This window comes from Amycolatopsis dendrobii (genome assembly GCF_014145675.1).
GTDB lineage: Bacteria > Actinomycetota > Actinomycetes > Mycobacteriales > Pseudonocardiaceae > Amycolatopsis > Amycolatopsis dendrobii.
The window spans coordinates 1-112,803 of record NZ_JACGZW010000001.1 but is presented as its reverse complement, the minus strand read 5'-3'; the positions used below and the strand labels follow the sequence as shown (position 1 = coordinate 112,803).

General features: G+C 70.8%; 107 protein-coding genes and 1 pseudogene (1 of these 108 only partly in view). 52 read left to right on the top strand and 56 right to left on the bottom strand.

Annotation, left to right across the window (positions count from 1 at the left end; all coding sequences use genetic code 11):
* A protein-coding gene (locus H4281_RS00530; protein ID WP_182888857.1) for a glycoside hydrolase family 15 protein crosses the window boundary here: on the top strand, nucleotides 1-1,722 show its 3' portion. 93 nt of this gene lie to the left of the window's left edge; only the last 1,722 of its 1,815 coding nucleotides appear in the window; its start codon lies beyond the left edge, outside the window; the stop codon is at nucleotides 1,720-1,722.
* 6 nt (nucleotides 1,723-1,728) lie between these two features.
* Here the strand turns inward: H4281_RS00530 and H4281_RS00525 are convergent, their stop codons facing one another.
* The 3 genes from H4281_RS00525 to H4281_RS00515 all read right to left on the bottom strand — a co-directional run bounded on the left by H4281_RS00525 (nucleotide 1,729) and on the right by H4281_RS00515 (nucleotide 5,945).
* Nucleotides 1,729-3,753 carry a hypothetical protein gene (locus H4281_RS00525; RefSeq protein ID WP_182888856.1) on the bottom strand — a complete coding sequence of 675 codons (2,025 nt, stop codon included), beginning with the start codon at nucleotides 3,751-3,753 and terminating at the stop codon, nucleotides 1,729-1,731.
* A 37-nt stretch (nucleotides 3,754-3,790) separates the two neighbouring features.
* On the bottom strand, nucleotides 3,791-5,032 hold the full coding sequence (locus H4281_RS00520) for an ATP-grasp domain-containing protein (protein ID WP_182888855.1): 1,242 nt from the start codon (nucleotides 5,030-5,032) through the stop codon (nucleotides 3,791-3,793).
* Nucleotides 5,033-5,186: 154 nt separating this feature from the next.
* Nucleotides 5,187-5,945 (bottom strand): nucleotidyltransferase domain-containing protein, encoded by a 759-nt coding sequence (locus H4281_RS00515; protein ID WP_182888854.1) that lies wholly within the window; start codon nucleotides 5,943-5,945, stop codon nucleotides 5,187-5,189.
* A 74-nt stretch (nucleotides 5,946-6,019) separates the two neighbouring features.
* Between H4281_RS00515 and H4281_RS00510 the strand changes: the two genes are divergently transcribed.
* Nucleotides 6,020-7,390, top strand: a complete 1,371-nt coding sequence (locus tag H4281_RS00510; protein ID WP_182888853.1) for a PI-PLC domain-containing protein — start codon at nucleotides 6,020-6,022, stop codon at nucleotides 7,388-7,390.
* A 792-nt stretch (nucleotides 7,391-8,182) separates the two neighbouring features.
* A complete protein-coding gene (locus tag H4281_RS00505; RefSeq protein ID WP_182888852.1) occupies nucleotides 8,183-9,226 on the top strand; it encodes an ArsR/SmtB family transcription factor in 1,044 nt (347 codons plus the stop codon).
* Nucleotides 9,227-9,541: 315 nt separating this feature from the next.
* On the opposite strand, the gene H4281_RS00500 is transcribed toward H4281_RS00505, so the two are convergent.
* Nucleotides 9,542-9,730, bottom strand: a complete 189-nt coding sequence (locus tag H4281_RS00500) for a hypothetical protein (RefSeq protein WP_182888851.1) — start codon at nucleotides 9,728-9,730, stop codon at nucleotides 9,542-9,544.
* A gap of 73 nt (nucleotides 9,731-9,803) precedes the next feature.
* On the opposite strand from H4281_RS00500, the gene H4281_RS00495 reads away from it, so the two are divergent.
* The 3 genes from H4281_RS00495 to H4281_RS00485 all read left to right on the top strand — a co-directional run bounded on the left by H4281_RS00495 (nucleotide 9,804) and on the right by H4281_RS00485 (nucleotide 14,177).
* On the top strand, nucleotides 9,804-10,706 hold the full coding sequence (locus H4281_RS00495; protein ID WP_182888850.1) for an NAD-dependent protein deacetylase: 903 nt from the start codon (nucleotides 9,804-9,806) through the stop codon (nucleotides 10,704-10,706).
* Between the two features lie 131 nt (nucleotides 10,707-10,837).
* Entirely contained in the window at nucleotides 10,838-11,683 is an 846-nt protein-coding gene (locus tag H4281_RS00490; RefSeq protein WP_182888849.1) for an LLM class flavin-dependent oxidoreductase, read from the top strand.
* Nucleotides 11,684-11,774: 91 nt separating this feature from the next.
* Complete coding sequence (locus H4281_RS00485) at nucleotides 11,775-14,177, top strand: glycoside hydrolase family 2 protein (RefSeq protein ID WP_182888848.1); 2,403 nt, start codon at nucleotides 11,775-11,777, stop codon at nucleotides 14,175-14,177.
* Between the two features lie 32 nt (nucleotides 14,178-14,209).
* Here H4281_RS00485 and H4281_RS00480 read toward each other — a convergent pair whose 3' ends face one another.
* Entirely contained in the window at nucleotides 14,210-15,400 is a 1,191-nt protein-coding gene (locus H4281_RS00480) for a cytochrome P450 (protein ID WP_182888847.1), read from the bottom strand.
* Nucleotides 15,401-15,419: 19 nt separating this feature from the next.
* On the bottom strand, nucleotides 15,420-15,929 hold the full coding sequence (locus H4281_RS00475) for a PadR family transcriptional regulator (protein WP_312872027.1): 510 nt from the start codon (nucleotides 15,927-15,929) through the stop codon (nucleotides 15,420-15,422).
* Between the two features lie 124 nt (nucleotides 15,930-16,053).
* Between H4281_RS00475 and H4281_RS45355 the strand changes: the two genes are divergently transcribed.
* The 3 genes from H4281_RS45355 (at nucleotide 16,054) to H4281_RS00465 (ending at nucleotide 17,923) form a co-directional block, all read left to right on the top strand.
* The gene (locus H4281_RS45355) at nucleotides 16,054-16,587 is read left to right on the top strand and encodes an LLM class flavin-dependent oxidoreductase (protein WP_246411226.1); all 534 of its coding nucleotides are present in this window, start codon (nucleotides 16,054-16,056) and stop codon (nucleotides 16,585-16,587) included.
* Nucleotides 16,559-16,882, top strand: a complete 324-nt coding sequence (locus tag H4281_RS45350; protein ID WP_246411225.1) for a hypothetical protein — start codon at nucleotides 16,559-16,561, stop codon at nucleotides 16,880-16,882. The genes H4281_RS45355 and H4281_RS45350 overlap by 29 nt, the downstream gene beginning before the upstream one ends.
* 624 nt (nucleotides 16,883-17,506) lie before the next feature.
* A complete protein-coding gene (locus tag H4281_RS00465) occupies nucleotides 17,507-17,923 on the top strand; it encodes an STAS domain-containing protein (RefSeq protein WP_246411223.1) in 417 nt (138 codons plus the stop codon).
* A gap of 39 nt (nucleotides 17,924-17,962) precedes the next feature.
* Here H4281_RS00465 and H4281_RS00460 read toward each other — a convergent pair whose 3' ends face one another.
* A complete protein-coding gene (locus H4281_RS00460) occupies nucleotides 17,963-18,496 on the bottom strand; it encodes a bifunctional nuclease family protein (protein WP_182888845.1) in 534 nt (177 codons plus the stop codon).
* A 207-nt stretch (nucleotides 18,497-18,703) separates the two neighbouring features.
* Between H4281_RS00460 and H4281_RS00455 the strand changes: the two genes are divergently transcribed.
* From H4281_RS00455 to H4281_RS00445, 3 genes are all read left to right on the top strand, one after another.
* Nucleotides 18,704-19,156, top strand: coding sequence for an ATP-binding protein (locus H4281_RS00455; RefSeq protein ID WP_220506568.1), 453 nt, complete (start codon nucleotides 18,704-18,706; stop codon nucleotides 19,154-19,156).
* Entirely contained in the window at nucleotides 19,153-19,938 is a 786-nt protein-coding gene (locus H4281_RS00450; protein ID WP_037811378.1) for a SigB/SigF/SigG family RNA polymerase sigma factor, read from the top strand. The genes H4281_RS00455 and H4281_RS00450 overlap by 4 nt, the downstream gene beginning before the upstream one ends.
* Before the next feature lie 101 nt (nucleotides 19,939-20,039).
* Entirely contained in the window at nucleotides 20,040-20,453 is a 414-nt protein-coding gene (locus H4281_RS00445) for a VOC family protein (protein ID WP_182888844.1), read from the top strand.
* An 8-nt stretch (nucleotides 20,454-20,461) separates the two neighbouring features.
* On the opposite strand, the gene H4281_RS00440 is transcribed toward H4281_RS00445, so the two are convergent.
* On the bottom strand, nucleotides 20,462-20,962 hold the full coding sequence (locus H4281_RS00440) for a L,D-transpeptidase (RefSeq protein WP_182888843.1): 501 nt from the start codon (nucleotides 20,960-20,962) through the stop codon (nucleotides 20,462-20,464).
* Nucleotides 20,963-21,146: 184 nt separating this feature from the next.
* Between H4281_RS00440 and H4281_RS00435 the strand changes: the two genes are divergently transcribed.
* A complete protein-coding gene (locus tag H4281_RS00435; protein ID WP_182888842.1) occupies nucleotides 21,147-21,323 on the top strand; it encodes a hypothetical protein in 177 nt (58 codons plus the stop codon).
* On the opposite strand, the gene H4281_RS00430 is transcribed toward H4281_RS00435, so the two are convergent.
* Entirely contained in the window at nucleotides 21,292-22,899 is a 1,608-nt protein-coding gene (locus H4281_RS00430; RefSeq protein WP_182888841.1) for a S53 family peptidase, read from the bottom strand. The genes H4281_RS00435 and H4281_RS00430 overlap by 32 nt on opposite strands.
* 138 nt (nucleotides 22,900-23,037) lie before the next feature.
* Between H4281_RS00430 and H4281_RS00425 the strand changes: the two genes are divergently transcribed.
* On the top strand, nucleotides 23,038-24,228 hold the full coding sequence (locus H4281_RS00425) for an SGNH/GDSL hydrolase family protein (protein WP_182888840.1): 1,191 nt from the start codon (nucleotides 23,038-23,040) through the stop codon (nucleotides 24,226-24,228).
* Here H4281_RS00425 and H4281_RS00420 read toward each other — a convergent pair.
* Entirely contained in the window at nucleotides 24,215-25,513 is a 1,299-nt protein-coding gene (locus H4281_RS00420) for an MFS transporter (RefSeq protein ID WP_182888839.1), read from the bottom strand. The genes H4281_RS00425 and H4281_RS00420 overlap by 14 nt on opposite strands.
* A 159-nt stretch (nucleotides 25,514-25,672) precedes the next feature.
* Here H4281_RS00420 and H4281_RS00415 point away from each other — a divergent pair, with 159 nt between their 5' ends.
* Entirely contained in the window at nucleotides 25,673-26,203 is a 531-nt protein-coding gene (locus H4281_RS00415) for a DinB family protein (RefSeq protein WP_237600155.1), read from the top strand.
* On the opposite strand, the gene H4281_RS00410 is transcribed toward H4281_RS00415, so the two are convergent.
* Together H4281_RS00410 and H4281_RS00405 are read right to left on the bottom strand one after the other, a co-directional pair.
* The gene (locus H4281_RS00410) at nucleotides 26,200-27,069 is read right to left on the bottom strand and encodes an LLM class flavin-dependent oxidoreductase (protein ID WP_182888838.1); all 870 of its coding nucleotides are present in this window, start codon (nucleotides 27,067-27,069) and stop codon (nucleotides 26,200-26,202) included. The genes H4281_RS00415 and H4281_RS00410 overlap by 4 nt on opposite strands.
* A 14-nt stretch (nucleotides 27,070-27,083) precedes the next feature.
* A complete protein-coding gene (locus H4281_RS00405; protein ID WP_182888837.1) occupies nucleotides 27,084-27,986 on the bottom strand; it encodes an alpha/beta hydrolase family protein in 903 nt (300 codons plus the stop codon).
* A gap of 147 nt (nucleotides 27,987-28,133) precedes the next feature.
* Here H4281_RS00405 and H4281_RS00400 point away from each other — a divergent pair, with 147 nt between their 5' ends.
* Complete coding sequence (locus H4281_RS00400; protein ID WP_182888836.1) at nucleotides 28,134-28,709, top strand: TetR/AcrR family transcriptional regulator; 576 nt, start codon at nucleotides 28,134-28,136, stop codon at nucleotides 28,707-28,709.
* Between the two features lie 66 nt (nucleotides 28,710-28,775).
* On the opposite strand, the gene ligD is transcribed toward H4281_RS00400, so the two are convergent.
* Nucleotides 28,776-29,765 carry a non-homologous end-joining DNA ligase gene (ligD, locus tag H4281_RS00395; RefSeq protein WP_182888835.1) on the bottom strand — a complete coding sequence of 330 codons (990 nt, stop codon included), beginning with the start codon at nucleotides 29,763-29,765 and terminating at the stop codon, nucleotides 28,776-28,778.
* Between the two features lie 89 nt (nucleotides 29,766-29,854).
* On the opposite strand from ligD, the gene H4281_RS00390 reads away from it, so the two are divergent.
* Together H4281_RS00390 and H4281_RS00385 are read left to right on the top strand one after the other, a co-directional pair.
* Nucleotides 29,855-30,196 carry an MmcQ/YjbR family DNA-binding protein gene (locus H4281_RS00390; protein WP_182888834.1) on the top strand — a complete coding sequence of 114 codons (342 nt, stop codon included), beginning with the start codon at nucleotides 29,855-29,857 and terminating at the stop codon, nucleotides 30,194-30,196.
* Nucleotides 30,197-30,269: 73 nt separating this feature from the next.
* Nucleotides 30,270-30,512 carry a hypothetical protein gene (locus tag H4281_RS00385; RefSeq protein WP_182888833.1) on the top strand — a complete coding sequence of 81 codons (243 nt, stop codon included), beginning with the start codon at nucleotides 30,270-30,272 and terminating at the stop codon, nucleotides 30,510-30,512.
* 71 nt (nucleotides 30,513-30,583) lie between these two features.
* Here H4281_RS00385 and H4281_RS00380 read toward each other — a convergent pair whose 3' ends face one another.
* The 10 genes and pseudogenes from H4281_RS00380 to H4281_RS00335 form a co-directional block, all read right to left on the bottom strand.
* Nucleotides 30,584-31,168, bottom strand: coding sequence for a YbaB/EbfC family nucleoid-associated protein (locus H4281_RS00380; RefSeq protein ID WP_182888832.1), 585 nt, complete (start codon nucleotides 31,166-31,168; stop codon nucleotides 30,584-30,586).
* 313 nt (nucleotides 31,169-31,481) lie between these two features.
* Nucleotides 31,482-31,781, bottom strand: a pseudogene (locus H4281_RS45345) (type VII secretion target); the annotation flags it as partial.
* Nucleotides 31,782-31,788: 7 nt separating this feature from the next.
* Nucleotides 31,789-33,861: a PPE domain-containing protein gene (locus tag H4281_RS46085; protein ID WP_182888830.1), complete on the bottom strand. Its 2,073-nt coding sequence runs from the start codon at nucleotides 33,859-33,861 to the stop codon at nucleotides 31,789-31,791.
* Between the two features lie 11 nt (nucleotides 33,862-33,872).
* Complete coding sequence (locus H4281_RS00365; RefSeq protein ID WP_182888829.1) at nucleotides 33,873-34,307, bottom strand: hypothetical protein; 435 nt, start codon at nucleotides 34,305-34,307, stop codon at nucleotides 33,873-33,875.
* Between the two features lie 47 nt (nucleotides 34,308-34,354).
* The gene (locus H4281_RS00360; protein ID WP_182888828.1) at nucleotides 34,355-35,206 is read right to left on the bottom strand and encodes an ESX secretion-associated protein EspG; all 852 of its coding nucleotides are present in this window, start codon (nucleotides 35,204-35,206) and stop codon (nucleotides 34,355-34,357) included.
* 372 nt (nucleotides 35,207-35,578) lie between these two features.
* A complete protein-coding gene (locus tag H4281_RS00355) occupies nucleotides 35,579-36,265 on the bottom strand; it encodes a flavin reductase family protein (protein WP_237600159.1) in 687 nt (228 codons plus the stop codon).
* A 129-nt stretch (nucleotides 36,266-36,394) separates the two neighbouring features.
* Nucleotides 36,395-37,210 (bottom strand): FAD binding domain-containing protein, encoded by an 816-nt coding sequence (locus H4281_RS00350; RefSeq protein ID WP_182888826.1) that lies wholly within the window; start codon nucleotides 37,208-37,210, stop codon nucleotides 36,395-36,397.
* Entirely contained in the window at nucleotides 37,207-37,683 is a 477-nt protein-coding gene (locus H4281_RS00345) for a (2Fe-2S)-binding protein (protein WP_182888825.1), read from the bottom strand. The genes H4281_RS00350 and H4281_RS00345 overlap by 4 nt, the downstream gene beginning before the upstream one ends.
* A 1-nt stretch (nucleotide 37,684) precedes the next feature.
* The gene (locus H4281_RS00340) at nucleotides 37,685-39,937 is read right to left on the bottom strand and encodes a xanthine dehydrogenase family protein molybdopterin-binding subunit (protein WP_182888824.1); all 2,253 of its coding nucleotides are present in this window, start codon (nucleotides 39,935-39,937) and stop codon (nucleotides 37,685-37,687) included.
* Between the two features lie 178 nt (nucleotides 39,938-40,115).
* Entirely contained in the window at nucleotides 40,116-40,880 is a 765-nt protein-coding gene (locus H4281_RS00335; protein WP_182888823.1) for a sulfite exporter TauE/SafE family protein, read from the bottom strand.
* A gap of 185 nt (nucleotides 40,881-41,065) precedes the next feature.
* On the opposite strand from H4281_RS00335, the gene H4281_RS00330 reads away from it, so the two are divergent.
* Nucleotides 41,066-44,155: a discoidin domain-containing protein gene (locus tag H4281_RS00330; RefSeq protein ID WP_182888822.1), complete on the top strand. Its 3,090-nt coding sequence runs from the start codon at nucleotides 41,066-41,068 to the stop codon at nucleotides 44,153-44,155.
* Here the strand turns inward: H4281_RS00330 and H4281_RS00325 are convergent.
* Complete coding sequence (locus tag H4281_RS00325) at nucleotides 44,139-44,774, bottom strand: GTP cyclohydrolase II (protein WP_182888821.1); 636 nt, start codon at nucleotides 44,772-44,774, stop codon at nucleotides 44,139-44,141. The two genes, H4281_RS00330 and H4281_RS00325, sit on opposite strands and share 17 nt — an antisense overlap.
* Before the next feature lie 99 nt (nucleotides 44,775-44,873).
* Between H4281_RS00325 and H4281_RS00320 the strand changes: the two genes are divergently transcribed.
* Nucleotides 44,874-46,022 carry an epoxide hydrolase family protein gene (locus H4281_RS00320; RefSeq protein WP_182888820.1) on the top strand — a complete coding sequence of 383 codons (1,149 nt, stop codon included), beginning with the start codon at nucleotides 44,874-44,876 and terminating at the stop codon, nucleotides 46,020-46,022.
* A 17-nt stretch (nucleotides 46,023-46,039) separates the two neighbouring features.
* On the opposite strand, the gene H4281_RS00315 is transcribed toward H4281_RS00320, so the two are convergent.
* From H4281_RS00315 to H4281_RS00305, 3 genes are all read right to left on the bottom strand, one after another.
* Nucleotides 46,040-46,771, bottom strand: a complete 732-nt coding sequence (locus tag H4281_RS00315) for an FHA domain-containing protein (RefSeq protein ID WP_182888819.1) — start codon at nucleotides 46,769-46,771, stop codon at nucleotides 46,040-46,042.
* Nucleotides 46,772-46,878: 107 nt separating this feature from the next.
* Complete coding sequence (locus H4281_RS00310; RefSeq protein ID WP_182888818.1) at nucleotides 46,879-47,703, bottom strand: FHA domain-containing protein; 825 nt, start codon at nucleotides 47,701-47,703, stop codon at nucleotides 46,879-46,881.
* Entirely contained in the window at nucleotides 47,700-49,490 is a 1,791-nt protein-coding gene (locus tag H4281_RS00305) for a serine/threonine-protein kinase (RefSeq protein ID WP_182888817.1), read from the bottom strand. The genes H4281_RS00310 and H4281_RS00305 overlap by 4 nt, the downstream gene beginning before the upstream one ends.
* A gap of 152 nt (nucleotides 49,491-49,642) precedes the next feature.
* On the opposite strand from H4281_RS00305, the gene H4281_RS00300 reads away from it, so the two are divergent.
* From H4281_RS00300 to H4281_RS00290, 3 genes are all read left to right on the top strand, one after another.
* Nucleotides 49,643-50,407, top strand: a complete 765-nt coding sequence (locus H4281_RS00300; protein ID WP_182888816.1) for a right-handed parallel beta-helix repeat-containing protein — start codon at nucleotides 49,643-49,645, stop codon at nucleotides 50,405-50,407.
* Between the two features lie 170 nt (nucleotides 50,408-50,577).
* Nucleotides 50,578-50,841 (top strand): DUF3040 domain-containing protein, encoded by a 264-nt coding sequence (locus H4281_RS00295; protein ID WP_182888815.1) that lies wholly within the window; start codon nucleotides 50,578-50,580, stop codon nucleotides 50,839-50,841.
* A gap of 65 nt (nucleotides 50,842-50,906) precedes the next feature.
* Nucleotides 50,907-51,968 carry a DNA polymerase IV gene (locus H4281_RS00290; RefSeq protein ID WP_182888814.1) on the top strand — a complete coding sequence of 354 codons (1,062 nt, stop codon included), beginning with the start codon at nucleotides 50,907-50,909 and terminating at the stop codon, nucleotides 51,966-51,968.
* Nucleotides 51,969-52,139: 171 nt separating this feature from the next.
* On the opposite strand, the gene H4281_RS00285 is transcribed toward H4281_RS00290, so the two are convergent.
* Entirely contained in the window at nucleotides 52,140-52,898 is a 759-nt protein-coding gene (locus H4281_RS00285) for a class I SAM-dependent methyltransferase (protein ID WP_246411222.1), read from the bottom strand.
* A gap of 104 nt (nucleotides 52,899-53,002) precedes the next feature.
* Between H4281_RS00285 and ahcY the strand changes: the two genes are divergently transcribed.
* Complete coding sequence (gene ahcY, locus H4281_RS00280; RefSeq protein WP_182888812.1) at nucleotides 53,003-54,463, top strand: adenosylhomocysteinase; 1,461 nt, start codon at nucleotides 53,003-53,005, stop codon at nucleotides 54,461-54,463.
* 174 nt (nucleotides 54,464-54,637) lie between these two features.
* On the opposite strand, the gene H4281_RS00275 is transcribed toward ahcY, so the two are convergent.
* The 4 genes from H4281_RS00275 to H4281_RS00255 form a co-directional block, all read right to left on the bottom strand.
* Complete coding sequence (locus H4281_RS00275) at nucleotides 54,638-54,844, bottom strand: hypothetical protein (protein ID WP_101440497.1); 207 nt, start codon at nucleotides 54,842-54,844, stop codon at nucleotides 54,638-54,640.
* A 247-nt stretch (nucleotides 54,845-55,091) separates the two neighbouring features.
* The gene (gene ku / locus H4281_RS00270) at nucleotides 55,092-55,964 is read right to left on the bottom strand and encodes a non-homologous end joining protein Ku (protein ID WP_182888811.1); all 873 of its coding nucleotides are present in this window, start codon (nucleotides 55,962-55,964) and stop codon (nucleotides 55,092-55,094) included.
* A gap of 97 nt (nucleotides 55,965-56,061) precedes the next feature.
* Nucleotides 56,062-56,289 carry a hypothetical protein gene (locus tag H4281_RS00265; protein WP_182888810.1) on the bottom strand — a complete coding sequence of 76 codons (228 nt, stop codon included), beginning with the start codon at nucleotides 56,287-56,289 and terminating at the stop codon, nucleotides 56,062-56,064.
* A 399-nt stretch (nucleotides 56,290-56,688) separates the two neighbouring features.
* Nucleotides 56,689-57,360, bottom strand: a complete 672-nt coding sequence (locus H4281_RS00255) for a VOC family protein (RefSeq protein WP_220506565.1) — start codon at nucleotides 57,358-57,360, stop codon at nucleotides 56,689-56,691.
* A gap of 416 nt (nucleotides 57,361-57,776) precedes the next feature.
* Here H4281_RS00255 and H4281_RS00250 point away from each other — a divergent pair, with 416 nt between their 5' ends.
* The 3 genes from H4281_RS00250 to H4281_RS00240 all read left to right on the top strand — a co-directional run bounded on the left by H4281_RS00250 (nucleotide 57,777) and on the right by H4281_RS00240 (nucleotide 62,253).
* Nucleotides 57,777-58,403, top strand: a complete 627-nt coding sequence (locus H4281_RS00250; protein WP_182888808.1) for a TetR/AcrR family transcriptional regulator — start codon at nucleotides 57,777-57,779, stop codon at nucleotides 58,401-58,403.
* 39 nt (nucleotides 58,404-58,442) lie between these two features.
* Nucleotides 58,443-60,176: an ABC transporter ATP-binding protein gene (locus H4281_RS00245; protein ID WP_182888807.1), complete on the top strand. Its 1,734-nt coding sequence runs from the start codon at nucleotides 58,443-58,445 to the stop codon at nucleotides 60,174-60,176.
* Nucleotides 60,177-60,363: 187 nt separating this feature from the next.
* Nucleotides 60,364-62,253 (top strand): ABC transporter ATP-binding protein, encoded by a 1,890-nt coding sequence (locus tag H4281_RS00240; protein ID WP_220506621.1) that lies wholly within the window; start codon nucleotides 60,364-60,366, stop codon nucleotides 62,251-62,253.
* 290 nt (nucleotides 62,254-62,543) lie between these two features.
* On the opposite strand, the gene H4281_RS00235 is transcribed toward H4281_RS00240, so the two are convergent.
* Nucleotides 62,544-64,292: a pyruvate dehydrogenase gene (locus H4281_RS00235; RefSeq protein WP_182888805.1), complete on the bottom strand. Its 1,749-nt coding sequence runs from the start codon at nucleotides 64,290-64,292 to the stop codon at nucleotides 62,544-62,546.
* Nucleotides 64,293-64,419: 127 nt separating this feature from the next.
* Between H4281_RS00235 and H4281_RS00230 the strand changes: the two genes are divergently transcribed.
* Nucleotides 64,420-65,166 carry an SRPBCC family protein gene (locus H4281_RS00230; RefSeq protein WP_182888804.1) on the top strand — a complete coding sequence of 249 codons (747 nt, stop codon included), beginning with the start codon at nucleotides 64,420-64,422 and terminating at the stop codon, nucleotides 65,164-65,166.
* Between the two features lie 2 nt (nucleotides 65,167-65,168).
* On the opposite strand, the gene H4281_RS00225 is transcribed toward H4281_RS00230, so the two are convergent.
* From H4281_RS00225 to H4281_RS00215, 3 genes are all read right to left on the bottom strand, one after another.
* The gene (locus H4281_RS00225) at nucleotides 65,169-65,537 is read right to left on the bottom strand and encodes an SPW repeat protein (protein ID WP_182888803.1); all 369 of its coding nucleotides are present in this window, start codon (nucleotides 65,535-65,537) and stop codon (nucleotides 65,169-65,171) included.
* Between the two features lie 61 nt (nucleotides 65,538-65,598).
* Entirely contained in the window at nucleotides 65,599-65,943 is a 345-nt protein-coding gene (locus H4281_RS00220) for an STAS domain-containing protein (RefSeq protein WP_182888802.1), read from the bottom strand.
* Nucleotides 65,944-66,018: 75 nt separating this feature from the next.
* A complete protein-coding gene (locus H4281_RS00215; RefSeq protein WP_182888801.1) occupies nucleotides 66,019-66,717 on the bottom strand; it encodes a DJ-1/PfpI family protein in 699 nt (232 codons plus the stop codon).
* A 98-nt stretch (nucleotides 66,718-66,815) separates the two neighbouring features.
* Here H4281_RS00215 and H4281_RS00210 point away from each other — a divergent pair, with 98 nt between their 5' ends.
* The 3 genes from H4281_RS00210 (at nucleotide 66,816) to H4281_RS00200 (ending at nucleotide 70,008) form a co-directional block, all read left to right on the top strand.
* Complete coding sequence (locus H4281_RS00210; RefSeq protein ID WP_182888800.1) at nucleotides 66,816-67,793, top strand: GlxA family transcriptional regulator; 978 nt, start codon at nucleotides 66,816-66,818, stop codon at nucleotides 67,791-67,793.
* Between the two features lie 512 nt (nucleotides 67,794-68,305).
* Nucleotides 68,306-69,667, top strand: coding sequence for a YibE/F family protein (locus H4281_RS00205; RefSeq protein ID WP_446680379.1), 1,362 nt, complete (start codon nucleotides 68,306-68,308; stop codon nucleotides 69,665-69,667).
* An 80-nt stretch (nucleotides 69,668-69,747) separates the two neighbouring features.
* Nucleotides 69,748-70,008 carry a hypothetical protein gene (locus tag H4281_RS00200; RefSeq protein WP_182888798.1) on the top strand — a complete coding sequence of 87 codons (261 nt, stop codon included), beginning with the start codon at nucleotides 69,748-69,750 and terminating at the stop codon, nucleotides 70,006-70,008.
* On the opposite strand, the gene H4281_RS00195 is transcribed toward H4281_RS00200, so the two are convergent.
* On the bottom strand, nucleotides 70,009-70,650 hold the full coding sequence (locus H4281_RS00195; RefSeq protein WP_182888797.1) for a hypothetical protein: 642 nt from the start codon (nucleotides 70,648-70,650) through the stop codon (nucleotides 70,009-70,011).
* Entirely contained in the window at nucleotides 70,647-71,231 is a 585-nt protein-coding gene (locus tag H4281_RS00190; protein ID WP_182889490.1) for an MBL fold metallo-hydrolase, read from the bottom strand. Before H4281_RS00190 ends, H4281_RS00195 begins: the two co-directional genes overlap by 4 nt.
* Before the next feature lie 136 nt (nucleotides 71,232-71,367).
* Between H4281_RS00190 and H4281_RS00185 the strand changes: the two genes are divergently transcribed.
* The gene (locus H4281_RS00185; RefSeq protein ID WP_182888796.1) at nucleotides 71,368-72,249 is read left to right on the top strand and encodes a peptidylprolyl isomerase; all 882 of its coding nucleotides are present in this window, start codon (nucleotides 71,368-71,370) and stop codon (nucleotides 72,247-72,249) included.
* Nucleotide 72,250: 1 nt separating this feature from the next.
* The gene (locus H4281_RS00180) at nucleotides 72,251-73,036 is read left to right on the top strand and encodes an aminotransferase class IV (protein ID WP_182888795.1); all 786 of its coding nucleotides are present in this window, start codon (nucleotides 72,251-72,253) and stop codon (nucleotides 73,034-73,036) included.
* Between the two features lie 7 nt (nucleotides 73,037-73,043).
* Here the strand turns inward: H4281_RS00180 and H4281_RS00175 are convergent, their stop codons facing one another.
* The 3 genes from H4281_RS00175 to H4281_RS00165 are packed head-to-tail and all read right to left on the bottom strand — an operon-like array spanning nucleotide 73,044 to nucleotide 75,691.
* Nucleotides 73,044-73,790 carry an N-acetyltransferase gene (locus H4281_RS00175; protein ID WP_220506563.1) on the bottom strand — a complete coding sequence of 249 codons (747 nt, stop codon included), beginning with the start codon at nucleotides 73,788-73,790 and terminating at the stop codon, nucleotides 73,044-73,046.
* A 43-nt stretch (nucleotides 73,791-73,833) separates the two neighbouring features.
* On the bottom strand, nucleotides 73,834-74,613 hold the full coding sequence (locus tag H4281_RS00170; RefSeq protein WP_182888794.1) for an enoyl-CoA hydratase/isomerase family protein: 780 nt from the start codon (nucleotides 74,611-74,613) through the stop codon (nucleotides 73,834-73,836).
* A 55-nt stretch (nucleotides 74,614-74,668) separates the two neighbouring features.
* Nucleotides 74,669-75,691, bottom strand: a complete 1,023-nt coding sequence (locus tag H4281_RS00165; RefSeq protein ID WP_182888793.1) for a helix-turn-helix transcriptional regulator — start codon at nucleotides 75,689-75,691, stop codon at nucleotides 74,669-74,671.
* Between the two features lie 88 nt (nucleotides 75,692-75,779).
* Between H4281_RS00165 and H4281_RS00160 the strand changes: the two genes are divergently transcribed.
* Genes H4281_RS00160 through H4281_RS00155 form a run of 3 tightly spaced genes read left to right on the top strand, consistent with a single transcriptional unit; the run spans nucleotide 75,780 to nucleotide 76,626 of the window.
* Complete coding sequence (locus H4281_RS00160) at nucleotides 75,780-76,088, top strand: cupin domain-containing protein (protein ID WP_237600175.1); 309 nt, start codon at nucleotides 75,780-75,782, stop codon at nucleotides 76,086-76,088.
* Complete coding sequence (locus H4281_RS45330) at nucleotides 76,055-76,228, top strand: hypothetical protein (RefSeq protein WP_237600176.1); 174 nt, start codon at nucleotides 76,055-76,057, stop codon at nucleotides 76,226-76,228. Before H4281_RS00160 ends, H4281_RS45330 begins: the two co-directional genes overlap by 34 nt.
* Nucleotides 76,225-76,626, top strand: a complete 402-nt coding sequence (locus tag H4281_RS00155) for a DUF1304 domain-containing protein (protein WP_182888792.1) — start codon at nucleotides 76,225-76,227, stop codon at nucleotides 76,624-76,626. The genes H4281_RS45330 and H4281_RS00155 overlap by 4 nt, the downstream gene beginning before the upstream one ends.
* A 1-nt stretch (nucleotide 76,627) precedes the next feature.
* On the opposite strand, the gene H4281_RS00150 is transcribed toward H4281_RS00155, so the two are convergent.
* The 8 genes from H4281_RS00150 to ruvC form a co-directional block, all read right to left on the bottom strand.
* Entirely contained in the window at nucleotides 76,628-78,988 is a 2,361-nt protein-coding gene (locus H4281_RS00150; RefSeq protein ID WP_182888791.1) for a RelA/SpoT family protein, read from the bottom strand.
* A gap of 445 nt (nucleotides 78,989-79,433) precedes the next feature.
* Entirely contained in the window at nucleotides 79,434-79,952 is a 519-nt protein-coding gene (locus tag H4281_RS00145; RefSeq protein ID WP_182888790.1) for an adenine phosphoribosyltransferase, read from the bottom strand.
* Nucleotides 79,953-79,956: 4 nt separating this feature from the next.
* Entirely contained in the window at nucleotides 79,957-81,189 is a 1,233-nt protein-coding gene (gene secF, locus H4281_RS00140; protein ID WP_182888789.1) for a protein translocase subunit SecF, read from the bottom strand.
* A gap of 1 nt (nucleotide 81,190) precedes the next feature.
* The gene (gene secD, locus H4281_RS00135; RefSeq protein ID WP_182888788.1) at nucleotides 81,191-82,912 is read right to left on the bottom strand and encodes a protein translocase subunit SecD; all 1,722 of its coding nucleotides are present in this window, start codon (nucleotides 82,910-82,912) and stop codon (nucleotides 81,191-81,193) included.
* Nucleotides 82,913-83,130: 218 nt separating this feature from the next.
* Nucleotides 83,131-83,568, bottom strand: a complete 438-nt coding sequence (yajC, locus tag H4281_RS00130; protein ID WP_182888787.1) for a preprotein translocase subunit YajC — start codon at nucleotides 83,566-83,568, stop codon at nucleotides 83,131-83,133.
* A 118-nt stretch (nucleotides 83,569-83,686) separates the two neighbouring features.
* Nucleotides 83,687-84,775 (bottom strand): Holliday junction branch migration DNA helicase RuvB, encoded by a 1,089-nt coding sequence (ruvB, locus tag H4281_RS00125; RefSeq protein WP_182888786.1) that lies wholly within the window; start codon nucleotides 84,773-84,775, stop codon nucleotides 83,687-83,689.
* 6 nt (nucleotides 84,776-84,781) lie between these two features.
* A complete protein-coding gene (ruvA, locus tag H4281_RS00120; RefSeq protein ID WP_182888785.1) occupies nucleotides 84,782-85,378 on the bottom strand; it encodes a Holliday junction branch migration protein RuvA in 597 nt (198 codons plus the stop codon).
* Nucleotides 85,375-85,977, bottom strand: coding sequence for a crossover junction endodeoxyribonuclease RuvC (ruvC, locus tag H4281_RS00115; protein WP_182888784.1), 603 nt, complete (start codon nucleotides 85,975-85,977; stop codon nucleotides 85,375-85,377). Before ruvC ends, ruvA begins: the two co-directional genes overlap by 4 nt.
* 152 nt (nucleotides 85,978-86,129) lie before the next feature.
* On the opposite strand from ruvC, the gene H4281_RS00110 reads away from it, so the two are divergent.
* Nucleotides 86,130-86,579, top strand: a complete 450-nt coding sequence (locus H4281_RS00110) for a cupin domain-containing protein (RefSeq protein WP_182888783.1) — start codon at nucleotides 86,130-86,132, stop codon at nucleotides 86,577-86,579.
* Nucleotides 86,580-86,583: 4 nt separating this feature from the next.
* Here H4281_RS00110 and H4281_RS00105 read toward each other — a convergent pair whose 3' ends face one another.
* The 3 genes from H4281_RS00105 to pdxT all read right to left on the bottom strand — a co-directional run bounded on the left by H4281_RS00105 (nucleotide 86,584) and on the right by pdxT (nucleotide 88,795).
* On the bottom strand, nucleotides 86,584-87,105 hold the full coding sequence (locus H4281_RS00105) for a DUF4262 domain-containing protein (RefSeq protein ID WP_182888782.1): 522 nt from the start codon (nucleotides 87,103-87,105) through the stop codon (nucleotides 86,584-86,586).
* A 239-nt stretch (nucleotides 87,106-87,344) separates the two neighbouring features.
* On the bottom strand, nucleotides 87,345-88,100 hold the full coding sequence (locus H4281_RS00100; protein WP_182888781.1) for a YebC/PmpR family DNA-binding transcriptional regulator: 756 nt from the start codon (nucleotides 88,098-88,100) through the stop codon (nucleotides 87,345-87,347).
* Between the two features lie 59 nt (nucleotides 88,101-88,159).
* Nucleotides 88,160-88,795, bottom strand: a complete 636-nt coding sequence (pdxT, locus tag H4281_RS00095; protein WP_182888780.1) for a pyridoxal 5'-phosphate synthase glutaminase subunit PdxT — start codon at nucleotides 88,793-88,795, stop codon at nucleotides 88,160-88,162.
* A gap of 413 nt (nucleotides 88,796-89,208) precedes the next feature.
* Between pdxT and pdxS the strand changes: the two genes are divergently transcribed.
* From pdxS to H4281_RS00080, 3 genes are all read left to right on the top strand, one after another.
* Complete coding sequence (gene pdxS, locus H4281_RS00090; protein ID WP_037811282.1) at nucleotides 89,209-90,120, top strand: pyridoxal 5'-phosphate synthase lyase subunit PdxS; 912 nt, start codon at nucleotides 89,209-89,211, stop codon at nucleotides 90,118-90,120.
* A 650-nt stretch (nucleotides 90,121-90,770) separates the two neighbouring features.
* A complete protein-coding gene (locus H4281_RS00085) occupies nucleotides 90,771-92,438 on the top strand; it encodes an ATP-binding protein (RefSeq protein WP_182888779.1) in 1,668 nt (555 codons plus the stop codon).
* Nucleotides 92,439-92,900: 462 nt separating this feature from the next.
* Nucleotides 92,901-93,875, top strand: coding sequence for an L-lactate dehydrogenase (locus H4281_RS00080; RefSeq protein WP_312872026.1), 975 nt, complete (start codon nucleotides 92,901-92,903; stop codon nucleotides 93,873-93,875).
* Between the two features lie 64 nt (nucleotides 93,876-93,939).
* Here the strand turns inward: H4281_RS00080 and H4281_RS00075 are convergent, their stop codons facing one another.
* Nucleotides 93,940-94,338 carry a DUF6010 family protein gene (locus H4281_RS00075; RefSeq protein WP_376771812.1) on the bottom strand — a complete coding sequence of 133 codons (399 nt, stop codon included), beginning with the start codon at nucleotides 94,336-94,338 and terminating at the stop codon, nucleotides 93,940-93,942.
* Between the two features lie 107 nt (nucleotides 94,339-94,445).
* On the bottom strand, nucleotides 94,446-95,279 hold the full coding sequence (locus H4281_RS00070) for a helix-turn-helix domain-containing protein (protein WP_182888776.1): 834 nt from the start codon (nucleotides 95,277-95,279) through the stop codon (nucleotides 94,446-94,448).
* 106 nt (nucleotides 95,280-95,385) lie between these two features.
* Between H4281_RS00070 and H4281_RS00065 the strand changes: the two genes are divergently transcribed.
* The 6 genes from H4281_RS00065 to H4281_RS00040 all read left to right on the top strand — a co-directional run bounded on the left by H4281_RS00065 (nucleotide 95,386) and on the right by H4281_RS00040 (nucleotide 103,568).
* Nucleotides 95,386-96,213, top strand: coding sequence for an alpha/beta fold hydrolase (locus tag H4281_RS00065; RefSeq protein WP_182888775.1), 828 nt, complete (start codon nucleotides 95,386-95,388; stop codon nucleotides 96,211-96,213).
* A 637-nt stretch (nucleotides 96,214-96,850) separates the two neighbouring features.
* A complete protein-coding gene (locus H4281_RS00060) occupies nucleotides 96,851-97,684 on the top strand; it encodes an SIS domain-containing protein (protein ID WP_220506612.1) in 834 nt (277 codons plus the stop codon).
* Nucleotides 97,684-98,505 carry an ROK family protein gene (locus H4281_RS00055; RefSeq protein ID WP_182888773.1) on the top strand — a complete coding sequence of 274 codons (822 nt, stop codon included), beginning with the start codon at nucleotides 97,684-97,686 and terminating at the stop codon, nucleotides 98,503-98,505. Before H4281_RS00060 ends, H4281_RS00055 begins: the two co-directional genes overlap by 1 nt.
* Nucleotides 98,502-99,389, top strand: a complete 888-nt coding sequence (locus H4281_RS00050; RefSeq protein WP_182888772.1) for a 1-phosphofructokinase family hexose kinase — start codon at nucleotides 98,502-98,504, stop codon at nucleotides 99,387-99,389. The genes H4281_RS00055 and H4281_RS00050 overlap by 4 nt, the downstream gene beginning before the upstream one ends.
* Nucleotides 99,386-100,222, top strand: a complete 837-nt coding sequence (locus H4281_RS00045; RefSeq protein ID WP_182888771.1) for a class II fructose-bisphosphate aldolase — start codon at nucleotides 99,386-99,388, stop codon at nucleotides 100,220-100,222. The genes H4281_RS00050 and H4281_RS00045 overlap by 4 nt, the downstream gene beginning before the upstream one ends.
* Before the next feature lie 208 nt (nucleotides 100,223-100,430).
* Nucleotides 100,431-103,568, top strand: a complete 3,138-nt coding sequence (locus H4281_RS00040; protein WP_246411221.1) for a glycoside hydrolase family 31 family protein — start codon at nucleotides 100,431-100,433, stop codon at nucleotides 103,566-103,568.
* Between the two features lie 72 nt (nucleotides 103,569-103,640).
* On the opposite strand, the gene H4281_RS00035 is transcribed toward H4281_RS00040, so the two are convergent.
* Both H4281_RS00035 and H4281_RS46080 read right to left on the bottom strand, forming a co-directional pair.
* A complete protein-coding gene (locus H4281_RS00035) occupies nucleotides 103,641-105,395 on the bottom strand; it encodes an RICIN domain-containing protein (RefSeq protein ID WP_182888770.1) in 1,755 nt (584 codons plus the stop codon).
* A gap of 84 nt (nucleotides 105,396-105,479) precedes the next feature.
* Nucleotides 105,480-105,605 (bottom strand): hypothetical protein, encoded by a 126-nt coding sequence (locus tag H4281_RS46080; RefSeq protein WP_255751359.1) that lies wholly within the window; start codon nucleotides 105,603-105,605, stop codon nucleotides 105,480-105,482.
* A 42-nt stretch (nucleotides 105,606-105,647) separates the two neighbouring features.
* Here H4281_RS46080 and H4281_RS00030 point away from each other — a divergent pair, with 42 nt between their 5' ends.
* The 6 genes from H4281_RS00030 (at nucleotide 105,648) to H4281_RS00005 (ending at nucleotide 112,748) form a co-directional block, all read left to right on the top strand.
* Nucleotides 105,648-107,042 carry an ABC transporter substrate-binding protein gene (locus H4281_RS00030; RefSeq protein ID WP_182888769.1) on the top strand — a complete coding sequence of 465 codons (1,395 nt, stop codon included), beginning with the start codon at nucleotides 105,648-105,650 and terminating at the stop codon, nucleotides 107,040-107,042.
* Nucleotides 107,042-107,998, top strand: a complete 957-nt coding sequence (locus H4281_RS00025; protein ID WP_237600186.1) for a carbohydrate ABC transporter permease — start codon at nucleotides 107,042-107,044, stop codon at nucleotides 107,996-107,998. The genes H4281_RS00030 and H4281_RS00025 overlap by 1 nt, the downstream gene beginning before the upstream one ends.
* 10 nt (nucleotides 107,999-108,008) lie before the next feature.
* Nucleotides 108,009-108,938 (top strand): carbohydrate ABC transporter permease, encoded by a 930-nt coding sequence (locus H4281_RS45325; protein WP_182888768.1) that lies wholly within the window; start codon nucleotides 108,009-108,011, stop codon nucleotides 108,936-108,938.
* 7 nt (nucleotides 108,939-108,945) lie between these two features.
* Nucleotides 108,946-110,013, top strand: a complete 1,068-nt coding sequence (locus H4281_RS00015; protein WP_182888767.1) for an ABC transporter ATP-binding protein — start codon at nucleotides 108,946-108,948, stop codon at nucleotides 110,011-110,013.
* Nucleotides 110,010-111,890: a DUF5107 domain-containing protein gene (locus tag H4281_RS00010; protein ID WP_182888766.1), complete on the top strand. Its 1,881-nt coding sequence runs from the start codon at nucleotides 110,010-110,012 to the stop codon at nucleotides 111,888-111,890. The genes H4281_RS00015 and H4281_RS00010 overlap by 4 nt, the downstream gene beginning before the upstream one ends.
* A gap of 81 nt (nucleotides 111,891-111,971) precedes the next feature.
* Nucleotides 111,972-112,748 carry a DeoR/GlpR family DNA-binding transcription regulator gene (locus H4281_RS00005; RefSeq protein ID WP_182888765.1) on the top strand — a complete coding sequence of 259 codons (777 nt, stop codon included), beginning with the start codon at nucleotides 111,972-111,974 and terminating at the stop codon, nucleotides 112,746-112,748.
* Nucleotides 112,749-112,803 lie beyond the last annotated feature (55 nt).

The following is a 112,803-nucleotide window of genomic DNA, read 5'->3' as shown; positions in this document are numbered from 1 at the left end:
GCGCCGCGGTTCGATTCGGCGTCGGTCTTCGGCGCCCTGCTCGACGACGAGCGCGGCGGCCGGTTCCGCGTCCGCCCGGCGGGAGCGTGCGCGAGCTCGCAGATGTACCACCCGGACACCGCGGTGCTGATCACCCGGTTCTCCGGCCCGGACGGGATCGGCGAGGTCGTCGACTTCATGCCGCCGTGCGGCGACGCCCCCGCCGAGCGGCACCGGATCGCCCGGCTCGTGCGCTGCGTCCGCGGCCGGATGACGTTCGACGTGGTGGTCGCGCCCCGCTTCGACTACGGCCGCCGCCCGCACCGGGCGATGCTCGTCAAGAACGGGGCCGTGTTCACCGCGCCCGGAACGTCGCTGGTGCTGCACGCGGTCCGCGAACCAGGCGACGAACACCTCGCCGAAGCACGCGTCGAAGGCGAGGACGTGCACCTGCGGCTCTCCCTCGAAGCGGGCCAAGTCCGCGGCGTCGTGCTCGAAACCGGAGCCGCCGCGCCGCCGCGGGAGATCCGCGCCGGCGAGTTCACCGAGCTTTTCGAGTCCACAGTGGACTGGTGGCGCGCCTGGCTCGGCCGCTCCCCCTACCGCGGCCGCTGGCGGGAAATCGTGTCCCGTTCGGCGATCACCCTCAAACTGCTCACCTACGCGCCGTCCGGCGGACTGGTCGCCGCGCCGACCCTCGGCCTTCCCGAGCAGATCGGCGGGGAACGCAACTGGGACTACCGCTACACCTGGGTCCGCGACGCGTCGTTCTCGGTTTCGGCGTTGCTGGCACTGGGATTCGCCGAGGAAGCCGCCCGGTTCGGGAGCTGGCTCGGCGACCGCATCCGCGAAGGAGACGGCGGGGCCAGCGGGCCGCTCGCCGTCCTGTACCGCGTCGACGGCGCGTCGGACCTGCGGGAGGAACGCCTCGCGCACTGGTCCGGGCACCGCGGGTCGAGCCCGGTCCGGATCGGCAACGCCGCGGCCGGGCAGTTGCAGCTCGACATCTACGGCGAAGCCCTCGACAGCGTCTTCGCCGCCGACCGGGCCGGATTCGAACTCCCCCACCAGGGCTGGACCGCGCTCCGCGCCGCGCTCGACTGGCTCGGCGACCACTGGGACCAGCCCGAGGAAGGCATCTGGGAAACCCGCGGCGGCCGGAAACGCTTCACCTACGGCCGCCTGATGAGCTGGGTCGCGTTCGACCGCGCCATCCGGCTCGCGGACGTGCACGGCCGCCCCGCCCCGGTCGAGGACTGGACCTGGCAGCGCGACAGCATCCACAGCCAGATCCTCAGCCGGGGCTGGCGCCGCACGCGCAACGCCTTCGTCCAGCACGACACCGGCGACGAACTGGACGCGGCCCTGCTCCGGATGCCCCGCACCGGTTTCCTCCCGGCCAAGGACCCGCTCTGGCTCTCGACGCTCGACGCGATCAAGGCCGATCTGGTCACCGACAGCCTGGTCTACCGCTACGATCCGCTCGTGTCCCCGGACGGGCTCGCCGGCGGCGAGGGCACGTTCTCGTTGTGCAGCTTCGATTACGTCGACGCGCTGACCCGCGCCGGACGGCTGGAGGAGGCCCGCACCGCGTTCGAGAAGATGCTGACCTACGCCAACCACGTCGGCCTTTACGCCGAAGAGATCGCGCCGACCGGCGAGCAGCTCGGCAATTTCCCGCAGGCCTTCACGCACCTGGCGCTCATCGACGCCGCGGTCGCTCTCGACGCCGCGCTCGGCTGACGGAGGTCAAGCCTTCGGAGGAGCCGCCTGCAACGTCCCGGCAGGCAGCCGGTCCGCGCCCCAGCTGCGCTCGAGGTAGCCGATGATCCGCGCGACGTCCTCGGCCGGCACCTTCTCCGGCTCCCCGTGTTCCTTCGGGTCGATGTGGAAGATGTACAGGCGGGACGCGAACTGGTCGAACGGCAGCGAAGCCTCGCCGAACCGCTCGCCGTTGCCCGCGGTGGAGACCACGACGCCGTCGCCCCAGTCCTGGCCGCTGTCGTTGTTCGGGTTGTAGAAGTACACCCGCATGACGTCGTCGGGGTCCGGGGCGGTGCGCAGGATCGTGATCGCGTGCCAGCCGACGTAGCGGGCGGCGCTGTCGGTGACCGCGATCCCGGCGGGCTGCGGGTGGATCAGCGGCTGCTCGCCGTTGTAGGACGGGTGGTAGCTCGCGTGGAACTGCCGCAGGAAATCGTCGACGTCGACCAGTTTGCCGGTGGCGACGTCCACGTTGATGCGGAAACCCCGAGCGGCCCACCAGCCGTGGAACTCGGGGTTGACCCAGCGGTGCGGGTCGCCCGGCCGGTCGGCGCAGCGGCGGCCCATCTCGGCGTAGATCCGGTCGAGATGGGGCACGACGAGCGACGACACCGGGTCCAGGTCGGCGGGCAGCGACGCGGACAGCCCGGCCCCGCTTTCCTTCGACGAGACCGGCTGGCCTTCGAAGTGCATGACGACCTCGTCGTCGCGGGCCGCCCACACCACGACCTGGAGCAGGTAGTCCGGGTCGTTGTAGGCCCACATCGACAGCGCCCGCGCCGACTGGCAGGTCGGGTTGTCGCCCTGCCCGACGCCGAGCGGCTGGCCCAGCATCGACAGCACGCCCGCGAGCAGCCGCGCCTCGGGCCTCGGCTGGTCGCCGAACACGAGCGCGAGCCGTTCCCTCGCGGCGGTGGACAGCTCCAGCGCCAGCTGCCGCCACAGCGCGGGCACGACCGGCGGTTCGTAGAGGATGCCGCGGTCGAGCAGCAGCGCCAGCCCGTAGACGCACTGCGCGGTCTGCGGGTGCACGGCTTCTTCGATCAGCCGGTGGACCAGGTCGTGGTAGCGCAGGAGGCAGTTCCGGCCCACGTCGGACAGGCCCAGCGCCTCGCCGAGCAGGTAGTCGCTCTCGTGCGCCAGGTACCGCAGCAGTTCGGCGTGGTACGGGGACACCAGGCCGGTGTCGTGCATGGCGCGGGCGAACCCGGCCGCCTCGTACTGCAGGCTCGCCGCGTCCATCGCCTCGAGCCGCGCCCGGAAGACCTCCACGCCCGGGTCCTCCCGGCAGGCCTCGGTGGTCCCGAACAGGCTGGTGATGAGCCGGTCGAGGCCCTGCACCGACGATCCGCCCAGGTCGACGTCCGGGTCGCCGCGGTAGATCGAGATCCGCGTGATCAGCGATTTGACCTGGTCGACCTGGATCGGGCGCTGGCGCAGGATCCGCCAGATCTCCTCGACCACCTTGTCCAGGATGCTGTCGTAGCCGATCTGGTCGGCCAGGTACCGCAGCAGGTCCCGGATCAGCTGCGCCGTGCGGCCCTGCCTCGTCCGCTCGGCCTCGCTGGGCGGGGTGAACAGCAGTTCGAGATTCGCCCCGAGCACCTGCGACAGGAAGACGCGGGCGTCCTCGGCGGGCAGCGTCGGATGCTCGTAGTCGCCGCACGCGACCGCGAGCATCCGCAGTTCGCTGGTCGCCTCGATCACCACGGTGTCGGAGTTCCCGCTGTGCAGGCCGGGCCCGACCAGCGCGGGGATCAGGATCTCCGGGGTGTCCCAGTCGGTGCCCCGGAAGACCCCGGCCTCCTCCAGCGCCCGCGCCCTCGCCCGGACCGCGGCCGCGCCGTCCGGCTGCAGCAGGACCCGCCGCAGCGCTTCCAGCACGCGCCGCAGCTTCGTGTGCTTGCCGAAGTCGCGGGCTTCGGCCATGGCCCGGACAGCATCGTCTAGCGAGGCCACGCGTTTGGCCAGCGTCGTGGTCGCGCCGGTGACGTCGGCGTTCGGCTGCAAGTGCGTCCTTCGGTCGGGGTGGCGGACTCGTCCGTGCTCAGACGTAGAAGTCCAGTTCTTCCTGTTCCTTCAGCAGGTCGCGCATCCGGTAGGGGTCGTCCCCGAAGAAGTACAGCAGACCCCAGTGCGTGCCGAACGCGGTCCTCTTCGTCACCGTCTCTTCCAGCGGCGCGGTCAGGTCGTGCGACTCGTAGTAGTCGTCGTCCTCGGTCTGCTGCGGGATCTGCAACTCGCTGACCACGCGGCGGCGCGGATAGACGCCGAAGCAGCCCGCGACGCCGGTCGCGTCGACGACCTCCCTCGGGAAGAAGGCGTCGATCTCCTCCTCGGTCGTCTTCGGGTCGAAGGACAGGACCAGCGCCTGGTAGGCGTTGAAGCCGTAAGCCCGTTCGAGCAGCTCGAAGACCTTGAAGCCGGGCGGCCGGTAGGCGACCTCGCCGAAGTACATCTCGCCGTCGCTGGTGACGAAGTACTCCGGATGGACGAAGCCGAACTCGATGTCGAAGGTCTTGACGAGCTTCTCGATCTGCGCGGTGATCTGCGGCCGGTACCGCTCCAGCTCCGGGGTCGCCGGCACGAACACCGAGTACCCGAGCGTGACGTACTCCGAGATGTTCAGGAACTTGACCTTGCCGCCGTGGATCCACGCCTCGACGGCGAATTCCCAGCCGTCGAGATGCGATTCCATCAGGACCGGGAACTCCTCCTCGGGGATCGAGTCGATCTCGTCCGGGGTGCGGATGACGCGGTGCCCGAGGCAGCCCGCCTTGTCGAACGCCTTGAGGTGGATGGGGTCGTTCGGGTCGCCGTCGAGCTTGAGCAGCGTCTGGTTGACCCGCTTGAGGAACCGGACGACGTCTTCGCGGTCGTGCGCCTCCTCGAAGATCCCCACCCGGATGCCGCCGAGCTGCGCGCGCCGCTTCATCAGCGCCTTGTCCCGCAGCAGCATCGCCTGGCCGAACAGGCGCGGGTTGTCCATCAGCACCGAGTTGATCGCCCCGGCCCATTCGACGGTCTCCTCGAACAGCGGGATGGCGACGTCGACGCCTTCCTCGTGCAGGATCTCGGCGATCTCCATCGACCGGTCGTTGAGCCGCTCGAAATTCCACGACACGTACGGGATGTCGTGCTCGACGCAGTACTTCTCCGCCCAGTCCGGGGCGACCACGACATAGCGCCGGTCGAACCGGTCGAGCGCCTCGACCGCGTTGAGCGACCAGCCGAGCAGCGCTACGTATCCCTTGTCCGGATCCTTCGCGACCGGCTCGGACTCCTGCATAGGGCGTTCCTCCGTTCAGCACGTGCGGCTCGCCACGGCGCGGCGGCCGCAACCGTGCTGCGGTCATATACCCGAAACCGGCGAAATGAAACGGATCCGTGCCGTCCGCAGAGGTTTGACAGGCGGAAACCGTTGTGCGGTCAGGGATTCCGGACTACTCGGCTCGCACCGCCTGACCGATCAGCGCGCACGCCGTCGCGAACGCCCCCGGCAGATCGTGGCCCATCCCGGCCACCACATCGTCGAGTCCGCGCAACCCCGCCCGTTCCAGCAAGGTTTTCTCGTTCGTCACCCACTCCCCTCGCGCGGCCAGCACCGCGTGCCCGGCCTGCATCGCCGCCACCCCGGCCGACGCCGCGCTCTCCGCGACCCGCCCGTGCAGCACATACGCCGACTTCGCGTACTGCATCGTCCGCGCCGCCGAGGAGCGCCAGAACTTGGGCGCGTTCTCCCGCAACAGCTCCGGGTACTCCGGCCGCGGCAGCTCCCCGCGCAGCACCCGGTTCAGCGCCAGCTCCGCCACCACCAGGTAACTCGGGATCCCGGCCAGGTGGAACGCCAGCGGCTCCCAACGGAACCGGCCCTTCGCCGCCTCGGCCAGCTCGTGCTCGACCACGTCCAGGTCCCGGTAGTGCACGTCGACGCGCCGTCCCTCGACGGTCAGCCACGCCCCGCCGTTGAAGACCCCGCCGCCCCATTCGCCCAGGCCGGAAACCTCGCCGGGCAGGTTGAGCGCGCGCAGGTCGTCCGGGTCGAACGCGCCGCGGTAGTACACCGCGTAGTCCCAGTCGCTGTCCGGGCGGTGCGTGCCGCGCGCCCGCGAACCGCCCAGCGCCACCGCTTCGACTCCCGGCAAACCGGACAGCAGCTCTGCCACGTGCTCGGCGAACGTTTCCTCGTCGTTTTCCCGCATCTGGAGAACATGCCATGAATCTCTGCCAAGATCGCCAGTATTTCGCCGGTTGTCCAGCCGACCTGGGGGTCTGAATGAACCGATTGCGCACCACCGCGCTCATTGCCGCAGCCGTCACCGCGCTCGGCGGCGCACCCGCGAACGCCGCGCAGCCCTTCTCCGACACCGTCTTCGCCGCGACGCACAACAGCTACTCCGGCAACGTCGACGGCGCGAAGGGATCCATCTCCTACCAGCTCGACCACGGTGTCCGGTTCATCGAATTCGACATCCACGACAACGGATACGCCACCCGGCACGACTACGGCATCGGCCACAGCTCGCCCGGCGACCTGGTCGACCACGCGGGCAACCCGGCGTCCGACCGCCTCCGCGACTGGCTGGCCGCAGTGAACACCTGGTCGGCCGCGCATCCGGACGCCGCGCCGATCGTGGTCATGCTCGACCTGAAGGACGACCTCACCGACAACGACTCGTTCGCCGCCGGAAACCTGGCCGCGGTCAACGCCGAGCTGAGTGCCGCGTTCGGGCCGCGGCTGCTCTCCCCCGCCGCCTACCGCACCGGCGCGACCACGGATTCCTTGCGCGGCAAGGTCCTCCCGCTGCTGTCGGGCGACGGCGGCACCCGCGCCGCGTACCGCCGGGACGTCGGTTACCACCCCGCGGTCGCGATCAACAGCCGCGGCCAGGTCGTCGAGGTGCACGACTCCGGCGGCGGCGCGCTCTGGTACTGGACCGGGCAGCTCGGCGCCGACGGCCGCGTCGCCTGGCGACGCCACGGCCGCTACGACAGCGGCCAGACCCCGGCCGTCGCGCTCGACGACTCCGGCCGGATCGTCGAAGTGCACCAGTCGCAAAGCGCCGCCACGCTCTGGTACCACACCGGACAGCTGGGCGCGGACGGCGAAATCGCCTGGTCGGCAAGCCATCAGTACGACAACGGCGTGCTGCCGACGGTCGCCTTCACCAGCTCCGGGCTTCGCGAGATCCACCGCAGCCAGGCGAGCGACCAGAATTGGCAGTGGCGCGGCACGCTCTCCGGCGGCACAGTGACCTGGACCGGCAACGCGAAGACCTCCGATCCCCGTTACGACAAGGCAAACGCCGGGCGAATCTCTGTCACCACCGGCGCCGACGGGTCCACCCCGGCGCAAACCCTGCGCTACTCCACGGATCTCGTCGCCGGCGGCCGCGTGCAATACCAGCAGGTCGCGTTCGACGAATACCAGCAGGGCGACCCGGCCGAACTGAAGGACGGGCTGTTCTACGGGGCTCCGGCGAAGGATTCCGCGTTCTTGGTCGCTGCGCGCAAGAGCGGACACGTGGTCCGCGGCTGGGACTTCGACGACGCCGGCCTGGCCACCGATCCGCTGGTCAACTACCCGGCGACGAACCATCCGTACGACGACTGGTACCGGCAGCTCACCAAGGACGCGGCCCGGTAGCGATCGACCGCGGCGATCTTCTTGTCGACTGGTGAGTCGCACGCTGGTGATGGCGCTCTCCTGTTTCCGAGAGCGCCATCACCAGCGTGCCTAAATCAACACCGAGGGACCGCGTTTTGCGGAGGCCCCTGATGAGTCCGATGGATCCAGCGATCCGGGACCCACCCTAACGTAAAGAATCTGCCGTGGTCGATCTTGAGGAAGATCCAGGGCGATTGCGAATCGCCTGCGATGTCCGCGCGACACCAGACATCCACCCGAGTGCCCTTGTGAAGACTCTCGAGGACGTCGCAGCGGTAGGCATGTCCCGTGCGGACTCCGATGCCTTCGCCGGTGATGGTCCCGTCCCAGCGAAATCGATACAGAGGCCGGCCAGGATCGCTGCAATGCGCCTGCAGCCCAGAGCTTGAAGGCGCGGCGCCCGCCGATGCGGGAGCGGAGACAATCGCTACGATGCTCACGAGCAGCGCTGAAACTGCCAGCAGCACACCCGATCGACGGCGCCCACCAGCGAGCGATCTCGCTCGTACTTCTCTCTCATTGCGCATGAATTCGCTTCAACTCCTTTGCCATCGTGAGTTTTCCTTTGCGTGACAAGTTCCGGCCTGATCGGACAATGCTCTCCCGATGAGCCGTGATCCTCGTTCCGGTGACTCCCGCCGCTTCCCGCGACCGGGCAGCACCAGCGTCGCGGATCAGCGTGCATTCACTCCATACCGCTTCCTGTCAGGGAAATCTTCCCGGTAACCTGGACTCGGCTCGGGCGACCGCTCGCATGGGTCGGGGGAAGTGATGCTGCGGATCCATTTCACGCCGAAAGACCTGACTCGGATCCGCCTGGCCATGGACCCGGCTCCGCTTGTCGAAACCGTCTTCAGCCTCGAACTCCTCCTGCGCCGGCAGGGCGGCGCGGTCTTCGAGCCGTGGCGAGATCTGGTGTCGCGTCGCGTCCGAACGCCGCTGCCGATGTTGCGTCATCTCATCGGCCCGGCCGGGCTGGTACCCGCGTTCCTGGGGCCTACTTCCCCCGGCCTCGAACCCGCCTGGGACGACGTCCGCACCGCGTCTCGGCATCTGGTGGGCAGGGCGCTGCGGTACATAGATCGCCGTCGGCGCGTGCCGCAGTGGGGCTGGGCGCTCGCCGACGGCGATGCCGGGGCCCGCGACCACTTGGTCCGCGAGTACCGCGCCTACCACACGGCGGCGATCGCCCCGGTCTGGCCAGCGGTTGTGCGAAGCCGCCAAACGGATCTGCAGTTCCGCGCGACCACGCTCGCCGCACAGGGAGCGGAACAGCTCCTCGGCGGTCTCCATTCCGCTCTGGACTGGCAGCCGCCCATTCTGCAGTGCCACCTCCCGGACGGCCCCCACGGCGATCTCCGCCTGCGAGGACAGGGTCTTCGCCTGATGCCGTCGGTCTTCACGCGGCTGCCGCGTTTCGCCGGCGACGACGGAACGCCGACAATCATCTACCCGATCAGCGTCGGAACCGACTCGCCGTTGTGGTTCCGCGACCAGCACGGCGGCGCGCAATTGGCCGACCTAATCGGCCGCACCCGCGCAACCGTCCTGCGCTCAGTGGCCCGACGCCACTCCACCAGCACCGGCGAACTGGCCAGCATGCTGGACCTTTCGCCGGCTGCCGTGTCGAAACACGCTACCGTCCTGCGCGCGAACGGCTTGATCACCAGCTACCGCGACAAGCATCGGGTGATCCACCTGCCGACTCCGCTCGGCGAGGCGTTGCTCGACGACACCGCCCGAACCGACGCCGGTGCGCAGCGCTCAATCCGGCCGGCCCCGACGCCCCTGGTCGAGCGAGGAGACCATCATTGACGAACTCCGCACGACCGCAAACACAGGCGCGGGCTGGCCTGCTGAGGAAGCGCGCCCTGCCTACCCGACCTGCCACGGCAGCAAGCGACACGCCAGCATAGGTACGGCCTATCCGCGGCCTGCCGCTGCGACGACGCGTCAGGAAGCGGCTTCAAACGGCACGATAAGCGACCCAGCCTGCGGTTTCGCTAGCCGGCAGCGCATATAAAGAGGGCCCGCGCTCTCCCACCCCGACGGGGAGAGCGCGGGCCTCGCCCGCAGGCTGGAGGGTCGGTGTTCCTCCCAAGAACACCGGCCCCTCCGGCCCGTGGGCGGTCAGGCGGTCCGCTGCCTGAGCCGAGCCGCCCCGACGGCTACGACCGGCATCGACGCTTCCCGCAGCGCCGCCCGTTCGACCGGCCGGCGGACCGCCCCGCTCGGAGTCCGCACGCAATATCGCTCCACGGATTCCATCAGCACGGCGGCGACCATCACGACCACGGGCGTAGCCAGCGCGAACCACATGTGGCCTTTGGTACCCAGCCGCGCGGAAAACCAATCGCCCGGTTTCCGGACGGGCGATCGCTAGACTGGCGGGGTGCGCACGCGACCTACGCTGACCTGGGCCGGACCCGGCGAACCGCTGCCGCGCACGGGCACGGTCGCGGACGTGGCCGAGATCGTCGCCGGGCGGCGGGTGCTCGTGCTCAGCGGCGCCGGCCTCTCCACTGAGTCCGGCATACCCGACTACCGCGGCGAAACCGGCAGTCTTCGCACCCACACGCCCATGACGTACGGCGAATTCGTCGCCAGCGAGGCGGGCCGCCAGCGTTACTGGGCGCGCAGCCACCTCGGCTGGCGCACCATCGCGCGGGCCGCGCCGAACGACGGGCACCACGCCGTTTCCGCGTTGCGCACGGGCGGCTGGGTCTCCGGCGTGATCACCCAGAACGTCGACGGCCTGCACCGCGCGGCCGGCACTCCCGGCGTTGTCGAGCTGCACGGAAACCTCGACCGCGTCGTCTGCCTCGACTGCCGCCGCACCACCGCGCGCGAAGACCTCGACGCCCGGCTGCGCGCGGCCAATCCGGATTTCGGCGCCGTGGCAACGCGGATCAACCCGGACGGCGACGTCGAACTGGCCGCGGACGTCGTCCGCGGCTTCCGCACCGTGCCCTGCACGAGTTGCTCCGGCGTGCTGAAACCGGACGTGGTGTTCTTCGGCGAGAACGTGCCGCGTGCCCGCGTAGAACGCTGCTACCGGATGGTCGACGAGGCGTCCGCGGTGCTGGTGCTGGGATCTTCGCTCACCGTCATGTCCGGCCTGCGCTTTGTCCGGCGGGCCGCGAAATCCGGCAAACCCGTGGCCATCGTCAACCGCGGCCAGACCCGCGGCGACGAGCACGCGAGCGTCCGCGCCGACCTGCCGCTCGGCCCCGCGCTCACCGAACTGCTGGCTGTGCTGGAAAACGCGTTGCCCCGTCCGTCAGCCGCCGGATAATCTGCGGGCACTCCGATGGAACGGTCCCCGGAAGCACGCCGCAGAGCGGACCGGCCGGCCTGAAGACATCCAGGCCCAGGAGCGGGCGGCAACCCCTGCAGCTGTCGACCCGTTTTACCGGAGGTTCCCCGATGTCCATCGGCATTGGCCTGCCCATCAGCGATCCCGCCGCCCTGCTCGACTGGGCGCGGCGCGCGGACGCCGGCCCGTTCAGCACGCTCGGGCTGCTCGACCGTCTCGTCTACGACAATCCCGAACCGCTCACCGCGCTCGCCGTCCTGGCCGGCGCGACCACCCGCATCCGGCTGCAGACCGAGGTCCTGCTCGCCCCGCTGCGCGAGACCGCCCTGCTCGCCAAGCAGGCCGCCACGCTCGACCGGATGAGCGGCGGCCGGTTCGTGCTCGGCGTCGGCGTCGGCGGCCGCGAGGACGACCACCACGTCGCCGGCACCCCGCTGCGCGAACGCGGCCGCCGTCTCGACCAGCAGCTCGCCGACCTGCGCCGGCTGTGGTCCGGCGAACCGTACAGCGCCGGAGCCGGTCCGATCGGCCCGGCTCCGGCCCGCGAAGGCGGTCCCGAGCTGCTGATCGGCGCGTTCAAGCCCAAGGCGCTGGCCCGCGTCGCCCGCTGGGGCGACGGGCTGCTCGCCGCCGCTCCCCCGTCGTGGGTCGGCGGGCTGTTCGACACCGTGCGCCGCGACTGGCAGGAGCACGGCCGCGAGGGCCAGCCGCGGCTCGTCGCGCAGGTGAACGTCGCGCTCGGCCCGGATTCCGTCGCGGACGAAGCGAAAACGGCGATGCGCGCGTACTACGCGTTCACCGAAATGGCGGACCACATGGTGAGCGGAATGCTCACCGCTCCCGGCGACATCCGGGCCGCGATCCGCGCGTACCGCGATCTCGGCGCGGACGAGGTGATGCTGTACTGCTGGGGCAGCGATCCCGAGCAGGTCGACCGGCTTGCTGACCTCTGCTGAACACTGGCGGAAGTAAGCTCGCGCCCATGCAGGCGTCGACGCTTTCCGGCGGATCTCCCGCGCCCCGTCCCGGAACCGCCCGCCGGCGGGGATGACGGGCGAGCCTTCCGCGCGGGTCCCCTGGCTCGCCGCGCAGCCCCGGCGACGTTTCCTGCTCGGGGCCGGCGCGGTGCTCGCCGGTTCGGGCGCGCTCGCGGCCGCGCTGTCCCGTCCCGCGCCCCCTGCGGCGCGGGACGGGTTCGGCGCGGACTGGCTGTTCGGTCCGTTCGTCCAGGGCAGCACCGATCCGGACTTCGACGACAGCGGGATGGCGCTGGTTTCGGTGCCGCACTGCGTGGTTCCGCTGTCCTGGCAGGACTGGGACCCGTCGGACTGGCAGCACGTCTGGGTGTACCGGCAGCATTTCCTCGCGCCCGCGCAGCTGCGCCGGAACCGGGCGTTCCTCCAGTTCGACGGGGTGCTCAGCGCCGCGACCGTGTACCTCAACGGCCGTCGCGTCGCGATGCGCAGCGGCGGTTACCTGCCGCTGCGCTGCGAGGTCACCGGCCTGCTGACCGGCAAGGACAATGTGCTCGCAGTGGTCGTCGACGGCCGCTGGCAGCAGAACACGCCGCCGGATCTGCCGGAGTTCCCCCACCCGACGGCGATCGACTTCTACCAGCCGGCCGGGATGTACCGCGAAGTCCGGCTGACCGGTGTGCCGCAGACGTATCTGTCCGATGTGTACGCGCAGCAGATCGCCGTGCTGACGCCGAACCGCGAGGTGTTGCTGCATTGCACAGTGGATTCGGCGAAGGCGGTCAAGGGCCCCGTCCGGCTCACCGCCACGCTCAGCCAGCACGGTGCCGAGGTCGCGTCCTCCTACACCGATCTGACCGGTCTGCCGAAGGGCGACACCCAGGTGACGGTGTCGTTGCAGGGCCTCGACGCGGTGCGGCTGTGGGATCTCGACGATCCGGCGTTGTGCGACATCCTCGTCACCCTCGAGGTCGACGGCCGCAAAGTGCACACCTACCCCGTGCGCACCGGGCTGCGCGACGCACAGTTCACTGTGGACGGTTTCCGGCTGAACGGGCGGCCGCTCAAGCTGTTCGGGCTCAACCGCCATCAGTGGTACCCGTTCGTCGGCGGCGCGATGCCGGACCGGGTGCAGCGCCGTGACGCTCAGCTGCTGAAAGAAGACCTGAACTGCACGATGGTGCGCTGCTCGCATTATCCGCAGGCGACGGCGTTTCTCGACGCCTGCGACGAACTCGGCGTCCTCGTGTGGGAGGAGCTGCCGGGCTGGGACCACGTCGGCGACACCGCGTGGCAGGAGCTGGCGGTGCGCGACGTGCACGACATGATCGTGCGCGACCGCAATCATCCGTCGATCATCGTGTGGGGCACCCGGGTGAACGAGACGCTCGGCCAATACGCGCTGTACGGGAGAACCGACCAGCTCGCCGCGGAACTCGATCCGATGCGGCCGTGCACCGGCGCGGTCGCGGGCGAACGCGGTTACGTTTCGCCGCTGTACCCGGTGAAAGCGGGCGGCGGGGTGTTCTCCTTCAACGACTACAGCCGTCCGCGTCCGCCAGGCTCGCCGCCGCCGCTGCGCCCGCCGCGGCGCGGAGTTCCGTACCTGGTCAGCGAAGCGATCGGCACCCTCGTCGGCTCCGCGTACTTCCGGCGGACGGATTCCCCTGCCGTGCAACGGGAACAGAGCATGCTGCACGCCTGGGTGCACGACCGCGCCGCGTCCGATCCGCGCTACAGCGGCCTGCTCGGCTGGTGCGGTTTCGACTATCCTTCCGGCTGGTACCACCACTATCGCGGCGTGAAATACCCGGGTGTGATGGACTTCTTCCGCATCCCCAAACTCGGCGCGGCGTTCTACCGGGCGCAACGCGATCCGTCCCGCGGCGCGGTGATCGAACCGGCTTTCTACTGGGATTTCGGCCCCGGCTCGCCGCAGGGCGGACCGGGTCGCGACGCGATCGTCTGGTCGAACTGCGAGGTGCTGGTGGTGACGGTCGCGGGCAAGCGTCCGGTCACCGTGCACCCTGATCGCACCCGGTTCCCGCATCTGGCGTATCCGCCGTTCTCGGTGGATTTGCGGGTGAACGGCCGGGCGCGCCCGGAGCTGAGCATCGAAGGCCGGATCGGCGGGCAAACCGTGCTGCGCAGGCGATTCAGCGCGGATCCGGCGTACGACACGATCGCGGTGACCGCCGACGACGACCAGATCGTCGCCGACGGCGCGGACACCACCCGGGTCGCGCTGCGCTTGCTCGACCGGTACGGCGCTCCGCGGCCGCATGCCCGCGGAGTGCTGGCCGTCTCCGCGAAGGGGCCCGGCGTGCTGATCGGCGACCCCTACCTGGACTTCGGCGCGCTCGGCGGCGCGGCAGCGGTGTGGATCCGCTCGATGCGCGGCACCCCCGGCACGATCACCGTGAGTGCCACGCATCCGTTCGTCAACACCGGAACCGCCACGATCGTCTCCTCGTGAGTGCTGGCGCCGGTTCTCACCGGCACAGCCACTCACCACACGACCGGAACCTGCGAAACCCCGCCCGTCAACCGATTCGCGCGCACTTCCAGCTCGTCGGCGGGCACGGCCAGCCGGAGGTTCGGGAAGCGGCGGAACAACGTCGTGAACACCACGCGCAGCTCCGTGCGGGCGAGGCTCGCGCCGATGCAGAAGTAGCCGCCGTAGCCGAAAGCGATGTGGGAGTTGGGTTTGCGCTCCGCGTCGAACTCGTGCGCGTCGGAGAACACCGACGGATCGCGGTTGGCCGACGCGGTCGAAATCATCACCGCGTCGCCGCGCGGGATCCGGACGCCGCCGATCTCCACGTCCTCGTGCGCGTACCGGAGCAGCCCGAGCCCGCCCGGCGCGGACATCCGCAGGATCTCCTCGACGGTCGCGTGCACGCGCCCCTCGGGGTCGGCGGCCAGCGCGTCGCGGCGGGCGAGGTCGGTGAGCAGGAACAGCACGCCGAGGTCGATCCGGTTCGACGTGGTCTCGTGGCCGGCGAACAGCAGTCCGGCGGCGAGCCTGCCGAGGTCGTCGTCGGTGAACGTCGGGTCCTCGGCCTGCGCGGCGACCAGGTCCGACACCACGTCCTGGCCCGGGTTCGCGCGTTTCGCGCCGGCGAGGCCGGACATGTAGGCGGTGAACTCGGTCATCGCCGCCTCGGCGTCGCCGCCGCTGTCGAGCACGCCGATGCGGTCGGACAGGTCGCGGAACTTCTCGCGGTCGGAGTACGGGACGCCGAGCAGTTCGCAGATCACCAGCACCGGCAAGGGAAACGACAGGTGCTCGTGCAGGTTCGCCGGCGAGCCCGCGGCCTCCATCCCGTCGAGGCACCGGTCGGCGAGTTCCTGGATCCGGCTGCCGAGGCGGCGCATCCGGTTCGCCGAGAACGCCGGGACCAGCAGGCGGCGCAGCCGGGCGTGCTCGGCCTGCTCGGTCTCGAAATCGCCCTGCGGCCCGTTCAGCACCGCGGCGTCGGAGACCGCCGAGGCGTCCTCGGGATGCGGGTGGGAACGGCCGAACCGGTTGTCCGCGAACACTTCCCGCGCCTGCTCGTACGCGGTGACGAGCCAGGCCGGGTCGCCCGCCGGGGTCGTCACCGGGACGATCGGGCCTTCGCGGCGCAGGACCTCGTACAGCGGCGCGATGTCCAGGACGTTCGGCCTCGCGAACGGCAGCTGGGCGGTGGTAGACATTCCGGGTCCTCTCCTCGGGTCAGCCCGCCCGCGTGCGCAACGACGCGAGCCAGTCCTGTTCGTTCTCCGCGCGGCGCTGGACCTCGGCCAGCACGAGCCTGCTCCACGGGTCGGTCTGCCCCGCGCCGAGCTTGGCCAGCCGGTCCCGCTGCGCCGCGACGGCGGTTTGGCGCGCGTCCAGCACGCGCAGCCGTTCCTCCGGGGCGAGCCTGCCGAAGCCCGCGAGCCGCGCCAGGAACTCGGCCGGATCGCCCGCCAGCTCCGGCGGCAGGTCGGCGAGCAGATCGTGCAGCAGCTCCCGTCCGACGTCGGTGATCGTGTACACGTGCCGCGGCGGACGGCCTTCCTGCGGCTCGGCGGTCCGGGTCACCGCGCCCGCTTCGGCGAATCGCCGCAGCGCCGGGTAGAGCGAGTTGTTCGACAGCGCGCGGCCGCTGGACTCCTCGACCTGCTTGCGCAGCTCGTAGCCGTGCCACGGCCGCTCGGCGAGCTTCGCGAGCAGGAGCACGTCGGTCCACACATAGGTCACCGTAACCTAGGGTCTGGTGAGCGGGCAACGTCCGAACGGCGGATGCCGGAAGAAGATCTCGGGCCCGTTTTCGCCGGTCCCTCCCGATACGGTTCTCTTCGACCGATCCGGAGGGGGATCTCCTATGCCAGACCGCGTTCGCTACGGCCTCTACCTGCCGCCTTTCGGCCCGCTCGGCGATCCGGCCGCCCTGGTGGACCTGGCGGTCCGGGCCGAAGCCGCCGGCTGGGACGGCGTGTTCCTGTGGGACCACGTCGTGCCCGCGATGCCGCCGATCGCCGACACGTGGACCGTCCTGGCCGCCATCGCCCAGGCGACCGGCAAGGTCCTGCTGGGCCCGATGGTCACCCCGCCGAGCCGCCGCCGCCCGTGGCTCCTGGCCCGGCAGGCCGCGACCCTCGCCCGCCTTTCCCGCGGCCGGCTGCTCCTGGGAACCGGCATCGGCTCCGACGAAACCGGCGACTTCAGCCGGTTCGGCGATCCGTCCTCGCCCGCCGAGCTGTCGCCGCGGACCGACGAGGCGATGGAGATCGTCCGCGCGATGTGGGCCGGGGGAGGCTCTTCGGCACGAGGGGCCGCACTACCGGGTGAACCTGGACGCTGCCGATCCGGAGCCGTATCCCATTCCGGTGTGGACAGCCTGCACGACCCGGCATGAGCGGGTTCTCCGCCGTGCCGCGGGGAGTGCCGGGATTTTCCCGAATCCGGGTCCGCAGCCGTTGCCGCCCGCGGAGCTGGCCGGCCTGGTCGCTCGGGTGCGGCCTCCGGACCGCCCGTACGAGGTCGCGGTGTCCGGCAACGCGAGCCCGGCGTGGGAGGAACCGGTCGAGGTGGATCTCGCGGCGCTCGCCGAGGCGGGGATGACGTGGTGGATGGAATCGCTCATCCACTTCGACCCGCTGGACCTTTCGCTGGCGGTCGTGGACGCCGGGCCGCCTCGGCTCGGGGGCTAGCCGGGTCGTCGGGGGCGCTGGCCGCAGCGGAATCCGCGCTGTCCGCGGCATCTCCGCGGACTCCTTGTGACGCGGGATAGCCGAGCCCAGCGGCGGGAGGTTGCTTTTACGGCAAGCTCCACGCTGCCGGAGACGGCTGCGCGGGCCCATCTCGCAGGGGGCAACTGCGCACAGCGCCGCCCGAGCACGACTGTCACATCGACGCGTGGCTGAGCGAGTGGGGAGTTTGCTTGCGGCAGCAGGATTCGCGCGGCCCGGAATGCTTCCGCTTGCAGCCGCGGAGCCTCCCTCGCCGTCACGCGCACCCGGTCTCCCCGACCGCCAGCGAGATACCACCCAGCCGCCGCCGGATTGTCCTTTGCCACCACCGTTTCCGGCGAACCCAGCGGCACTCTCCCCCGCACTTGCCTGATCGTTCAACAACTGCCCCGCCCCACCAGGGCAATCGCCGCGTCACCGGTCGTCCCCCTTCGGCGGCTTCCCTGGGCGGCTCGGGAGAGCTACGGTGGAGAGTGGTTGAGCCTCCAGCCACCGTGTGATTCGTCCCGCGCGCCGGGATGCCCGGTGCCCGGCCGGTCCGGCATTCCGCCGCAGCCCTGCGCGCGGCTCAGAGAGAGTGCCGTGATGACCGCCGCGCACATTGCCCGACTGCCCGCACTGCCGTCGCCGGACCCGACGGGGATGCTCCGGCTGCGCGTCCGCCACCCCGCTCCGGGAACCGCCGTCGTCGAGGTTTCCGGGGAGGTCGACCTGGCTACCGCGCCCCGGCTGGCCGAGGTCGTCGAGGCGCGGCTGCGCAGCACCGTCAGCCTGGTGATCGTCGACCTGCGCCGGACGACCTTCCTCGGCGTCGCGGGGCTGCGCGTCCTGATCCGGCTGAAGCTGCTGGCCGCCGGAGCGGACAAGGATTTCTACGTCGACCCGGGTTCCGCGCCCACGGTCCGGCGGCTGTTCTCGCTCTTCCCCCTGGACTGCGTACGGTCCGGCGCCGCCGAGGGGCTCACCGAGATCCCGCTGCCCCGGCCCGCCGAGAAGGCCTGACCGTCCACTGAGGACAGCGAGCCGGGTGCGGCGCGAGGCTCACGCGTCCGGGTCGCGGAAATCCTCCGGGCTCACGTCGTCCAGCAGATCCCGGAACCGGCGGATCTCGTCCTCGTTCGCCTCGGCCGGTTCCTCCAGGTCGGCAGCCGCGTCGAGAGCGGTTTCGTCGCCCGCGGCCACCGTCACGTCGACCGCCGCCTCGTCGAGGACCGCCTCCGCGACTTCCAGCGGGGCATGCGTGCGCAGCCCGATCGCGATCGCGTCGCTCGGGCGGGCCGACACGCGCGCGCCGCCGGACAGGACGAGGTCCGCGTGGAAGATGCTGTCCAGCAGCTGGGTGATCTCGACCCGTTCCACGCGCTGGCCCAGCGCCGCCAGCACCTCGATGATCAGCTCGACCGTCCCCGGCCGCGCGGACACGACCTGTTCCTGCGCGGCGGCCAGTTCCTGCGCTTCCGGCGCGCCGATGGTGATGGCGAGCCACCGGCGCGAGCCGGATTCCTCGCGCAGCAGCACGACCGGCGCCGACTCCTGCGCCACCACGGCCAGCCCCTGCACTCGCACCTGCACCATGGGGGTCACCCCGCTTCCGAAAAGGTTCTCCCTGCTGACTACCCAACCTCCGGCGGTTTGTCACGCGAAATCGCCGCCCGCCTCACGCCGGATTCACCCGGGGCGGCGCCGCGAACCGGTCCGGTCCCGCCGCAAACGTGCCGCTGCGCACACACCGGGATCGCGCCCGCACGTGTCGATCGGGCCCCGCCTGGGTATGCGGGAGCCATGAACGACGAGGGCCCCGGCAGCCGCGCCAGCGGCGGCATGCCAGCCGTGGACCGTTTGCTCGACGAGGTGATCGAGCTGCGGCTTCCGGCGGAGACTTACCAGATCCCGCTTGTCCGCATGCTCGCGCAGGCTGTCGCCGCGCGGGCCGATTACGGGCTCGACGCCATCGCCGACGCCAAGATGGCCGTCGACGAGGCGTGTGCCCAGGTCGTCTCGACGGCCGCCCCCGGGGCGGCGATGACCTGCCAGTTCACCGTCTCGCCCGACGGGATCCGGTTCACCGTCAAGACCCGCACCCAGCAGCCCGAGCCGCCGAGCGAGCGAAGTTTCGGCTGGCATGTGCTGACCACGCTGGCCTCGAACGTGTCCGCGCGCAGCGTGCCGGACCCCGCCGAAGACGGATACGCGCTGACCCTCGACCTCGACCTGCACCGGGAGGCGAGCGGGTGAACCAGCAGCCCGTCACCCGCCACCGCGACGAATACGCGCACACCGCGCCGCTGTTCGAGGAGCTCGCCGCGCTGCCCGCCGACGACGGGCAGCGGCCGCGGCTGCGCGAACAGCTCGTCACCGAGTTCCTGCCGGTCGCCGAGCACATCGCCACCCGGTTCACCGGCCGCGGCGAACCCCGCGAGGACCTCGTCCAGGTCGCCCGGATCGGCCTGATCAACGCGATCGACCGGTTCACCCCCGACCGCGGCCCGGACTTCCTGTCCTTCGCCGTGCCCACGATCATGGGCGAGATCCGCCGGTACTTCCGCGACACCGGCTGGTCGGTCCGCGTGCCGCGGCGGCTCAAGGAACTGCACCTCGCGCTCAGCCGCGGTTCGGCCACCCTGTCGCAGACGCTCGGCCGCGCGCCGACGCCCACCGAGCTCGCCGAGCACCTCGGCCTCGAGCTTTCCGAGGTCCACGAAGGACTGGTCGCGGGCCACGCGTACCAGACCTTGTCGGTGGACAAGCCGGTGCACGACGACGCCGAACCGCTGCTGCTCGCCGACACGCTCGGCAGCGACGACCCGGAGATCGAGCACATCGAGAACCACGAGGCCCTGCAGCCGCTGCTGCGCGAACTGCCCAAACGGGAGCGCGCGATCCTGGTGATGCGGTTCTTCGGCGGCCTCACCCAGACCCAGATCGCCGAGCAGGTCGGCATCTCCCAGATGCACGTGTCCCGGCTGCTGTCGCAGACCCTCGAGCAACTGCGCGACAAACTCACCGGCGACCCCTGAGCACACCCGCGACGGGGGTCGCCCGGCCGGGCCCGATCCCGTTGCCGCGCCCCTCCGCAGCTGCGACGATGCGGGCCTGTCCATCAGCTGAGGAGGGCCCGATGGCCTCGAAACTCAACCCGTACATCAGCTTCGCGGGCAACGCGCGCGAAGCGATGGAGTACTACCACGACGTGTTCGGCGGCGACCTCGCGCTGAACACCTTCGGCGAGTCCGGCGCACCCGCGGGGGCCGACTACGCGGACAGCATCATGCACGCGATGCTGGAGGGGGACAACGGCTTCACGCTCATGGCCGCTGACGTCCCGCCCGGCACGGAGCACAAGCCGGGCACGAACATCTCGATCAGCCTCAGCGGCGACGACGGCGACCTGCTGCGCCGCTGCTGGGAAAAGCTGACCGACGGCGGGACGGTGGCGGTTCCGCTGGAGAAGCAGATGTGGGGCGACGAATTCGGCGCCTGCACCGACCGGTTCGGCATCTCCTGGATGGTCAACATCGGCCAGCCCGGCTGAACCGGCCGTCAGCGGTCCACTTCGACCTCGGCCCCCACCGGCAGCCGGTCGAAGAACAGCGCCGAGTCCTCTTCCGTGAGGTGGAGGCAGCCGTGCGACGGACGGTCGAGCGGCCCGGCGTGGAAGGCGATGCCGCCCGGGGCGAAGAACACCGAGTTCGGCATCTCGTCGCCGTACTCGTCGCTGCGGTGGACGCGGTCCTTCCACGCCACCCGGAACGTCCCGAGCGGAGTCGGCCGGCCAGGGCCGCCCGGCTCCATCGGGACCGACCGCACCGCCGCGCCGTTTTCCATCAGCCACGCCCGCCGCAGCGAGAGGCTCGCGCAGGCGCCGGTGACCACTGAGCACGAGGGCCCCGGCGGGAGGTGCCGCACCGGCGGCGTCGGCAGTTCCGGCGACGGCGCCAGCGGCAGCCCGGCCGCCTGGGCCTCCGGTTCCGCCGGCGCTCCGCATCCGGCCGCGACCACGGCCGACCCGGCCAGCACGATCGCGACGATCTTTCCGCGCATCCGTCCGCTCCCGCCTCTCGCTCCCCTTTCTTCTACGGGCGAGCGGACCGAAAGGTTGCGCTGACGCGGAGGCGAACTCGTGCTGAACGGGTGCGGAAACCGTCGCCTCGGTCTGCCCGGGGGCCTCGGTGGACCGGCCTGCCCGATCCACAGCGAGCAGCCAGGGCTTCGCAGGATCGGCTGCATGGCCGACGATGACGTGAGCGACCGCGCCGCTCGCCTCGGACGCGCTCGCACGGGCACGCTCAACGCACTCCGCGAAGACCCGGCCGACCTCCGCGAGGAGATGCGGCAGGGCTTCGCCTCAGTGAACGCCTCGCTCTGCCGGATCATCGAACTCCTGGCCCGCGACAGCCAGTAGCGGCTGACCGGCCCCGACTGTCCATTAAGGACGCTTTACCGCCGAAGAGCTTCCGCAGCGCCGCCCCGTCCGGCACCCCGAGCCCGGTGCACGCGTCCCATCCGGCAGCGGCCGAATACGCGCCGTTGCTGCCCTCGGTGATGTCGCGGAACCCCGGCTGCGCCTTGCCCGCGCCGACTCCGGCGTACAGCTTGCTGTGCACCAGCCCGAATCCGCGCCCGGCCGTCTGCGCCAGCCTGGCCAGCAACGCCGCCCACAGCGGCGAAACCGCGCTCGTGCCGCCGACGACGATCTGCTGTCCGTCGACCAGCACCTGGTATCCCGTCGCCGGGTCCGCGTTCCCCGCGACGTCCGGGACGCCGCGACCAGGCTTTCCGTCCCCGGCCCGGACAGGCACGCCGGCGGCCTGCTGGTAGTCCGGCACCGGGAACGCGTCGCTCACGCCGCCGCCGGTCGACCCGCCGCCGGAGGTGTTCCAGACCGTCTCCGAGTTCACTGTGGACGGTGGGGTCCCGTCGAGTTTGGTGCCGCCGCAGGCGAGCGCGTGCGGGCTCGACGCGGGGAAATCGACGTGCTGCGCCCCGTCTTTCTGCCCGTCGGCGCTGCCGTTGTCGCCGGACGCGCAGCACACCGTCACGCCGAGCGCCGCGGCGTCGGCGAACGCCTGGTCCATCGCGGTGCGGGCCTGCGGCGTCCACTGGTCCTCGGACTGGCCCCAGCTGATGCTGACCGCGACCGGGGTCGGCGTCGCGTGCACCGCGGTGCTCACCGCGTCCAGGAAGCCCTGGTCGGTGTTCGGCGCGAAGTACACGATCTGCGCGGCTCCCGGCGCGAGCGCGCCGATCACCTCGACGTCCAGCAGCACTTCCCCGTCGGCCGAATTCGGGTCGCCGGTCGGCGCGTTCTTGCCGCCGTCGACCCCGGCCGCGGTCACCTTCGGTTCGGTGATCTTCAAGCCGGCGAAGTACTTCTTCAGGTCTTCCGGTTTGTATCCGCCGCCGAGTTCGATCACCGCGACGGTCTGCCCGGCGCCGTCGGCGTCGGCCGGGAACCCGTACAGCTGCCCGACCTGGTCCGGGGTGTAGCCCTGCCCGGCGGCTTCCTTGTGCATCCGGAACAGCGCCCGCGCCTGCGGCCGTTCGTCGAGGCCGAGCACGGCGACCACGACGTCCCCGAGCGAGGCGGGCAGTTGCAGTTCCCCGGTGCGCGCGGCGAATTCGCCCGCTTCGCCGTGGCGGACCCGGTTCAGCTCGGTCTTGAACGCGGCCGTCATCGCCCGTGCCGGGCCCCGGACCGAGACGCGGCGCGATCCGGCGTGCGTGTCGGTGACGGTCAGCCCGGCGTCGGTGAGGACAGTGCGCACCAGGTCGAGATCGTCGGCGGTGGCCCCGTAGCGGCCGGTGAACTCCTCCGGGGCGAGCGGCTCGCTCAGCGCGGCCACATCCAGTTCGGCGCGCCGCCGCAGGACGACGGTCGCGGTGACGGTGGCGTCCGCGTCGAGCGGGCCGAGCACCTCGGCCTCGGCCAGCGCCGGACGCAGACTTCCGGACAGTGATACCCATTGTGATTCGGTCATCACTCTATGGTGAACCCCGTGCGAGCGGTCCACCACCGTCGTATCCCCCGTCCGGAGGCAAATCCTGTCCGGTTTTCTGTCGACCCGATGACCGGGACCGCGGATGCCGTGCCGCGCGGGCGCGCGCACAGTGTCTCCATGAAACGGATCCTGACTCTGAGCACGGCCGCCGTGCTCACGCTGGGCGCGGTCACCGCGTCCAGCAGTGCCGAGGGCGACCTGGCCGCGCACGGCTGGGTCGGCACGTGGGCGGCGTCGCCCGCGGCCGGGGTGGCGAACACGCCGCAGGGGTATCCGAACTACTCGATCCGCAACGTCGTGCACACCAGCGCGGGCGGAAATCAAGCCAGGGTAAGGCTTTCCAACACCTTCGGCACCGCACCGCTCACCTTTGGCCACGTGACGCTCGCCGTCGCCGACACCGGTCCGCGCGCCGCGGGCGGCACGATGCGCACGCTGACGTTCGGCGGACAGTCCACTGTGGTCGTCCCGGCCGGTGCCGAGGTGCTGAGCGACCCGGCGTGGCTGCGCGTTCCCGCCGACGCCGACCTTCTCGTGACCACGTACGTGCCGACGCCGTCCGGACCGGTCACCTACCATCCGCTCGCCCAGCAGACGTCGTTCTTCACGCGCGCCGGCGATTTCGCGGCCGAGGAATCCGGCGCGTCGTTCACCGAGCAGACCGCGGTGTGGCACTACGTCAGCGAGGTCGACGTCCGCGGGCCCGCCCGCGGCACCGTCGTGACGCTCGGCGATTCGATCACCGACGGCGCGCACTCCACGCCCGGCGCGAACCGCCGCTGGCCGGACCGGCTGAGCGACCGGCTGCACGGACGGCTCGGCGTGCTCAACGCCGGGATCAGCGGCAACCGGCTGCTCCTCGACGGAGCCGCCTCGGGCCGCAACGCGCTCGCCCGGCTCGCCGACGACGTGCTGACCAGCGGCGACGTCCGCACGCTGATCGTGCTCGAAGGCATCAACGACATCCAGCAGAACCCGCACCAGACCGATCCGGCGATGATCGTCTCCGCGCTCCGCCAGATCGTCGCGCAGGCCAAGACGCAGGGCATCCGGGTCATCGGCGGCACGCTCACGCCGTTCAAGGGCTGGAAAATCTACGATCCGACGCTGGAGAAAACCCGCCAGGCGGTGAACGCGTTCATCCGGACCAGCGGGATCTGCGACGGCGTCGTCGACTTCGACGCGGCCGTGCGCGATCCCGCCGATCCGCTCGCGATGCTTCCCGCCTACGACTCCGGCGACCACCTGCACCCGAACGACGCCGGGTACCAGCGGATGGCCGACGCGGTGCCGCTCACTCTGCTGTGACCGGCACGAGCGGCTTGCGCGGGAACGCCAGCACGGCGAGGAGGCTGAGCACGCCGACGCCCACCATGTAGAGCGACACGGACAGCGACGTCCCGGTCGAACTCTGCAGCGAGGCCGCGATCAGCGGGGCGAACCCGCCGCCCAGGACCGCGCCCACCGCGTAGGCGAACGACGATCCGCTGTAGCGGAACCGGGATTCGAACAGCTCCGAGAACAACGCCGACTGCGGTCCGTACGTCGCGCCGAGGCCCACGTTCAGCACCACCACCGCGACGATCAGCAGCCACGGCCGCGCGGTGTCCACGAGCAGGAAGAACGGGATCGACCACACGACCAGCAGCACGGAACCCGCGAGGTAGACGGGTTTCCGGCCCGCCGAGTCCGACCAGATCGCCGCGGCGACGATGCTCGCCAGCCACACGACGCTGCCGACGATCACCACGACCAGCATCGTCGTGCTGGACAGCTTCAGCACCGAAGTGCCGTACGACAGCAGGTAAGCGAAGAAGATGTAGCCCAGCGCGGTGTTCGCGATGAAGCTGACCGCCGCCGCGAGGACCTGCTTCGGCCGCGCGCGCAGCACCTCCACGATCGGCAGCTTGCTGCGCTCGCCGGTGCTGCGCAGCTTCGCGAACACCGGGCTTTCCTCCACGCGCAACCGGATCACCAGCCCGACCGCCACCAGCACAAGGCTGACCAGGAACGGGATCCGCCAGCCCCAAGACCGGAAGTCGTCGGCCGACAGCGAACTGTTCACGAGGAAAAACACCAGCTGCGCCAGGATCAGCCCGGCCGGGACGCCGATCTGCGAGAAGGACCCGTACCGGCCGCGTTTGCCCTCCGGCGCGTGCTCGACCGCCATCAGCGCCGCACCGCCCCATTCGCCGCCCGCCGAAATCCCTTGCAGCACCCGGAGAACCACGAGCAGCACCGGCGCGATGACGCCGGCCTGGTGGTAGGTCGGCAACACGCCGACGCCCGCGGTCGCGAGCCCCATCAGCACCAGCGAGGCGACCAGCATCGCCTTGCGCCCCACGCGGTCGCCGAAGTGGCCCCAGACGATCCCGCCCAGCGGCCGCGCGACGAACCCGACCCCGAGCGTCGCGAACGCGGCGAGCGTGCCGGACGCCGGGGAAAGCGACGGGAAGAACAGCTTGTTGAAGACCAGTGCGGTCGCCGTGCTGTAGGCGAAGTAGTCGTACCACTCGATGGTCGTCCCGATCGCGCTCGCGAGCGCCACCCGCCGGATCCGCCCCGCCGTCTTCGTTTCCTGCTCAAGCACCACTGCCGAGCCCCCTTCTCGTTCAGGCGCGTCATCTTGGCACGGCGGATCCCTTCCGGTCGACCACCGGAAGGCGGGGGCTTCGCGCGCTTGAGCGCAGGTCGGCGGCATCGTCGGCGAAACCCGGTTTCCGCTCGGGCCGAGGTGTGCGAGGGTCGGCCGGTGCCCGATTCCTCCCTCGATGTGCTGCGCTGGCAGTTCGACCTCGCCTGGTCGCTGTTCGAGTACCACCTGGAGCGGCTCGAGCCGGACGATTTCGGCTGGGAACCCGCCGCACTCTGCTGGACGACGCGGCAGGCCGAAGACGGAACCTGGACGCCGGACTGGGCCGGCACCGAGCCCGACCCCGTACCGGTGCCGACGGTCGCCTGGCTGAGCTGGCACCTCGGCTGGTGGTGGAGCGTCGCCCTCGACCAGATCCGCGGCCGCGAACCGCGGGAGCGAAGCGACATCGCCTGGCCGGGCCCGGGCGAACCGGCCATCGCGTGGCTCCGCGGCCTGCGCGCGGACTGGCTCGCCGCCCTGGACCGTCTCGCCGATGCGGACCTGCCGTCGGCCGTCCCGTTCCTGCCCGAAGGCGACCCCCGGCACACGATCGGGCGCCTGATCGCCTGGGCGAACGCGGAGCTGATGAAGAACGTCGCGGAGATCGGGCAGCTCCGCCTTCAGCGAGCCGCTGGGGGGAATCCCTAGCCCGCCTTGGCGATCACCTCGTCGGCGACCCAGCGCGCGACCCCCGCCGGGTAGGGCGCGGGCAGCCCGAGCACGACGTGGCTGAACCCGGCTTCCAGCGCCTCCCCGATCGCCGCCCGGGCGAGGGCGGGCCGGTCGCAGGAAACCGGCAGATGGATCGAGCGCGTGATCTCCGCGGGGTCGCGGCCGATTTCCGCGCAGTACTCGTCCAGCATCGCGGCGCGTTCGACGGCGTCCGCGATGTCCCCGCCGGGGATGTTCCAGACGTCGGCGTGCTCGGCGACCACCCGCAGCGTCGCGCGGGCCCGGCCGCCGATCACGAACGGCGGATGCGGGCGCTGCACCGGCTTCGGGTTGCCGAACGCGCCGGTCAGCTGGACGTGCTCGCCCGCGAAATCGAACGGCTCGTCCTCCGTCCACAGCTTCCGGATCACGGTGCACGCTTCGGCGAACCGGCCCACCGCGTCGGCGGTTTCCAGGTACGGCAGGCCATGCGCTTCGTACTCCCGGCGAGCCAGCGGATGGCTCGGCCGGGAGCCGACGCCGATGCCGAAGTCGAGCCGTCCGCCGGACACGACGTCGGCGGTCGCGGCGATCTTCGCCAGCATCGCCGGCGGGCGGAATCGGTTGCTGGTCACCAAAAGCCCGAGCCGGAGCCGTTCGGTGCGCGCGGCAAGGGCGGAAAGCAGCGTCCAGCCTTCGAAAATCGGCCCGTCCGGTTCTCCGGCGATCGGCAGGAGATGGTCGAACAGCCAGGCGTGCTCGATGGCCGGGATCGCGTCCGCCTCGAGCCAGACCCGCTGCAGCGCGGCGTAGCTGGTCTGCATCGGCGCGGTCATGATGCCGAACCGCGGTTGCGTGGTCATCGCGGGAAGTCCTTTCACTCGTGCGATTCGACGCGGCCGAGCGGGCTGTCTTCGATCCCGGCCCAGCTGTCGTCGCTCGGAATGAGCGCGCTGCGGAGATACGCCGTGGTCAGCCGCTGTTGCAGGGCGACGCGTTCCGGGCTTTCGTCAGTGGTTTCCTTGACTCCGTAGCCGGTGATGCCGCCGAGCGAATGCTCCGCGCCGAAGAGCGTCAGCAGGCTCTTCTCCCCCGGGCTCAGCCGGTACGCGTCGGTGAACCAGTCCGGGCCGCGCACCGACAGCATCGAATCGTCCTGATCCCCGGCGACGAAGAGCGCGGGCGCCTTCAGGCCGGCGAAATCCGGGCTCATGAAAGGGAAATTCTCGGCAGCGAACGGCGACAGGTCCGCGCCGCCGATTCCGGTGAGCGCGAACAGCACCCCGGCGGACACCCGCGAATCGGTGAGGTCCTCGCCGACACCGCCGTCCGCCTCGACGACGCGCGCGCCCAGCAGCATGCTCGCCGACTGCGCGCCCCAGGAGTGCCCGGCGACGGCGATCCGGTTGCGGTCGACTCGCCCGCTCAGTCCGGGCAGAGCCGCTTCGACGGTGTCGAGCTGGTCGATGACGTGCCGCAGGTCCTCGACCCGCAACCGCCAGATGTTCGGCGTGCGCGGGTCTTCCGGGGGCAGGGCCCGGGTCCGCGAATCGAGGTGAGTCGGTTGCACGACGACGAATCCGTGCGCGGCCCAGTAGTCGGCGAGCGGGCCGTAGCCGTCCAGGGACGAGCTGAAGCCGTGCGAGAACACGATCACCGGCAGGCCCTGCCCGGCGGCCGGGGCGGACACGCGCACCGGCAGGTCCTCGCCGCGGCCGGGCGCGTCGAGCCGCACCGGCTTCACCGAGACGACCGGAGCCGGGAGCTGTACTGCAGACATGGGAGTACCTTCTTTCGCCGTCCGGGCGCGCGAGGGTGTGGTGGCGGGCGGCCCGGTCTGGCATCATGAGCAAACGGAACGTTGCTCCGGTAACTATACGGAACACTGTTCCGCTTGTCTACCGGCGGCACGCGGAGGGAGTGGCACGTGGGTGAGAACGCGGGGGCCCGCACGAAACGGGCGGACGCGCGGCGCAACGAGAAAACCCTGCTCGACGCGGCGGCGGCGGTGTTCGTCGCGTCCGGGGTGGACGCGCCGGTGCGCGACATCGCGACCAGGGCGGGCGTCGGCGTGGGCACCATCTACCGGCACTTCCCCACCCGCGCGGACCTGATCATCGCGGTGTACCGGCACCAGGTCGAAGCGTGCGCCGACGCGGGCCCGAAACTGCTGGCGGACAACGAATCCCCGCACGCCGCACTCGCGCAGTGGATCGACCTGTTCGTCGACTTCCTCGTCACCAAGCACGGGCTGGCCGGGATCATGCAGTCCGACCACAGCGGCTTCGAGGCACTGCACGGGTACTTCCTCGAACGGCTGGTCCCCGTGTGCACCGAACTGCTCGACGCCGCCACGAAGGCCGGGGAAATCCGCACGGACCTGGAGGCGGTGCACCTGATGCGCGGCGTCGGGAACCTGTGCATCGGCGCGGAAGCCGACGACAGCTACGACGCGCGCCGCCTGGCCGGGTTGCTGATCACGGGATTGCGGGAGCCTGGCTGAGGATGCCGGGCCGCGGCTGGCTCTGCTCGGCAGGAGTCGGCGAGCCAGGTGCTCGGCCGGGGCGCTTCACCGCACCGGAACCTTGACCTCAGCAGGACGCCGTTCCGGCCGCAACCCCCGCCAGGCCGTGTGCCGCAACCGCCCGTCCCCCGGGGTGAGCCGCCGGTACACCACCTCGCCGACCACCTCCGGGTCCAGCCAATGCGCGCCGCGCGCGCGGTCTCGCGGCACCTGGTCGGCGAACGGGCTTGTCTTGCGCTCCAAGGGAACCAGCCGCGCCTGCAGATCCTTGAGCATCGCGTCGGTGAAGCCGGTGCCGACGTCGCCCAGGTACCGCAGCTCCCCCGACTCCGGGTCGTGCGCGCCGAGCAGCAGCGCGCCGATCGTGCCCTCGCGGCGGCCCTGGCCCGCGCGCCAGCCGCCGAGGATCACCTCGGTCGTCTGCACCAGCGGGTGTTTGAGCCATTCCGGACTGCGCCGTCCCGGGTGGTACCGCGACGTACGGCCCTTCACCACCAAGCCTTCGAGCATCATTTTCCGCGCGACGTCCAGCAGACCGGCCGGGGTCATCCCGTCGTCGGCGAGGTCGCGGTGCCGGTACCAGGGCGTGATCGCGACCAGCCGCCGGTCCGGCGGTTCGATCTCGGCGAGCCTCTCGCGGCGTTCCTCGTACGGCGCGTCGAGCAGGGTTTCGCCGCCCAGGCTCAGGAGGTCGAAGGCGAAGTACGCGACCGCCTGCCAGGTGCGGTTCTGCAGGAGCCCGAAGTCGGGGCGGCCGTGCTCGTCGAGGGCGACGATCTCGCCGTCCAGCACCGCGGGCCGTCCCCCGAGCGCATCGCCGAGCGCGCCGGACAGCTGCGGGAATCTGGTCGTGAAATCGTTGTCGTTGCGGCTGGTCAGCAGGGTGCTTCCGTCCGGAGCGACGCGCATGGTCGCCCGGTAACCGTCCCATTTGAACTCGTACGCGTACGCCGGATCGTCGCGCAGCGCGCCGCCGTCGGGCGACGCCAGCATCGGCTCGATCGCGGGCGGCATGCCGCCGGCCACTTCGGACATTCGGGCACCTCCGCGCACCACGGTAAGCCGAACCCGCCGGATCCGCCGCCGTAGGATGGCCGGGTCCACGACGGAGGGGGCCAGGACCGGTGCCGAGCAAGGATTTCGAACGGATCATCCGCAAGCTGCGCGAGGTCGAACGCGGCAGCGGCCGCGACTACACGTCGTTCAGCGTGCGCGGCAAGCGCTTCGGCTACCACTGGCCGCGCACGGACACCGTCGGGCTCAAGCAGACCATCGCGGAGCAGCAGGCGCTCGTCGCGGAACGGCCGGACGTTTTCGAGGAGCAGTTCACCTCCGGCGGGTTCGGCTGGGTGGTGGTGCGACTGGCCGGCATCGAGGCCGACGAACTGGCCGAACTCGTGTACGAGGCGTGGCGGCTGTCGGCCCCGGAAGACCTGGCGGCCGAGGTTCCGCTGCCGCAGCTCTGACAATCCGGCATACCGGGTGACGGCCCAGCGGGTTGCGGCGATCTTCTCCGTGTTCCGGCGGAGGGGGTCTGCGGTGTCACGGCGGTCGGTGCAGGTGCTGGCGGCGTTCGGGGTGCTGGCCGTGGGGGTGTTCCTGAAGTGGCTGCCGCTTTTCGCCGCTGAGCCCGGCCGCGCGTGCCTCCCGGGCAAGGAGCAGCCCGCTTGGTGCGGCCCGTCCTACGCCAACCCGGCGGAGTGGGGCGCGGTTCTGGTCGGCGGCGCGATACTGGCGCTGCTCTACCTGCGCTATCTGGCCGACCGCGAACAGGTTCGCTGATCCGGCATCCGCATCGGACAGTCCACACACGACAGTGCGCCCCGGCCGAAAAGGCCGGGGCGCACCAAGAGTCACCAGGGGTTGTTGTCCTGCTCGTCCGGGTCGATGCCGCCAGGACGACGGCCCGGCGGCGGTGCCGCAGGTCCGCCCGGAGCGGGCGGCGCAGCGGGCGGACGGGCCGCACCACCCGCGGGGGGCGGCGCAGCGGGCGGCTCCGGCTCCTCGGCCGGGGCGTCCGGCTGGTCGGCCGGATCCGGGTCGGGGTCCGGGAAGCGGCTGCGGAGCGAATCGAGCATGACTGCGCGCGTGTCCGGGTCCTCGTCGCCGAGGCTGCGGCCCATGACCTCGGCCACCCGGTCGGTGATGCCCGACTGCGCCTTGCGCATCGTCTCGAGCACCATCCTGGAGAGCTCCTCCGGCGGGATGGTGCGCGTGCGGGAGCTGAACACCAGGTCCGACACGACCCCGTCGGCCCCGACGGTGACCTTGACGGTCCCGTCCGGGCTCGTCGCGGTCAGCCGCAGCTGCTCGGTCTCCTGCTGGGCCGCCGCGTAGCGCTCCGCCTTGCGGGCGAACCCGGCCGCCCATTCGTCCATTCGCCGGATTGCGTCGTCGGGGTCCCTGATCAGGTCGCCCAGCCCACCCGCGCTGGTCATGCTTTTCGTTCTCCTCGAATCCCGTCACCCGCGCCGTTGCGGGCGGATCTACTCCTCGCCGCGACGGGCGCCGTCGTCCGTTGACGGTACCCGTCCGCCGCCGCGCCGCGAGGGCGGCACCGCCTCGCTATGCCCCGTCGACCCGTTCCTTCGGCTGCAACGGCTCGGCGCTGTCGTACCGGGCCTCCGCGGGCGCGGCGTCCCGGGTGAACGGCACGTTCTGCCCCGTGGGGGCCTGCACCCCGCCGACCCGGAACCGCTCCTTGAGCTCCCCGCTGTCGGTCTTGCTGAGCATCCCCTCGGTCGCCACCTTCTTGAAAGGCTTCGACTGGCCCTCGTCGCCCTCCTGGTAGGATTTCGCGGCCGTCCGCACGTTGTCCGCGGTCGCCTGGACGCCCTCGATCGCGCCGCTGATCGCTTCCTTCGCCTTCTCGCCGGTCGGGTTGATGATCGGCGGGAGGAACGCGCACAGCAGCCCGTACGCGTCGTCGGACATCGCGTAGTTCGCCGCCTGCGCCGCGGTGTTCAGCCGATCCACCAGGCCGTCCAGGTGGCTCGCGTGCGCCACGAGGTCGTCGGGTTCTACGCGGAACCCCTGTGCGCCTCCGCTCATCGCCGCCTCACTTCCAGTCCTTGTTCTTCCAGTCGCCGATCACCGGCGGGGCCACGACCTCGTCCGGCGCGAAGAACGACGGATCGTCCGATTCGACGAAGCTCGCGATCTTGTGTTCCTTGTCCTCCGGGCCCTTGCCGCCCTTGCCGCCGCCCATGGCTCCCATGCCGGGAGCGCCTGCCGCGCCCTTGCCGCCCGCGGCGCCCGAACCGGACCCGCCGCGCCCGGCGACGCCTTCCTCGGCCGGGCCGGAACCGCCCGCGCCGCTGAACGCGCCTCCGCCGCCGGCGCCCGGGCCGCCCTTGATGCCGCCGACGCCGCCCGCGCCTCCCCCGCCGAGCCTGCTGCTGATGCTCTCGCCGTTGACGCCGCCGATCTTGCCGATGCCGCCGAGCTTCTCCCCGCTCGGGCCGGTGCCGCCGCCCGGGAACAGCGGCTTGCCGTCCGGGCCGATCTTGCCCGGGTTGAACGGCTTCGGCTCGAACGGCTTGAGCCCGCCCGGGCCCTCGGGGATCGAGGGCTTGAACGGCTTGTACGGGTTCGGCTTGTACGGGTCGCCGTCCTTGCCGCCCGGGATGGGCGGGATCGACGGCGGGGTGAAGGTCGGATTGCTGCCGCCGGGATTGCCCCCGCCGGGGATCGGCGGAATGTTCGGCGGAGTGAAAGTCGAGCCGCCGGGATTGCCGCCGCCCGGGATGGGCGGGATGTTCGGCGGGGTGAAGCCCTGCGCCTTCGTCGAACCCGGGTCGTCCGAACCCGGGATGGGCGGGAACGAGCCGCCGGGACCGCCGCCGCCCGGGCCTCCGCCGCCGGGGCCGCCTTCGGGGATCTTCAGCGCCGCCGGGTCGAACCTGCGATCGGGCTGCTGCCCGCCGGGGCCGCCGGTGACGCTGCCCGGTCCGCCGTTGCCGCCGCCGTACGGCTTGCCGTCCGGTCCGATCGGCCGTCCGTCGGGGCCGATCGGCTGGCCGTTCGGGCCGACCGTGGTCCCCGGCGGGCCGATCGGCTTGCCGTCGGGACCCAGCGGACGCCCGTCCGGGCCGATGAGCTGGCCGTTCGGGCCGACCGTGGTCCCGGGCGGGCCGATCGGGTTGCCGTCGGGACCGATCGGACGGCCGTCCGGGCCGACCCGCACGCCGCCCGGAGCGCCCGCGCCGCCGCCGGGCCGCATCGGGGTGCCCTGCGTCGCGGCGTGCCACCGGTCCGTCTCGGCGGGCAGCTTCGGCGGTTCGGCGAACCGCGGCGTCGCCACCGCGCCGCCGATGGTCTGGTCGTACCGCGTCATGATCTGCGCGGCCTGCTCGCGGGCGGCCTGCTGGTCGGTGAAGGTCTTCATCGCCGAGGAGTAGGCCACGACGTACGCGGCCGGATCCTTGATCGTCATCAGGACCTTGTTCGCGTCCTGCGCCGAGAACTGCACCGGCGGGTTGGCGTTCATCGCCTTCTGCGTCTCGTTGAGCGCCTGCGAATGCACTTCCTGCTGGCGCCCGGTCAGCGTCGCGCCCTGCGCGGTGGTGCCGAGCCACTTGCCCACGTTGGCGAGGTGCACGCGCGCCGCGTCGCCCGCGTCGCCCTTCCAGTTCGAGGTGCTCGCGTTGATCGCGTCGCCGAGGTTCTTCTGGTGCGTCGCCAGTTCGTTGCCCAGGCTCACCCACGCCTCCGACGACTCGGCCACCGAGGCCGGGTCCGCGTCCGTGGAGATGGCTTCGACCATCTGCTCGTGCGTCGCGTTCTTCCAGTCGGTGTGCGGGGCGGCTCCCGGATCGCGCATCTCGAGGTCCTTGCCGAGATGCTTCTTCGATTCGTCCAGGTTCCGCTGGTACATCGCCTGGATCAGCTGGTCGCGCGCCTTCCCCTGGACGTTCGGGAGCAGCCATCCGTTGAAGATGGCGTCGATCTTCTTCGTCGCGTCCTCGCGCAGCTGGTCGCCCGAGGCCACGTCGTCCGGGCGCACCGGGCCGATGTAGTACTTCGACGAGGGGTCCAGCGTCGGGTTGTAGAGCGCGGTGTTGCCCGGGTCGTAGTCCGTCGAGGACGGGTCGGAGACGGACTCGGCGGTCGGTGCTTTCTTCTCGGCCACTGGTCTCCCCTTCAGCCCTGCTCTTCGACGGTGCGGTGGATGCGCTCGAAGGCTTCCCGCGAGCTGTGCTCCCGCTCCTTGTAGTTCTTCTTCGCGAGCTTGATCGCCTCGACGTAGGTCGGGAACTCGCGGTGCGCCGCCTGCAGCTGGGTGACCAGGCCCTGCTGGTCGCGCGCGGTCTCGGCCATGTGCTTGCTGACGAACATGCCCGCCGGGCTCTTCGACATCGCCGGGACCCCGGCGATCTTCTCGATCAGGTGCGCGTGCGCCTCCAGCGCGTCGAGCACGCCCTGGAGCGCGGCGATCATCTTGTCGCCGGTGCTGTCGTCCACCGCGAACGATCCGCGCTCGGCCAGCGTCTTCAGCTGGCGCGCGGGCAGCGAGAAGCCCACCGGGGCCACGGGGGCCGTCCTCGCTTCCATCGCCATCGGTGCCTCGTCGGTCATCGGGACCTCGTTCTCCTCGTGAACTGTCGCCGCTTGCAGTGGAATGATCAGTAAACCTCGGAAACCGCCTGCTGCACGGCGCGCTTGAGCTCGCGGGGCCCGGCGGGCACGTACTCCGCGGTCAGGTCGCCCGCCTCGCTGACGGCCGACTTGATCAGGTAGCGGCCGTCGGCGGTGTCGAGCCACCCGATCGGGTCGCCGCCGCGCCGCTCGCCGTGGCGGCCCCAGCCGCTCACCGCGATGTGCCCGCCGCCGAGCCGCGGCTGCGCCAGCACGCGTTCGAGCACCTCGACCCCGCCGGGGGCGGGGCGGGAGACCCGCGGGTCCGGGCGGCGCGGCTGCACGCGCCCGCTGACCTCGATCATCCCGAACGCGTCGGTCTCTTCCTCGTCCTCGGCCGCCTCGGCCCGCCGGCGCGCGGTCATCGCGGACACCTCCTGCGAGGCCGCCTGGCGGATCGTGTGCGCGCCGGTGCTGGCCGGGCGGGCCCGGGGCAGCACGCCCGCGACCACCTCGACGAGCTCCTCGTCGTCGAAGAGCGAGAACAGCAGTTCGTCGGTCTTCGGGTCCTGGGTGATCCCGAGCGCCTGCCTGCCGTCGGTGAGCGCGACCACCGCGATGTCCGCGCCGAGGCCGTCGATCCCGCTGACCGCGACCGACACCCGCGGCTTCGCGAGCAGCTCGAAGGCAGTGCGCACGTACGGGCTCAGCTCGTCGCCGACCGACAGCCTGCGCGCCTCGATCGCGTCGTTGACGACCTTCGCGACCTGGACGTACCGGTCGGGTTCCGCGGGCACGGAACCGATCCGCAGCGGGAACTGGCGGATGTTCCCGCCGGTCGCCTCCCCGATCACCAACGCTTCGACGACGTCGAGAACGAACTCGAACCTGTCCGCCATCCCGAGGGCATCCTTCCCACAGCCGGGTCGGGCACGGCCGCTTCGGCACCCTTGTGAGTGACGCCGAATTGCGTTGCCGTGCCTGGGATTCGCAATGGGGAAAGACTATCAGTCCGGCAGGGGCCGGTGATCACCACGGGGACTGCTGCCCCAATGTACCGAGGGCCGTGTCCGAAGAGACACGACCTGCGGTTTCGCCGCGCGCGCCGCTTGACGCGCGGCCCCGCGGCGGCGGAAATTCCTGGGTGCGAGAAAACTGACAAAAGACCGCCGCGGATCGCGGCGGCCCGTTGCGGTGCCCGGTTTTACCGAGTTGTTCTCCTGCCCTTCGCCGTCGTTTAGCCGGTTCGTCGCTCCACAGTGGACTGGGGCTCAGGAGACGGCGCGCGCCCGTTCGATGTCCGGTGAGCGGTACATCCGTTCCGGGATGCGCGCGAGCGTCGATTCGTGCACCTGCGGGCCGAGCCCGTACAGCTTCTGGAAGCTCATGATCAGCGGCCGCCACGCGTCGGGATCGATGCGGTCGCCGGCGCCCGGCATCCGGATGTCGTCGTGCACGAACACCCGCTGCACGCGCACTTCCAGCCCGACGACGCCGCCGCGCTGCGCTTCGTCGTCCTCGGCGAACGGGTGCACCGATTCCAGCACCGCTTCCATCGCGACCGGGCACTCGGCGACCCGAGGCGGCGCGACCGTCTCGGACGGCGCCGGCGTGAGCCCCGCGCGGCCGAACTTGTCCGCGACGTGGAAGTAGCCGCGCTCTTCCTTGCGCGGCGGCACCGGATCGGACCCGGTGGTCAGCGCCAGCCGGTCCACCGCGGCGGCCATCGCCGACGACGGGAGGTTCAGCACGCATTCGCGCGTGCGCAGGAGATTGAGCGTGGTCTTCGAACGGGCGCCGAGGCCGAGCATCGCCCGCCAGCCGAGCCAGAACGCCGACGACATCGGGGCCAGGTTGGCCGAACCGTCCTCATTGGACGTCGAGACGAGCGCCACCGGCGTGCCGAAGTAGAGGATGCCGGGCTCGATCGCAGTGTGGGTGGGAAAAGTCGTGTTCACACCGCTCAGTCTGGCCATCGCCGCCGGTGCGCCGCTGGCGGAAATCGGCCGTTGCTTTCCCGCCCCCGGACAAGCCGTGAAGGGCTCCTTGAAGGAATCAGATTCCCTCAAGGAGCCCTTCACCGACAGCTAGGCGACGCCTGCGGCGGCGAGGGCGCGGCCGGTGAGAACCCGGGCGAGGTGACGGCGGTACTCGGCCGTGGCGTGCGGTTCTTCCGGCGGCGAAGTGTCCTCCGCGGCCAGTTTCGCCGCCTCCGCCGCGGTCGCCCCGCCGGCCAGCGCGCGTTCGGTCGCCGACGCCCGCAGCGGCGTGCCGCCCATGTTGACCAGGCCGACCGAACGCCCGGTCACCGCGACGCCGACGATCGCCCAGTCGATGGCCCGGCGGGTGAACTTCTCGAACCCCCAGCCCAGCCCGGCCTGGCTCGGCAGCCGGATCTCGGTGAGCAGTTCGTCCGGCTCCAGCGGCGTGGTGAACGGCCCGAGGAAGAACTCCGCGGCCGGGATCCGCCGCTCCCCCCGCGGTCCGCGCGCGACGAGCGTGCCGTCCGCCGCGAGCACCGCCGCGGGCAGGTCGGCCGCCGAGTCGGCGTGCGCCAGCGACCCGCCGATCGTCCCGCGATGGCGCACCTGCGGGTCGCCGACCGAACCGGACACGTGCGCGATCAGCGGCGCGTGCTCGGCGAGCACCGGGTCGTGCTCGAGATCGTGGTACCGGGACAGCGCCCCGATCACCACCTCGTCGCCGTCGGCGCGGACGAACTTCAGCTCTCGCAGCGGCGCGATGTCCACCACGACCTCCGGCGCGGCGAACCGGAGTTTCATCAGCGGCAGCAGCGAATGCCCGCCCGCGAGCAGCTTCGCGTCTTCCCCGTGCTCGGCGAGCAGCGCGAGCGCTTCGTCCACAGTGGACGCGCGCCGGTAGGCGAATCCGGCCGGGATCACTGCGCCACCTCCTGCCCGGACGCGTCGATCACGGCGCTGACGATGTTGTGGTAGCCGGTGCAGCGGCAGAGGTTGCCCTCCAGCGCGGCGCGGGCCTCGTCGCGGGTCGGCTTCGGGTTTTCCTTCAGCAGCGACACCGTCGCCATCATCATGCCGGGCGTGCAGAACCCGCACTGCAGGCCGTGCTGCTCGCGGAACGCGCGCTGCACCGGGTGCAGGCCGTCGGCGCCCGGTCCGGAGGCCAGACCCTCCACAGTGGTCACTTCGTGGCCGTCCGCCTGCGCGGCCAGCACCGTGCAGGATTTCACCGATTCGCCGTCGAGCAGCACCGTGCACGCCCCGCAGGACGTGGTGTCGCAGCCGATGTTCGTGCCGGTGAGGCCCGCGGTGTCCCGCAGGTAGTGCACGAGCAGGGTGCGGTCGGGCACCTCCTGCGCGATCGTCTTCCCGTTCACCTCGATCGAGACCCGCACGTCAGTTCGCCTTCCTAGCGTCGTTCAAAGCCGTCCAGACCCGCAGCGGGGTGGTCGGCATGTCCAGGTGCCGCACGCCGAGGTGGGCGAGCGCGTCCACCACCGCGTTGTGCACCGCGGGCGTCGACCCGATCGTCGCCGCCTCGCCGATCCCCTTGACCCCCAGCAGGTTCCGGGTCGTCGGCGTCTCCATGTCCACCAGTTCGAAATCGGGCAGCTCGGGCGCGGTGACGAACGAGTAGTCGGCGAGCGTCGCCGTCGTCGGGTTGCCGTCCGCGTCGTAGCTCATCACCTCGAGCAGCGCCTGCGCGATGCCCTGGCCGAGCCCGCCGTGCCGCTGGCCGCGGAAGGTCAGCGGGTTCACGATCGGGCCCGCGTCGTCGAGCGCCACGAGGCGGCGGACCTCGACCTTGCCGGTTTCGGTGTCGACCTCGACGACCGCGAGGTGCGCGCCGAACGGGAACGTCGGCGCGCCGTCGCCGAACCAGACGTCGGCGGTGAACCCGTCCGCCTCGGCGGCGACGCGCGCCCAGTCGAGCGTCGTGCTGGACGGCGCGCCGCGGACCTGCCAGACGCCGCGTTCGACGTCCAGCTCCAGGTCGTCCGGCGCGGCTTCGAGCAGTTCCGCCGCGACCTGGCGGGCCTGCGCCACGACCTCCTCGGCCGCCCGCCGGATCGCCGAACCGCCGAGCTGCAGCGACCGCGAGCCGAACGTGCCGATCGCGCGCGGGACCTCGTCGGTGTCGCCGTGCCGGACGGTGATCTTGTCCAGCGGCACGCCCAGCTGGTCCGACAGCAGCATCCCGAGCGACGTCCCGAGCCCTTGCCCGTGCGGGGAACTGCCGGTCCACGCGGTGACCGAACCGTCCGGGTGCACGTCGACCCGGCCGCTCTCGCCCGACGCGTCGCCGCCGGTGATCTCCACGTAGGCGGCGATGCCGAGCCCCAGCGCCACCGGATCCCCGGCGGCGCGGCGCTTCCGCTGTTCTTCGCGCAGCTGCGCGTACCCCGCCGCGTCGAGCACCTTGTCGAGCGCCGCGGCGTACTCGCCGGTGTCGTACGAGCCGCCAGTCGGCGTCTGGTAAGGGAATTCCTCGGGGCGGATGAAGTTGACCCGCCGGACGTCGGCCGGATCCATGCCGATTTCCGCGGCGAACAGGTCGATCGCGCGCTCGACCGCCGCCGTCGCCTCCGGACGGCCCGCGCCGCGGTAGGCCGCGATCGGCGTGGTCGTGGTGACCACGCCGCGGCTGCGCGTCTGCACCACCGGGAACCGGTAGACGCCGGGGGCCATCATCTCGGTGAGCGTCGGCAGGAACAGCGCCCGCGGGTACGCACCGGTGTCCTGGAGGACGTCGAGCCGGTACGCCAGCACGGTTCCGTCGCGCTTGCCGCCGATGGTGACGGTGTTGCGCTGCGCGCGGCCGTGCGTCATCGAGGTGAGGTTCTCGCTGCGCGATTCGGCCCACCGCACCGCGCGCCCGGCCCGCTTCGCCGCCCAGGCGAGCAGGACCGCTTCCGGATCCGCGCCGATCTTCGCGCCGAACCCGCCGCCGACGTCCGGCGTGATCACCCGCACCAGGTCCTCGCCGATGCCGAGCCCGCCGGCCACGACGCTGCGGCCGATCTGCGCGTTCTGCGTGGAAAGCCACAGGGTGACCCGCCCGTCCTCGCCCCACGCGACGGACGCCCCGCGCGGCTCGACCGGGGCCGGCGCCACGCGCTGGTTGAGGATTTCCTCGGTGACGACGACTTCGCAGCCCTCGAACACCGAATCGTCGAACTCCTCCGGGCCGTTCGTGTGGACCACGTTGGTACCGTGGTCCGGGAAGACCAGCGTCTCGTCCGCGAGCGCGGTGTCGAAGTCCGCGACCGCGTCCAGCGGGTCGTAGTCCACATCGACCAGTTCGGCGGCGTCGGCGAGCTGGTACCGCTCCTCGGTGAGCACCAGCGCGACCGCCTCGCCGACGTACCGCACGACGTCTTTCGCCAGGTACGGCTCCGCGACAGGCCCGGCCTTGCCCGCTCCGAGATCGAGATCGGCCGCGGTGTAGACCCCGACCACGCCCGGCGCGGTGCGTGCTTCCGCCACGTCGATGCCGACGATCCGCGCGTGCGCGATCGGGCTGCGCACGAAGACCGCGTGCACGGCGCCGTCCAGCGCTTCTTCCTTGAGGTCGTCGACGTACGTTCCGCCCGCGGTGATCAGCTTCTCGTCTTCGACGCGCACCACCCGGGTGCCGACAATGCTCATCTGTCCTCCTGCTCGGGTACCCCGCCGACTATGCCCGCATGTGCTGCCCCGCGTCAGCCCGAACGGGTCTGCCACGCCGGAACCGCGGTGCGGGAGAGCCTGCGGCGGCGTGGCGGAAGATAGCGCACGGGACGGATCGGGTCGGCGGCTGAGCCCGTTCGGTGATCAACGGGCCGCTTCAGCCCGAGTAAGCCTGCCAACCCAGCACCACCGCCAAAGAAAGCCCGCCCAGTCCGATCGCGATCCGCAGCGGGGTCGCGGGCAGGTAGCGCACCACGACCGAGCCCAGCCACGAGCCCGCGACCGAACCGAGGCACACCGCGATCGCCGCGGGCCAGAAGACCTTTCCGGTGAAGGCGAACACCAGCGCGGCGATCAGGTTCGCGGTACCGGTCGCGATGTTCTTCGCCGCGTTCGTGCGGGCCAGCGACTGGCTCCACACCGTCGTCAGCAGCGCGAGCATCAGCACCCCGGCCGCGGCCCCGAAGTACCCGCCGTACACCCCGACCAGGAACGCAGCGATCGCGGTGAGCGGGCCGATTCCGCGGTGCTCGCTGTGCTCGGCCATCCGCCGCAGCCGCGGACCGGCCATCAACACGACCGACGCGCCGCCGATCAGCCACGGCACCACGACGGTGAACGCGTCCGGCGAACTGACCAGCAGCACCAGCCCGCCGCACGCCCCGCCTGCCGTGGTGATCAGGCACAACGGCAGCAGGCGGCGGCCTTGCCCCTTCAGCTCCGGGCGCGCGCCGACGGCGGCTCCGGCGGTCGTGCCCAGCATCGCGACGGTGTTGGTCATGTTGGCGACGACCGGCGGCAGCCCGGCGGCGAGCAGCGCCGGGTACGACACCAGCGACGCGAGGCCCGCGGTCGCGCCGGTCAGCCCGGCCCCGACCCCGGCCAGCACGAGAAGCAGGAATCCGCCGGGGCCAGTGATCACGTTGTCATCTCAGCACGCCGCTCCCGGCGGCCTCAGGCCGGGCCGAAGCCCGACGGCGAAACGTATAGGGCGTTATACGACATTGTCCGAAACCGGACGGGATCGGCCGCGAGGGTTGCCCGGCCGCCCGGCCGCCGCAGAGAATCCGCGCTGACAAGGTTGTCAACGGCTCTGGAGGACGCGGGATGGACCGGTTCACCCGGCGGCAGGCGCTCGGCTTCGCGGGCGCCGGAGCGGTGGTCCTCCTGGCCTCGGGAACAGCGCGGGCGGCGTCCCGGCCCGCGCCGGATCCCGTCGCCGCGACCTACCTGCGGGTCCTCCTCCGGCACACCCGCTGGGCCGAGCAGCAGTTCGACACCGCTGCCGGGATCTACCCGGCCCGCGACTTCACCTTCGCGGTCGTCCTCGGCAACGCGCTCCTGCTGACCCGCGACGGTTACGACGCGAGCGTCGCCGGAGTCGACCGCGGAACCCTGCGCGCGCACACCCTCGCCACGATCAAGCACTTCGCCGCCTCGAACCGGCTCACCGGCGGTGCCGAGTGGGGCCGGAAACTGTTCTTCGACACCACTTTCCAGTCCTACTTCCAGCTCGCCGCGCGTCTCTTGTGGACAGACCTCGACGCGGCGACGCGACGGAACGTCGAGCGCATCGCCACCGAACAGGCCGCCTACACGACCAGCCTCGGCACCGGCGACGACCCCGCCTCCGGCGACTGGACGCCCAACGGCCTGCGCGGCGGCTACGTCGGCGACACGAAGCTGGAAGAGATGGGCGTCTACGCGCAGTCGCTCGCCCCCGCGCTCGCCTGGGCGCCGAACGACCCGCGCGCCGCGGAATGGCGCGCGGCCTTCGGTTCCTGGAGCCGCAACGAAGGCGGCCTGCCCGCCGCGGATCTGGCGAACCCGCGGCTCGTCGACGGCAAACCGGTCAGCGGCAACACCGCGACCAACCTGCACGACACGTTCCTGGTCGAGAACCACGGCTCGTTCGGCCCGCACTACCAGGAAGAACTCTGGCGCACGTCCGGCCGCAACGCGATGCACTTCCTCACCGCCGGCGCGCCGCTGCCCGAGGTCCTCACCGCGCAGCCGAACGGCGAACTGCTGTGGCGCACCATGCTCCTGATGACCAGCGACGCGGGCGAACCGCTGATGCCGATGGTCGCCGACCGCGAACACCTCTACGGCCGGGACGTCCTCCCGCTGGCCTTCCGCGCCCAAGTGCTCGGCGACCGCCACGCCGCCTGCGCCGAGGCCCAGCTGGCCGCGCGGCTGGAGCCGTACCAGGCGTACCCGCCGTCCGACCGGATCACGAAGTTCTCCGGCGAACCCAAGTACGAACCGGAAGCCCGCGCCGAACTCGCCATCAGCTATTTGCTGCACGAATGGCGCGCCGAGCACGGAGGCCCGGTCAGTGCGGTGCGCAAGGAAGAATTCGACGCCCACGCCGCTCGCGCCGCCGACTTCGGGACCGGACCGGGCCTGCTGGCGCACCGCTCCCCCGCCGCGTGGGCCGCGACCGTCACCAAACCCGGGTTCGTGAAATTCGCCTGGCAGCCGAACCACGACGACTGGCTGTTCGTCCTCGGCGGCGCCAACCCGATGCTGCTGCCCGCCACGAACGTCGCCGTGCGCGAACGCCGCGCCACGACGTACCGCAAGGTCCGCGACGGATTCGACGGCACCCTCGGCGTCCTGCGCTTCGACACCGGGTACGCCGCACTCGCCACGCTCCCCACCGGTGCCGCGGTTTACGCCAGCACCGGCGTCGCGCCGGACGAAGGCGTGCTCAACGTCTACAACCTGGCCATGCCAGGCGTTCCCGGCCTCGACGGCGATCGCGCCTACACCGCTGCCGAGGGATCGGTGACGCTCCCCGCACAGTCCGGGCCGGCCGGCGCGCGCACCGACGATCTGGCCTTCCCGCCGGTGACGGCGCGCCACGTGCGGATGCTTGGCGTGCAACCGGACCCGCAATACGGCTACTCGCTCTGGTCGTTCGAAGTCCATGACGGCAACGGCCCTGATCTCGCCCTGGCCGGAACCGCGTCCGCGTCCTCGGCCGCGCCGGGCAAGGAGGCGAAGTACGCCGCCGACGGCAATTCCGCCACCCGGTGGGCAGTGTCCGCATCGGACCGTCCGCGCGCGGACAGCTGGCTCGCCGTCGATCTCGGTGCACCGCAACGGGTCGATCGGGTCCGCCTGAGCTGGGAGGCCGCTGCCGGGCGGAAGTACCGGATCGAAACGTCGCCCGACGGCGCCGCCTGGACGTCCGTCGCGACCTATCCGACGCCCGCGCTGCACAGCACCGGCGGCTGGCTGGACATCGACGGCCGGGCCGGGATCGTCGTCACCAGCCCGAATCCGCTCACCGTCACGAACGACCACGTCACGCTGTCCGCCGGGCCGCCCGCGCCGCTACTGGCCGAGCTGTACCCCGGCCGCGCGGACCTGCCGAAACTCGCCCGGCGCGCCCGCGCCAGCGCGACCGGAGTCCACGTAAGCGTCACCGACGATTTCCTCGTGCTGGCCAACCTTTCCGACCGCTCCGCGACCGGAACCGCTTCCCTGCCACAGGATCGCACCGCACTTCTCCTCTACCGAGGCACGCAGACAGTCACGACGTCCGGCAGCTCGTTCGGCTACGAACTCGCCCCCGCCGAAGGCCGGGTCGAACCGCCGCGATTCACCGTGCGCGGCAAGTCCGGCAGCGCCGTCCCACCCGGCCTGAGCGCGGTAGTGCACGACGCCAGCCGCGTCGACCTGACCGCCCCGCCCGGACTTCTTCCGGCAGTCGTGACCGTGACCCCGACCGGCGGCCGTCCGCGCACAGTCGCGCTGCCGCCGCGCCAGACCGTTCCCGTCGTGTTCGCCGAGACCCGGCCGTACCCGCTGAACGACCGCGCACTCGGGTGCGCGACCTTCCCCGCCGAACCGCTGCCGCCCGGGATGACCAGCCCGGACGCGGCCGTCGACGACAACCCGGCGACAGCATGGCAACCCGGCCCCGGCGGCCGGTTGGTGGCGGACCTGGGCGCACCACTGCGGATCGCGACCGTCGAACTCGCCTGGACCGCCGGCCGAGTGCCCGCCACCGTCGTCGAGACCAGCACCGACGGCATCACCTACGCCGAAGCCGCCCGTCCGGACCGAAAACGCACCGCCTCTGTCACGCTGCCCCAGCCCGTCCGCTACCTGGCCCTCCGCACCCTGGACTGGCGACGAGGCGACGCCAGCCTCACCCGGATCTCCGCGCTCACACCGCCGAACTAGCCGGCCACTCCTCGAACGGCAACGCGAGCGTGTGCCCGGTCTGCTCGGCTTTCGCGCGCAGGTACCGCACGTTGTTCTCGTTCGCGAAAACCCCGGTGCGGACGCGCTCGCGCACATCGAGGCCGTGCCGCGCCAGCTGGGCCGCCTTGTCCGGGTTGTTCGACAGCAGATCCAGCTGCTGAACGCCGAACAGGCTGAGCATCTGCGCGGCCGCGGTGTAGTCGCGCGCGTCCTCGGGCAGGCCGAGCGCGGAATTCGCCGCGTAGGTGTCCAAACCGGAATCCTGCAGCGCGTAGGCGTCGAGCTTGTTGTACAGCCCGATTCCGCGGCCTTCCTGACGCAGGTAGAGCAGGTACCCGCCTGCCTCGGAAATCCGCGCGACCGACTCCGCCAGCTGCGGGCCGCAATCGCAGCGCGCGGATCCGAAGACGTCTCCGGTGAGACATTCCGAATGCAGCCGCACCAGCGGCACCGGACCGGGTTTGCCCAGCACGAAGGCAAGATGCTCGAGCCCGTCGGACAGCCCGGCGAACGTGACCGCCTCGGACTCGACCGCGGGAGCGTCGCCGAACCGCAGCGGGATCCGTACTCGCGTGCGCACCTGTGGGACTGTCGTCATCGGGCAACTCCTCTCCCCCTCGATGATTCCGACCCTACCCAGAACCGCCGGCAAAACCGCGGCCCCGGAGTGCGGCCAAGGTCACGTAGGCTCGCGGGCATGGCCGACCGTCCCGAATCGTTCGCCGCCGAAACCGATCCCGCGCAGCTCGCCGACCTGCGCGCCCGGCTGCGCGCGACCCGCTGGCCGGACGCGCCGGAAGACGGCTGGGCGCTCGGCGCGGACGTGAGCTACCTGCGTGAACTGATCGCCTACTGGGCAGAAGAGTTCGACTGGCCGAAGCAGGAAGCCGCGCTCGCGCGGCTGCCGCGGTACCGCGTCCGGATCGGCGGATCCCGGATCCATTTCGTGCACGCCCGCGCGGTCGCGCCGAGCGGGCCGGCGCTGCCGCTCGTGCTGACCCACGGCTGGCCGGATTCGTTCTGGCGCTATTCGAAAGTCGTCCCGCTGCTCGCCGACCCCGGCGCCCACGGAGCCGACCCGGCGGACGCCTTCGACGTCATCGTCCCGGACCTGCCCGGCTACGGATATTCCGACCGCCCCGCCGGCCCGGCGCCCGATTCCGTCGCCGTCGCCGGGATGTGGGCCGAACTGATGACCGTCCTCGGCTACCCGCGCTTCGCCGCGGCGGGCGGCGACATCGGCAGCAGCGTCAGCCGCTTCCTCGCCCTCGACCACCCGGACCGGGTCGTGGCCGTGCACCGGATGGACGCCGGGCTGCCCGCGTTCGTCCCGGACGACGCGACGCCCGAAGAACGCGAATGGCTCCAAGGCGCCGCGGCCTGGGGCGCGGCCGAGGGAGCGTATGCCGCGATGCACCGCACCAAACCGCAGACCGCCGCGGTCGGGCTCACCGATTCGCCTGCCGGGCTGGCCGCGTGGATCGTGGAAAAGCTTCGCGCGTGGAGCGACTGTGGCGGGGAGGTCGAACGCGCTTTCACCAAAGACGAGATCCTTGCCAACGTCACCATCTACTGGCTCACCGGCACCATCGGCTCAGCCATGCGGATGTACCGGGCCAACGGCGCGATCCCGCCGGAACAGCATGCCCGGCGGGTCGAAGTGCCGTCCGGTTTCTCGCTGTTCCCGGCCGATCTCGTCCGCGCGCCGCGCGCGTGGATCGACCGGGTGGCCAACACCGTCCGCGTCACCGAACCGGAACGCGGCGGGCACTTCGCGCCGTTCGAGGAGCCGGAGCTGTACGCGCGGGAACTGCGCGACTTCTTCCGCCCGTTCCGGCAGGGATAACGCCTGTTAGAGGCGACCTAGCTCCCCCACGTGGACGGCATCCCCCCTTCCTCTTCCACCGGCGGCAGCTCCGGCGACAGCAACGCCAGATCCGGGGGCACCAGCACCGCCGCCGAAACGAGCGCCGCCACCAGGTCCTCGTCCGGCGACCCCGGCCGGAACCGGTACCGCACCGCATCCAGCACCCGCGCCACCGCTTCCGCGGTCCATCCGCCGTCCGGATCGAGCGTCGACAACCGGTGCGCGGCCAGCGAAACCGGCACCGGACGCGGTCGTTCCTCCTGCCGCAGGAACGCGCGCGCGACCATCGCCAGCACGAGCCGTTCGTCCGGCCGCAGCCGCCCGGCCGGGACCGGCGGCGGCGTCCCGTCGGCGATCCGGATCTCCAGCACGTGCTCGCGGTCCCCCGAACCGCGCGCGTACACCGGGAGATAGCCGGGCGGCAGCGGAACCGGCGCGGCCCCGGCGAACACCAGCCGCGACCGCGGCAGCCGCAGCGGAACCTTGCCGGTCGCCCGCACCCACCACCGGCCCGCGTGCCGCTCCAGCACGCCGTGGCGGCGGCTGACCCGGCGGTCGTCCTCGCCGAGCGGCACCGTCACCTCGGCGGTGTTCCGCCCGAACGTGACCGGCCCCCGCGCCGCCGGCGGCACCAGGACTCCCCCCGCGCGCCCCAGCACCGCCAGCGTGCCCGGCGGCGACGCGAACCCGAGCGCGAGGCTCGGGTGTCCCGCGGGCAGCGTCCGCATCGCCTCCCCTGCCAAGGACACCCCCCGCGGAGCCGCTGCCGGACCCCGGCCGGGCGGCCGCGACGGCCCGCCGGGGGCGCGGGACCGGATCCGCCGCGCACCGCGAGTCAAGCAGGAGGGGCCGGGACCCCTCCCGGATCGTCCCCGGGTTCGAGCAGCGCCAGGTCCGGCGGGACCAAGGACGTCGAGAGCAGGAGTTCCTTGATCAGGTTGTCGTTCAGCGCGTTCCCGACCGGTTCGCCGACCTCTTCCCTGGTCAGCCCGGCCACCCCGGCGCGCGCCAGCCGGGCGCGCACGGCTCCGACGAGGTGTTCGACGCGCTTGGCGCTCCAGCGCGCCTCCGGTTTCAGCTCGGACAGCTGTTCCGCGACCTGCCGCCACGCGAGCGGCTGCGGATACTGGTCCTGCAGCAGATACCGCTGCGCGAGCGAGACGAGCACGAGCCGTTCGTCCGGCGTGAGCCGCCACATCCGCGGCGGTTCGGTGACGTCCTGCGGCCGCGAATCCGGGCGGCGGCCGTCCGCGCCCGCGACGTACACCTCCAGCAGGTGCTCGCGCCCGGCCGAACCGCGCACGAACGCCGCGGTGTAGCCCTCGGCCAGCGGCACCGGTTCCTCTTCGGGAAACAGCAGCCGCGAACCGGGCAGCCGGATCGGCAGTTTCCCGGTGTTGTGGATCCACCAGGAATCCCGGCGCCGCACCAGGAATCCCTGTTTCCGGCTGACCTTCCGGTCGTCCTCGCCGACACACACGTGCACGTCGTCGCGGTTGCGGCCGAACAGCACCTGCCTGCCGTCGCGCGGCGGCATCCGCACGCCGCCGGTCACCGCGAGCGCGAAGATCGTGCCCGGCGGGGAAGGCGGGACGCCGTGCGCGAGGCTGCCGTGGTCCGAGCCCAGTTCTTCCGGCGGGCCGCCGGGAAACGCGGTCATGTCTTCGGCAGCTTTCCGGCCAGCGAACCGGCCAATGCGGACACCGGCGCGCACAGCCGCGCCGAGGGCGGTGTCCCGTGCACCACGACCCGAAGGCGTTCCACCCTCGGGTCTCCGTGCGCGTCGGTGTAGGGACGGTAGACGAGAACCGCCTGGCAGGTGTCCGTCGCGAACTCGTCGGTTTTGAGATACGCGTCGTGCCCGCCGATCTGCACGAGCTGGCCGGTCGTGCTGTCCGGCGGCTGGTCCCGGTCGAACATGACGGTGACCGAACGGTCGCTCGCCTGGCTCTTCCAGTCGCACCACCAGCCGCCGAAACCGCGGCTGATCCGGACCGGGGCGGCGACTCCGGCCGCCGAGGAAACCGAGAGCGAGTCCAGCAGGGAGCACGCGTCCACGTTCGCCAGCGAACCCGCCGGGAACGCCGTCGTGCGCCGGGGAACCCCGGCCGCTGCCATGGCTTTCGTCGCCGAGGCGACCGCGGTGTCGGCGGCCCGGCACAGGTCGAGGTGGTAGCCGTCGTCCTGCTTGGCCGTCACCTGCACCACGAACCGGTCCTGCAACTGGATCGTCCGCTCGCACTTGTCCGGCGACGCGGCGCCGAAAACCGGGAACGGCCCGGACTTCGACTGCGTGCCCTCCATCGCCGAACCGGGCGGGTCGTTCAGCTCCACCAGGACGTCCGCTTGGCGGTCGCCTTGGTGCAGGATCACGTCGCAGCGGTTGAAGTTCCCGTAATCCGGGACGGCCTCCGGGTCGCCGAACGGTTTCAGCGGGGCCGGGTCGACCAGCCGGCACGGGTCGGCGGCCCGCGGATCGGGACCGATGCCGAGCTTCGCCTGCGCCACCGGGGCGACCGGCGGGCTCGCGTCGGTCTTGGCCGGACGGGTCGCGAAGTACGTGGCGACCACGACCGCGACCGCCGCGACCGCCACCCCGGCGATCAGCAGCCCCCGCCGGCCGCGCGGCCGCGGCGGAACGGCGACCGGCAGCGCGTCGATCCCCTCGGCCAGCAGTTCGCCCGCCGACACCGCGGCCGGCCGTTCCGCGGGGTCGCGCCGCATCAGCAGTTCCAGCGTCGGCGCGAGACCGTCCGCGTGCCGCGCGCGCGGCACCGCGCCCTCGGCGACCCGGCGGATGGTGGCGTACTCGTTCCCGCCGGAGAACGGCGGCGTGCCCTCGACCGCGGCGAAGAGCGTTGCCCCCAGGGAAAAGACATCCGACGCCGCGGTGGGCGGATGCCCTTGCGCGACCTCCGGGGCGAGGTAGTCCGGCGTGCCGCCGATGAGCGGCGAATCGGTGACCGTCTCGTCCGTGCGGACCGAACGGGAGATGCCGAAATCGGTGAGCTTCGCACGGCCGTCCGAGGCGATCAGGACGTTGCCCGGCTTGACGTCGCGGTGCACGATGCCGTGCCCGTGCACCGCGCCGAGCGCAGCCGCGATCTGCACGCCGATCTCGGCGACCGTCCGCGCGGGCAGTCTTCCTTCCGCGGCGAGGATTTCGGCGAGGCTGCGCGAGGAAACGTACTCCATCACCAGCCACAGCTCGTCCCCGTCGGCGGCGACGTCGAAGAAGGTGACCACGTTCGGGTGCAGCACGCCGGCCGCCAGCCGGGCCTCGCGGCGCAGCGTCCGCCCGCTCACCACGTCGGACAGCCGGGCCTGCTTGAGCGCCACCTCCCGGCCGAGCCGGTCGTCGTGCGCCCGCCAGACGACGCCCATGCCGCCGCTGCCGACGCGCTCCAGCAGCCGGTACCGGTCCGCGATGAGCTGGTCCGCGTGCACCGACGCTCCCCTCGGCGTGGTCCGACCCCTGTGAGGTAACTCGCAGTAACGATACTGCATCGCGCACGTCCGCAGAAAGCGGCCCGGGACCCCTCCCGCCGTCCGGCCCTATCTTCGCCGCGTCCCCCGTCCGAGCGAAAAAGAGGAGACCCATGCGCACCCGCGTCCTGGCCGCCGCCGCGGTACTGGCCGTCGCCTTCGCTCCGCCCGCGCACGCCGGTTCCCGGCTGCACATCACCGCCGGCGGCACCCCGGACCACCCGCGGGTGTATTCCGGCGGCGGGAGATCGGTCCCCGGCATCGACATCGACGCCGACTGGGTCGTCGTCGACGGATTCACCCTCGAAAGACCGTCCGCGCCCGGCGTCGAAATCCGCGGCAACCACGTCACGCTGAAGAACACCAGGATCACCGCCCCGCAAGGCGGGGACGGCGACGGCATCCGGTTCTTCGGCGACTACATCGCCATCGAGCACAACACGATCAGCCAGACGTCGAACCGCGACGGCGCGCACGCCGACTGCATGCAGACGTTCTCCAGCGACAGCCCGCCGAGCAACCACGTCCGGATCGAAGGAAACCGCTGCGAGAAAATCGACAACATGTGCCTGATGGCGGAAGGCCCGAACGACGGCGAGGGCGACGGAAAGGGCCACACCACCGATTTCCTGGTCAAGGACAATTTCTGCGAAACACTCGTCGCCTCGCAGACGCTGATGTTCGAGGACGTCCAGCAGGCCGCCATCACCGGCAACACCTTCGCGGCGGGCCCGGACCACGCGATCGGCTTGGCGATCCGCTCCACCGGCGCGCGCGTCGAAGGCAATCGCGTGGATCCGTCGATCCCGTGCGAGGTCGGCATCGACGATTCGTCCCGGGAGGGTTATTCCGGACCGGAGCCCGCTTGCGCTCCGTGACCTTTGTGGAGACCTTTGTGGACGGTCCGGCCGACAGCGCACCGTGACCGGAAACGCCCGGTTTCGCGCGGGGTTCGGGCAGTCGGGTGAATCGAGGGTGACGCGGTTCACCAGGCGACGGGCCGGGTACTTCCTCCGAGACGGCACGCGGGCCGCCGAAGGAGACCTCCATGCTCAGTCACCACGAACGCGTCGAGCTGGACAAGATCGAGCGCTGGTTCGAAACCAGCGACCCGGAACTGGCCGCCGCCCTGCGCCGCGGCAAACCGGCCCGCTCCGCCGCGCTGCTGACCGCCTTCGCGATCCTGCTGGACGTCGCCGCGTGCGGCCTCCTCGTCGCCGGCATCGCCGGGTCGAGCCCCGCGCTCACCGTGTGCGCCCTGTTCGCCGCGGCGGGCGGGGTGGCGGCGCACGTCGCCCGCTGCCGCGGGTGACCGGCTCGTGAGCGGCGATCCCGGTTAGAACCGGGATCGCCGCTCACGACCCCAGCGCCCTCCGGATGCGCCGCCCGCCCCGCGCACCGCACACTGGTCCGGTGTCCGACTGGGTGCTGCACGTCGATCTCGACCAGTTCATCGCCGCCGTCGAGGTGGCGCGGCGGCCGGAGCTGCGGGGGCGGCCGGTGATCGTCGGCGGGAACGGCGATCCGGCCGAGCGCGCCGTCGTGGCGACCGCGTCCTACGAGGCGCGCGAGTTCGGCGTCGATTCCGGGATGCCGCTGCGGCTGGCCGTCAAACGCTGCCCGGACGCCGTCCTCCTCCCCGTCGACGCCCCGGCCTACCAGGAGGTCTCCGACCGCGTCATGGCCCGGCTGCGGGAATTCCCGGTGGTCGTCGAGGTGCTCGGCTGGGACGAAGCCTTCCTCGGCGCGACCGCCGGCGATCCCGAAGCGCTCGCCGCGGAAATCCGGCGCGGCGTCGAGGAGGAAACCGGGCTCTCGTCGTCGGTCGGAATCGGCGACAACAAGCTCCGCGCCAAACTCGCCACCGGTTTCGCGAAACCGGCCGGAATTTACCGGCTCACCCAGGAAAACTGGTGGGACGTCATGGCGGAAAGGCCCACCGACGCGCTGTGGGGAATCGGCCGGAAAACCGCGAAGAAACTCGCCGAGGCCGGGTACTCCACCATTCTCGGCCTCGCCGCGGCCGACCCGGACGCGCTCGCCGCGCGGTTCGGGCCGAAGCTGGGGCCGTGGTATCGCCTGCTGGCAGGCGGAATCGGCGACGCCGAGGTGAGCGCGACTCCGTACGTCGCGCGTTCCCGAAGCAGGGAAACGACATTCCAGCAAGACCTCACCGACCCCGACGCCATCGCGAGCGAGACCGCGGCCCTCGCCCGACGCGTCGCGCAGGACGTCGCCGACGAGGGACGTCCTGCGGCGCGGGTGGCGGTCAAGGTGCGATTCGCGCCGTTCCTCACCCACACCCACAGCGTGACGCTCCCCGCACCGTCCTCGGATCCGGCCGTGCTCGCCGCGGCGGCGCAAGACCTGCTGGGCCGCTTCGCCTTCGGCAAACCGGTGCGGCTTCTCGGCGTTCGGGCGGAGTTCCCGCGCGCTTGACAGGTCCGGACCGGGCTTGCCAAGGTGGAACGGACGCGCCCGCCGGGGCGCGGCTCCGGGCCGAGAGGCGCTGCGACGGGGTTTCCCCGCCACGCTCGGCCCGCGGGACTCAGAGCGAAGGGCGCCTCCTGGTTCAGGAGGTGTCGCGTGCCACTGGCGATTCCGGCCGGCTCAGCACCGTCGCGCGAGATGGGCCGTGTGGTCGGCGATCATTTCGACCGTCGCCGGAAGCACCTGCCGGATCCGCGGGAAAACCTGCTCCCGCACCGGATCCGGCAGCACCCGGTACGCCGAAACCGTGGACAGCAGGCCGATCAGCTCGTCCGCGGTCAACGTCATCCGCTGCCGGACGACGACTTGCCGGACGTCGGCGAACAACTCGGACCGCTCGAGTTCCGTGCCCGGCCACTGCAGTGCGCTCTCCGGCGGCGTGCCGTCCGGCGACGGGAGGTCCGCGCTCTCCAGAAACGGCGCTTGAGCCTCGTCGATCGCTTTCCGCACAACGGGATCCGCCGGTCCGAACGGTCCGCCGAAGGACGCGAAGACCCCGCCCGGCGCGAGCAGGGCGGCGATGCGCGGCCACCGGCCCGCCGGGTCCGTCCAGTGCAGCGCGGCGGCCGAGTACACCAGTCCGTACTGCCGGTCCGGCCGCAGGTCTTCCAGCGCGCCGCGGCGGGTCCCGACGCCGGGAGGCAGGTGCTTGCGCAGTTCGGCGAGCATCGCCGGATCCGGGTCGGTCGCGGTGACCGCGATCCCCCGTCCCGCGAACAGCCGGGTCGCTTTCCCCGTCCCCGCCCCGATTTCGAGGGCGTCGGCCACCGGCGCACCCGCGTAGTCCAGCACTTTTTCCGCTAGCTCGGCGGGATATCCCGGACGGTACCGCTCGTACTCCTCCGCCACCGCCCCGAAACTCAACGCGCGTTCTGCCATGCCCGCCATTCTGGCCTGATCCGCACCGCGCGCGCCTGCCTTTTCGCGCACCGGCACCGTGCCCGTGCCCCGTTATGCCCGAAAACCCCGAAAGGAACGGAAAAATGTCGCCCACCCTGCGTACCGTCGACGCCTTGGAGTTCGCGGTCGCCGACCTGTCGCTCGCCGCGGCCGGACGCATCCAGCTCGACCTCGCCGAGCACGAAATGCCCGGCCTGATGGCGCTGCGCCGCGAGTTCGCGGACTCCCAGCCGCTCAAGGGCGCGCGCATCGCGGGTTCGCTGCACATGACCGTGCAGACCGCGGTGCTGATCGAAACGCTCGTCGCGCTCGGCGCCGAGGTGCGCTGGGTGTCCTGCAACATCTTCTCGACCCAGGACGAGGCGGCCGCGGCGGTCGTCGTCGGCCCGGACGGAACGCCGGAGCGTCCCGAGGGCACCGCGGTATTCGCGTGGAAGGGCGAAACCCTCGACGAATACTGGTGGTGCACCGACCAGCTGTTCCGTTTCCCCGGCGGCGAACTGCCGAACATGATCCTGGACGACGGCGGCGACGCGACCCTGCTCGTCCACAAGGGAGCCGAGTTCGAGAAGGCGGGCGCGGTGCCCGCCGCGCACGAGGACGACCCGGAGGACTACCGGATCCTGCTGCGCACTCTCGCGGCGAGCCTGGCCGAGGACCCGCAGCGGTTCACCCGGATCGCCGGGGCGATGCGCGGGGTCACCGAGGAGACCACGGCGGGCGTGAACCGGCTTTACCAGCTCGCGGCCACCGGAGAGCTGCTGTTCCCGGCGATGAACGTCAACGACTCGGTCACGAAGTCGAAGTTCGACAACAAGTACGGAATCCGCCATTCGCTCCCGGACGGCCTCAACCGCGGCACCGACGTGATGATCGGCGGGAAGTACGCCGTCGTGTGCGGGTACGGCGACGTCGGCAAGGGCGCGGTCGAGGCGCTGCGCGGGCAGGGCGCGCGCGTCGTGGTGACCGAGATCGACCCGATCTGCGCGCTGCAGGCCGCGATGGACGGGCTCGACGTGGTCGAACTCGACGACGTCGTGGAGCGCGCCGACATTTTCCTCACCACCACGGGCAACTTCGGCATCATCTCCGCCGCGCAGATGGCCCGGATGAAGCACCAGGCGATCGTCGCGAACGTCGGCCACTTCGACAACGAGATCGACATGGCCGGGCTGGCGAAGATCCCGGGCATCGTCAAGACCGAGGTCAAACCGCAGGTGCACACGTGGCGGTTCCCGGACGGGCACGCCATCATCGTGCTGTCCGAGGGCAGGCTGATGAACCTCGGCAACGCGACCGGGCATCCGTCGTTCGTCATGTCCGCGTCGTTCGCGAACCAGGTCCTCGCCCAGATCGAACTGTTCGGCAAGCCGGGCGACTACGCGAACGACGTGTACCGGCTGCCGAAGCACCTCGACGAGAAGGTCGCGCGGCTGCACCTGGACGCGCTCGGCGTCCGGCTGACCAAGCTGAGCAAGGAACAGGCGGAGTACATCGGCGTCGACGTGGACGGGCCGTACAAACTGGACCACTACCGCTACTGACCGCTTCGCCGGACGCTGCGGCGAGAAAGGGGTCCTCCGGCTCCGAGGGGGAGGGAGAGCCGAAGGACCCCCGGTAGTGTTAGCACATCGCCAAGCAGCTTGTACACGGCCAGGTACCCGATCGGGTAAAGCCGCCCCGGCCGCGCTCCGTGGCGGCCGGGGCGCCGCCGGAGCTCAGGAAGCCTGCCGCAGCAGGGATTTCTCCGCTCCGGTGCAGGCGCACCCGGCGTCGAGGGTGTGACAGTCGATGATCAGGCCGTGCCGGACCCGGTCCAGGTCGAGGCAGGACGGATCGGTGCACTCGGCGAACCCGCGGTCCGGGTGGACCACCAGGGTGCCGTGACAGTGGTCGATGCCGCTCGTGCAGAACGCGCACTCCATGCTCAGCCGCCTTCCGCTCAGGTATTCGAGTCCCCGGCGCCGATGCGCTCCGGGGCCGGACTCCTCTTTGGTACCACTGGAAATCTCGCCGTCGCAGGATACCCGGCGGCGTGTCGGCGCCCCGGTCCGGTGAAGTCCGCCGCAGTCGCTCACCGGGCGTGACGACCGGCGTTTTCCGGCCGGCAGCAGTGAAATTTCACTGTTCCGGGTCGTGGAACAGCTCGCCGCGCGCCGGCGGAACCCCCGCTCAGGCGCTCTTCGGCCGCCGAGCCCGCGCCGCCGGTTTCTTCGCCGCCGCTTTGCCTTCGCCCGCGGCCTTTTTCGTCTCCTTGGCGGGCCCGCGGGTCTTCTTCGCCGCCGACACGCTGGCCTCCAGCGCCGCCATCAGGTCGACGACCTCGGCCTTCTCCCCCTGTTTCGGCGCGCCGACCGTCTGGCCGCCGCCCGCCTTCGCCTCGATCATCGCCTCGAGCGCTTCCCGGTAGGAGTCCGAGTATTTCTCCGGTTCGAACACCGGCTCGGACAGCGAGTCGATCAGCGACCCCGCCATCGTCACCTCCTGCGCGCGGACCTGCGGCGGATCCTCGTGCAGGAACGGGAAATCCGGGACACGGACCTCGTCGGCCCACAGCATCGTGGTCATCACGAGCACGTCGTCCACGACGCGCAGCAGCGCCAGGCTCTCCCGCTGGCGCACCGCGACCTTCGCGATCGCCACATGGCTCGCCTTCTGCAGCGCGTCGCGCAGCACCACGTACGGCTTCACCGCGTTCTTCTGCGGCTCCAGGTAGTAGGTGCGGTCGAACCGGATCGGGTCGATCGACTCCAGCGGCACGAATTCGAGCACGTCGATCGCATGCTGGGTGGGCAGCGGCAGTTCGGCGAGGTCGGCGTCGGTGATCACGACCATCTCGCCGTCGGGCAGCTCGTAGCCCTTGGCGATGTCGGAGTAGGGCACCTCCTCGCCGTCGATCGAGCAGAACCGCTTGTACTGGATCCGCCCGCCGTCGGCGACGTGCACCTGGCGCAGCGACACGTTCTTGTTCTCGGTCGCCGCGTACAGCTGGATCGGGATGCTGACCAGCCCGAAGGACACCGAGCCCTTCCACATCGACCGCATGCCGCGCACCTCCGCCGAGTTCGCCGGTCCGTATTCACGCTCGGTGACCACCGTAGCCGCGATCGTCCGAATCCGACAGTCCGCGCAGGTCCGGGGGCTACGCGCAGGCGCCGCGCGTGCGCAGCCGCTTACCGGCGGCCGCCTCCGGGTCCGGGGCCGGGAAATCCGGCGCGATCGGCCGGTCCCCGCAGACCCGCCCGGTCCGGTCGGCGTCGGCGACGCCGGTGACGAGGAGATACGTCCGCGGCGCCGGCGCCGACGGCTGGGCCGCGACCAGTCCGGCACCGAGCAGCAGCACGACGGCCGCGGCCGACGCTCTGCTCAAGCCGGAGCACCCGGGAAATGCGGGTTCTCGATCACCCCGACCAGGTTCCCGTCCGGCGCGGTGCGGATCCCGCCGCCCAAATCGGTCACTGCCGAGTGCTCGGCCGCGCCCTCGCCGACCCAGCTTCGCCACCGCGGCTTCCACCTCCGGCACGCCCCAGTACGTCACCGGCCCGTCGCCGTTCTCCGCGCGGCCGTTCGGGTCGAGCGCCAGTTCGTACCCGTGAACGCGGCAGCCGACGCAGAACGGCTCGCCGAAGTACGGCGGCACCCCGAGCATCCGGGTCCGCCGCTCCTTGGCCGCGGCCAGATCGCCGACCGGCTACACGATCGTGCGCAGTCCGTCGAACATGTGTTCATCCTGGCACGAAACGGCAGGTGCGCTCCCGAAAACGCGTCGCTACAACTCGGCCGGGTCCCTGCGCAGCGCGACCTCGCGCCCGGACGCGGTGCGCACCGTGACCGCGTGCACGCCCGGCCGTCCGGACACGACCGTCAGCGGCAACCGGTCGAAGGTCTCGGCGCCGATGTGCTCCCGCAGTTCCCCGGCGTCCGCACCGATCTCCAACCCGGTCACCGCTGCCCCGCGCTCACCGTCCTCCGCCGCCCCGCGATCAGGGTTGGCGGCCGGATCCTCGCGGTAAAACCAGTTCGGCAGGCCCCGCCGCCAGCACGTGTCGAGTGCGCGGCCGGGGCCGGGCGCGGTGGTGATGATGCGCTGGGCGCCGTCCGGCTGGACACGCCCGGGAAGCCGCGCCACCTCGCCGCCGAGCCGCTGCGCGACCTCGGCCATCTCGTCGAGCGTGTCGGCGCGCAGGCTCCAGAACATCCACCGGTCGCCGTCCGCGACGACCCGGTCGAACCACGCGACCCCCTCGTCCCGCTCGGCCGCCGGGGCAGTCACCGCCTCGACCTCCAGGTAGACGTCCCCGCCGAGCGGGAAGATCGTGTTCGCGATGCCTGCCGCGAAGGCGCCCCCGTCGTAGCTGGCGAGCCCGGTTTCCTCCCGCACCCGGCGGACGCCCTCGCCCAGGTCGCGGGCGCCGAGGCAGAAATGGTCAAGGTGGAACATGCCGGTCCTTTCCGGATTCACCGCGGAACCGGGGGTTCGCGGGCGGCCGAAAGTTGCCAAACGAGTGTTCAGATATCTGCCGGACACAGGCTAGGGAGCCCGGGAAGCGCTTGTCCACCCTCTTGATCAAGGTTGCCGCCGAGGAGGACGAACGGGGATAAGCCGTTGTGTTTCAGGCGAAACCGAGCGAACCGAATTCGTCGGTGAACGCGGTCGCGGCGTCCGTGCCGGCGTGCTCGGCGAAGTTCGGGAAAACCTGCGATCAACCCTCACGAGGGCCGGGGTGACGCGCCGGTGACAGCGGACCGCGACGATCCTTCCGTGTCTCCAGCCGCCCCGCCCCCTGCGAGAACGCAACTTTTCGCGGTCCGCATAATTTTTCGCATCGCGCAACTTTCGCTGCTACTCTCGGCCCGGTGACCTCCACCGCCCCTCTGGGCCTGCGCGAGCGCAAGAAACGAGCCGCGCGAAGGGCGCTCGCCGAAGCCGCGCTGCGGATCGCGCTCGAGCGGGGCGTCGAGCAGCTTCGGGTGGAGGACATCGCGAACGAGGTGGGCGTGTCCGCGCGCACCTTCAACAACTACTTTTCCAGCAAGGAGGAAGCTGTCTGCGCGTTCATCGTCGAACGGCAGGAGCGCGTGCGCGAAGCGCTTCTGGCGAGGCCCGCCGACGAGCCGCTGTGGGACGCGGTCGTCAACGCGTCGATCACGCGGTTCGCCGAGGACGAACGCCCGAAGCGCGAGGACGTGCGGCGGGTTCGCGCGATGATGGAGAACGGCGGCTTGTTCGCCGAGATGCTGCGCGCGTACGCCGCCGTCGAACGCGTGCTGGCCGACGCCATCGCCGAACGAGCGGGCGAGCACGCAAATCCGTTGCACGCCCGGCTGATGGCGAGCATTGTGCAGAACGCTTCGCGCATCGCCTTCGACACCTGGCTCAATTCGGACTCCGACGACGAAGAGTTCGTATCCGCCTTCACCGGCCTCCTGCGGGAGGCAGCCGCCGGGATGCCGGCACTGGCCGCGTCCGGCGCGGCCCGCTAGACCCGAACCGACGCCACTTTTTTGGGGGAGTGCCCGACCGTGCTGGTCAAACTGTTGCGCAGCTACCTGCGCCCGTACCGGGCCGCGCTGTGGCTCGTCGTCGCGCTGCAACTGGTGCAGACGATCGCCGCGCTGTACCTGCCCACGCTCAACGCCGACATCATCGACGGCGGCCTCGTCAAAGGCGACACCGGCTACATCGTGAAGACCGGCGGCGTGATGCTGCTGATCACGCTGGTGCAGATCGCCGGGTCGATCGGGGCCGTCTACTACGGTTCCCGCATCGCGTCGGCGGTCGGCCGCGACATCCGCGCCGGAGTCTTCCACCGCGTGCAGGATTTCTCCGCCCGCGAGATCGGCAAATTCGGCACGCCGTCGCTGATCACCCGCACCACCAACGACGTCCAGCAGATCCAGCTGCTCGCCGGCCTCACCTTCACGCTGATGGTGTCCGCGCCGATCATGTGCGTCGGCGGCATCCTGCTCGCGCTGCAGCAGGACGTCCCGCTGTCGTCGCTGCTGGTGGTCATCGTGCCGGTGCTGGGGGTCGCGATCGGGCTCATCGTCATGCGGATGCGCTCGGCGTTCCGGCTCATGCAGGTGCGCCTCGACCGGATCAACCAGGTCATGCGCGAGCAGATCATGGGCATCCGGGTGATCCGCGCGTTCGTGCGGGACCAGCACGAACGCGAGCGTTTCGGCCGCGCCAACGACGAGCTGTTCACCGTCTCGCTGCGGGTCGGCAGGCTGATCGCGCTGATGTTCCCCACCGTGATGCTGGTGGTGAACGTGTCGAGCGTCGCCGTGCTGTGGTTCGGCGGGCAGCGGGTCGACAGCGAGGCCATGCAGATCGGCGCGCTCACCGCGTTCCTGGCCTATCTGCTGCAGATCCTGATGGCGGTCATGATGGCCACCTTCATGTTCATGATGGTGCCGCGCGCGGAGGTCAGCGCCGAGCGGATCACCGAGGTGCTGGACACCGAATCGAGCGTGCGTCCGCCGGACGAGCCGCAGCCTGCCGGAGCCGAGCGCGGGCACCTCGACCTCACCGGCGTCGAATTCCGGTACCCCGGCGCGGAAAAGCCGGTGCTGCAAGACGTTTCCCTCTTCGCGCGGCCCGGCGAGACCACCGCGATCATCGGCAGCACGGGCAGCGGGAAAACGACGCTGCTCAACCTGATCCCGCGGCTGATGGACGCCACCGAGGGCTCGGTCCGGGTGGACGGCGTGGACGTGCGCCGGCTCGATCCGGCGGTGCTGTCGTCGGTGGTCAGCATGGTGCCGCAAAAGCCGTACCTGTTCGCCGGCACGGTCGCCAGCAACCTCCGCTACGGCAATCCGGACGCGACGGACGAGGAGCTCTGGCACGCGCTGGAAGTCGCGCAGGGCAAGGACTTCGTGGAACGGATGGAACAGGGCCTCGACTCCCCCATCGCCCAGGGCGGCACGAACGTCTCGGGCGGGCAGCGGCAGCGGCTCGCGATCGCGCGGATGCTGGTGCACCGGCCGGAGATCTACCTGTTCGACGACTCGTTCAGCGCGCTCGACTACGCCACCGACGCCGCGCTGCGCCGCGCGCTCGCCGACGAAACCCGCGACGCGACCGTCGTCATCGTCGCGCAGCGGGTCAGCACGATCCGCGGCGCGGACCGGATCATCGTGCTCGACGACGGCCGCGTCGTCGGCACCGGAACCCACCACGAGCTGATGGACACCAACGAAACCTACCGGGAAATCGTGCTTTCGCAGCTGACCGAGCAGGAGGCGGCGTGAGTACACAATCGCGTCAGCCGACTCACGACGCCGGCCGGGTGCGGGTGTCCCGCAAGACACAGGAGGCGGCGTGAGCGAGGAAACGAAAACCGCCACCGCCCGCGACGAAGACGAACCAGCCGCCGTCGCGCGCGACAAGACCCGGCCGCAACCGGCAGCGGGGCCCGGCCGGATGATGTCGGCGGGCATGCCCGCCGAGAAAGCGCTCGATTTCAAGGGCTCGCTCGCACGCTTGCTGCGGCTGCTGCGCCCGCAACGAGCGGCGCTGGCCGGAGTCCTGGTGCTCGGCGCGATCGGCGTCGCGCTGACCGTGCTCGGGCCGAAGGTGCTGGCCCGCGCGACGGACCTGATTTTCGCCGGCGTGACCAGCAGGCATCTGCCCGCGGGCGCGACCAAGGAGCAGGTGATCGAGGGCCTGCGGGCACGCGGGGAAAACACCCTGGCCGACATGTTCACCAGCGTCGACCTGATGCCCGGCCACGGCGTCGACTTCACCGCGGTCGGCCAGGTGCTGATGATCGTGCTGGCGCTGTACGTCTTCGCGTCGTTCCTGGGCGTCATCCAGGCGCGGCTCACGACGAACCTCGTGCAGGGCGCGGTGTTCCGGCTGCGCCAGGACATCGAGGAGAAGTTCGCGCGGCTGCCGCTGCGCTATTTCGACCGCCAGCCGCGCGGCGAGGTGCTGAGCCGGGTCACCAACGACATCGACAACCTGGCGCAGTCGCTGCAGCAGACGCTGTCGCAGATCGTCACGTCGCTGTTCACCGTGCTGGGCGTGCTGGTGATGATGTTCGTGATCTCGCCGCTGCTGGGCGCGATCGTGCTGCTGACGGTGCCGGTGTCGGTGTTCGTCGCGGCCAAGATCGGCAAACGCGCGCAGCCGCAGTTCATCCGGCAGTGGTCGACGACCGGGAAGCTCAACGCGCACATCGAGGAGATGTACTCGGGCCACTCGCTGGTGCACGTCTTCGGCCGCGGCAAGGAGGCCGAGGAGGTCTTCCGGCAGCAGAACGAGGCGCTGTACGAGGCGAGCTTCAAGGCGTCGTTCATCTCCGGCACGATCCAGCCGGGCATGATGTTCATCGGCAACCTGAGCTACGTGCTCGTCGCTGTCGTGGGCGCCCTGCGAGTCGCTTCGGGCACCCTGACGCTGGGCGACGTGCAGGCGTTCATCCAGTACTCGCGCCAGTTCAGCCAGCCGGTCACGCAGATCGCGAGCATGGCGAACCTGCTGCAGTCCGGCGTCGCCTCGGCGGAGCGGGTGTTCGCGCTGCTGGACGCCAAGGAACAGGAACCGGAGCCGGAGCACCCGCAGCGCCCCGAGGTCGTGCGCGGGCAGGTCGAATTCGAGCACGTGTCGTTCCGCTACCTGAAGGACACGCCGCTCATCGAAGACCTGTCGCTGTCGGTCGACCCCGGCCACACCGTCGCGATCGTCGGCCCGACCGGCGCGGGCAAGACCACGCTGGTCAACCTCCTGATGCGGTTCTACGAAATCGACGGCGGCCGGATCACCCTGGACGGCGTCGACATCAAGGCGATGGACCGCGAGGAACTGCGCTCGAAGACCGGCATGGTCCTGCAAGACGCCTGGCTGTTCGGCGGCACGATCGCGGAGAACATCGCGTACGGCGCGGACAACGTGACCCGCGAACAGGTCGTCGAAGCCGCGAAGGCAACCTACGTGGACCGCTTCGTCCGCACGCTGCCCGACGGCTACGACACAGTCCTGGACGACGAGGGCGGCACCGTCAGCGCGGGCGAGAAACAGCTGATCACCGTCGCCCGGGCGTTCCTGGCGAGGCCGGCGATCCTCATCCTGGACGAGGCGACCAGCTCGGTGGACACTCGCACCGAGGTCCTGATCCAGCACGCCATGAACTCCCTGCGCACCGGCCGCACGAGCTTCGTGATCGCCCACCGCCTCTCCACCATCCGGGACGCGGACGTCATCCTGGTGATGGAAAACGGCAACATCGTGGAGCAAGGCAACCACGAAACCCTCATCAACGCAGGCGGCGCCTACTCCCGCCTGTACGCGGCCCAATTCGCGGAAGCCATGGCAGAAACCGAATAACCGCGGCCAAAAGTACGTGAGGGGAACCCTGAGGAAATCAAGTCAACGAGGGTTCCCCTCACGCACCCTCCGCCCGCCACCCCCAAACCGCAGCAAGCGCACCCAACCCACCAAGGCACCCACACCTCCCCCACCCCGATACAAAGCCAAAAACACGGCGCGGGAGTGCTTGTCAAGGCATCTTTCCCGCCTTGACAAGCACTCCCGCGCCGTAGTCACACTAAAAAATCGGGGTGCCCACGCAATCACGCGGGCAATGTCGCCGCCAGGCGACGAGCCGCCCTCCCCCCTCAAGGCCGAGGAATATTCCGCAAATTAGACTTGGCCAACTCCAGCATCTTCCCCACACCCCCGCTCAACACCGTCTTGCTGGCCGCCAACGCAAACCCCTTAACCTGCGCAGCAGTAATATTAGGCGGAATAGACAACGCATTGGGATCCGTAACCACATCCAGCACCGCGGGCCCGTCATGCGCCAAAATATCCCGGATCCCGTCCCGAACCTCCCCGGGCTTCTCCGCCCGCCGCGCATACAACCCGGCCGCCCGGGCAATCCCGGCGAAATCGACCTGATCGTGGTCGGTACCGAACTCCGGCAGCCCGTCCACGAGCATTTCCAGCTTCACCATTCCCAGCGAAGAGTTGTTGAACACCACAGCCTTGACCGGCAAGGCGTGCGTCTTGAGCGTCAACAACTCCCCCATCAGCATCGCGAGCCCGCCGTCCCCGCACATAGCGACCACCTGCCGCCCAGGATCCGCGGCCTGCGCCCCGATCGCATGCGGCAACGCATTAGCCATGCTCCCGTGCACGAACGACCCGAGGATCCGCCGCCGCCCATTGGGCGTGATGTACCGAGCCGCCCACACATTGCACATCCCGGTGTCCACAGTGAACACCGCGTCCTCAGCCGCTTCCTCGTCCAGCACATCCGCGACAAACTCCGGATGCAACGGAATATGCTTCGAAACCTCATTCGTATAAGCGTCGACCACCCGCTGCAGCCCCCGCTCGTGCTTCCGCAGCATGGCATGCAGGAACGACCTGTCCTCCCGCTTCCGCAACCGAGGCAGCACGGCCCGGATCGTCGCCCCGACATCCCCCTGCACCCCGAACTCCAGCACCGACCGGCGTCCCATCCGCGACGGATCGATGTCCACCTGCACGGTGTTCCGCTGCGGCAGGAAGTTGTCGTACGGGAAGTCCGTCCCCAGCAGCAACACGAGATCAGCCTCGTGCATCGCCTCGTAACAGGCCCCGTACCCGAGCAGCCCGCTCATCCCCACATCGAACGGATTCGAGTACTGCACGAACTCCTTGCCCCGCAAGGAATGCCCCACCGGAGCCCCGGCGGCCTCGGCAAGCGCGAGCACCTCGTCGTGCGCGTCCCGGCAACCGGCGCCCGCCATGATCATCACCTTCTCCGCCCGATCGATCCGATCGGCGAGGCGAGCGATGTCGGCCTCGGCAGGCACCACGGCGGGCGGGCTCCCCAGCGAAGCCGACTCCCCCGTGGCATGCGCGGCGGGCTCATGCGACACGTCACCGGGCAGGACCAGCACGACGGCCCCGCGACGCCCGACCGCGTTCTGCACCGCGATCCGCGCGAGCCGCGGCATCTGCTCCGGCGAGCTCACCATCTCGCAGTAGTGCGAGCATTCGGCGAACAGCTGCTGCGGATGCGTCTCCTGGAAGAATCCGGTCCCGATCTGGGTGGACGGGATGTGCGATGCGATCGCGAGCACCGGCGCCCCGGAGCGGTGCGCGTCGTAGACCCCTTGCAGCAAATGCAGGTTGCCCGGCCCGCAGCTGCCCGCGCACACCGCGAGCCGTCCGGTGAGCTGCGCCTCGGCCGCGGCGGCGAACGCGCCCGCCTCCTCGTTGCGCACGTGCACCCAGTCGATCCCGCCGCGCGCCGAACCCCCGGTGCGGCGCACCGCGTCCACCACGGGGTTGAGGCTGTCGCCCACCACCCCGTAGATCCGGCGCACCCCGGATTGCACCAGAACGTCGATCAACTGGTCGGCCACCGTCGCCATGCTCCTGCGTCCCTTCGTGAGAGTCCCTTCGCAGTCTGGCGCCGATCAGGGGAACCGCCACCGCATTGACAGGTAATGTTGTCAATGGCACGGTGACGAGCACCGGCCACGAGGAGGGACGCCGCAGATGTCACGCGAGTTCGAGGTGCGCAAAGAGGTCCGGCTGCCCGCGGGGCCCGACGCCGTGTGGGAGGCGGTCGCGACCGGGCCCGGCATCGATTCGTGGTTCATGGGCCGCCACGAGGTCGACGCCGCGGCCAGGCGGATCCGGTTCCGCCTCGGCGAAATGCGCACCGAGGCGGAGATCACCGAGTGGGATCCCCCGCGCAGGTTCGCCTACCGGGGCGAGGCGGCCGAGGACGGCACGTTCGACGCGATGGAGTTCCTCGTGGAAGCGGCCGAAGGCGGCACTTCCGTACTGCGATTCGTGCACCGCGGGTTCGTCCAGGACGGCTGGGACGACGAGTACCACGAGTCCTTCGCCGTCGGCTGGGAGATGTACCTGCACACGCTCGCCGAACTGCTGGCCCACTTCCCCGGCCGCTTCGCGACGTACGTGACCGCGGACGGCCCAGCCTCCTCGGCGACCCGCGACGCGTGGCCGAAGCTGCTGGCGGCACTCGGCCTGCCCGCTGAACCCGCAGCGGGGCAAGCAGTCCAGTTCAGCGTCGGCGACGCAGTAGTAGAGGGCGTCCTCGACTACTCGACCCCGAACTACGCCGGGGTCCGCACCGAGGACGCCCTCTACCGCTTCCACGAACGGTCGCTGCTCGGCATGCCGGTCGCGGTCGGACATCACCTGTTCCGCCCGGACGTCGACGAGACCGCCGAAAGCGCGGCCTGGAGCCGCTGGCTCGCCGACGCGCTCAGCTGACGTCAGCGGCGGCGCAGGAGCAACGCCGCGCCGCCGACCGCCACGACGACCCCGGCGATCACGTTGCCGGTCACCGCACCGGCCGACGGCACTGTCTCGTCGCCGTACCGGAGCAGGAACGGGGACACCGCGGCCCAGGCCCCGAGCACCGGCAGCACCCAGGTCAGCGCCTGCGCGCCGGAATCCCGCGCCCGCATGGCGGCGAAGACGACGATCGCCAGCCCGGCGACGGTGTTGCTCACCGCGAGTTCGGCCGCCCCGCCGAAGCGCAGCAGCCACGGCGCGGCGATCAGGTACAGCCCGGCCAGCACAGCGAGGCCCGCTGCGCCCCCGGAGACCGCGGTCTTGCCGGACATCGTGCTGGTGGACATCTCGGATCACCTCAGCAGATCTCGGTTCCACCCCACGGGTACCCAGATTCCGGCAGGCGATTCACGCCCCCGCGGCGGCGCACGCCTCGCGCAGGCCGCTGCGCACCGGAGCCTCGAGCCCGGACACCGCGAACGCGCGCAGCACGAGCGGCCCGGTCGCCACGATCGAAAGCGCGGGCCGGACGCGGCGCGTCTCTTCGAGCGCGCGCAGCCCGGCGCAGCTGAGATAGCCGACCCGCGACAGGTCCACCACCAGTTTGCCGCCGGCTCCGGAGGCGGCCGTCAGCGCGGAGCGGAACTGCCCCACCGACGCGATGTCGATCTCCCCCGCCGCTGTGACCAGCACGATGTCCCCGTCCCTCCGGCTGGTGAAGACGGTGAGCCCGGCCGCCCCGCGAGAACCCATTGGCGGAACGGTACGCGCCCGCGCGGCCCTGGCAAACCGTCCTGCCTCAGCCGGGTGGGGCAGTTCACCGGATCGTCACCGCTGGGCGAGCAGCTTGTCCCGCAACCCGGGCTGATCGGCGAGACCTTCCCGGACTGTGTGCTCGAAGAACGGCCGCATCTGCTCGCGCGGCGCGAGCGCCCAGTCGAGCGGACCGAGCGGCGGCTGCGGGTCGTATTCGATGCCGAACTGGACGAGCCGCGCGGCGTCCGCCCCGCGCATCCGCTCCACCAGGTGCAGCGCGAGGTCGATGCCCGCCGACACCCCGGCCGCGGTGATCACGGAACCGGTGTCCGCCCAGCGCTGCCGGACCGGCGTGGCCCCGAACGCGCGCAGCGTCTCCAGGAACGTCCAGTGCGTCGTCGCCTCGCGGCCTTCGAGCAACCCAGCTTGGCCGAGCAGCAGCGAACCGGAGCACACGGACGTCATCAGCTCAGCGGAGGCCGCCGCGGCGCGGAGGTAGCCGATGAGCTTCTCGTCGCCGAGCGCGCGCAGCGTCGGCGCGGCCCCGCCGGGGACCAGCACCCAGGACGGGTCCGGTACCTGGTCGAAGGTGTGGCTCGGCGCGATCCGCAACGGCGTGTCGGTCTCGGTGGTTTCCAAGGTCTCCCCCACCACGACTACGCGGATCGAGGGGTCGAGCGCCGCGTGGCTGCTGATCACCTGCAGCGGGCCCACCAGGTCGAGCACCGTCAGGCCGGGGTAAACGACGAACGCGAAGGTTTTCTGGGTCATGCCGCCACCCTCCCGAGCGCGCGGGCGGCGCGGGACACGCGTGTCCGGAATCCTGCGAACCCGGTTGATCCGGCCGGGCGAGCTGCTACGGTGCGGCCATGCCGAGTACCGCCCGGCAGGTCGTGATCCTCGGGTACCCCGACGCCGAACTGCTCGACATCGCCTGCGTGTCCGACGTTTTCGACGCCGCGACCCGGCTCGGCGCGGCCCGGCCGTACGAGGTCCGGCTCGCCACCGTCGACGGGCTCCCCTTCACTTGCCAGTCCGGGCTCACCCTCGCCCCGCACGCCCGGATCGACCAGATCCGCGGCCCGCTCGACACGTTCGTCGTCGCGGGCGGGCTGGGCCACCTCGCCGCCGCCAAGGACGAGCGGCTGCTCGCCCACGTGCGCCGGCTGTCGCAGCAGAGCAAACGCACGGCGTCGGTCTGCACCGGGGCGACCGTGCTCGCCGCCGCCGGGCTGCTGAGCGGCCGCCGCGCCACCACGCACTGGTCGCACGCGTCGCGGCTCGCCGAGCAATACCCGTCGGTGACCGTCGACCCGGTGCCGCTTTTCGTGCGGCACGGCGACGTCTACACCTCCGCGGGCGTCACCAGCGGGCTCGACCTCACCCTCGCGTTCGTCGAGGAGGACCACGGCCCGACGCTCGCCCGCGAGGCCGCCCGTTCGCTCGTCACTTACCTTCAGCGGCCCGGAAACCAGGCGCAGGTGAGCATGTTCCTCGCCGGCCCGCCGCCCGAGCACCGGCAGGTCCGCGACCTCACCGCGTACGTCGCCGAACACCTCGCCGACGACCTCGGCGCCCACGCGCTCGCGAACCAGGCCGGCATCAGCACCCGCCAGCTGACCCGGCTGTTCGACGCCCATCTCGGCACCACGCCGGGAAAATACGTGCGCACCGTGCGCGCGGAACACGCCGCCCGGCTGCTGTCCGGCACCGACCTCCCGCTCACCGCGATCGCGCGACGCTGCGGATTCGGTTCCACGGAGACGCTCCGGCAAGCGTTTCTGGACCATTTCGACACCCCGCCCTCGGCGTATCGGCGGGTGCACCTGCGTTCTGCGCACGCCTGAACGAAACGCCCGCTTCCTCCCCCACCCGGTACGGGTGAACCCCGAACCGGGAAGGCAGGATGTCCGCCGTGGCACCGCACGACTACCCCGATCAGGACCCCGACGACACCGGCCCGCTGCCGCGAGTGCCGGGCGAACCCGCGTCCCCGTCCTCCGCCGTGCCACCGCCTGTCTCGCCGCCGCGCGCCCGGCCGGACGGACCGCGCCGGGCGCGCCGTGCCGAACCCGGGCGACCGGCCGAGCGCACCGGCCGATCCGCTGAGCCCGGGCGGCCCGGCGAGCGGTCCGGCGATCCTGAACGCGCCGGCGAGCGCGGACGGCCCGCTGAGCGCCCCGGCAACCCCGAGCGATCAGCCAATCCCGGGCGCACCGGCGAACCGGGACGACGAGCCGAACGGCCCGGCGAGCCCCGGCGGCCGCGGGCCGCCGCGCCAAGGCCTGCCCAACCCGGCTCGGCACAACCGGGGGCCTCGCGCTCCGCCGATTCCCGCGGCGGAGCCCGATCCGGCGAACTGCGCCTGCCCCGCCGCCCCGGCGACACCCCGCCTCCCGGCGCCCGCCGCCGTCCCCCGGCCCGGCCCGCACAGTCCGAAAAGGACACTCAAGACCCCGCTCCGGCCAAGGAAACCCCGCCGCACACCGGCCACGGCCATGGACACGGACACGGCCCGGCCGCCCCGGCGTCGCAACGGGTCCGCAAACTCCTCATCTGGCTCCTCGCCCCGCTCGCGCTGGCCACCGTCGTCGGGATGATCGTCCTGTACCCGTGGGGCAGCTCGCTGCCGAAAAGCGCGGTACCGCAAGGCACTCCGGTCCAGGCCGCGATCACGACCGCCACGTCCGGCCCGTGTCTCCAGCCCGGTCAAGTGCAGGTCGGCTCGCAGCCGGATCCGGACGCGAAACCGTGCCTCACCGTCGACCTGCGGATGTCCGACGGCCCGGCAGCGGGAAAACCGGTGCGGCTGACCGTCCCGATCGAGCCGAGCACGCCGAGGTTCACCGCGAACGACAAGGTCGTGCTCGCCTACAACGGCGGCAATCCGCTCGATCCGCAGTCGTTCACGCTCGTCGATTTCCAGCGCGGCACGCCGCTGGTCCTGCTCGCCGCGTTGTTCGCGGTCGCCGTGCTCGTGCTCGGCCGCTGGCAGGGACTGGCCGCGCTGGTCGCGCTGGTGCTGAGTTTCGTGGTGATCGTGCTGTTCGTGCTGCCCGCGATCCTCGCCGGGGAGAACCCGCTGGTGGTGGCGATCGCCGGAGCGGGCGCGATCATGTTCCTCGCGCTGTACCTGACGCACGGCCTGTCCGCGAGAACCTCGGTCGCCGTGCTGGGCACCTTGGCCAGCCTCGCGCTGATCGGGATCCTGTCGGCGATCTTCTCCGCCGCCGCGTCGCTCACCGGCCTCGACGACAGCACCACGACGCTGATCGCCTCGCTCGGCCACGGCATCGACGCCAGAGGCCTGCTGCTGGCCGGGATCGTGATCGGCGCGCTGGGCGTGCTCGACGACGTGACGATCACGCAGACCAGCGCGGTCTGGGAACTGCGGCGCGCGAACCCGTCGCTCAGCTGGCGCGAGCTGTACAGCTCAGGCCTGCGGATCGGCCGGGACCACGTCGGCTCCGCGGTGAACACGCTGGTGATGGCCTACGCCGGCGCCGCGCTGCCGGTGATGCTGTACTCCGCGATCTCCGGCGTCGGCCTCGGCGCGCTGCTCGGCAGCGAGGACATCGCCGCGGAGATCATCCGGACGCTGGCCGGCTCGGTCGGCATCGTCGCGGCGGTGCCGGTGACGACGGTCCTGGCCGCCTTGATCGCCGCGAGGGAGCCGGTCGAGCACCTCATCAGCACCACCAGCCCCGCTGAATCACACTAGCCACACGCTGGCTGACCCGGCCGGACGCGGGCGTCGCGGATGAGGTACGAAGACCGCGACCCCGCACCCGAGGAGGGGCTGTGTTCTCAGCCGTCCTGGCCGGACCCCGAGTCACCGTGCACCTGATCCGCCGCCTGTTCGCGTCGGTGCTGGAAGCGGCCGAAACGGTTCCGCGGATCGCCGCCGCGCTCGACGAGGTCCGCGCGACGTTGCGCCACCTCGAACGGCTGCTCTCCTACGTCGCCGAAGAACTCCCCGAACTGGCCGACCAGCTCGACCGCATCCGCGCCCGCGTGGACGGCCTCGAAGAACGCAGCCGGGAGCACGCCGGACGCGAGTAGTCAGCCCAGCGTCGCCACGAACCGGCTAACCGCCTCCATGGGAAACCGCTGCAAGTACTTCCCCGAAGGAGCCGCCGAAGCCAGCCGGTACAACGGCCGCTCAGCCACCGCGTCCCCCCGAGCCTCCGCCCGCAACTCCGCCACCAGCAGCTCCGAAAACACCAGCCCGTTCGCCTCGGTGTTGTTCAGCACCGCGTCCGCCAGCCGGCGCAGCTGCAACGCCCCCAGCTCCCGGCCGCCGGTCCCGGAAAACACCGCCAGGTCGAGCTTCACCGCACGCCGCCGGTGCCCCGCGTTCACCAGCAGCGCCACCGTCCGGGTGCCGCGCACGTCGCTGATCACCACGTCCAGCCGCGGCGCCTCCAGCAGGTCCACCCGCCGGACGCCCCACGTGCGCACCACCAGCGTCGTGCCTTCCAGCCAGATCCGGCGGCGAAACGCGTAGAGCACCACGTAGATCAACGGCAGCGCGACGACCGCCGCGACGATCAGCCCGGGCAGCTGCCCGCCGATCAGCCCGGCGATCCCGCCGAACGCCGCGGCCAGGATCAGCACGCCGAAGACGCCCGACCACGCGCGGCGGCGGCGCAGCTTCGGCTCGTCGGCGAACAGCGGCAGGCGTTCCGCCGGCTTCTCGGTCACTGCGCGGCTCCCGGCACGAAGGGGTTGGCGGCGCGCTCGCGGCCGATGGTCGTGGCGGGTCCGTGGCCGGGCAGCACGACGGTGTCGTCGGCGAGCGTGAGCAGTGTGCGCAACGAATTCTCCAGGTCGGAGCCGGACCCGCCGGTGCGCCCGACCGATCCGGCGAAAAGCGTGTCCCCCGTGAACACCAGCCTGCCACCCTCCCCGGTCTCGACGGTGAACGCCACCGAACCCGGCGTGTGCCCGGGCAGCGGGACGACGCCGACCGTCAGCCCGGCCGTCTCGATCTCTCCCGGGGCGAGCGGTTCGAAGGGCCCGTCGTACCACTCGGCGTCGCCCGGATGCAGCCGCAGCGGCGCGTCGTGCGCCCGCGACAGCCCGGCAGCGGCGCCGACGTGGTCCGGATGGCCGTGCGTGGCGAGCAGCGCGACCGGCGTCAGGCCGTGCTCCGTCAGCGCTTCGGCCAGCGGCTCGGCGGCCCCCTCGCCCGGGTCGACGACGAGACACGGACCCCCGGCGGCAGGGGCCAGCAGATAGCAATTCGAGCGCAGCGGACCCGCGGCGAACCCGGCGACGAGCACCGAACCCTCCTCCCCGGAAGCGGCCTTGATCACGACCCGGTGAAGACTAGCCGCCCCTGTACGGAGTCCTAACAGGCTGTGCCCATACACTGCCGCTACCTCAGACGTGTGACTTCGAGCGGAAACTGGAGGGCGGGTGGCGACCAACCAGCAGCGCCGAGAAGCCGCAAAGCGCAAACTCGAGCGGCAGCTCGTGCGCCGGGCGGAACAGGCGAAGCGACGCAAGATCGTGGGCGCTGGAGTGGTCGGCGGTGTGGTCCTCATCGTCGCCGGTCTCGTGGTGTGGATCGTGAACAGCGGGGGCAGCGGCGACCAGCAGGCCGCCGCGCCGCCGTCGAGTTCCGCGCCGCCGGTCCCGAGCGTCACGAACATCCCCACCGAGCGCACCGCGCTCCCCAAGCGCCCCAAGGCGCTGCCGAACCCGACGACGTGCTCGTACCCGGCCGACCCGAGCGGGAAGCCGCCGTCGGGCAAGAAGGCGACCCCGCCGGACGGCAAGAACGTGTCCTCGTCCGGGACCGTGAACATCACGATGAAGACCACCCAGGGCGACATCCCGATGACGCTCGACCGCGCGCTCGCGCCGTGCACCGTGCAGGCCTTCGAGGCCCTCGCGAAGCAGGGTTTCTTCACCGACACGATCTGCCACCGCCTCGGCGTCACCGACCTGCAGATGCTGCAGTGCGGCGACCCGGACGCCAAGGGCGACGTGATGAAGGACGGCCGCGGCGGCCCCGGCTTCACCGTGCCGGACGAGTTCATCGACACCGCCAAGTACGGCCGCGGCATCCTCGCGATGGCCAACACCGGCCAGCCGAACAGCGGCGGCAGCCAGTTCTTCATGGTCTACGGCAACGCGCCGCTGCAGCCGCAGTACACGGTCTTCGGCAGCATCTCCGACGAGGGCCTGAAGGTGCTCGACAAGATCGCGAAGAACGGCATCGGCGCGATCGGCCAGGACGGTTCGACCGGCGAGCCCAAGCAGCAGGTCAAGTTCACCGCGGTCACGGTCTCCTGACGTGACCGAGCGTGTCGAGATCGGCGGTGCCGCTCCGAGCACCGCCGATCTCGCCGCGGCGGCCACCAGCTACGGCCACTTCACCGCGATGCAGGTCCGCGACGGGCGCGTGCGCGGCCTCCGTTTCCACCTCGACCGGCTCGCCGCGAGCACCCGGGAGGTGTTCGGCAGCGAACTGGACACCGACCTGGTCCGCCGCTGCGTCCGGCGGCTCGTCGCCGGGCGAGGCGACCTGTCGGTGCGGGTGATCATTTTCTCGCGCTCCTCTCCGCACGACGCCGCGATGGTGCCGGAAATTCTCGTGCGCACCGCTCCGCCGCGCTCCCACGTCGCTACGCCGATGCGGCTGCGATCCGTTGCGTACCAACGGGATCTGCCGCACGTGAAGCACCTCGGCGGCTTCGGTCTCACACACCATTCGCGCGCGGCGGCCCTCGCCGGTTACGACGACGCCGTGTTCCTCGCCGGCGACGGCCGGATCAGCGAAGCGACGATCTGGAACGTCGGCTTCCTGCGCGACGGGACGCTCGTGTGGCCGGAAGCCGAGGTGCTGCCGGGAATCACGTACCTCGTGCTGGAGGACCAGCTGCGCGCGGCCGGGGTGCCGCAGGAGACGCGGCCGGTCTACCCGGCGGAACTCCCGGACTTCGACGCGATGTTCCTGACCAACTCCGCGACGATCGGCCGCCCGGTCGCGTCGGTGGACGACGTGCCGCTGCGCACCTCGCCCGCCGCGGCCGAACTGCTGACCAAGGCTTACGAAGCCGCGCCCTGGGACGAGATCTGACCCAGCCTCAGGGCCTGCGGTGCTCCACCCAGACATTGGGCTCGACGTACACGGCGGAGTCCTGTGCCACCGACACGTGGACCGGGCTCAGCGCGCCTTCCACGAGCACCGGGCCGTCCGCGTCGAACGGCAGTCCGGTCCACTCCCGCCACTGCGCGAGCGTGCCGGGGATGGTCATCGACACCGGGCAGACCTTCACGATCCGCCCGCCCGCGCGCACGTGCACCCGCAGCCACGCGTCATACGGCAGGCCGTCGTCGCGCACCCGGAAGGCGTACTCGCTCATCGGGGTCTCGGGTTCGTCCGCCTTCCGCGACGGCCGCACCGGGGCGTAGAGCACGTCGTGGCCGAGACGGAAAGCGTTGTCTCGCAACGCGTTCACCATCACCGAGGCGAGCCCGGTACCTTGCCGTTCCTTGCGGACCACGATCTCCAGCGCGGTCGCCGCGTTCCGTTCGCGACCGGCCAGCCGGTCGGCGTGCTGCCACCGGATCACCTCGTCCCACCCGCCGTCGGGCAGCGTCTCGCGTCCCGGGCCGCCGAACGCGAACGGCGTCGAGTAGGCCTTGGCGACCGGCTCGTCCCCGTCGGTCGCGAGCAGCACGTAGTCGGCGACCGTGTCGAGTTCGCCGTAATACAGGTGCCCGGTCGGGTTGTGCTGCATGAAGACCGGCCACGACCGGTCGAAGTCGGCGTGGTCGGTCGCCCGGAAGATCTCCGGGTTCTGACTGCGGTGATGGATTTTCAGCGCCACAGGCTTCAGTCTCGCCGAGCCGTCAACGGGTTATCCGCACCGCTCAGCGGTAGGTGAACTTCGGCGCGCGCCGGTTCAGGAACGCGTCCACGCCCTCCGCGTAGTCCTCCCCGTGCAGCGCGGCGAGCCGGATCTCCTCGACCTCGTCGTCGGTCCGCTCCTGCCCCGCGACGATCTTCTCGATGATCCGGTTCATCCCGCGGATCGAGGCCTGCGACCGCGCGCACAGGGTTTCGGCGAACCGGGCCGTCGCGGATTCCAGGTCCGCGGCCGGGAAAACGTCGTTGACCAGCCCGATCTCGCGCGCCCGGGTCGCGTCGACGAGTTCGCCGGACAGCAGGAAGTACTTGGCGTGCGCCGGGCCGACCAGCGACACCAGCTGCCGCGTCGAGGCGAAGTGGTAGACGATGCCGAGCTTGGCCGGGGTGATGCCGAAGCGCGCGTCGTCCGCGGCGAAACGGAAATCGCAGGCGACCGAGATCTGGCAGCCGCCGCCGATGCAGTTGCCCTGGACCATCGCGACGGTCGGCTTGCGCATCGCGGTCAGCGCCGCCACCGCGCTGTCCACCGCCTCGTCGTACTTCGCGGCGGCCTCGGCGGTCGAGCGCAGTTCGCGGAACTCGCCGATGTCCGCGCCCGCGGAGAAATGCCGTCCGGCCCCGGTCAGCACGAGCGCCTTCAGCTCGGGATCGGCCTCGACCTCGGCCGCCACGCCCGGGATGGCCGCCCACATGCCGCGGGTGATCGCGTTCATCTTCTCCGGGCGGGAGAACGTCAGCCGGGCCACGGCGCCGTCGCGGGTGAACTCGAGTCCGTCCGTCATGCCCAGCACCCTAATGCGCCCGCACGGCGATCCCGCTGTGGGACAGGTCACCGGCCTAACCCGACAGCCGCGCCGTAAGCTCGCCCCGGCTGCGCACGCCGACCTTGCCGAACACCGACTTCAGGTGGTCCTGCACCGTGTTCGCCGAGATCCCCAGCCGGGCCGCGATGTCCGAAGTAGACAGTCCGGACAGGACCTCCCGGCACACGTCGCGTTCGCGTGCGGTCAGCCGGTACGCCGCGAGCAGCACATCCAGCAGCTCTCCCCCGGCGGCGCGGCGGATCGTCACGACGATGTCGCGCGCGTCGTCGTCCGAGACCAATCTGCTGGCCTGCAACACGATCCAGCCGCCGTGCGCGTCCCGGACCCGGGCCCGGAACGTTCCGCTCGCCGCCGACTGAGCGCCCACCGCTGCCGCGCGCAGCAGCACCGCGAACCGTCCGTCGGCGATCGCGTCCAATTCGGACTCCCACGCGCCGGCTTCCTCGGTCGCCCCGCGCCGGCGACCGTCCGGACCGACCACGACGATCGCCGCTTCCGCGGCCAAAGCCGTGCCTCGCGCCAGCGCCGCCGCCCGGGTGGCAGCGGCCAACGTCGGACCGATCGAGGTCAGGAACTCCACCTCGCGGTCGCTGAACTCGCCGCGGCGCACCAGACCAGCAGCGGCCCAGCAGACGCCGTCCGCGCGAAACCCGACGCGCAGTTCGCTCTCCAGCCCGAGCGGCCGCCACACCCGCGCCCACCGTCCGCTGCGCTCGCGTTCGCGGCGCGGCAGATCGGAAAGCCGCGCCACCGGCACCGAACGCCGGGCGAGCTGCGCGAAGGTGTGCGGCTCCGCGCCGTCGTACTCGTAGGTCGCCAGCAGCGGCTCGTACTCCCCCGGGATGCGAGCGCGGCCGCTGGTCATCGAGCTGATCACGGCGGTGTCCGGATCCAGCGACGCCCAGCAGGTCAGCTCCGCGGGCACGATCCGGTCGACCAGCTCGATGGCCGCGGCGTGCAACTCGGCGACGCCGCGACCGGCCGTGGCGAGAGCCGCCAGCTCCCGCCGCACGTCCCGCGCCCGGCCTTCCCACACCCGACGAAGTATGCGCGCGTTCTTCCACCGCCGACATCCCTGATTTCCGGGATGGTCCCGTGCTCGCGGCGTTCCTACCTTCAGCGGCATGACCATCCACCTCAGCACCGCGGGCGAAGGCCCGGAACTGGACACGAAAGACGCGACCGTGACGGTGAAAGCGTCCGCCGCGGACACCGGCGGCTACGAACTGTTCGAGGTCGACGCCCCGCGCGGCCCCGCCGTCCCGCCGCATGCCGACCCGTGGGCGAAAAGCTTCTACGTTCTGCACGGCCGCATCACAGTCTGCCTCGACGGAGAACTGCACGACCTCGCCCCGGCGCGTTCGCGCACATCCCGGCGGGCACTCTCAACACCTTCACGGTGCACACGCCGCAGGCCAAGTTCCTCGTGCTGACCCCGGACGACGCGATGGGCGAGTTCTTCCGCGATATTGACCGCACCGTCCCGGCCGACGCCCCGTGGCCGGACGCCGTGCCGCTCCTCGGCGACATCGCGGCCCGGCACGGGGTCGCGTTCGGGGAGGTGGCGCAGTGAACGTCGTCGTGCAGGTCTTCGCCGGAATCGCGGTCCTCGTGCACCTTCTGGCCTTCGCCTGGGAAGTGCTGCTGTTCGAGCGTCCCGGCGTGCACGCGGGCATTTTCCGGATCCCTGCCGAAAACCTGCCCGCGACGAGGCTCTGGTCGTTCAACGTCGGCTGGTACAACCTGTTTCTCGCCGCCGGACCGGTGACCGGCCTGGTGCTGCTGCACACCGGCGACGCCGCGGCCGGACGGGTGCTCGTGCTCTACAGCTGCGCGTTCATGACGCTCGCCGGGATCGCACTGGGTGTCTCGGATCTGCTCGCACTGAGCCGGCCGCGCGGTGCGGGACGCGCCGGGGCACTGGCCCAAGCACTCCCGCCGCTGGCCGCACTGGTCGCGACGGCGTTCTGAGCTACGAAGCCGAGGTCACCCGGTACACGTCGTAGACGCCCTCGACCCCGCGCACCACCTTCAGCACGTGCCCGAGGTGCTTCGGATCGCCCATCTCGAACGAGAACCGGCTCACCGCCACCCGGTCCCGCGAGGTCGTCACCGAGGCCGACAGGATGTTCACCTTCTCGTCCGCCAGCACCTTCGTGACGTCCGACAGCAACCGGTGCCGGTCGAGCGCCTCGACCTGGATCGCCACCAGGAACACCGAGGACGACGACGGCGCCCACTCCACCTCGACCAGGCGCTCCGGCTGGGTCCGCAGGTCGTCGGCGTTCGTGCAGTCGGTCCGGTGCACGCTCACGCCGCCGCCGCGTGTCACGAAGCCGAGGATCTCGTCGCCCGGCACCGGCGTGCAGCAGCGCGCCAGCTTCGCCCAGACGTCGCTCGCGCCCTTGACGATGACGCCGACGTCGTTCGAACCCCGGCGGCGCGTGACCGTGGACGGCGTGGCCCGTTCGGCCAGCTCCTCCTCGGCCTCCTCGACCCCGCCGATCAGCGCGACCAGCCGCTGCACCACGTGCTTGGCGCTCGTGTGGCCCTCGCCGACGGCCGCGTAGAGCGACGAAATGTCGCCGTGCCGCAGTTCGGTGGCGACCGAGCCCATCGACTCCGCCGACACGAGCCGCTGGATCGGCAGCCCGACCTTGCGGATCTCCTTGGTGATCGCTTCCTTGCCCGCGTCGATCGCCTCGTCGCGGCGCTCCTTCGCGAACCACTGCCGGATCTTCGCGCGCGCCTTCGGCGAACCCGCGAACTGCAGCCAGTCGCGGCTCGGCCCCGCGCTCTCCGCCTTGGACGTGAAGATCTCGACGACCTCGCCGTTTTCGAGCTTCCGCTCGAGCGCGACCAGCCTGCCGTTCACGCGGGCGCCGATGCAGCGGTGGCCGACCTCGGTGTGCACCGCATACGCGAAGTCCACCGGCGTCGAGTCCGCGGGCAGCGTGATCACGTCGCCCTTCGGCGTGAACACGAAGATCTCGCGCGCGGCCAGTTCGTAGCGCAGCGATTCGAGGAAGTCGCCCGGGTCCGCGGCCTCGCGCTGCCAGTCGAGCAGCTGCCGCATCCACGCGATCTCGTCCAGCTCCATCGCGTTGTTGCTGGCGTGCGTGCCCTTGGTTTCCTTGTACCGCCAGTGCGCGGCGATGCCGTACTCGGCGGTGCGGTGCATGTCGTAGGTGCGAATCTGCACCTCGAGCGGTTTGCCGTCCGGGCCGATCACCGTGGTGTGCAGCGACTGGTACACGCCGAACCGCGGCTGCGCGATGTAGTCCTTGAACCGCCCGGGCACCGGCTGCCACAGCGCGTGCACCACGCCCATCGCGGCGTAGCAGTCGCGCACGTCCTCGACCAGGATCCGCACGCCGACCAGGTCGTGGATGTCGTCGAGGTCGCGGCCGCGGACGATCATCTTCTGGTGGATCGAGTAGTAGTGCTTCGGCCTGCCTTCGACCTTCGCGGTGATCCGCGACGACACCAGGTTGTTCGTCAGGTCCGCGATCACCTTGCGCAGGTAGGTGTCGCGCGAGGGCGCGCGGTCGGCGACCAGCCGCACGATCTCGTCGTACTTCTTCGGCTGCAGAATCGCGAACGCGAGGTCTTCCAGCTCCCACTTCACCGTGGCCATGCCGAGCCGGTGCGCCAGCGGGGCGAGCACCTCGAGCGTCTCGCGCGCCTTGCGAGCCTGCTTCTCCGGCGGCAGGAAGCGCATCGTGCGCATGTTGTGCAGCCGGTCGGCGAGCTTGATGACCAGGACCCGCGGGTCCTTCGCCATCGCGATCACCATTTTGCGGATGGTCTCCGCTTCGGCTGACGTGCCCAGTTTGACCTTGTCGAGTTTGGTGACGCCGTCGACCAGCTCGCCTACCTTGTCGCCGAAGTCGGCCTTCAGCTGTTCCAGGGAGTAGCCGGTGTCTTCCACGGTGTCGTGCAGGAGGGCTGCTACGAGGGTGGTGGTGTCCATGCCCAGCTCGGCCAGGATGGTGGCGACCGCGAGCGGGTGGGTGATGTACGGGTCGCCGGACTTGCGGCGCTGTTCGCGGTGGAGTTCTTCGGCTACGTCGTAGGCGCGTTGAAGCTGGCCCAGGTCGGAGTTCGGGTGCAGTTCGCGGTGGATGACCGCCAGGGGTTCGAGGACCTGTTTGACCGGAGCCGCACGCTGGGCGGTGATCCGGCGCGCCAGGCGGGCGCGGACGCGGCGGGTCGCGGAAGGGTTGGGCGCGGCTCCGTTGGGCCGGGTCCCGGCGTCCGCGGCGGTGGCGCCGCTCCGCGCGGGGGTGGCACCGCCTTTGGCGGGGACATTGGCGTCGAGCTCTTGGCTCACCCGCACCTCCAGCTGCTTCGTGCGGCCTCGAACCTTCAGGGTAACCGGTTGGTCTTCTGGGAGGGTCGGTGACGTGCCGTTCCGGCTCGTCGCCTGGCGGCGACATCGGCCGCTTTGGGTTGCGTGGGGCACCCCGAAGCTTGATTGTGCTGACGGTTCGGGGGTGCTTGTCAAGGCGGGAAAGATGCCTTGACAAGCACCCCCGAACCGCAGGGCGGCTTCGTATCGGGGTTGGGGGCGGTGTGGGTGCCTCGATGGTTGGGTGCAGCGGCTGCGGTGGGTGCTGGGTGCGCAGTTGAGAAGCTGGTGGCGTCAGGGTTCGCGGCTTGCGGGCAGCGCCCCAATGTGGCATTGGGTGCATCCGACGCACCCAATGTGGCGTTCGGTGCGTCCGACGCACCGAACGCCACATTGGGGCACGGACGGGGTCTGGTGCGCGCAGGGGTCAGACGGTGCGGAGGGTGGTTACTGTGCGGCCGTCGAGGGCGGCGCGGCCGCCTAGGGCGGCCAGTTCCAGCACCACTGATACGCCGGTGACTGTTGCGCCTGCGTCTTCCAGGAGTTTTGCGGTCGCTGCCACCGTGCCGCCGGTGGCGAGGACATCATCCATGACCGCGATTCGCTGGCCGGTTTTTACGACGCCTGCGGGCAGTTCGACGCTCGCGGTGCCGTATTCCAGCGAATAGTCCACCCGGCCCGCGACGGACGGGAGTTTGCCCGGTTTCCGGACCAGCACCACGCCCATGCCGCGGGAGTAGCCGACTGCCGCGGCCAGGAGGAAGCCGCGGGCCTCGACGCCGGCCACCAGGTCGGCGGCCGGGTCGAGGGTGTCCGCCAGGGCGTCCGTGACGGCGGCGAAGCCTGGGCCGTCGGCGAACAGCGGGCTGAGATCGCGGAACAGGACGCCGGGTTCCGGGAAGTCCGGGACTTCGGCGATCAGGTCCAGTGCCTCGTCGAGCTTCATGGACTCAGCGCTTCTTCTTCCCCGACGGACGCTGCTTCGGGTGCCGCGCGGGAACACCGGCCGCGGCGGCCATGGCCTTTTCCTTGCGGAGTTCGGCGGCCAGCTGGTCCTCGTCGCCCGCGTCGAACTCGTCCTCGGCTTCGCGCTTCGCGGCCTTCGCCCGGCGGGCGGCGACCCGTTCGGCCTGCTGGCGGTACTGCGGGTCGCGCATCTTGAAGTCGACCAGCAGCGGCGTCGCCAGCGCGACCGACGACAGGACACCCACCAACGTACCGGTGAGCTGCACCAGCGCCAGGTCCTGCAGCGTGCCCGAGCCGAGCAGGATATAGCCGACGATCAGCAGGCCCAGGATCGGCAGCAGCGCGATGAACGCGGTGTTGAACGATCGCATCAGGGTCTGGTTCAGCGCCAGGTTCGCCGCTTCGGCGTACGTGCGCCGCGACAGGCCGAGCAGGCCGCGGGTGTTCTCCCGGACCTTGTCGAACACCACCACGGTGTCGTACAGCGAGAAGCCGAGAATCGTCAGCAGGCCGATCACCGTCGCCGGCGTGACCTCGAAGCCCACGAGCGAGTACACGCCCGCGGTGACCACGATGTCGTGCAGCAGCGAGATGAGCGCCGCGAACGCCATCCTGGTGTCGAAGTAGATCGCCAGGAAGATCACGACCGCGACCAGGAACACGCCGAGCGCGATCAGGGCCTGGCGCGAGATCTCGTCGCCCCACGACGCGCTCACCGCGCTGTCGCTGATCGCCTGCTCGCTCGACTTGCCGTTGCTGCCGATCGGGCCGAGGTCCTCGAAGATCTGCTTCTTGACCTTCGCGACCTGGTCGGCGGTCAGCGTCTCGGAGCGGGTCTGGATGGTCGCCGCGTTGCCGGTGCCGACCGTCTGGGTCTCCGCCGGGGCCTCGCCCAGCGCCGTGTTGAACGACTTGATCACCTGGTCCTGGGTGATCTGGCCGTGCGAACCGTGCGCGGGCAGCTGGATCTGCGTGCCGCCCTCGAACTCGATGCCCACGTTGAAGCCGCGGAAGACCATCGAGCCGATGCACACCAGGAGCAGCAGCGCGAAGAACAGGTACCAGCGCTTGCGCGAGCCGACGATGTCGACCGCGCCGGTGCCGACGTAGAGCCGGTGGAAGAAGCTCTCCTTCTTGGCCGGCTTGGCCGCCGTGCTGCCCGAGCCGTTCGGGCCTTCCGGGCTGTCCGACGTGACGCCCGCGGTTTCGTCGCTCACGTCAGGCCTCCTTCACGTTCGCGCGGCGGCCGGGAGCGGGGCGCGCGGACTTGCGCTGCGAGCCGAGCTTCTGGACGGCGCCGAGGCCGAGATTCCGGGGGTTGGACAGGAACTTCGACTTCGAGGTCGACACCATCGCCACGAGCGGATGCGTGACCAGGTAGACGACCACCAGGTCGAGCACCGTCGACATGCCGAGGGTGAAGGCGAAGCCCTGCACGTCGCCGACCGCGATGATGTACAGGATCGCGGCGGCGAGGAAGCTGACCGCGTCCGAGGCCAGAATCGTGCGCCGCGCCCTCGCCCAGCCGCGCGGCACCGCGGACCGGAACGTCCGGCCCTCCCGGATCTCGTCCTTCAATCGTTCGAAGTAAATGACGAAGGAGTCCGCCGTGATGCCGATCGCGATGATCAGGCCGGCGACGCCCGCGAGGTCGAGCGTGTACCCGATCCAGCGGCCGAGCAGCACCAGCACCGCGTAGACGAGCAGGCCGGACAGCACCAGCGACCAGATCGTGAGGATGCCGAGCAGCCGGTAATAGAACAGGCAGTACACGAACACGACGGCGAGACCGATCGCTCCGGCGATCAGGCCTGCCTGCAGCGAGGCGTAGCCGAGCGTCGCGGACACCGTGGTGGCGTCGGACGAGTCGAACGACAGCGGCAGCGAACCGTACTTGAGGATGTCGGCCAGGTTCTTCGCGTCGGTCTGGGTGAACTTGCCGGTGATCTGCGTGTTGCCGCCGAGGATGGCGTTCTGCACGGTCGGCGCCGACACCACGTCCGTGTCGAGCACGAACGCCGCCTGCTTGCCGATGTTGGCCGAGGTGAAGTCGCCCCAGGTCTTGCCGCCCGCGCTCTTGAAGCTCAGGTCGACGATCCACTGGCCGCGCTGCTGGTCGTAGCCGGAGTTGGCGTTCGCGATCTCGGTGCCGGGGATGATCTCCGGGCCGAGCACGTACTTGGTGGCGTCCTTGTCGCCGCAGGTGACCAGCGGCTGGTTCGGCAGGTCGTTGCCCTCCAGCGGGTCCGCGGCGTTCGGCGCGCAGGTGAGCGCGGCGAGCGCCTTCTGCTGCGCGGCCTGCGCGGCGGCGGCCTCCTGCTGGTTCTTCGGGTCCTTCGGCATCAGCGCGGGGGCCTGGCGCACGGCGCGGGCCTGCTCGATCGGGTTCTTGCCCGCGTCCTGGCCGCCTGCTCCCGAGGCCGGGGCCGACGGCGTCGAGCTCGGCGACTGCTGCGCCGGGGCGCCTTCCGCTCCCCCGCCGCCGGCGGGCTTGCTCGGCGCGGTCGCCGGGGCGCTGGGGGCGCCGGAGGCGGGAGCGGAGGGCGGCGCGGCCGGGGTGTTCGGGACCGAGGTGATCACCTCGCGGATCCCGAGCTTGGCGGTCCGGCCCAGGTTCTTCGCCTCGTCGCCCTGCTCGCCCGGCACGGTGATCACGATGTTGTTGCCGTCGAGCACCACCTCGGTGCCGCCGACGCCGATCCCGTTGACGCGGGTCTCGATGATCTGGCGCGCCTGGTTCAGCGAGTCGCGGGTGGGCTGGCCGCCGTCGGGCGTGCGCGCGGTGAGCGTGACCCGGGTGCCGCCCTGGAGGTCGATGCCGAGTTTCGGCGTCGCTTTGCCGCTGCCGGTGAAGAACACCAAGGCGTACAGCACGACCACGATCAGGGCGAAGAAGGCGAGATAGCGTCCCGGGCGGAGATGCCCGGCCGATGGTGCCACTGTGCTTCGGTCTCCTCGAACTGGCACGGACTGGATGGACCCCAAGTGCTTCGGGTGCGCGAGCCGGAAGGGGGTCCCCCGGACGCGGCTGGGCGTGAACTATGACGGCGGACACGCACGCAGCACCGAGACAGTACTCGGTGCTGCGTGAGCCCGGCGTTCGCCCGTACCGACTTTCGTAGGCTGTGGGCGGATCACTGCCCGGTGAAGCGCGGAGGCTACTTCTTCCCGTGCTCGAGCGGGGGCGCCACCTGCGCACCGGAGGTCTGCTTCTCCTCGGCGGAGATCGACTCCTGGGCAGGAGCCTCCGACGACGCCGCCGCGGTTTCCGGGGCCGACTCGATGCCCGCGACCTCGGTCTCGGCCGAGTCCTCGTTCTCCTCGCCCTCGACGACGGGCTCGACCTTCTCGCGCACCGCGAGCCGCAGCCAGGTGGTGACGACGCCCGGCGCGATCTCGATGTCGATCGTGGTGTCGCTGCTCGTGTCGGCGACCGTGCCGTACAGGCCCGACGTGGTCATCACGCGGTCGCCCGGGGCGATGCTGTTCTGCATCTCCTGCTGAGCCGCCTGCTGCTTCTTCTGCTTGCGGGTGCCCATGACGAGCGGCACGGCCACCACGAGCAGCAGCAGCAACGGCAGCAGTAACTGGTTCATGACTCTCCTCGACGGACGCCTTTCTCGGCTGCCCGCGTCCGGTTTCGACGGATGTGCTGTGTTCGAGTGTGCCAGGTACCGGCGGAAACGCCACCACCCGGGCCGCTGTCCGCCCTTGTCAGGCCTGGTCGAACAGCGTCGGACCACCCTGGTCCGGCCGTCCGGCCTCCGGGGGCGGCACGAGTCCGAGGTGGTGCCACGCGGCGGCGGTCGCGACCCGGCCGCGCGGAGTGCGGGCGAGCATACCGGCCCGGACCAGGTAGGGCTCGCACACCTCCTCGACCGTCGTGGCCTCCTCGCCGACGGCGACCGCGAGGGTCGAAATGCCCACCGGCCCCCCGCCGAACGAGCGGGTCAAAGCGCCGAGGACGGCGCGGTCCAGGCGGTCCAGCCCCAGCTCGTCGACGTCGTAGACCTTCAGCGCGGCCTGCGCGACCTCCAGGGTCACCTTGCCGTCGGCGCGCACCTCGGCGTAGTCGCGGACCCGGCGCAGCAGCCGGTTGGCGATGCGGGGCGTGCCGCGCGAACGGCCGGCGATCTCGGCGCAGCCGTCGCTGTCGATCTCGATGCCGAGGATCTTCGCGGCCCGGCGGACGACCAGCTCCAGCTCGGCCGCGGAATAGAACTCCATCTGGCCGGTGAAGCCGAACCGGTCGCGCAGCGGCCCGGTCAGCGATCCGGATCTCGTGGTGGCCCCGACCAGCGTGAACGGCGCGATCTCCAGCGGGATGCTGGTCGCCCCTGGCCCCTTGCCGACGACGACGTCGACCCGGAAGTCCTCCATCGCGAGGTACAGCATCTCCTCGGCGGGCCGGGCGATGCGGTGGATCTCGTCGATGAACAGGACGTCGCCGGGCGCCAGGTTGGACAGCATCGCGGCCAGGTCGCCCGCGCGTTCCAGGGCGGGCCCGGAGGTGATCCGGATGGCCGCGCCCAGTTCGGCGGCGACGATCATCGCCATGCTCGTCTTGCCGAGGCCGGGCGGGCCGGACAGCAGCACGTGGTCCGGCGGGACGTCGCGCCGCCGGGCGCTCTCCAGCACCAGTTCCAGCTGCTCGCGAACGCGTTCCTGGCCGACGAACTCGTCCAGTTTCCGCGGCCGGAGCGAGGTTTCCAGGTCGCGTTCGCCGGTCTGGGCGAGCGCGGACAGGGTTTCGTCGTCCGCCTCGTACCCGCCGGTGTCGAACTCGGTCACTTCGTGGTTCATCGGCGGCTACCGCTTGCGGCCCAGCGCGGCCAGCGCCGCGCGCAGCACCGACGACGTGGTGTGCCCGTCGCCCTCGGACAGCACCTTGTCCACCGCCTGCTCGGCTTGTCTGGCCGGGAAACCCAGGCCGGCCAGCGCTTCGACCACCTCGCCGCGCAGCGCGCCGGGCGCGGTGACGACCGGGGCGTCGCCGGCTCCGCCGAGCGCGGTGACCTTGTCCCGCAGTTCGAGGCTGAGCCGTTCCGCTCCCTTGCGGCCGATGCCGGGGACCTGGGTGAGCACGGTGATGTTGCCTTCGACGAGCGCCGCGCGCAGCTTGTCCGGCTCCAGCACGGCCAGGGTCGCCAGCGCGAGCCGCGGCCCGATCCCGGACACCGTCTGGAGCAGGCCGAACAGTTCGCGCGCGTCTTCCTCGGCGAACCCGAAGAGGGTCAGCGAGTCCTCGCGCACGACCAGTGCGGTGTGCAGCCGCGTCTGCTCGCCGCGGCGCAGCGTGGCCAGCGTCGCCGGGGTGGCCTGCACGGCGAGGCCGACGCCGCCGACCTCGACCACCACGTGGTCGAGGCCGACGGACAGCACTTCGCCGCGTACCGAGGAGATCATCGTCGTGCTCCTGTTTCGTTCTTCTTCGTGGTGGTTCCGGCCGCCTTGGCCGCGGCCGCCAGCCGGGCCTTGTGGGCGCGGACCAGTTCGGCCGCGCGGGCCTCGGCCTCGGCGAGGCGGACCCGCATCGGCTCGCGCCAGAGGTGGCAGATGGCGAGCGCGAGCGCGTCGGCCGCGTCCGCCGGATGCGGTTTGACCTCGAGCCCGAGCAGCCGCATCACCATGGTGGTGACCTGTGCTTTGTCCGCGCGGCCGGACCCGGTGACAGCGGCCTTGACCTCGCTGGGCGTGTGGAAGACGACCGGCAGCCCGCGTCGCGCCGCCGACAGCGCCACGACCCCGCCCGCCTGCGCGGTGCCCATCGCGGTGCGGACGTTGTGCTGCGCGAACACCCGCTCGACGGCCACCGCCTCGGGCCGGTACCGGTCGAGCCAGCGCTCCACCTCGTCGGCGACGCCGAGCAGCCGCTGCGCGAGATCCTGGTCGGCGGGCGTGCGCACGACCCCGACCGCGACCGGGCGCACCGACCGGCCCTTGCCGCCGTCGACCACGCCGAGGCCGCACCTGGTCAGACCGGGGTCGACCCCGAGCACCCGCACCGTTTCTCCTTCGCCCGCGCGAACATTAGTTCGAGATGCAGGCTAACGGTCGAAGCGGATGGCCCCGCGCAGACACGCACTAACACACGTGCACACGTGTCGGCACCGCCGGCGACCTGGCGGACGGAGCCGCCCGCGAGCAGGATGAAGGCATGCCGGGACCGGAGGATTACGTCGCGCACCTGGGCTTGGAGCCGCTGCCGGTGGAGGGCGGCCGGTTCGCGCAGAGCTGGCGCGCGGTCGAGGGGTCGGCGATCTATTACCTGCTCACCGCGCCCGAGATCTCCGCGCCGCACCGGCTCGACCGGGTCGAGGTGTTCGTGCACCACGCCGGTTCGCCCGCGCGGATGCTCCTGCTGCATCCCGACGGGCAGGTGACGCGCCCGGTGCTGGGCGGCGACGTGGCCGCCGGGGAACGTCCGCAGGTGGTGGTGCCCGCGGGAACGTGGCAGGCGACGGTGCCGCTCGGCGCGTGGAGCCTGCTCGGCACCGTGGTGATGCCGCCTTATACCGACGACTGCGTGGAGTTCGCGGACCCGGAGACGCTGGCCGCGCAATTTCCCGACGCCGCCGCCGACCTGGCCGCGCTCGGCCGCGATTAGCCGGTCAGGGGCCGTCGACGCCGGGCGTCCAGCTCTCCGGGTCCCCGCTCTCGGTGAGCACCGGCTGCCATTCGGCGAAGCCCTCGGGCGCGTCGGCGTGCCACGGGAAGTGCCCGTCCGGCGTCGCGACGATCATCTGCAGCGCCGGGAAGTCGCCGTCCGGGTAGACGAGGAACGCGGACCCGAAGTACTCCGGGTAGTGGCCTTTCGCGACGCGTTCGAAGATCACCGGCGCGCCGTCGAAGAAATCGTCGTAGCGTTTGCCGACCTCGAAGATCTCGCCGTTGGCGGAGCGGTCGACGTACGCGTCGAGCAGGACAGGGGCCATGTGGTCGGGCAGGCCGATCACGACGGCCTCGGGCACGTTGTGCAACGCCCACGCGCACGCGGTGAAGCAGTAGCCGGCCCCCTGGTCGTCGGCGGGCACGGCGATGACCGCGTTGCCCCGTTCCCTTGCCTGGGTCTCGATCCAGGCGATGAGGCTCTGCTCTTGCTCGGTGAGGGCGGAGGTCGTCACGGCGGACATTCTGCCCCACCCGCGCGCCCGAGCCCAGTCCCCGCGCCGGTCATTTTCCCGCAGCCCCAAGGATTTTCGCGGTTTCCGTTGTGCGGCAAGGGAAAACCCGGACGAAAACGGCCGCGCCCCCGGAGTGCCGGGAGCGCGGCCGGGTCGCGCGAGATTGGATCAGTCCACCTCGGCCATGACCTCGTCGGAGACGCGGAATCCGGCACAGTGCGTACACGTTGCCCGTCCCGCCGTCGGCATCAGTCCACCTCGGCCATAACCTCGTCGGATACGTCGAAGTTGGCGTACACGTTCTGCACGTCGTCGCAGTCCTCGAGCGCGTCGATCAGCTTGAAGACCTTCTTCGCCCCGTCGACGTCGAGCGGCACGCTCACCGACGGCAGGAAGGTCAGCTCGGCCGATTCGTACTCGAACCCGGCCTCCTGCAGCGCCTTGCGCACCGGGACGAGGTCGGTTCCCTCGGAGACGATCTCGAAGTTCTCGTCGAGGTCGTTGACCTCCTCGGCGCCCGCGTCGAGGACCGCCATGAGGACGTCGTCCTCGGTGGCGTCCGCCTTGGGCATGATCACGACGCCCTTGCGGTTGAACATGTAGGCGACCGAGCCGGGGTCGGCGAGCGAGCCGTTGTTGCGCGTGAGCGCGGTGCGGACCTCCATCGCGGCGCGGTTCTTGTTGTCGGTGAGGCACTCGATCAGCACCGCGACGCCGTTGGGGCCGTAGCCCTCGTAGGTGATGGTCTGCCAGTCGGCTCCGCCCGCCTCCTCGCCGGCGCCGCGCTTGCGCGCGCGCTCGATGTTGTCCTGCGGGACGGAGTTCTTCTTCGCCTTCTGGATGGCGTCGTACAGCGTGGGGTTGCCGTCCGGGTCCCCTCCCCCGGTCCCGGTGCGGGCGGCGACCTCGATGTTCTTGATCAGCCGCGCGAAGAGCTTGCCCCGCTTGGCGTCGAGGTTCGCCTTCTTGTGCTTCGTCGTGGCCCACTTGGAGTGGCCGCTCATCTTTCCTCCATCTGTTCCCGCGGCCGCGTGCCTCCCGGCGCGGCCGCCGCAATCCTTGCTCAGGCTTTCCGCACGAGCTCGACGAACAGCCGGTGCACGCGCTCGTCCCGGGTGATCTCCGGGTGGAACGCCGTGGCCACCACCGCCCCCTGCCGGACGGCGACGATCCTATCCGCCCTGGGCCCGTCCGGCGGGTCCTCCGGGTCCGGCACGGTGGCCAGCACCTCGACGCCGTCTCCCGCCTTCTCGACCCACGGGGCCCGGATGAACACCGCGTGCAGCGGCCCGCCGGCCACGCCGGCGAACGGGAGGTCGGCCTCGAAGGAGTCGACCTGCCTGCCGAACGCGTTGCGCCGCACGACCACGTCGAGGCCGCCGAGCTGCTGCTGGTCCGGGCGCCCGTCGAGCACCTGGCGGGCCAGCAGGATCATCCCGGCGCACGAGCCGAACGCCGGCAGGCCGCCGGCGATCCGCTCGCGCAGCGGTTCGAGCAGCTCGAAGGTCTCGAGCAGCCGCGACATCGTGGTGGACTCCCCGCCGGGCAGCACCAGGCCGTCCACTCGGGACAGCTCGGAGAGGCGGCGCACCGGAACCGCGCGGGCCCCCGCGCTCTCCAGCATCGCGACGTGCTCGCGCACGGCGCCTTGCAGGGCGAGCACGCCGACCGCCGGCCGTGCTCCCGTAGCTGTCGCCACCAAACCTCCCGTGAGACGTTCACGTCAGCTTAGGGGGGCCGTCCGGAACGCAACCGGGCAGGTCAGGCGGGCAGCATCGGGGCCGCCGCCCGGCTGGGGAGCGCTCCGGCGGCCGGTCCGGGGCCGACGTGAAGTGGACTGCTGAAATCTGTCGCCAGTGGACACCTCGAAGGTGGTCTCCGCTGGAGCCGGGCCAGCCGCTCTGCCGCGGGCTGATCCCGTCTCCCATGGTAGGCCGTTCCGGAAGCCCCAGGTCAACGCTTCCCGGTGGAAAAGTGACCGAGCCCAAGTGGATCTTTCCGGGCGAGAAGTGGCCTTCCGAGATAGCCGTGCAATGGCCTGCCTCAGCGGTCCACCGTCGTCTTACCCTGGAGGAGAAGACCAAGTCAGCTCCCCCAAGAAAGGCCCGCAAGGTGTCGCAGCAGCAGAACGCCGAACCCCAGACCGTCACCGGCACCGCGAAGGTCAAACGCGGCATGGCGGAGATGCTCAAGGGCGGCGTGATCATGGACGTCGTGACCGCCGACCAGGCCAAGATCGCCGAGGACGCGGGCGCGGTCGCCGTCATGGCGCTGGAGCGCGTCCCCGCGGACATCCGCGCCCAGGGCGGCGTCGCCCGGATGAGCGACCCGGACCTGATCGACGGCATCATCGAAGCGGTGTCGATCCCGGTCATGGCGAAGGCGCGGATCGGCCACTTCGTCGAGGCGCAGGTGCTGCAGTCGCTCGGCGTCGACTACATCGACGAGTCCGAGGTGCTCACCCCCGCCGACTACGCGAACCACATCGACAAGTGGGCGTTCACCGTCCCGTTCGTCTGCGGCGCGACCAACCTCGGCGAAGCACTGCGCCGCATCACCGAGGGCGCGGCGATGATCCGCTCGAAGGGCGAAGCGGGCACCGGCGACGTCTCGAACGCGACCACCCACATGCGCAAGATCCGCGGCGAGATCCGCCGCCTGCAGTCGCTGCCGGAGGACGAACTGTTCGTCGCGGCGAAGGAACTGCAGGCGCCGTACGAACTGGTCCGCGAGGTGGCCGAGGCGGGCAAGCTCCCGGTCGTCCTGTTCACCGCGGGCGGCATCGCCACCCCGGCCGACGCGGCGATGATGATGCAACTGGGCGCCGAGGGCGTGTTCGTGGGCTCGGGCATCTTCAAGTCCGGCAACCCGGCGCAGCGCGCGGAGGCGATCGTGAAGGCCACGACGTTCCACGACGACCCGGACGTGCTGGCGAAGGTTTCGCGCGGGCTTGGGGAGGCCATGGTGGGGATCAACGTCGAGGACGTGCCGGAGCCGCACCGGCTCGCTGAGCGCGGTTGGTGACTCGCCGGGGTTCGCCCCGTTCCACCTGATCCCAGTGCAAGCAAGGGGCGAGGGCTTCGGCCCTCGCCCCTTGAGCTGGGTCATCCGGTTCGCCGAATACCCCATCTTGGGCCGCGGCAGCGGGCCAAGCCGCCATCGCCTCGGGGCAGCGGGACGGAATACAGCTCGCGCATGCCCCCGGCTACCGGATCCGCGGCGCAGCGACCTGGACGCCGTGCGACAACGTCGGCGCAACGGAAAGCAGCGAACCGTTTCCCGCGGGGTTCCCGATCACCCTTGCCTGCGCATGGCGTCGAGACAGCTTCTCTACGTCTCTGCGACCGGCCTGCGTCTCAAGCGCGGATTCACTCTGCCCGGTGTGACTTCACTGGCGAAACGCGCGTGTTCGCCTTGGCGACCGAGCCGCCGCAACCGCGGACGATGCGGGAGTGCGGGCAGCAGGCACCTGACGCCAGACGGGCGACCGTCCGCAGTTCGAGCGGGCACCTCGCGGGAAGACGGCTTGCTCGGCTGGGCCACCCGGCGGAGGCAGCGAACTCACAGGCATGCGGCGGCCCCGGGCAAGCGCCCGCCCCGATCGGCAAGCGGCGCTACGATCGACGTCCGGCTACGGAGCAGGCGCGCTCAGCGGCACAGAAGGGCGGCGGTCGATGACCGATCGTGCGCAAGGCGGAGGAAACCGTTATGCGGGCACTGCGCAAAAGGTGGTCCAGGCAGGTACAGTTTTTGGCGGAATTCGAATAGATACATCGAAAGTTCCCCTTCTTCCCGCACCCAACCAGCTCCCCGCGACGGTCGCGCATTTCACTGGCCGCGAGGCTGATCTGCGCCAGTTGCACAGCCTGCTGCCCGATGACGATGCGCACGAACCGGCCACATTGCTCATCTCCGCAATCGCAGGAATGGCAGGCGTCGGCAAAACAACTCTTGCGACCTACTGGGCGCACCGCATCAGAGACCGGTATCCGAATGGAGCGCTCTACGTCAATTTGCAGGGCTATTCGAACGAGAAAGTGGCGGACCCCGGCCCGGTTCTCGGCAGCTTCCTGCGCGCGCTCAACGTCCCCGATGCGGAGATTCCTGCTGACGTTGCTTCCCGAGCAGCACTTTTTCGGTCGCTGCTGACCGAACGTCGCGTTCTGGTGCTTCTCGACAACGCGGCCACTCCCGAGCAAATCCGGCCACTGCTCCCGGGGTCGCCGAGCTCACTGGTGATCGTGACAAGCCGCAGCCGGCTCTCGGGCCTGATCGCCCGGAACGGCGCTCGGCCGATCTTCCTCGGCCTCCTGTCCGACACAGAGGCGATGAGGCTGCTTCGCCGAATAGCGGGAGATGCTCGTATTGATTCCGAACCCACTGCCGCGACCGCACTCGCCGGGTATTGTGCGCATTTGCCGCTAGCATTGTGCATAGCAGCCGCCCGGGTTGTGGTAAATCCCCACAAAGCCATCGAGGAACTGGTCGCAGAGCTGAGCGCAGAGCGGAACAGGCTGGACTTCTTCAACACCGAGGACGAAGAAACGGCCGTCCGGGCCGTATTCTCCTGGTCGTATCGATCCCTCTCCCCGGATGCCGCGAAGATGTTTCGGCTGCTCAGCCTGTATCCAGTGCCGGTCATTGACATACCAGGAACCGCGGCACTGGCCGGAATTTCAAAGAAGTCAGCACGAGATCTCTTGCGTCTGCTGTTTGACGGGCACCTCCTGGAATCGCAGCCGGGCTCCGCTTATCGATTCCATGACCTCGTCCTGGCCTATGCGTCCGAGTGCCTCGAAGCCGATGAACCTCCCAGCAGCCGCGCCGAAGCTTTGCAGCGAATCAGCGGCTGGCACGAGTACCTCCGGCTGCGTGAGCACACCGTGGCTCACACTACCGAATGGGGACGCGCCACCGCATTAAGACAGGCGGGCGAACACGCACTTTTCTTCCATTGGCACGACGAGGCCATTCCGCTCCTCAAAGAATCTGCGACCATTTTCAGCACGATACGCGACCACCGGGGCGCCGGCCTGGCCCACCTAGGCCTAGGCGAGGCTTACCGAAAGCTGGATCAGCAGCACAGGTGCATCCAGCACTTGCAGAAAGCTGCCGACGAGTTCGCGAAGGCCAACTGTCGAGTGGACAGCTGCACAGCGTTGCATAAACTCGGCAAAGCCTGGGCTCGCGCTGGAAATCCAGGCAAAGCACAGGGAGCGCTCCAACACACACTGCAAATTATGGAGTCGTTGGGCAAAACCGCCGACGCCGACTTGGTGCTCAAGGAGTTAGCCGAAATCACTGCTGATGCCGCACCGCACCGCGATCGCCCGCTGGAGTAGGCCAGTGCGGACAGGCCGCATGCGTCCGACCCGACGTTGAGACCTCGTAGGTGGCGGGGCGCGGCTTCGCTTCGCACGTCAACGGAAGATAGCTGCCGGATGTCATGCCTGGCCACCGGCCTGCCCGCAGTTCGGCTCCTCGGCAGGCCGGGCGCTCGGGCTCAGCGCGGAGGGTCCGCGAAGGCACTCGTGCCGGTCGGCTCGGCGACGCAGCGCCGCACCGAGACGACCTCGTCTTGACCGGATGCTCTGCGTCAGCCGCGGATCAGTCCGCAACTGCCGGGTGCGGTGCCTGCGGGACGAACCGGCCAAGCGGTGAGCCACTGATGGCGGCACCGGGCAGAGGACGTTGGTCTCCGGTGGCAATGGCCCTCGCCCCTAACTGCGCCGGAGCGGCTGTCCCACGCTGGACCTGCCGCACGGGCAGGCTCGGCGGCTTCGGGTCCGGCGAGGAGGATGCAAGTGCCGCAACTGTTTCCGGTGCACAGCGCGCCGCACGGGACCAAGGTCGCCGTCGTCGGGGCGGGCGCGGTCGGTTCCACGATCGCCTACGCCTGTCAGATTCACGGCGTGGCCCACACCGTCGCGCTGTACGACACCGACGCGGCCAAGGTGCGAGCCCAGGTGCTCGATCTGCAGCACGGCAGCATGTTCACGCCGACCACGGCGATCATCGGCAGCGACGACGTCGGGGTGTGCGCGGACGCCGACGTCGTGGTGATCACCGCCGGAGCCAAACAACGCCCCGGGCAGAGCCGCATGGCGCTCGCCGAGGCGAACGTCGCGATGTGCCAGGCGCTGGTGCCGCGGCTGCTGGAGGTGGCGCCGGAAGCGATCCTGGTCCCGGTCACCAACCCCGTCGACGTCGTCACGCAGGCGGTCCTGGCCGTCAGCGGCCTCCCCGCGCACCGCGTCGTCGGCTCCGGCACCGTGCTGGACTCCTCCCGGCTGCGGTCGCTGATCTCCGAACGCGCCGGAGTCGGCGTGCCCAGCGTGCGCGCCTACATCGCCGGCGAGCACGGCGACAGCGCGGTGCCGCTGTGGTCGGGAGCCTTCGTCGGCTCGGTGCCGGTGTCCGATTGGAAGGTCGACGGCACCCCGACGTTCACCCAAGCGGTCCGGGACGACATCGCCCGGACCGTGACCAACGCGGCCTACGAGGTGATCGCGGGAAAAGGAGCCACCACCTACGCGGTGGGGCTGGCCGCCGCGTACATCCTCGACGCCGTCCTCGGGGACCAGCGCCTCATCCTCCCGGTCAGCAGCCTGGTTCAGGACTTCCACGGCATCGGCGGGGTGTGCATGTCGCTGCCGCGCCTGGTCGACCGCAGCGGGGCGGGCGTGCCCGAACCCGTGACGCCCTCGCCGGAAGAGCTCGCCCGGCTCCGCTCCTCCGCCGCACAGATCCGCAAGGTCTGCCGCGACCTGCGCCTGTGAACACGCGGTCGGCCCGCTGGCCGGCGAGCATGGCGGGTCCGGACCGGGCTGGAGCCTCGCGGGGTCAGGCCCGTACGGAGACGAGTTTCGCACGGGCTTCCTTCACGGACGGCCCGCCGGTGAAGCACCAGATGGCGATCACCGGGTCGCAGATGGCGCAGCCCAGCGACGACGTGTGCGCGAAGGGCAGAATCGGCGCGCCTTTGAGGTGGTGCATCACATCCAGAGTCGTGTGCAGCAGCCAGGCGACCCCGATGAAAGCCCACGATTCCAGCCCGCGGTAGGCGCAATAGGTCACCGCGGCGGCGAATGCCAGTTCCCACGGGCCGAACGCGCCGCTGCTCAGATAGGCGGCACCGGCGCCCGCGACCATGATCGCGTTGAAACGCCGGCGGTTCGGTTCGGCGACAAAGGAATTGAGGAGGGTGTAAGCAACGCCGATGAGAACGGCGGAAACGATGATCACCACCGCACGCTAAGGTCGCGGGTTCTCGCGCGTAACCGGCCTCGACGACACTTTTCGCCGGGTTCTGGCCAGCGCCGCGCCCGCTTGATCCCGCCGCCGCGGCGCTAGTCGCGCCCGGTCAGGTTCTCCGACTGCCATTGCCCGGGGCGGACGCCGGTCTGGCGCAGGAAGAACGCCGAAAAGTTCGCCGCGTCGGGGAAACCCAGCCGTTGCCCGCACCGCGCCGCGCTGAGCCGGTCGTGCACGAGCAACCGCTTGGCCTCCAAAACCAAGCGTTCGCACAGGTAGTCCTTGCAGCTGCGGCCGGTCGCCGCTCGGACGGCGCGCGTCAGGGTTCTCGGGGCGTACCCGAGCTTGCGGGCATAGCTGGCGACGTCGTGGCGGACCCGGAAATCCTCTTCCACCGCGATGCGGAATCGGCGGAAGAGGCCCTGCCCGGACTCGCTGTCCGCGGACGGCGGCGCGAGCCTCAGCAGCAGCGCGGACAGCACCAGGCCGAGCAGTTCGCCGGTCCGCGCCTGCGGTGCGGCGCCGGCCTCGCTGCGAAGATGCCCGAGCGCGGCGTTGATCAGCGGCCACTGCGCGGCGGGGGCCGTCCAGCACGCCGACGCACCGGGGCCGGCCGCCAGTTCGCGGCTGCCGGGGGCGGCCGGCGCCGTGGGCACGAACAGCACCAGGTCTCCGGCCAGGTCTCCGAGGTCGTCCCAGCGGTGCACGACGCCTGGCCGGATCCACACCACGCTCCGCGCCGCGAGCGGGCAGCTCGCGAAGTCGACCGAAACCCGGCCGTGGCCGCGCCGGACCACCGCGAGCACGTGGAAGTCGCCGCGTTCGGTCATGCCGCGGTTCAGCCGTCGCAGCTTCGCGAACGACATCGTCTCGACAGGCACGCCGGACTCTTGCGGCGGCTGGTAGGCAAGCTGACGAATCGCGGTCATGCTGTCCATTTTTCACCATGCCCGGTCCGGCCTCGACGATGCGCTCAGGCAGCCCGGGCGGTTGACTCGATGACAGGTTGATCAGCGTGGAGAAAGGAAAATTCTCATGGTTTCAAGGACGTCGGATCGGCTTCCGGTCTACGACTACCGCCAGGGCGACGGACCCGTGCTGGTGTTTCTTCACTACTGGGGCGGCTCGGCGCGCACCTGGCAGCCCGTGCTCGACCGGTTGCCGGGGCGCGCCGCGCTGACTGTCGATTTGCGCGGGTGGGGACGCTCGCGCGAACTGCCCGGCCCCTACACGCTGGAGCAGTTCGCGCACGACACCGCTGCCGTGGTCGCCGACGCGGGGGTGACCGACTACCTCCTGGTCGGGCATTCGATGGGCGGCAAAGTCGCGCAACTGGCGGCTTCCGCGCGTCCGGACGGGCTCGCCGGGCTCGTCCTCGTCGCTCCCGGACCGGCAAAGCCCGCCGCGACGGTGACGCCTGAGTACCGGGAAGGACTGGCGCACGCCTACGACTCCGACGAATCGACAGCGGCCGCCCGCGACGCCGTTCTCACCGCCACCGCGCTGAGCGACGAGACGAAAGCCCAGATCGTGGCCGATTCCCGTGCCTGCGGCGAAGAAGCCCGGCTCGAATGGCCTTTGCACGGGATCGCCGAGGACATCACGAGCGCCGCCCGCGGCATCGACGTGCCCGTCCTGGTCGTCGCGGGCGAGCACGACCGGGTCGAGCCAGCCGGGGTGCTGCGCGACAATCTGCTGCCTTACCTGGCGCGCGCACGCATGACTGTCCTTCCCCGCAGCGGCCACCTCCTGCCGTTGGAAGCACCTGACGAACTCGCGCAGCTGCTTGAGGACGGCTGGCATCGACGACCGCACGGTCCCGCGCTCAGCGGCGGTGCGGGTATTCGGGGCGCGCGCCGCTGAAAGGACAGGATCGCCGGCTTGCGAGTGACGCCGCCCCGGATCTCGGCGGCACGCCGGGCGGTTTCGTGACCGTCCCAGGCGGACCGTCCGGAAAGGACGGACCGCAGGTCCGGCAGGTCGCCACCGCCCGCAGCCGGCCGTCGTAGTCCCTAGTCAGCCGCTGGTCGACGGCCAGCTGAGCCAGCTGCGCGTCCTGCGCGCAGTGCGGCCCCTAGCCGGTCGGCGCGCAATTCGGCGACATCCTCCGCCAGCGGTTTGGCCAGCAGGACGACGTCGCACTCGACGATGAACCGCTCGCGCGTCCGCGGGCCCGCGACGCTGCCTGCCCGGCGCTCGTCGGGAACGCCGAAAGGTTCGCCGTTCGAGCGCCCGCCGCCCGGCAGACACTTCCGCCGTGCCGGACGCTCACAACAGCCCACCCGAGATGATTGAAGATGTTGCAAATCGCTTACTTCAAGCATAAACGATCGTATACACTGAGGGCCGCGCTCAGTTCACGGACCGAAGGGCCTTCATGTCAGAGCCGTCCTCTCCCGAGTCGTTCTCGCCCGAGTCCTCCGCGTCGGACGAGCCCGGTGCGCTTTCCGCGCCGGGGCCGGGCTCCTTCGTGGCCGCCGAACTGGCCTCCCAGCCGCAGATGTGGCGCGCCGCGGCGGACTGTGCCGCGCCGGCCGCCGGAGCGCTGCCCCGCCCTGGCGAGCGCGTGGCCGTCGTCGGGTGCGGCACCAGCTGGTTCGTCGCGATGAGCTATGCCGCCGCTCGGGAGCAGCGGGGTCTCGGCGTCACCGACGCGTTCGCCGGATCGGAGTACCCGGCTGGCCGCGAATACGACCGGGTGGTCGCGATCTCCCGGTCCGGCACCACCACCGAAATCATCGAGCTGCTGTCCGCGCTGGCCGGGCAGCGCACCACGCTGATCACCGCGGTGGGCGACGGGCCCGCCGCCTCGGCCGCGACGGAGGTGGTCGAGCTGCCGTTCGCCGACGAGCGTTCAGTGGTGCAGACCCGCTTCGCCACGAGCACGCTCGCGTTGCTGCGCGCCGGCCTCGGCGACGACATCGGCGAGCTGGCGCGGCAGGCCGGGCGTGCGCTGCGGGAACCGGTCGACGACCTGCTCGACGCCGAGCAGGTCACCTTCATCGGGCGCGGCGCCGCGGTCGGCATCAGTTGCGAGGCCGCGCTCAAAACCCGGGAAGCGGCGCAGTTCTGGGCCGAGGCCTACCCCGCGATGGACTACCGGCACGGCCCGATCGCCATCGCGCAGCCCGGCAGGCTCGTGTGGTCGTTCGGCGAGACCCCGGACGGGCTGGCCGGCGAGATCGCCCGCACCGGCGCGCGGTTCGTGCACCACGACCTCGACCCGCTCGCCGGGCTGGTCGTGGCGCAGCGGTTCGCGGTGGCGCTCGCGCGGCGGCGCGGGCTCGATCCCGATCGGCCGCGGTCGCTGACCCGTTCGGTCATCCTCGCCTGATGGCCGTCCTCGGCGTCGATGTCGGCGGCACGACGGTCAAGATGCGCGTGACCGACGGCCGTTCCGTGTTCGCCGAATGGCGCGAACCGACCCCGTTCGGCGATCCCGCGGCGCTCGCCGATCTGGTGGCCCGCGCGGTCGCGCGCCATCCGGTCGAAGCGGCGGGCCTGGTCGTCCCGGGAATCGTGGACGAGCGCGCCGGGCGGTGCGTGAAGGCGGTCAACCTCGGCTGGGACGACGTTCCGGTGCGCGACCTGGTCTCCGCTCGCCTCGACGTGCCGCTCGCGTTCGGGCAGGACGTCCGTGCGGGGGCACTCGCCGAAGCCCGCACCGGCGCCGCGGCAGGCGCTTCGGGGCCGGTGCTGTTCGCTCCGGTCGGCACCGGTTTCGCGACCGCGCTCGTGGTGCGCGGCGAGGTGCTCGACGCGGGCCCGTGGGCGGGCGAAGTCGGGCAGATCCGGCTGCCCGGCGGCCGCCGCGTCGAGGAGGTCGCGTCGGCGTCCGGGCTCGCGCGCCGGGCCGGAGCCCCGGACGCGGCCGCCGTCGCCGCGCGGGTTCGCGACGGAGTTCCGGCGGCGGTCGAGGCGTGGGACGAGTGCGTCCGCGCGCTCGCGGAGCCGATCGCCTGGGCGACCGCCGTGGCCGGCTGCGCCACCGTGGTCGTCGGCGGCGGCCTCGCCGAGGCGGGCGCCCTGCTGCTCGACCCGCTCGCCCGCGAGGTCGCGCATCGGCTCGGGGCGCTCCGCGCGCCCGCGATCGTGCAGGCGCGCCACGGGGATCGGGCCGCCGTGGTCGGCGCGACGCTGCTGGCGCTGCGATGATCGTCGTCGCCACGCCCAACCCCGCGGTCGACATCACCTACCGGGTCGGCACCCACGCCCTCGGCGACACCAACCGGGTGCTCGACGTGCGGCGGCGCGCTGGCGGCAAAGGCGTGAATGTCGCCCATGTCCTCGCGGCGCTGGACATTCCCGTGCGCGCAGTGCTCCCGCTCGGCGGCGACGCGGGCCGCTGGCTCGGCTCGGCGCTGACGGTTCCGTTCGACGCGACTGCCTGCGAAGCCGAGACCCGGTCGACGGTCACGGTCGCCGGCGACGGCCATCCCACGGTGTACGCCGAGCCGGGGCCCCAGCTGTCCGCCGCGGAATGGGAACGGTTCTCGGCCTTGCTCGCCGCCCGGCTGCCGGACGCGGAGCTGCTGGCGATTTCCGGTTCCCTGCCCCGGAACGCCGCACCGGAACTGGTCGGCGACTGGGTCCGGCTGGCCCGGGAAGCCGGGGTCCGGGCACTGGTCGACTCGTCCGGGCCCGCGTTGCTGGCCGCCGCCCGGGCCGGGGCCGACGTGAAACCGAACCGCGAGGAACTCCTCTCCGCCACCGGCGCCGCCGACGAAGCCTCGGGCGCCGCGGAGTTGTCCAGGCTCGGCGCCGGGCTGGTCGTGGTGTCGCGGGGCGAGGACGGCATCGCCGCCTACACCCGGTCGGGGGTCGTCCGGGTTCCCGCTGTGCCCGGCGTGCGCGGCAACCCCACCGGCGCCGGGGACGCGGCGACCGCCGGGCTGGCCGCGGCACTCGTGCGCGGGCTGCCGCTGGAGGAGGCGCTGCGCCATGCCGTCGCAGCCGGTGCGGCCGCTGTGCTGCGTCCGGTCGCCGGCGAGATCGACCTGTCCGCGTACCGAGGATTCCTGAACGGAGCGTCCGCATGATCACCCGCCCCGCCTTCGCCCGGCTGCTCGCCTCGGCCCAGGACCGGGGCGGCGCGGTCGGCGCGTTCAACGTGATCCTGCTGGAGCACGCCGAGGCCATCGTCTCCGGGGCCGAGGAGGCCCGGTTGCCGGTGGTCCTGCAGATCAGCGAGAACTGCGTGACCTATCACGGCGGGCTGGCCCCGATCACCGCGGCCTCGCTGGAGATCGCGCGCCGGGCGTCGGTGGAGGTGCTCGTGCACCTCGACCACGTCGAGGACACCGGCCTGGTCCGCGAAGGCATCGAACTGGGCGTGCACAGCGTGATGTACGACGGTTCGCGACTGTCCTATGCGGACAATGTGCGCAGCACCCGCGCGATGGCGGACCTCTGCCACGCGGCGGGAGTCGCGGTGGAAGCCGAACTGGGCGAGGTCGGCGGCAAGGACGGCGTGCACGCGCCGGGCGCCCGCACCGATCCGGACGAAGCCGCGGAGTTCGTCGCCGCCACCGGGGTCGACGCGCTGGCCGTGGCGGTCGGCACGTCGCACGCGATGCTGTCGCGCACCGCCGCGGTCGACCGCGGACTCGTGACACGGCTGCGGGACGCCGTCCCGGTTCCCTTGGTGCTGCACGGGTCCTCCGGCCTTTCCGACGACGAACTGCGCGGCGCGGTGGCCGCCGGGATGGCGAAAGTCAACATCTCGACGCACCTCAACGGGCTGTTCACCGGCGCGGTGCGGCAGTTCCTGGACGAACAGCCCGAGGCGGTCGACCCTCGCAAGTACGTGCGGCTCGGCCGGTCCGCGGTGGCGGCGGAGACCGCGCGGCTGCTCCGATTGCTGGCCGGGTAGGGAAACCGGGAGGTTCGGGCCAGGCTGACGCGGTGCCGGAAAGCGGCACCGCGCGGATCTGCCTGCCGCCCACCGGATCCGGCTCGGCGGGCACCCGCAACCTCGATACCGACGGAAGTCTGCTCCACCGCTTCGGCCGGTGACTTCGCTGCCTGAGTGCGCTATACAGAAGCGCCATGTGCATTTTAATGCGCAAGAGAGGTATGCAATGAGCAGATTAATGCAATCCCTGCGATGTCTGGCCTCAGTGCTGGTTCTGCTGGCCGTCGCGGCCCCCGCCACCGCCCACGCCGCCAGCGCCCCCGCGGGACAGCTCGGCGACCTGACCGGCGTCTCCGCCGACGGCCCGGTGACCACCCTGACGGCGGGCACAGCGGCCGTCCGGGTCAGCTTTCCTTCGGCGGCCGCGGTCCGGGTCTGGCTCGCGCCGGACGGAACCTTCACCGATCCGGCGGGCAGCAAGATCGTGCTGCCGAGCGGCAAGGCCCCGGTGGTGCCGAAGAGCACCGACCGGGGCGCCTACTGGGCCATCGGCACCGGCAAGGCCACTCTCCGCGCCTACAAGCACCCGTTGAAGTTCGCCCTCTACGACGGCGCGGACCGCAAGCAGCTCTGGGCCGAGTCCGCGCCGCTGTCCTGGACCGGGGACACCACCACGCAGACGCTCGCACGCGGCGCCGCCGAACAGTACGTCGGCGGCGGGGAGCAGAACGGCCGGTTCAGCCACCGCGACCAGACCGTCAAGATCTTCGCCGACGACAACTGGAACGACGGCGGCGCGCCCAACTCCCAGCCGTTCTACGCCTCGACTGCTGGGTACGGCGTGCTGCGCAATACCTTCTCCCCCGGCAGCTACTCGTTCACCGATCCGGTCCGCACGACCCACGACGAGCGCCGCTTCGACGCCACTTACGTCGTCGGCGACGGGCTCAAGGACGTCATCTCCGGCTACACCGACCTGGTCGGCAAACCCTTCCTCCCGCCCATTTACGGCCTGGAGACCGGCGATTCCGACTGCTACCTGCACAACGCGAACCGAGGCGAACGGCACACCCTCGACGCGGTGAAGGTGGCCGAGGGCTACCCCGAACACGGCATGCCCAACGGCTGGATGCTGGTCAACGACGGCTACGGCTGCGGCTACGAGAACTTGCAGCAGACCGGCGAAGGCTTGCGGGACAACCACATGCAGCTCGGCCTGTGGACCGAGAACGGCGTGCCGAACCAGGCCGAGGAGGTCAAGGCCGGCGTCCGCGTGCGCAAACTGGACGTCGCCTGGGTCGGCCCCGGGTACCAGTTCGCCCTCGACGCCTGCGACACCGCGCACAAGGGCATCGAGGACAACAGCGACGCGCGCGGGTTCGTCTGGCAGCCGGTGAGCTGGGCGGGCGCGCAACGATGCGGCGTGCTCTGGAGCGGGGACCAGTCCGGGTCCTACGACTACATCAAGTGGCAGATCCCGACTTACGCCGGTTCGACGCTGTCCGGCATCGCCTACAACACCGGCGACATCGACGGCATCTTCGGCGGCTCCCCGCAGACCTACGTCCGCGACCTGCAGTGGAAGTCCTTCCTTCCGGTCGCGATGACCATGGACGGCTGGGCGAAGTCGGACAAGCAGCCCTGGCGCCAGGGCGAGCCCTACACCTCGATCAACCGCAAGTACCTGCTGCTCAAGGAACGGCTGCTGCCCTACACCTACAGCTACTCGGTGCAGGCGCATCAGACCGGCGTCGGGCAGGTCCGGCCGCTGGCCCTGGAGTACCCCGACGACCCGAACGCGTGGACCGGCAAGGCGAAGTACGAATTCCTGTCCGGCACGGACTTCCTGGTCGCCCCGGTCTACGACAGTTCGTCCGTGCGCGACGGCATCTACCTGCCCAGGGGCACTTGGACGGACTACTGGAGCGGCAAGACCTACACCGGTCCGACCACTGTGGACGGTTACGACGCGCCGCTGGACAAGCTGCCGCTGTTCGTCCGCGGCGGTGCTGTGGTGCCGATGTGGGCGGAGGGCACGACGTCCTGGCAGACGCGTGACAAGAGCCGGCTGGACGTCGACGTGTACCCGCGGGGCAAGAGCAGCTTCACCCTCGCCGAGGACGACGGCGTCACGCGCGGCTACCAGCGCGGCGAGCAGGCCCGGCAGACGTTCACGGTGGACGCGCCGGGATCCGGTCCGGGCACGGTGACCGTCGGGATCGGCGCGAGCGCCGGGTCCTATCCCGGGAAACCGGCGACGCGGAACTACCAGCTGTCCGTCCACACGGGAACGAAACCGGCGGCGGTGCTGGGCGGTCACGGCGTGCTGCGGCAGTACGCCGGCAAGGCGGAGCTGGACCAAGCCCCGTCCGGCTGGTGGTACGACCCGTCCGCACGAGGTGTCGTGCGGGTGAAGACCGGTTCGATCGATTCCGGTGCCGCGCAGGACATCCGGCTGCTCGGGGCGAGCGCGGTCGGCGGGTTCTTCCCCGCTGACGACAACGCCTCGGTGCGGCTTTCCGCCCCCGCGACAGCCGCTCCCGGCGAGGCCGTCTCGGCTACCGTCAGCTTCACTAACAGCACGCCGCTGCCGGTGCGGGACGTGGCTTTGTCGGTGCAGGCCAACGGTTTCCACGCGGAAGTTCCGCAAGCTCCGTCGCTCGTCTGGCCCGGCCAGACCGTGCAGGTCCCGGTGCGGCTCACGCCGAACGCGGGGCTGCGTCCGGCGGACTACGAGCTGACCGCCACCGCGAAGTACCAGGCCCGGCTGAGCACCCACGAAGCGGCCGGGTCGACGATGGTCACCGTGCCCTACGCGACGGTGGCCGCGGCATACGGGAATGTCGGAGTCACTGATGCGGCGCACGTCGCGAATGGTGACCTCGACGGCAGCGGCAGCAGCTTCCGTGCCGAAGGCCTAGCCGAAGCGGGCTTGAAACCGGGAGCGCCGTTCACCGCGAACGGTGCCCAGGCGACCTGGCCCGACGCGGGTGCCGGGAAGCCGGACAACGTCGTCGCCGGCGGGCAAACCGTCGCCGTGCAGGGCAGCGGTTCGAAGCTGGTCCTGACCGGCACCGGGACCGGCTCGGCCGCGAACGGCACGGTCGTCGTCCGGTACGCCGACGGCAGCACGAGCCAGGCCGGCCTCGGCTTCCCGAACTGGTGCTGCTCCGACCCGGCGAAATACGGCGCGACCACGGTCGCCTCGGTGCCGGGCAAGAACACGAAATCCGGTCCGGCCTACCCGACGGTGGCCTACCGGGTGTTCGCGAACTCCGTCCCGCTGACGCCGGGCAAGCGAGTCGTCGCGATCACCCTGCCGTCGAATTCGGCACTGCACGTCTTCACCGCCGCGATCGCCTGACCGACGTGAGGGGAACCCGCAGGGAATCTGATGTCCTCCGGGTTTCCCTCACGGACGTCAAGCCGGGGTGCGTCAGCGGCGCGGCGTGAGCTGCAGGAGCTGTTCCCCCGCGGTGCGGCCGTCGCCGACCCGGGTGCCGCTGTGGTCGGTCCAGGCGCGCACCGGCGTGGTCTCGCTCTGCCGCCCCGGCACCGCAGACAGCGCCAGCACCAGTCCGCTGTAGCGGTTGACCAGCCGCGTCCCGCCGTCCGCCGGGACCAGGAACCATTGCTGGGCGGCCCCGGAACCGGCGCTCAGGATCGGCGCGGTCCCCCAGGCCCTGCCGGAGGGCGCCGTCGGAACGCCCAGCGCCAAGCCGCTCGCGGCGTTGGCGATGCGGTAGGAGCCGTCTCCGGCCGGGGTGAACCGCCAGTCCGCCCGGCCCCCTGCCAGCCATGCGGGCACGGAGGTGGTGCCGGTGCGGCCGGAGGCGGCGAGCACGCGGCCGGAGCCGATCCGGTAGACGCGGCCCGGGTCGACCGGGGACGCGGCCGGCGCGGCGGAGGTGACGGTCACGTCCGCGTAGACGCCGTCGCGGCCGTCCGTGCAGGAGATCGAGCAATAGGAGCGGAAGGTCTTGCCCACGATCGTCCCGGTGGTCCGGGTCGCCGAGTCGACGAACCAGCGGTACCACGACTGGTCGCGGTACGAGCCGGTGTCGCCGATCAGCCGCCACTTCGGGTTCGCCAGGTCCTCGGTCGCGTAGAACCGCTGCGGGCCCGCCGAATCGACCGCCTCCGGCTCGCCGATGTACAGCCCGAGGTGCGCGTCGTAGGCGATGTTCATGACGAACAGATCGGATTTGCGCGGCAGCGTTCCGGCTGCCACCTGCTGGGCGGCGGTGCCGGTGCGCGCCGGGTCGTAGTCCTTCTCCGGCGGGGTGTAGCCGAGGGGGTCGACGTCCGTGGGCACGAGGTTGCTTTCCTTGCCGCCGACGCCCGGCTCCGCCCAGCGGCCGTCATACCACTTCTGCCACGTTCCGGTGCCCATCTTCCCGGACATCGGCGCGCGGGCGACGTGGGCGAGGCCGCTGAACCCGCCGCCGCCTTGCCCGGCCTTCGTCACGATGCGGGAGCCGTAATAGACATAGAAGTAGCCGGACTTCGGATCGGCGAACAGCCGCGGATCGCCGTCGCCGTAGTCGAAGGTCTGGTTCGGGAACGCCGCCGTGTCGCCGCGTTTCGTCGAGTAGGGCGACGTGATCGCGTGCCCGCCGATCCGCCAGGTGTGGCCGCGGTCGGTCGACACCGCCCAGTCGATCGCGTCGTAGTGGGAGAAGGAGTAGGCGCCGAACGGTTCGGGGGTGAACTCGTTGTGCACCAAGCCGTACCAGTCACCGGTATCCGGATCGACCCAGGTTCCGACGAGATCGCAGAAGTTCTTCTGGGTGTAGCTCGACCCGGTCGGCGGATCGGTCGCCTCGCGGCCGGTCGGGCTGGTGTTGCAGCGCCAGGTCGTGTCGTTGTTGCGATCCCTCGGCTCAGCCGGGTTCACCGCGTCGCTCAACCCCGCGTCGCGGTGCGCCGAGCCGAAGTCCGTGCCGGTGTAGAAGTCCCAGACGCGCGGGCCTTCCTTGCCGTAGAGAGCGGCGGACTGCTGGAAATGGAAGGTCCCGTCCCGGTCGAGGAACGGAGCGGCCGGAGTGTCCGTCGGGAACGGGTATTCGGCCACGGCCCCGACCGACACGGAGTAGCCGGGGTCGGCGTGCGCGGCCAGGGGCACGGTGCAGGTCCCGGCGCTGAGGGCCAGGACCGCGCCGGCGGTCAAGGAAGTGCGGAAGCGTGACATGGCTCGGTTCCTCGCAGGCGATCGGCATCAACAACCGACAAGAACGAACAAGTTCACACAGTCTTTGTGATCGATTTTGCACTGTCAACCCGCCATTCGATCCGCTTCGAGCAGGCCAAGACGGCACTGCCCGCAGATCACGATGCCACCGCGAACCAGAGAGAAAATGTTGACAAGTGATTGGTAAGCGCCAAAAATGCGCAGCAACACGCACTCAGTGTGTGGTCTTCGACCTCGATCAGGTGGTGGCTGATGCGGTTTCACAAGCTCGTGGGCTCGACCTTAGCGGCGACGCTGCTGCTCGCCGGGTGCGGCAGCGGCGACGCCGCGGGCGGCGGCGCCGGGGAGAACGCGCTCCCCGGCGCGGCCGAATTCCTTTCCTCGCCCTGTCCGGAACCGGCGGCGAAACCGGCGGGCGGCGGGCAGCTCGTGTACTGGTCCATGTGGACCGCCGACGAGCCGCAGGGCAAGGTGCTGCAAAAGGCGCTGAAGTGCTTCGGGGACAAGACCGGCGTGAAGGTCGACGTGCAGTGGCTGGGCCGCAAGGCCTACACCCAGAACCTGGTCCCCGCGCTCAACACCGACACCGTGCCCGACCTGTTCGACCAGGACGTGAGCAAGGTCGGCGCGGCGATCATGACGCCCGGCGGCACGCAGAGCCTCGACGACGTGTTCGGCATGAAGATCGGCGAAGGCGACAAGACGGTCAAGGACGTCCTCTCCCCCACCTCGTACGACTTCCCGCAGAACAAGGACCGCGAGGGGCACAGCTTCCTCGTGCCGTACGAGATCCAGTCCAGCGCCTGGTGGTATAACAAGGCCGCGGGCGGCGCGCTCGGCCAGCCGAAGACCGTGGACGAGCTGATCGGCTACTTCGACAAGGCGAAGGCGGACGGCAAGGCGGCGGTCAGCCAGGACGGCGACATCCCGTTCTACAACATGTACTACTTCACCCAGCTGGCCGAACGCTACGTCGGCGCCGGAGGGCTGGCGAAAGCGGCGCAGGACCCGACCGGGCGCGCGTGGACCGACGTCCCCGGGTTCCGCGAGGCGGCCGCGCAGACCGCGCGGATTTCGAAGTACTTCATCGACGGCTGGGACGCGGCCAAGTTCCCGCAGATTCAGCAGCGCTGGGCGGACGGCGACGCCCGCTTCCTCTACGTCGGCACCTGGGCGCCCAGCGAAACCCGCGAATACCTGGACAAGCAGGGCGCGGGCACGAAGATCGACTACGGCTCCTTCCAGTTCCCGATGCCGCCCGGCGCCACGCACGACACCGTGGAGCAGATGTCGATCGGCTTCGCCGTGCCCAAGAAGGCGAAGAACGCCGAAGCGGCCAAAGCGTTCATCGCTTACTTCCTCAACAAGGGCAACCTCGCCGGCATCCCGGCGGTGGCCGACAACCTGGTGCCCCGCCCCGATCTCGCGGTGCCGGACGACCTCAAGCCGGTCAAGACCGTGATGGACGACCAGAAGAAGGAGCACGTGCTGCAGTACGACGGCATCGACGCGATCGCCGGCGGCAAATGGCAGACCGACGTGTTCGACCCCGCTGACACCGCGCTGCTCAAAGGACAGCTGACTCCGGAGGCGTTCGTGGCGCAGCTCGCGCAGAAGTCCGCCGCCTTCTGGAAGAACCAGCACTGATGGCGGCGCTCCCCGCGGCCACCGAGGCGGCCCGGGCCGGGCGGCGGCCCGCGCTCGGGCCGCACCTGAGCCGCAAACGCAAGCTGTTCTGGCCCTTCGCCGCCCCGGCGCTGGCGCTCTACCTGGCGTTCCTGGTGCTGCCGACGATCGCGACCGTGGTGCTCAGCTTCACCAGCTGGTCCGGCGCCGGCGACACGCCGCGGCCGCAGGGGTTCGGGAACTACGTGCGGATGTGGCAGAGCGACGCGTTCCGCTACGCCTTCGGCAACACGCTGATCTACGTGTTCCTCGGCGGCGTAGGCACCTTCCTGCTCGCGTTCCTGTTCACCATGGTGCTGCGCGACATGCGCGGCGGGAAGATCGTGCGGGCGATCCTGTTCTTCCCGAACATCGTCGCCCCGGTCGCGCTCGGCATGTTCCTCGGCTTCGTGTTCAAGTACCAGCCGGGCAAACAAGGACTCGCCAACTACGTGCTGGAGCATCTCGGCGCGGACGCGGCGAAGTTCCTCGCGCCGGAGAACGTGACCGGAGTGGTCACCGCGTCGCTGATCTGGGCCAGTTCCGGCTTCTACATCACCATCCTGATGGCCGCGGTGGACCAGATCCCGCCGCATCTCTACGAGGACGCGGACCTCGGCGGAGCCTCGCCCTGGCAGAAGTTCCGCTCGATCACTCTCCCGCTGACCTGGGACGTGGTGGGCGTGGCCGGGGTGCTGTGGACGATCAACGCGCTCAAGATCTTCGAACTCGTCTTCGTGCTCGCCGGGCCCGGCACCTACGCCCCGCCGAACCGGGCGTGGACGCTCGGCATTTACGTGTTCGACCGGACCTTCGGCTCGAACGGCACGCCGGACTTCGGCGCGGCCTGCGCGTGCGCGGTCGCGATGATCGCCCTTGTCTCGATCCTCGTCGTGCTCCTGCGCCGGCTGATGCGCCGTGACGCCATCCAGTTCTGAAGGAGATCCTGTGACCGTCACGGAAGCGCCGCCGCGCGGCAGTGCGGCGGGCAAGCCCCGGCGCACCCCGCCGCGCCGGCCCCGCCCGGCACCCGGCAGCCGCAGGCTCAGCCCGCTGCGGCTGCTCGGCTCGGTGATCGTGTGGCTGTTCACCGCGGGCAACCTGCTGGTGCTGTACTGGCTGATCACCGCGTCGTTCAAGACCCCGGTGGAGATTTTCACCAAGCCGTTCGCCTTGCCCTATCAGTGGTTTCACGTCGGCAAGCCGTTCCGGAACTTCGTCTACGCCTGGAACAACGCCGGATTCGGCGACGCCGTGCTGTCCACAGTGGTCCTGGTCGGGCTGGCGACGGTCGTCACGGTGGCGATCTCCGCGCCCTGTGCTTACGCGCTCACCCGGCTCGGGGTGCGCGGTTCGGGCGTGCTGACCAACGGCGTCGCGATCGGCATGGGGGTGCCGTTCCAGACCGTGATCATCCCGCTGTTCGTCGCGTTCAGCGAGATCCACCTGGACAACCAGTACGGGCTGTTCGTGCTCTACGTGGCGCTGTCGATCCCGTTCACGGTGTTCCTGCTGACCGGGTTCTTCCGCTCGTTGCCCGAGGAGATCGAAGAGGCCGCGGTGCTCGACGGCGCTTCTCCGGTGCGGGTGTTCGTGTCGGTCGTCCTGCCGCTGGCCCGCGGCGGGGTGATCACCGCGCTGACGCTCAACGCGATCGGGCTGTGGAACGAAACGCTGCTGGCGATCGTGTTCCTCAAGGACCAGGCCCATTTCACGCTGTCGCGCGCGTTGTTCACCTTCTACGGCGCGGCCAGCTACCAGTCCGAGTACGGCGGGCTGATCGCCGGGGTGGCGATCGTCGTGCTCCCGATGCTGCTGCTCTACGTCGTGCTCGCCCGCCGGATCATCACCGGCCTGACCCTCGGCGCCGGAAAGTAGGACTTCGATGGCCACCGTGAGTTTCACCGACACCACCCGCTACTACGCCGGGGTCGAGCGCCCCGCGGTGGACGGGCTCGACCTGGAGGTCGCCGACGGCGAATTCCTGGTGCTGGTCGGGCCGTCCGGCTGCGGCAAATCGACCACGCTGCGGATGCTCGCCGGGCTGGAGGGCGTGGACGGCGGCTCGATCCACATCGGCGAGCGCGACGTCACCGAACTGCCGCCGAAGGAACGGGACATCGCGATGGTGTTCCAGAACTACGCGCTCTATCCGCACATGACCGTCGCGGAGAACATCGGCTTCCACCTCAAGCTCGCGCGCATGCCGAAGGACGAACGGGAACGCCGGGTCCGCGAAGCCGCGGCCACCCTGGACCTGACCGAATACCTCGACCGGCGCCCGGCGAAGCTGTCCGGCGGGCAGCGGCAGCGGGTCGCGATGGGCCGCGCGATCGTGCGGGAGCCGAGCGTGTTCCTGATGGACGAGCCGCTGTCCAATCTGGACGCGAAACTGCGGGTGCAGACCCGCACGCAGATCGCGTCGCTGCAACGGCGGCTCGGCACCACCACGCTGTACGTCACGCACGACCAGATCGAAGCGATGACGATGGGCGACCGGGTCGCCGTGCTGCGCGACGGCGTGCTGCAGCAATGCGATTCCCCGGTCGGGCTGTTCGAGCGCCCGCGCAACGTGTTCGTCGCGGGCTTCATCGGCTCCCCCGCGATGAACCTCATCGAGACCACAGCGGACAGTTCCGGCGCGGCGGCGGGCGACGGCACGCTCCCGCTCACTCCGGCGCAGCGGTCCGCACTGACCGGGCCGGGGATCGTCGTCGGCGTGCGGCCGGAAGGCTGGGACATCGGCGGCGCCGGATACCGCGCGGTCGTCGAAGTGGTCGAGGAACTCGGCAGCGACCAGTACCTCTACTGCCGGACCGGGGACCGGGTGCTGACTGTCCGGACCCCGGGCATGGCGCCGTGGAGGCGCGGCGAGGAGATCACGCTGGCCCCGCGGACCGGCGCGGCGCACTTGTTCGACGCCGCCACCGGCGAACGGCTGCCGGACGCATGAGCACCGTCACCCGCACCGAACTCGTGCTCCCGGCGGCCGGGCTGGGGCCGGAGAACCCGTTGCCGCCGCTGCTGCGGACCGAACCGGCGGCTTCGGTGTCCAACGTGGACGAACTGCCCGCGGACCTGGCGGCGAACCTCTCCTACGGCAGGCTGGACACGGTGCTGCCGTGCCGGATGCAGGACGGGTACGGCCGCGATCGGGCCGAACAGCGGCTGCCCGCGCTGGTGCTGGAGAACGAGCGGCTGCGCGCCACCGTCCTTCCCGGGCTCGGCGGCCGGCTGTATTCGTTGCTGGACAAGGAAACCGGCCGGGACCTGGTGTACCGCAACCCGGTGTTCCAGCCGGCGAACCTGGCGCTGCGCGACGCGTGGTTCGCCGGCGGCGTCGAGTGGAACCTCGGCAGCACCGGGCACACCACGCTGACCTGCGCGCCGATGTTCGCCGCCGAAGCACCCGGCCCCGGCGGCGAACCGGTGCTGCGGCTGTGGGAGTGGGAACGCACCCGCGATCTGCCGTATCAGCTGGATTTCTGGCTCCCCGACGGATCGCGGCAGCTGTTCGTGGGCGTGCGGATCCGCAATCCGCACGCCCACGACGTGCCGGTGTACTGGTGGTCCAACACCGCGGTGGCGCAGACCCCCGGGACCCGCGTGCTCGCCCCCGCGGGCAAGGCCTGGCACTACGGTTATTCCGGGCGGCTGGAACTCGTCGACGTCACCGGCGACCTGACCTATCCCGCCCGGGCGACGGCGGCGGCCGACTACTTCTTCGAGGTCGACGGACCGCCCTGGATCGCCGCGGTGGACGCGCACGGGCACGGGCTCGGCCAGGCGTCCACGGCGCGGCTGCGCGGGCGGAAACTGTTCGTGTGGGGCGAATCCGCGGGCGGACGCCGGTGGCAGGAATGGCTCGCGCCCGGGGCGGGCGGTTACCTCGAAATACAGGCCGGGCTGGCCCGGACACAGCTCGAACACCGGCGGCTGCCCGCGGGCGCCTCGTGGGACTGGCTCGAAAGCTACGGCCCGGTCGCGGCCGACCCGGAAATCGCGCACGGACCGGACTGGCCCGCCGCGCTCGCCTCGGTCGCCGCGGGACTGCCCGCCGCGGAAGAACTGGACCGGCGGTGGCGCGAATGGCGCGCGTCCGCCGACGCCGCGCCCGGTGAACTTCTGGCGGCGGGATCCGGCTGGGGCGCACTGGAAACCCGCCGGATGCTGGTGGACCTGCCCGGCACGCCGTTTCCCGAGAGCAGTCTCGGCGCGGCCCAGCAGCCGTGGCTGGACTTGCTCGACGGCGTGGCACCCCGGGCCGAACCCGCCGCCGAACCACCGGAAACGCTCGTCAACCGGCATTGGGCCGACCTGCTGGAGGCTGTGCCCGACAAGGGCTGGCTCACCTGGTACCACCGGGGAATCGCACGCTGGGCGGCAGGCGACCGCGAGGGCGCGGCGGCCGCCTGGCACCGGTCGGTCGAGGCGGAGCCGAACGGCTGGGCATGGCGCAACCTCGCCGTCGCCCAGGACGATCCGGTGCGCGCCGCGCAGTACTACCGGCAGGCAACGGACCTGCTGCCGAAACTCGCACCGCTCGCCGTGGAAGCCGTTACCGCGCAGCTCGCCGCCGGAGATCCCGGCGCCGCACGGGAATTGCTCGAACCGTGGCCGGCCGAGGGCCGGTTCGCGTTGCTGCGGGCGCGGATCTCGCTCGCGCTCGGCGATCTCGACGGAGCGCGCGAGGTGTACGAGCGCGGGTTCACCGTGCCCGGGATCCGCGAGGGCGAGACGTCGCTGAGCGACGTGTGGCACGCCATCTCCCCTGGCCCGCTGCCCGCCGAGTACGACTTCCGGATGAAAACCGGCGGCGGGGCCGGATGAGCGCGATCGGCCGCCGGGGTGAACAATGGCGCGGCGGCGGGCAAGCAGGCACGGGGACCGGCTCGAAGGGAGCACAAGCCGATGGCTCGGCATGAACGGTTGAGCACACTGTTGGACCTCTTGGCGAAGCGGGAGAAACTCGACGTCGAAGAGGTGGCCGCGGAGCTGAACGTCTCCGCCGCCACGATCCGCCGCGACCTGGACCACCTCGCCGAACAGCAGCTGCTCACCCGCACCCACGGCGGAGCCGTCGCGAACGACCTGGCCTACGATCTGCCGCTGCGGTACAAAACCGCCCGCCACGCCCCGGAAAAGCAGCGGATCAGCGCCGCGGCCGCGGCACTGGTGTCCAACGGGATGGTGATCGGCCTCAACGGCGGCACCACGACCGCGGGCGTGGCCCGGGCGCTGGCCATGCGCGCGGACCTGGCCGACGCCCCCGGCCTCACCATCGTGACCAACGCGCTCAACATCGCCCACGAGCTGGCCGTGCGGCCGAACATGAAGATCGTCGTCACCGGAGGGGTCGCCCGCCCGCAGTCCTTCGAACTGAGCGGGCCGCTGGCCACCCTGGTGCTCAGCCAGCTCAGCCTGGACCTGTTGTTCCTCGGAGTGGACGCGTTGCACCCCGCGGCAGGCGCGTTCGCCTGCCACGAGGGCGAGGCGGACATCAACCGGCTCATGGTGAACAACGCCGCCCGCGTGGTGGCCGTGGCGGACAGCTCGAAACTCGGCCGCCGCGCCTTCGCCCGCATCTGCGACATCACCGACGTCCACGAAGTCGTGACCGACAGCGACGCCGACCCCGACGTCACCGCCGCCCTCAAAGCCGCCGGAATCCCGGTGCAGATCGCCTGAGGCCCCTCCGCCGCCCCCTGCCTCGCTCCCCCAGCAGTCCGTGCGGGGAACCCTG

Bases quoted from the DNA above. Each gene is read 5' to 3' on its own strand.
- H4281_RS00170 (WP_182888794.1), bottom strand. From the start codon at position 74,613: ATGACGGACGGACTCGAGTTCACCCGCGACGGCGCCGTGGCCCGGCTG.
- ligD (WP_182888835.1), bottom strand. From the start codon at position 29,765: ATGTCCGAAGTGGCCGGCGGCATGCCGCCCGCGATCGAGCCGATGCTG.
- H4281_RS00460 (WP_182888845.1), bottom strand. From the start codon at position 18,496: ATGGTGCAGGTGCGAGTGCAGGGGCTGGCCGTGGTGGCGCAGGAGTCG.
- H4281_RS00330 (WP_182888822.1), top strand. From the start codon at position 41,066: ATGGACCGGTTCACCCGGCGGCAGGCGCTCGGCTTCGCGGGCGCCGGA.
- H4281_RS00015 (WP_182888767.1), top strand. From the start codon at position 108,946: ATGGCCACCGTGAGTTTCACCGACACCACCCGCTACTACGCCGGGGTC.
- H4281_RS00065 (WP_182888775.1), top strand. From the start codon at position 95,386: ATGGTTTCAAGGACGTCGGATCGGCTTCCGGTCTACGACTACCGCCAG.
- H4281_RS00465 (WP_246411223.1), top strand. From the start codon at position 17,507: ATGACCGCCGCGCACATTGCCCGACTGCCCGCACTGCCGTCGCCGGAC.
- yajC (WP_182888787.1), bottom strand. From the start codon at position 83,568: ATGAACCAGTTACTGCTGCCGTTGCTGCTGCTGCTCGTGGTGGCCGTG.
- H4281_RS00160 (WP_237600175.1), top strand. From the start codon at position 75,780: ATGACCATCCACCTCAGCACCGCGGGCGAAGGCCCGGAACTGGACACG.
- H4281_RS00315 (WP_182888819.1), bottom strand. From the start codon at position 46,771: ATGCGGACGCTGCCCGCGGGACACCCGAGCCTCGCGCTCGGGTTCGCG.
- H4281_RS00225 (WP_182888803.1), bottom strand. From the start codon at position 65,537: ATGTCCACCAGCACGATGTCCGGCAAGACCGCGGTCTCCGGGGGCGCA.
- ruvA (WP_182888785.1), bottom strand. From the start codon at position 85,378: ATGATCTCCTCGGTACGCGGCGAAGTGCTGTCCGTCGGCCTCGACCAC.
- H4281_RS00360 (WP_182888828.1), bottom strand. From the start codon at position 35,206: ATGGCGGACAGGTTCGAGTTCGTTCTCGACGTCGTCGAAGCGTTGGTG.
- H4281_RS00320 (WP_182888820.1), top strand. From the start codon at position 44,874: ATGGCCGACCGTCCCGAATCGTTCGCCGCCGAAACCGATCCCGCGCAG.
- H4281_RS00325 (WP_182888821.1), bottom strand. From the start codon at position 44,774: ATGACGACAGTCCCACAGGTGCGCACGCGAGTACGGATCCCGCTGCGG.
- H4281_RS00100 (WP_182888781.1), bottom strand. From the start codon at position 88,100: ATGAGCGGCCACTCCAAGTGGGCCACGACGAAGCACAAGAAGGCGAAC.
- H4281_RS00220 (WP_182888802.1), bottom strand. From the start codon at position 65,943: ATGGGTTCTCGCGGGGCGGCCGGGCTCACCGTCTTCACCAGCCGGAGG.
- H4281_RS00440 (WP_182888843.1), bottom strand. From the start codon at position 20,962: ATGCGCGGAAAGATCGTCGCGATCGTGCTGGCCGGGTCGGCCGTGGTC.
- H4281_RS00255 (WP_220506565.1), bottom strand. From the start codon at position 57,360: ATGTTCCACCTTGACCATTTCTGCCTCGGCGCCCGCGACCTGGGCGAG.
- H4281_RS00230 (WP_182888804.1), top strand. From the start codon at position 64,420: ATGTCACGCGAGTTCGAGGTGCGCAAAGAGGTCCGGCTGCCCGCGGGG.
- H4281_RS00310 (WP_182888818.1), bottom strand. From the start codon at position 47,703: ATGACCGCGTTTCCCGGCGGCCCGCCGGAAGAACTGGGCTCGGACCAC.
- H4281_RS00340 (WP_182888824.1), bottom strand. From the start codon at position 39,937: ATGAGCATTGTCGGCACCCGGGTGGTGCGCGTCGAAGACGAGAAGCTG.
- H4281_RS00430 (WP_182888841.1), bottom strand. From the start codon at position 22,899: ATGACCGAATCACAATGGGTATCACTGTCCGGAAGTCTGCGTCCGGCG.
- H4281_RS00285 (WP_246411222.1), bottom strand. From the start codon at position 52,898: ATGGCAGAACGCGCGTTGAGTTTCGGGGCGGTGGCGGAGGAGTACGAG.
- ku (WP_182888811.1), bottom strand. From the start codon at position 55,964: ATGCGGTCGATGTGGAAGGGCTCGGTGTCCTTCGGGCTGGTCAGCATC.
- H4281_RS00455 (WP_220506568.1), top strand. From the start codon at position 18,704: ATGAACGACGAGGGCCCCGGCAGCCGCGCCAGCGGCGGCATGCCAGCC.
- H4281_RS00055 (WP_182888773.1), top strand. From the start codon at position 97,684: ATGGCCGTCCTCGGCGTCGATGTCGGCGGCACGACGGTCAAGATGCGC.
- H4281_RS00240 (WP_220506621.1), top strand. From the start codon at position 60,364: ATGCCCGCCGAGAAAGCGCTCGATTTCAAGGGCTCGCTCGCACGCTTG.
- H4281_RS00030 (WP_182888769.1), top strand. From the start codon at position 105,648: ATGCGGTTTCACAAGCTCGTGGGCTCGACCTTAGCGGCGACGCTGCTG.
- H4281_RS00480 (WP_182888847.1), bottom strand. From the start codon at position 15,400: ATGTCTACCACCGCCCAGCTGCCGTTCGCGAGGCCGAACGTCCTGGAC.
- H4281_RS00085 (WP_182888779.1), top strand. From the start codon at position 90,771: ATGACCGATCGTGCGCAAGGCGGAGGAAACCGTTATGCGGGCACTGCG.
- H4281_RS00520 (WP_182888855.1), bottom strand. From the start codon at position 5,032: ATGCAGGAGTCCGAGCCGGTCGCGAAGGATCCGGACAAGGGATACGTA.
- H4281_RS00505 (WP_182888852.1), top strand. From the start codon at position 8,183: ATGCTGCGGATCCATTTCACGCCGAAAGACCTGACTCGGATCCGCCTG.
- H4281_RS00010 (WP_182888766.1), top strand. From the start codon at position 110,010: ATGAGCACCGTCACCCGCACCGAACTCGTGCTCCCGGCGGCCGGGCTG.
- H4281_RS45355 (WP_246411226.1), top strand. From the start codon at position 16,054: ATGCCAGACCGCGTTCGCTACGGCCTCTACCTGCCGCCTTTCGGCCCG.
- H4281_RS00070 (WP_182888776.1), bottom strand. From the start codon at position 95,279: ATGACCGCGATTCGTCAGCTTGCCTACCAGCCGCCGCAAGAGTCCGGC.
- H4281_RS00210 (WP_182888800.1), top strand. From the start codon at position 66,816: ATGCCGAGTACCGCCCGGCAGGTCGTGATCCTCGGGTACCCCGACGCC.
- ahcY (WP_182888812.1), top strand. From the start codon at position 53,003: ATGTCGCCCACCCTGCGTACCGTCGACGCCTTGGAGTTCGCGGTCGCC.
- H4281_RS00405 (WP_182888837.1), bottom strand. From the start codon at position 27,986: ATGTCTGCAGTACAGCTCCCGGCTCCGGTCGTCTCGGTGAAGCCGGTG.
- ruvB (WP_182888786.1), bottom strand. From the start codon at position 84,775: ATGAACCACGAAGTGACCGAGTTCGACACCGGCGGGTACGAGGCGGAC.
- H4281_RS00105 (WP_182888782.1), bottom strand. From the start codon at position 87,105: ATGTCCGCCGTGACGACCTCCGCCCTCACCGAGCAAGAGCAGAGCCTC.
- H4281_RS00515 (WP_182888854.1), bottom strand. From the start codon at position 5,945: ATGCGGGAAAACGACGAGGAAACGTTCGCCGAGCACGTGGCAGAGCTG.
- H4281_RS00510 (WP_182888853.1), top strand. From the start codon at position 6,020: ATGAACCGATTGCGCACCACCGCGCTCATTGCCGCAGCCGTCACCGCG.
- H4281_RS00295 (WP_182888815.1), top strand. From the start codon at position 50,578: ATGCTCAGTCACCACGAACGCGTCGAGCTGGACAAGATCGAGCGCTGG.
- H4281_RS00300 (WP_182888816.1), top strand. From the start codon at position 49,643: ATGCGCACCCGCGTCCTGGCCGCCGCCGCGGTACTGGCCGTCGCCTTC.
- H4281_RS00365 (WP_182888829.1), bottom strand. From the start codon at position 34,307: ATGACCGACGAGGCACCGATGGCGATGGAAGCGAGGACGGCCCCCGTG.
- H4281_RS00425 (WP_182888840.1), top strand. From the start codon at position 23,038: ATGAAACGGATCCTGACTCTGAGCACGGCCGCCGTGCTCACGCTGGGC.
- H4281_RS00145 (WP_182888790.1), bottom strand. From the start codon at position 79,952: ATGAAGCTCGACGAGGCACTGGACCTGATCGCCGAAGTCCCGGACTTC.
- H4281_RS00485 (WP_182888848.1), top strand. From the start codon at position 11,775: ATGACGGGCGAGCCTTCCGCGCGGGTCCCCTGGCTCGCCGCGCAGCCC.
- H4281_RS00500 (WP_182888851.1), bottom strand. From the start codon at position 9,730: ATGTGGTTCGCGCTGGCTACGCCCGTGGTCGTGATGGTCGCCGCCGTG.
- H4281_RS00235 (WP_182888805.1), bottom strand. From the start codon at position 64,292: ATGGCGACGGTGGCCGACCAGTTGATCGACGTTCTGGTGCAATCCGGG.
- H4281_RS00410 (WP_182888838.1), bottom strand. From the start codon at position 27,069: ATGACCACGCAACCGCGGTTCGGCATCATGACCGCGCCGATGCAGACC.
- H4281_RS00025 (WP_237600186.1), top strand. From the start codon at position 107,042: ATGGCGGCGCTCCCCGCGGCCACCGAGGCGGCCCGGGCCGGGCGGCGG.
- H4281_RS00050 (WP_182888772.1), top strand. From the start codon at position 98,502: ATGATCGTCGTCGCCACGCCCAACCCCGCGGTCGACATCACCTACCGG.
- H4281_RS00445 (WP_182888844.1), top strand. From the start codon at position 20,040: ATGGCCTCGAAACTCAACCCGTACATCAGCTTCGCGGGCAACGCGCGC.
- H4281_RS00275 (WP_101440497.1), bottom strand. From the start codon at position 54,844: ATGGAGTGCGCGTTCTGCACGAGCGGCATCGACCACTGTCACGGCACC.
- H4281_RS00490 (WP_182888849.1), top strand. From the start codon at position 10,838: ATGTCCATCGGCATTGGCCTGCCCATCAGCGATCCCGCCGCCCTGCTC.
- H4281_RS00005 (WP_182888765.1), top strand. From the start codon at position 111,972: ATGGCTCGGCATGAACGGTTGAGCACACTGTTGGACCTCTTGGCGAAG.
- H4281_RS00045 (WP_182888771.1), top strand. From the start codon at position 99,386: ATGATCACCCGCCCCGCCTTCGCCCGGCTGCTCGCCTCGGCCCAGGAC.
- H4281_RS00035 (WP_182888770.1), bottom strand. From the start codon at position 105,395: ATGTCACGCTTCCGCACTTCCTTGACCGCCGGCGCGGTCCTGGCCCTC.
- H4281_RS00040 (WP_246411221.1), top strand. From the start codon at position 100,431: ATGAGCAGATTAATGCAATCCCTGCGATGTCTGGCCTCAGTGCTGGTT.
- H4281_RS00290 (WP_182888814.1), top strand. From the start codon at position 50,907: ATGCGCCGCCCGCCCCGCGCACCGCACACTGGTCCGGTGTCCGACTGG.
- H4281_RS00110 (WP_182888783.1), top strand. From the start codon at position 86,130: ATGCCGGGACCGGAGGATTACGTCGCGCACCTGGGCTTGGAGCCGCTG.
- H4281_RS00060 (WP_220506612.1), top strand. From the start codon at position 96,851: ATGTGGCGCGCCGCGGCGGACTGTGCCGCGCCGGCCGCCGGAGCGCTG.
- H4281_RS00215 (WP_182888801.1), bottom strand. From the start codon at position 66,717: ATGACCCAGAAAACCTTCGCGTTCGTCGTTTACCCCGGCCTGACGGTG.
- H4281_RS00380 (WP_182888832.1), bottom strand. From the start codon at position 31,168: ATGACCAGCGCGGGTGGGCTGGGCGACCTGATCAGGGACCCCGACGAC.
- H4281_RS00435 (WP_182888842.1), top strand. From the start codon at position 21,147: ATGGCCGACGATGACGTGAGCGACCGCGCCGCTCGCCTCGGACGCGCT.